This is a genomic window from Rhodococcus sp. 15-649-2-2 (genome assembly GCF_002258645.1).
Taxonomy (GTDB): domain Bacteria; phylum Actinomycetota; class Actinomycetes; order Mycobacteriales; family Mycobacteriaceae; genus Rhodococcoides.
Map to the genome: position 1 here is coordinate 1 of NZ_NPFM01000001.1, position 115343 is coordinate 115343.

Sequence of the window (115343 nt, forward strand, 5' to 3'; positions counted from 1 at the left end):
TGGACCCGCTCCACCGCCGCCTCACCCGAGGGATGCTCCGCACCCGCGAGACGTTTACGAAGATCGGCCAATTTACCCGCAGTGGTATGGATATCGGGTTCGGTTGTCGTCATGCAGATGTCCCCTACGTTGTGTGAAAAGCCGGGTACGGATCGTCAGTTGCTTGCGAGCGATCGCGCGATGACCAGACGTTGAATCTGGTTGGTGCCCTCGAAGATCTGGGTGATCTTGGCGTCGCGCATGTATCGCTCGACGCGGAAATCCCTGGTGTAGCCGTAACCGCCGAACACCTGAACTGCATCGGTGGTCACCTTCATGGCTGCGTCCGTGGCGATCAGTTTTGCGACGGAAGCATTGCGGGAGTACGGAAGTCCTGCGTCCCGGCGGCGGGCCGCATCGAGATAGGTAGCGCGGGCGGAATCGACCGCAGCCGCCATGTCCGCCAGTACGAAGCCCAGCCCCTGATGGTCGATGATCTTCTTGCCGAACGCAGTGCGCTCCTGGGCGTACTTCACTGCATCGTCGAGTGCTGCCTGGGCGATTCCTACTGCGACAGCAGCAATTCCGAGCCTTCCGGCGTCCAGCGCACTGAAGGCGATCTGCAGCCCTTGGCCCTCCGCTCCGATTCGCCATTCGGTGGGTACGTGCACGTTGTCGTAGTGCGCGGAGGTCGTCGGGATCGCATGCAACCCCATCTTCTCCTCGGGCTTACCGAAGCTCAACCCCTCGGTTCCGTTCGGAACGAGGAAGCACGAGATCCCCTTCGAGCCTTCTCCGGTGCGGGCGAAGAGGTTGTAGAAATCAGCCACACCGCCGTGCGTGATCCAGGCCTTCGATCCGTTCACCGTGTAGCCACCGTCGGTCGCGGCGGCCTTGCAACTCAGCGCCGCTGCGTCGGAACCGGCCTGGGCCTCGGACAGCGAGTACGCACCGATCTGTCCGCCGCCGAGCATGCCGGGGAGCTTGTCTTCCTTCTGCTGATCGGTTCCGAACGCCATCATGGGATAGCAGGCCAGACCGTGCACGCTCACCGCCACTGCAACTGCGGCCCAACGTGATGCCAACTCTTCGAGAACCTGCAGGTAGACCTCGTACGGCTGGCCGCCACCGCCCCACTCTTCGGCGTACGGCAGGCTCAGCAGACCCGCCTCGCCCAGTGTCGCGAACACCCCGTCCGGGTAGGTCTCATGGCGTTCGTGTTCGTCGACGATCGGGTCGAGTACCTTGTCCGCCACATCTCGGGTGAGCGCTATGAGGTCACGTGCTTCAGCGGTGGGCAACAGGCGATCGACGGGCACGGACAACCTCCGGGACTTTTCAGCATCAGTACTGCAGGGTGATCCGCAGTACTGATGCACAGTACTGCACAAGTCGATGCAGTACCATCCTTGATGTGAACGCACCCGTGACCTCGCACGCCACGGCGCGCCGTTCCGAGCTCTTCGACCAACTCGTGAGTCTGTTCTTGGCCGAGGGATTCGCACACCTGACACTCGACACCATCGCGGCACGGCTTCGCTGCTCCAAGTCCACCCTCTACACCCTGGCGTCCAGCAAGGATCAGCTGGTCGGCGCAGCTACAGTGCACTACTTCAAGTCCATGACCACCCAGGTCGAAAATGCGGTCGCCGAGGTGGACGGCACCCGCAATCGCATCACCACCTACCTCACCGCCGTCGGTGCTGCTCTGGAATCGGCATCCGAACAGTTCATGACCGATCTGGCATCGCTCGAGTCGGCGCGTTCGGTGTACGAGCGCAACACCGCAATCGCCGCACGACGCGTCCAGGAGTTGATCAGCGAAGGAGTTGCCAGTGGCGAGGTACGTGACGTGCACGCGGCCTTCGTCGGCGACGTCGCGTCCTCGGTCATGGTCCGAATTCAGACGCGAGAAGTGTTCCGATTGACCGGCCTGAGTGACGGAGATGCGTATCTCGAACTAGCGAAATTGCTGACCGCTGGAATCGGCGCGTAGCAGCGGAGTCGGGAATGAAACCACCCCGACACGTGCTGAAGTACAGTGAATATGGTTGATCCTTCAACGAAAGAGCACGTGATGAAGAAGATCGGATTCCTGTCCTTCGGTCATTGGTCCCCGTCCCCGCAGTCACAGACGCGATCGGCGTCGGATGTACTGCTGCAGTCGATCGACCTCGCGGTGGCGGCCGAAGAACTCGGGGCCGACGGCGCGTACTACCGCGTGCACCACTTCGCCAACCAGCTTGCCTCTCCGTTTCCGCTGCTCGCAGCCGTGGGGGCCAGAACGAGCACCATCGAAATCGGTACCGGCGTCATCGACATGCGCTACGAGAATCCTTTCTACATGGCCGAGGATTCCGGCTCTGCCGACCTCATCTCGGGCGGGCGGTTGCAACTCGGGGTGAGCCGAGGATCGCCCGAACAGGTCATCGAGGGTTACCGGTACTTCGGATACTCCCCCGCGGAGGGCTCCGATCATGCAGACATGGCTCGCGAGCACACCCGCATCTACCTCGATCTCCTGGAAGGCAAGGGCTTCGCTCAACCGAACCCGCGGCCGATGTTCCCCAACCCGCCCGGCCTGCTGCGCCTCGAACCTCACGCACCGGGTCTGCGCCAACGCATCTGGTGGGGTGCAGGCACCCGCGAGACGGCCGAGTGGACAGCACGCCAGGGCATGAACTTGATGAGCTCGACCCTGCTGAGCGAAGACACCGGAGTGCCCTTCCATCAGTTGCAAGCCGAGCAGATCGAACGTTTTCACAAGACGTGGAGCGACGCAGGCCACGACTTCGCTCCTCGAACGTCCGTGAGTCGCAGCATCTTTCCGATTGTGAGCGACCTGGATCGCGCCTACTTCGGACGGGAGGGAAGCGGCGACGACCAAGTCGGCTACCTCGACGGCGGCAAGGCCCGGTTCGGCAAGACCTACGCAGGTGAGCCCGACCGACTGATCGAAGAACTCGCCGCAGACGAGGCGATCGCCGCCGCGGACACCCTCCTGCTCACCGTTCCGAATCAGTTGGGCGTCGATTACTGCGCTCACGTGGTGGAGACACTGCTCCGCGACGTGGCCCCCTCACTGGGGTGGCGCTGATCACTCCATGACGAGGCGCGATTGGTTTCGGTGGATACGGGTACTGGCAGCAGGTTCACCCACCACCACCTGCCAGGAGTTCCAGTGCTCAAACGCGACGTATCCGCGCGCCTCGATGTAGACATCACCGCAGCCACCACACTCGAATTCCAGATCGCGATTGCTCCGCACCCGGGCACGACGGTCACCGAATCACTGTCCTTCGTCCTCGACGGCAAACCCATCGAGGCAAAGGAAGTGAGCGGGCCGCACGGCAACCGGATTCACGTCATGCCCGCCGATGTCGGCAACCTTCAGGTCTCGTACGACGCCACGATTCTGGGTAACACCACCCCGGCACCGGTCACCGACTACGACATGTCGCTCTATCTGCGACCGAGTCGGTACGCCGAGGCCGACAAGTTCTACGGTTTCGCCGCCACCGAATTCGGCGACTACGCGGACTCCGAGGAACTGCTGGCGAAGATTTCCGCGTGGGTCGGCGCTCGGCTGAGTTACGTTCCGGGAAGCAGTGATCCGATCGACGGTGCTGTCGACACGTTGCTCGCCGGACAGGGCGTCTGCCGGGACTACTCGCACCTCGTGGTCGCCATGCTGCGTGCGGTCAACGTTCCGGCCCGCCTGGTGGCGGTGTACGCGCCCGGCTGCGATCCGATGGACTTCCATGCTGTCGCCGAGGCGTTCGTGGGCGGCCAATGGCGTGTTGTCGATGCCACCTGCCTCGCCCCCCGCTCCACGTTGGTGCGAATCTCCGTCGGTCGCGATGCTGCCGACACCGCATTCCTGGACAACCACAAGGGTGCCATCACGTTGAACAGTTCCGTGGTCACCGCCGTGGTCGACGGTGAGCTCCCCCAGGACGACATCACCGAGCTGGTCTCCCTCACCTGATCTTTCGACCGAACGCCACCGCGATATGAGCTACATCACAGCGACGTTTGTTTTCGCGCGCGAAAACCGACTATCTATCCGTTACCAACATTCACAGCCACCTGAAAGGCGAACACCATGAGCTTCATCGACAAGGCCAAGAACGCAGCAGAAGACGCCATCGGCAAGGCGAAGGAAGTTGTGGGCGACGCCACGAACAACAAGGACCTCGAGGCCGAGGGCAAGAAGGATCAGGGTTCGGCAGGCGTGAAGAAGGTCGGCGAGAACATCAAGGACACCTTCAAGTAACCACCCCAGCTCATCGAGTGCCGCCGATCTCGATGATCGGCGGCACTTGCACTTCATCCCACTTTTCACACCGGAGAACGGAAAACCCCTCATGACCACATCGACCGACACCACGACCACCAAGCGCCGCGGCGGATTCGCCTCGAAGCTCGCCCTGCTGATCACGCTCGTACTGGTCGCCGCACTGGTGATCTTCGTACTGCAGAACACCGTGCACACCACGATCAACTTCCTGGGCTGGAACTTCGATCTCGGCCAAGGAGTCTCGCTGCTCGGCGCAGCCGTGGTCGGTGCCGTCATCACGCTGACCGCTACCGCCGCGCTGAAGGTTCGACGCGCAGTCCGCTGACCGACTCCCACACGAAAGGATCCTTCCGATGCTTCCCTTGCTGGCACGCAAGTACCTGTACCGCTACCTCATCGTCGCGATCGGGCTTCCCATCCTCGCTCGCGCGTTCGCCTTCGCCGGGCAAAGCCTCGAAAAGCGGACGGGGAAAGACAACTTCGTGTCGAAGGGACTGAAGTCGGCCGGCAGATTTGCGCAGAAACGGGCCGACAAGTCGCAGGGCAAGAAGGAACGCAAGTCTCAGCACACCCTGCGCTAGGCCCGCCGACGAGTACGTCGACCGGTTGTACCGGCCGTGAAGGCGCCGGTCGAGGTCGAGTCGATCAATGTCCAGCCGGGTCGGTCAGCGACTTGCCTTCCTGAGCCTTGACGCGCTTGCGCTCCAGGAGAACGAGGGCAATCCCGGCCACGAGCAGAACCGGCGCGGCAATTGCCCCGATCCACACCCACCCGGTGAATCCGTACCCTGCCGCGGTGAGAGTGAGGCCGAGGCTCACTAAAGCGACTCCGATGCAGATGTAGCCCGGCCAGTTGCGGGTGTCGACGATTGCCTCACCCGCGTGGCCGCGGGTCGTCCGATCGTCGTCGGTTGCCCCGGCGTCGGATTCGCTCGTGTTCTCGTCTGCCATGTGGATCCTCTCCGGATACGGACCGTTCGTCCCATTCGAGACGAACCGTCCACGTCGGCTGCCCGCTGGACCTCGGCGGTAAACCTGACGTCGGATCGGACGGTCAGTCGTGCCAACTCACAGCAGCGAACGGAGCACGGCTCGCGAGCCGGCCGACGATGCCGGCGTGCGCGAAGTTCTTGGCCGTCGCCACGGCGTCCAGCACGTCCGCGCCCTTGGCCAACTCCGCGGTGATGGCTGCGGCGAATACGCAGCCCGCACCCGACACACGTTCTTCGCCCACTTTGGAAGCACGGAGCACGGTGAGGTCGGACCCGTCGTAGACGACATCGACGGCCTCGCCGCCGGGCAGCCCGGCACCACCCTTGACCACCACGTAGCGAGGTCCGAGGTCGGCGATTCTCTTCGCGGCCTCGCCGAGCTCGTCTACGGTGGTGATCTCGTCCATCCCGGACAGCGTCTGCGCCTCGAACAGGTTCGGGGTGATCACGGTGGCCAGCGGAAGAATCTCGCGCCGGAGCGCATTGTCGGTGTCGAGCGCGGCACCGGGCTCCTGGCCTTTGCAGATCAACACCGGATCGACCACAACGTGCCGCCACGACTGCCGACGCAACGAGTCGGCCACCGTGTCGACGGTGTCCGGGGTACCGAGCATGCCGATCTTGACGACATCGAGATCGTGTGCGGCAGTGGCGACTTCGATCTGATCGGCGATGACCGACCTGTCGATGGGAACGAATCGATGACCCCAGCCGGACTTCGGATCGAACGACACGATGCAGGTGATCGTTCCGACGCCGTACACCCCGAGCCGCTCGAATGTCTTGAGGTCTGCCTGCAGACCGGCACCGCCGGTAGCTTCCGAACCTGCAATGACATACGCGATTGTCGACATGCACTCAGTATGACAATCCTGGATCGCCCGTGAATCAGGTGGTCGACATCCGATTGGGTCCGGCTGTTTCGGGGCATACGTCGAATTCGGTTCGGCTCACCGAGCGACCGACGACACCGCGCAGCACATCGACTTCGAGCCCAGGAGTAGCGGAGCACGATCGCTGATCGTGCAATCACGCCCAACGACCAGAGTCCCGGAGGCCGAACAGTGCCCACCAGCAGGAACACGACAGCCAGTTGCGACGACGTATGGGACGTTCTCGCCAACGGATGGAGCTACGCGACATGGGTTGTCGGTGCTTCCCGAATTCGCGCCGTCGACGGCAACTGGCCCGCTGCCGGAAGCTCGATCCATCATTCGGTCGGCACCTGGCCCGCGGTACTCAGTGACGTGACCCGGTCGGTGGGAATGCACGCCGGTCGTGAACTCCAGCTGGAGGCGCGTGCACTGCCGTTCGGAAAGGCGTCGATCACAGTGCGGTTGCACCCGATCCACACCGGATGCCGCATCGAGATCATCGAACATGCGATCACAGCACCGTTCGACCTGGTGCCGGACCGTATACAACATATTCTCGCGCATCCACGCAACGCCGAGGCTTTGCGCAGACTTGCACTCCTGGCCGAGCGGTCCACCGCGCCGTGACCAACACTCCACTGCGACAAGCAGTCTCGGGGAGAATGTTGTTCGTATTCATTCTCGGCGACGTGCTCGGTGCCGGAATCTACGCTCTCGTCGGCGAGATCGCGGGTGAGGTCGGCGGAGCCATTTGGCTTCCCATGCTCGTCGCCCTGCTGATGGCGCTGCTCACCGCTGCCTCGTATGCGGAGTTGGTCACCAAGTACCCACGAGCAGGCGGCGCAGCCGTGTTCGCGCAACAGGCGTACGGAAAACCTCTCGTGTCGTTCCTGGTCGGATTTTCGATGCTCGCCGCAGGCGTCACCAGTGCCGCCGGGCTTGCGCTTGCCTTCTCGGGCGATTACCTGGGCGTGTTCCTCGACGTGCCGGCCGTCCCCGCCGCAGTGGTCTTCTTACTGCTGGTCGGGTTGCTCAACGCGCGTGGAATCACCGAATCTCTCCGGGCCAACCTCGTCATGACAGTGGTCGAGGTGTCCGGACTGGTGGTCGTCATCGCCCTTGCCGGACTCGTACTGAGCCGCGGGGACGGCGTGCCGTCGCGCGTCCTCGAATTCACCGACGAGACAACCCCGACGCTGGCCGTGCTCGGGGCGGCCCTGCTCGCGTTCTACTCGTTCGTGGGCTTCGAGACCTCGGCGAACATCGCCGAGGAAGTCGAGGACGTGCGCCGGGTCTACCCACGAGCCCTGCTGGGCGCCGTCACGGCGGCCGGTGTGGTGTACGTGCTGGTCGGGCTCGCAGTCTCGACCGTCGTGCCTGCCGACAAGCTGTCGGAATCGACAGGCCCACTGCTCGAGGTCGTCGCCGCCGCAGACGCCGGCATCCCGCCGTGGGTGTTCAGCCTCGTCGCGCTCGTCGCGGTCGCCAACGGCGCGTTGCTGACGATGATCATGGCGTCGCGACTGACGTTCGGGATGGCGCGCGACGGTCTGCTCCCCGGAGCGCTGGCCAAGGTTCTCCCCGGACGCAAGACACCGTGGACTGCCATCGTGGCCACCACCGTCGTCGCAATGGTTCTCTGCACAACCGGATCTGTTGCGGCACTGGCCGAAACCGTGGTGCTGCTACTGCTGTTCGTCTTCGTCAGCACCAACGTCGCAGTGCTCGTGCTACGCCGCGATCGCGCAGACACCGACCATTTCCGAACGCCCACAGCACTTCCCGTTCTCGCGCTGATCACCTGCGCTGTACTGCTGACCCAACAGTCGGCGCCAACGTGGCTGCGCGCCGGACTGCTCCTCGCGGTGGGGGTCGCACTGTACGTCGTCGGTACAGTCCTGACCAGGAAGACCACGACCGAGCAGAGGAGCACTTCCCGATGACCACCACCGAAGTCGACGCGATTGTCATCGGCAGCGGTCACAACGGGTTGGTAGCGGCCGCAGCGATGGCCGACGCAGGCTGGGACGTGGTGGTCCTCGAAGCCGCCGAGCACCCAGGCGGTGCCGTGCGCAGTGCCGAGCTCGTTCCGGGTTTCACCAGCGACCTCTTCAGCGCCTTCTACCCGATGGCGCTCGCATCGCCTGCCATGACCGCACTCGAGCTCGAACGACACGGGTTGCAGTGGTCGCACTCCCCTGCGGTGTACGGCCATGCACGGTCGGCACAGGACACCGACGCTCCGGTCGTCCATCACGACGTCGAGACCACGGCCGCGCTGCTGTCCGAACACGACGCGCGAGACGGCGATACCTGGCTGCGACTCTTCGAGCAGTGGGAACGCATTCGTAAGCCGCTCCTCGATTCACTGTTCGGACCGTTTCCGCCCGTGGCACCCGCAGCACGGTTGGTCCGCACCCTCGGCGTACCGGAGACGCTGCGTTTCGTTCGATTCGCGGCGCTACCGGCCCGGGTGATGGCTCACGAGCTGTTCCACAGCGAAGCTGCGCGTTGCTTGCTGCTCGGCAATGCCATGCACGGCGACGTGCCGACCGACGCCCCCGTGAGCGGAATGATGGGCTACCTGCTCACGATGCTCGCGCAGGACGTCGGCTACCCCGCCCCGGTCGGTGGATCATCGGCGCTGACCGGCGCTCTGATTCGCCGAGGGGCCGCATCGGGTGCCGCGCTCGAATGCGGACAGCTGGTCGAATCGATCGACGTTCGCGGCGGTCGCGCGCGTGCGGTGCACACGGCGGCCGGAGACACGTTCCGTGCGCGCAGGGCAATCGTCGCCGATGTATCGGCACCGGCACTGTACGGCTCACTGCTTCCGTTCGACGCAGTTCCGCGTCGAGTGCACGACGACCTGCGCACCTTCGAGTGGGACACCCCGGTAGTGAAGGTCAACTACGCCCTCGATCATCGAATACGCTGGAACTCACCGTCTTTGGCGGATGCAGGCACAGTTCACCTCGGTGCCGACGACAACGGCCTCGTCCACTGGGCCGCCGACCTCACCACCGGAGTTCTCCCACAGAGCCCGTTCATGCTGTTCGGCCAGATGACCACTGCCGATCGAAGCAGGTCGCCGGAAGGTACCGAAAGCGCATGGGCCTACACCCATCTACCGAGAGGCGTCGTCGACGATGCCGCGGCCGACACCGTTGCCGACCGTGTGGACAGAGTTCTCGATGCTCATGCACCGGGATTTCTGGATTCGATCGTCGGCCGGGTCGTGCAGCGACCGAGCGATCTGCACGGTGCCGATCCCAACCTGTACGGCGGCGCAGTGAACGGTGGGACCGCACAGCTTCAGCAGCAGTTGATATTTCGACCGACTCCGGGGCTGGGACGGTCGGAAACTCCCGTCGAGGGTCTGTTCCTCGGTTCTGCATCGGCGCACCCCGGTGGCGGGGTACACGGAGCAGCAGGCCTGAACGCTGCTCGGGCAGCGCTCGGGCAGCGCGGCGTGCGAGGCTGGATGAAGAAGAAGGTCACCAGTTCGCTCATAGAGCTGCTGGCCAGGTGACGGCGTTACCGAACCGAGACTTGTCGTTACCGATTCGTGATCTGCGGCAGAGCCTTCCGCAACTACGCACTGACATTGTTGAAAGCACAACAACTCAGCGTCTCGCACCGCACGGGCACACCGATCGGAGCGAGCGCTTCGGGGAAGAGGTAAGGACATGCTGACGAGCACTGCAACCATGGAACGCTCCCTCCGCGACGACGAAGGCGTCTTCCGACTCGAGACAGTTCGCACTTCCGACGGCCTCGACACACTGCGCGCATTCGGCGAGCTGGACATGTCCACTCGTGCCGAATTCGTCCACAGCCTCGACTGCCTCGCGTCCACGTCGGATCGGGTGGTGGTCGATCTGTCGCAGGTGTCGTTCATGTATTCGGGTGTGGCCAATGCGATCGTCGATGCGACGTACGCGCATCCGGGCAAGATCGCCGTATTCGCACCTGCACGATCGGTTCGTATGGTTCTGGACGTGCTCGGTGCCGGCGGGTTGTTGATCGACAGTTTCCGGTCGTGAATCGCACTCGATAACAGGTAACGTCGCAGACATGTCAGAGGAGCCGACCGGAGGGCCGTTCGAGATCGTGTCGGCTGCGCACGACTCGACAACCGTACTCACTGTTCGAGGGGAATTGGACCTCGACACCATCCCCACGCTGTCTGCCACGGCGTTTCCTGCGGCCGACACCGCCAAGGGGGGCCTGGTCGTGGACTTGACCGATGTGAGTTTCCTGTCGTCGAGCGCGATCACAGTGTTGGTGCGCGTGTGCGATCGACTGCCGGACGCCTCGCGCATGGCGTTGGTTGCGGTGAACGGCGTCGTCGTTCGGCCCGTGCAGCTCAGCGGAATCGATCGCGTGATGGCCACGTTCACCACCGTTCCTGACGCCGTTGCGCACGTGCAGTCGTCGACTCGCAGCGGCGAGGCCGACCGATGACACCACATCCCCGGTCGGAGCGTAGATCGTGACCGAGAGCAATTCGGGGTCAGCCCCTCTGCGTTGGAGTCACACAGCCCAGGCCGAGCCGACGACGGCAACCACGCTTCGTCGGCGGCTGCGCGGCTGGGTGCTCGAACTCGGAGTGAACAGCGCTCTGGTGGACGACATCGTGCTCGGGGTCTACGAGGCGCTCGCCAACGTCGTCGAACATGCCTATCGCGCGTCCCCCGAAATCGGAACGATGACGATCACCGCGGCGTACGACCACGAGACGCTCACCGTGACCGTCTCCGACACCGGAACGTGGCACCCACCGACACCGACGACCACTCGTAGCCACGGCCTGCAGTTGGCCGCCGCAGTATCGGACGAGCTGTCGGTCGATCATCGACCCGGTCTCGGCACGGTCGTGACCGTCGCGTGGAGCAAGCCGCTCGCCGCGGCCCGCCCCAGCGGGTCATCCCACCGCGCGACCTGATCAGGAGGAGTACCCATGACCGCTTCGGCTGCCGAACTACTCGCCTCTGCGCCCTGCGGAGTGTTCTCGGTCGACGTCGCCAGCGGCAGAATTCTGTACGCGAACGTGGCCGCCTCTCGAATCACCGCCCGCAGCCGTGACTCGCTGGAGGGAACCCCCGTCGCAGACCTCTTCGGTACCGAATTCGCGCCGGTGCTGGCCGGCCTGCTCGACGCTGCATCCACATCCGATTCGGACGTGCCGATCGGGACTGCAGCCCAGCTGACCGGCGCGCCGGGGCGAGCGTCGTCCACTGCGGTGTCCGTGCTGGCGAACAGACTTCGTTCGGAGTCGGGCGCGATGACCGTCACGATGACGCTGCACAACGAGACGGAACGCCGAGTGCGCGAGCAGGATCTCGTCGACGCCCGTATTTATGCCGAGGCGGCTCAGGACGATGCCGAAGCAGCCCTCGATCGATCCCAGGATGCGCTGGGAGCATCGGAGCAAGCCCGAAAGTTGGCCGAGGCCGAACGGACTCAGGTACAGATCTTGGCGTCGACGCTTCAGCGGACTCTGCTACCACCGATCCTCTCCGCTCCGACCGGCATGAACGTCGCAGCCCACTATCACCCCGCGTCCCTCGATGAAGTCGGTGGTGATTTCTACGATGTGTTTCCACTCGACAAAGACACGTGGGGCTTCTTTCTCGGTGACGTGAGCGGTAAGGGTGCCGGTGCCGCCGCCGTCACGTCACTGACCCGGTACACCTTGCGGGCCGCGGCAGTGTTCGACCGCAACCCGATCTCGGTGTTGGAGAACCTCAACACCGTTCTGCATCACGAGTTTCACGGCGACGACCCGAGGTTCTGCACGGTGGTGTTCGGCACCATCACTCCGCAACCGAACGGCGCGGTGGTGCACCTCGCAAGCGGCGGGCATCCACCTGCGATACGCGTAACCCACGACGCTGCAGTCGATTTCGTCGACACCACCGGTGGGCAGCTCGTCGGTGCCCTGTCCGAACCCCACTTCGAGTCGGCATCGGTGACGCTGCGGGCCGGTGACGTCATGGCGTTCTACACCGATGGCCTGACCGAAGCGATCGTGGGGCCCGGCCGAACTCGCTTCGACGACAACGGCAACCTCGAGACCTTCGTCGCCGAGATGGGGCCCACCACTGCTCCGAAGATCGTCGACGACCTCACCACCCTGCTGGCGTCGTTCGGAGACGGACTTCACGACGACGTGGCTCTGCTCGCCTTCGACGTCCCACTTCCCGACACAGACTCTGTCGAGGCGTAGTTGTCGCGGAGGGCGTCGATCAACGAGACAATATTCCGGACAGGAACACTTTCAGCACATTGTCGGCGACTTCTTCCGGGGATTCTCCCGATCGCGTCAGCGATCTGATCACCACATTGTTGGCGAGCACGGTGGCCAGTTCGACTGCGGACACCTCGGTAGCGAAGTCGCCTCGGAGCTGACCGCTCTCGAGAATCGGGGTCAGTGCCGACGGCACGGGAAGGTGTTCCCTGATGGTGGTGACGGTACCGGGCTCGTGAAACTGCTCGAAGCTCAGCGCAAGCAACATTCCCGAGCTCATGGCCCGGTTGCGCGACACGAACTCCGCCAGACGATTCACCGAACGCACTAGAGCGACAACCGGTTCCACGTCGAGCCGAGCATCCGCGCGACCCAGCCGGAGTACACGCTCGAACTCGGGGGTGAGTGCGGCGACGATGATGTCGACTTTGCTCGGAAACAATCGCTTGAGATCGGTGACGGTGAGCGAGGACGCCGACGCGATGTCCGCGAGGGTGACCGAGAAGTATCCGTGTTCCGAGAACAGCGTCTCGGTGGCCACGATGACATCGGATTCGATGTCGCCCCTTGCCGGATCGAGGGATTCGAGCGATGGCAGCGCATCGACCTGCTCGTCGGTACGCTGCCGTCGATCCGAGTGGACCGGGTCCACCGCCCAATCGAGCAACGAATCGATGGCCGTGGCCACGCGTTCCGCGGAGATCGTTCCCGGGCTGAGACTTTCACGGAAGGCAAGCCCGTCGAGCAGAGCTACGAACACTGTGGAGAGGTCGGCCACCGTCAACGGTGTTCTCACCGAGCCGCCGACAGCGCGGAGTTTGTGCCGCACTGCGCTCTCGACGGCGTGATCCATGGCATCGAATTCCGGTGCCAACGAGGACCGCGCTCCGGCGTGATCGGAGGCGATCATGGCACCGATCATCCTTTGACGCAGCAGCCCCGAGGTCAGCTGCTCGAAATAGGCCGCGAGATCCGAGGACGGCTGCTCGGCGACGTCATCGGGCGGTGAGTACTCCAACGTCACGTGTGCGAGCAGATCCTCCATGAACGCTTCCTTGCCGCCGCGCTCGCCGGTGCGGGAGGAACCTGGATAGGCATTGTGGAAAGTCTGATGCGACAGTCCTGCTTCTTCCACGACCGCTGCAATGGACAGCGAGCGCGCCAACACCGTCATATCGAGATCGGTCAGCAGGCGGGAACCGGCCCGGAGCAATTGTTCGCGTGGTGTGGATTTCGAGCTCAACGACAACCGCCTACGGATGTTCGATCTGATGGATCGTCGACTATATCAATACACACCACGAGCTGAATTTTTATAGGTGTATAAAGTCTATTGGATTCGGATATCGAATTATGCAGTGATCCTCGAACATGATGGTGTTGTTTCATATTTCGCGGCGTGGTCGGATGATCGAAACACCCAAGACGGACAACGGGGGTCGAATGCCATGCGGGACACGAACACAGGTGTGACGACCACGACGCTCGAGATTGCGTCCGGTGGGTCGCTTCACCCGTCACAGCGATTTGCGCCTCGGCGAAGCGCGTCGGCGGTGCGCTCCCGAACCACGGCAACCCCCGGCACCGATAGGCCTCGGGTGCCGCAGGTACCGGCCGAGTTCGTCGATCCCGGATTGACCACGCGCGAAATTGCGGTTCTCGGAGCCTGGTTGCGCTGCGACTCCAAGCAAGAAGTGTGCGCGGTGCTGCATATTGCGCTGGGCACGGTGAACACCCATCTGTCCCGTATTCGCGCGAAGTATGCCAGTGTCGGTCGAGCCGCGCCGACCAAAGCGTCGCTGGTGGCGAGAGCACTGCAGGACGGCCTGGTCGCCCTGGACGATCTGTGAGCGAAGGTCGGCACGAGGCGGACAGTGCAACGATGCCCTGCCCGCCCAGGTGACGACGCACGTGGCACACTTCGGTCGATGAACGACAAGCCTGTGTTGATGTTGCTGCACGGTGTCACCATGTCGGGAGCAGCGTGGAACGACGTCGTGCCGTTGCTGGCCGAACGGTTCGATGTCATTGCTCCCACCGCGGCCGGTCATCGTGGAGGCCCGGCGCTCGCAGGCGTGGCGACAATAGCCGCCGTCACCGATGCCGCAGAACGCGAACTCGACGGGCGCGGCCTGGATGCAGTACACATCGCAGGAAATTCGATGGGCGGATGGATGGCTGTCGAACTGGCGAGACGGGGACGCGCACGCTCGGTCTGCGCCTTCTCACCAGCAGGACTGTGGGAGAAGGACGAGAAGCCAGGTGCCAGCAGAGCCACCTTGATCCGCACCAAGAGACTGGCCGACGCGACTCGTCGTCTCGCCCCAGCGCTGATGAGGTTCGGTCTTTCTCGACGAATTGCCATGCGCGACATCGCAGTCCACGGGGACAGCATGACGCCGCAGCAAGCGGTTCGGTCGTTTCAGGATCTTGTCGGGTGCGAGGCAGCGTACGAACTACTGAACACCCGCGAGAGCATGGATCCACTCCTCGACCTGCCGTGCCCGGTCACCGTCGCATGGGCCGCTCACGATCGCATCTTTCCGCCTGCAGAGTTCGTCCCCATTGCCCGGCAGCGCCTCCCTCGGGCCCGGTTCGTCACCGTGCCGGGCGTCGGCCACGTTCCGATGATCGACGACCCGGTTCTGTGCGTGCGAACGATCGTCGATTCGATCGAGAACCAGGCGGGCTGACGCGTCCGTCAGGCCCACGGGTCCACACGTCGCCACAGCGTCGGTAGCTCGAGAACGACTCCGTCTCTCAGTGCGCAGTCGGCCAGCACGTCGATCGAGACAGTCATATCGTCGAAGGCGTACGGGAGTGCATGTAAGGGCTTGTGCAAAGGCCGAAAGAAGTTGTCCCAGTGCGTCAGAACGACGCGCCGGGCACCGACGACCGAGACCGTCTCGCGCCAATACTGCTCGATGAACGCTCGCGATTGCCGGCCGAGTTGGCCTATCGACAGATAGACCACGTCTGCGCGGCTTCCGTGGAGCATGCCCACCCGGAAACCGGCGCTGCTGTGGACGAGTGCGGTCCGGCCGCTGGGAATGTGTTCGATCAGCATCGACCACGCCTCACCGCACCGATACTCGCTCACCCGAGCGGGCTGGCTCAGAGGTCGCTCGATCACCCCGTGCGCTCGATCCGGATGCGAGTGAACGGATTCGAAGAATGTGACGGCGAAATTCCCATGCTCGGTCGTTTCACCGTTCTCGACCGCGACGATGCGGTCGTCGGGTAGGTCCGAACCCTGCCCGATGAAACCGGTCGAGGAACCACCGACCAGAACCGCCCCGGATATCCGAGCCACCGCCGCTGAATCGAGGGCGTGATCGTAGTGCGAGTGAGCACACAGAACAGCGTCGAGCGAGATGATTCCCGCTCTGCGCAGGGCGGCGTCGATGCGCTGCATGTCGGAACGAAGCGGCAGCGCAAGGGTTCTCGCCAGTGACGGGCGCGAGAAGAACCCATCGGTGAGAATCGCGGATTCGCCGTCGTCGAACAACGCCGTGCTGACACCGAGGAAAGACACCGTCACCGGCGAGGAAGGAGTCGCCGACGCGGTGGTGGCGATCTCCGACGGGCCCGGCAACGGGGGCCGACCGACGCGTCGGAACACCGTCACGCCTGCGCTGCGAGCGCACGCCCGGCTTGCCGGCCCCCGAAGATGCACCCGCCCAGGAACGTTCCCTCCAGCGAACGATATCCGTGCACCCCACCACCGCCGAATCCGGCAATCTCGCCTGCCGCCCACAGCCCCTCGATCGCTCGCCCCTCGCTGTCGAGAACGCGCCCCTGAAGGTCGGTTTGGATTCCGCCCAACGTCTTTCGAGTGATGATGTTCAACCGCACCGCAATCAACGGTCCCGATTTGGGATCGAGAATTTTGTGCAGAGACGCAGTACGCGCGATGCGCTCCCCGCGCGAACGACGGGAATTGTGAATCGCGGAGACCTGCAGGTCCTTGGTGAACGGGTTGTCGACTTCCCGGTCGCGAGCCTCGATCTGCCGGCGCAAGTCCACCAGGTCGATCAGGTCCTCGCCGGAGACCCTGTTCATTCCCTGCACGAGTTCACCGAGGGTGTCGGCGACCACAAAATCCTCGCCGTTCTTCTTGAACGCCTCGACCGGTGCACTGGCACCGGGCAAGACTCGGCCGAGTACGAGCTTGAGGTTCTTTCCGGTGATGTCCGGGTTCTGCTCCGATCCCGACAGTGCAAATTCTTTCTCGATGATCTTCTGGGTGAGGACGAACCATGAGTACTCGAAACCGCTGTCCTGGATGGCTTTCAACGTTCCTAGCGTGTCGAAGCCCGGGAAGTTGGGAGCCGAGAATCGCCGACCACGCGCATCGAACCACATCGACGACGGTCCTGGAATGATCCTGATTCCGTGGTTCTTCCAGATCGGGTTCCAGTTCTTGATGCCTTCGGTGTAGTGCCACATCCGGTCCTTGTTGACCAGACGTCCGCCGACCTTCTCGGTGATACCGAGCATGCGGCCGTCGACGTGTTCGGGGACTCCCGAAATCAGCGATTTCGGAGCCGTTCCCAGACGAGCCGGCCAATTCTCCCGCACCAGATCGTGATTCGCTCCGATGCCGCCCGCAGTGACGAGCACCGCACCGGCGCGCAACTCGAACTCCCCCACCTCGACGCGAGTACTGCCCGCACCGCGTTCCGCTGCGCTGGGTTCGAGAATTGCGCCGCGCACTCCCTCGACCACCCCTGCGCTGACGACGAACTCGTCGACGCGATGACGAAAACCGAAGCGCACCAGTCCTTTGTCCGCAGCCTCGCGGACACGACGCTCGAACGGTGCGACGACGCCCGGCCCGGTGCCCCAGGTCAAGTGGAAGCGTGGAACCGAGTTGCCGTGCCCGTCGGCGAGGTACCCGCCGCGTTCGGCCCAGCCGACGACAGGAACCCACCGCACGCCCTGCGCGTGCAGCCAGGACCGCTTCTCCCCTGCCGCGAAATCGAGGTACGCCCGTGCCCACTGGTGACCCCAGTAATCCTCGCCGGCGGGATCGTCGACACCCCGATCGAATGTCGCGGTGCCGAGCCAGTCCTGCCAGGCCAGTTCGGCCGAATCCTTGATGCCCATTCGTCGCTGTTCCGGAGTGTCGACCATGAACAGCCCGCCGAGTGACCAGAACGCCTGTCCACCCAGATTCTGCTCGGGCTCCTGGTCGAGGAGAAGCACACGCTTTCCGGCGTCGGCCAATTCGGCGGTTGCCACCAGTCCGGCCAAGCCCGCGCCCACCACGATCACGTCTGCGTCCATTGCCCCACTCTTCTGCTCGACCCGGATGTCTCCTTCGACTGTGCTGAGGTCGCCGCCGGAACTCAAGGAAACCGACTCGAATGACTATAGGATTTATCAGTCACTGACAAGGAGTGGGAGGTGGATCGATGTACCCAGCGCGGGTCGCCGTGGTCGCGAAGATCGAATCGGAGTTGGGCCCCGTCGTCGCATCGGCAGTACTCGCGATTCGCGACGCGATCCCGGTCTACCGATCACTGCAGGGTGCACAGTTGGCCGATGTCGAGGCCATTGCGTATTGGTCACTGAGGCGGTTGATGGCCCTGTGGGCGCACGGCGATCGGACGATCGACGACCGTGACCACAGCAGATTCCGCGCGATCGGTGCCGCGCGCGCCGCGGACGGGCGCCCGCTGGCCGATGTGCTCCGTGCGTATCGAGTCGCGTCGAGCGTGTTCGTTCGGCACGTGACAACCGAGTATCTCGATGTACTCGAACCACCGGACATCGCCGAACTCGGCCTCGGCGTGCTCGACGCCATCGACGCAATCTCCGAGGAAATCATCGGCGCGTACGTCATTGCGCGCGAACAGCTCACAACCAACCGCGCGCAGGCGCACGCCGCGTTGCTCGACGACTTGCTGGCTGCCAGACACAATTCACCCGGGACGGTGTCGGATCGTTCCCGCGAACTCGACCTGAAGCTACCCACGCACCCGAATCTGCTCGTGGTGCAATCGACAGATCCGGGCCGACCCATGTCCGACGACACCGTCGAATCGCTGGTTCTCGCAGTGGGACTCGTTCCCCCGGACCGCACCGCGACGTCGGGTCAGCGGACTCACCTGTGCACTCGACGCGAACAACGCGCGATCGCGTTGCTGCCACCATCGATCCACCGCGCCGAGGCCGACCTCGCGTGTCGAGATCTACTGCTCCGCGGATGCCTCGTGGAGAGATCGACCGTTGCCGGTATCAGCAGTTCGTGGCGTCTCGCCTCGGAAGCGCTGGACACCGCACCGGATCACGCGTTCGACGACCGGGCACTGCTCGATCAGGGTGACGGTCAGCTGCTGGCACTGTTGACCGCGCGCCCCACCGCGGACACGAGCGAGGTGGTACGTACCGTGCTCGGTCCGCTGACCGAGGCGGCGAACGAGCACATTCTGCAGGGCCTTTCGGCCTTCATCTCCACCGGTACGGCAACGGCTGCCGCCACCCGACTACAGGTGCACCCGCAGACTTTGCGCTATCGATTGCGCCGGGCCCAGGAACTGACCGGACGCGATCCGCGATCGGCCTGGCATCGACTGGCCCTCGATACTGCGATACAACTACGCCAACTCGGTTGACCCGGCTCGGCTGAACCCAGCGTCGTCGGTGGTCATACGCCACTGCGACCGTGCCTTACTACTCGAGCCCGAGTTGTGGATCCTAGGATGACCGGTATGTCGGAACAGGTCACGTTTTCCAGCGCAACCGGACCCACCTTGGCAGGCGTGGTCGATGTTCCCGAGGGTGAAGCGCGAGGGTGGGGCGTATTCGCTCACGGATTCACGCTGGGCAAGGACTGCCCGGCGGCGAATCGAATGTGCAAGCAGCTCGCGGCCGACGGCATCGGAATGCTTCGCTTCGACAACCTCGGTCTGGGCCACTCCGAGGGCGACTGGGGCGACGGTTCGTTCTCGAACAAGGTGCACGACACCGTCAAGGCCGTCGAGTTCATGAACGCGACCGGTCGCGAGGTGAAGTTGCTCGTCGGCCATTCCTTCGGCGGCTCGGCGGCCATTGCTGCAGCGCACAACTGTCCGACGGTCGAAGCGGTCGCCATCGTCGCCGCCCCGTTTCAGCCCGCGCATGTCGAGCACAACTACGACGCACTCATTCATCGGATCCAGGACGAGGGCGAAGCGCCGTTCCACGCCGGCGGCAAAGCGCTGACCCTCAAACGACAGTTCGTCGACGACGTCCGCAAAGCAGACCTGCGCGAGCGCATCACCACCCTGCGGAGACCGCTACTCGTCATGCACTCCCCCACCGACAACACGGTAGGGATCGACAACGCCAGCGAGATCTTCCAGGCCGCCCGTCACCCCCGGAGCTTCGTTTCGCTCGAGGGGGCCAATCACCTTCTCACCGGCAAGAATCAAGCAGCTCGTGCCGGTCGGATCATCAGCGCCTGGGCGGATCCGTACCTCTGACAGGCGGGATCGAGCGATTCAGTTGATGTTCCACGACTCGACAGCATCCAGTCGCTGGCCGTCGGAGTCGTACGTGTAGAAGCCTTCACCGTCCCCGAGACCGGTCTTTCCCGAGTCGATACCCTTTTGCAGTATGTCGGCAAATTTGACCTGAACCTCGCCACCGTGTGCGCGCGCGATATGTGCTGCGACGTTGAAGCCGACAGTGTCGTATATCTGGAACGGACCGGCGGGTGCCCCGGTGGCTATGCGCCACACGTTGTCGATGTCCGCCGGATTGGCAACCCCGCCGACGTAAAGGTTGGCTCCTGCTTGCAGCAGCGGGATCAGAAGACTGTTCAGCACGTATCCCGGAATTTCCTTTCGGACCGGAACGGGAACGAGACCGATCTCCGAAGCAAAGCTCAGTACGACATCGAAGTAGACAGGATCTGTTGCAGCAGTTGCCATCACCTCACCGGTGTTGTATCGCCACACGAGATTGGCGAAGTGCAATGCAAGAAACTTTTCCGGCCGCCCGGTGGCCTCGGCGAAACTGCTGGGCAGTAGCGACGACGAGTTGGTCACGAAGATAGTTTTCGGCGGAGCGGACGCGCCGATATCCGACCAGACCTTCTTCTTCAGGTCGAGATCCTCCGGAACTGCTTCGATCACCAGGTCGGCGTCCGAAACGGCCTCGGCGACGCTGGTGGTGGTCGTGATGGATTCGATGGCCGCGTTGAATCGCGCCTCGTCGAAAGTCTTCAGGTCACGCTTGTAGTAACCGCGCATCCATTCCCAGCGATCCGGCAGCTTGGCAAGTAGTTCGTCGGAAATGTCGTATCCCACAACGGTTTTTCCGTGGTAGGCAGCCTGCATCATGATCTGCGAACCGAGCACTCCGGTTCCGAATACGGTCACGTTCTCAACATCGGTCATGGACGACACACTTCCCTTTATGGAGTCACTGGTTTCCCGCTCTCCAAGTTCTACCGCTGAGCGCGGAGCCATCGTCTCGTGGGGTCCAACAGTGGACCGACTTGCCCGACGACAGCGCCTTTACACTCCACAGGATCGACGGTTCACGCATACTCGAACGATGGCTGTGGATCCCCGCGGAAGAGACCTGAAGCGCGTCGCGTAAGGCGTTCAGCGAGATGGTGGCCGATCCCGAATATCAGACGGTGACGGCGTTACGGACCGCCGCGTCGAAAGAGGCGGTTCTGCAGGCCACCATCCCGTGGTCGTGAATTCGACCTTCGGCTTCGCATCGTGTTCGTGCCGCGGGACCTCACGGCGTTGCGAGCAACTTACTGCGGAACAGGTCGAGTACCTGGTCCAAAGCCTGCCGGGTCGGCTGACCCGGCTCGTCGATGAGTCCTTCCGTCACGACGGAGTGTGGCGGCCCGAAGGCTTCCGGGTTGAACGCAGAATCGGGCAATTCCACCGACACGAATGCGTCGCCGAGTTGTTCCCTCAGAAACTCGAACCGTGCAGGGGGACACATCTTGTCGCCCTGAAACCGCATACCGAGGACAGTGAGATCTCCCGCAGCACAACGGCTCTTCACCTTCGAAAGGTCGCCGGCATTGATGTCGATGGAACGACTGCGTGACTTCGATGCCGCGAACGGAAGGGACGGTTGCGACAGCACCGGCGCGATCAATCGATCGTCGGCGGCCATCGCGAGGGCGAACCCGCCGGTGAAGCACATTCCGATGGCACCGACACCTGGTCCGCCGCACCGCTCGTGTTCCTCGGCCGCCAGAGCACGCAGCCACACCACGATCCGCGACGACTTGCCGGTGGCCAAGATGGTGAATTCTCGGCTGATGCACGCCGGCACCATGGCACGGGACATGGTGGCAGCGGTACCGAGCAGTCCGAGGGGTGCGGTCAGCGGGTCCTTCCCGTCGACGCCGAACAGGTGCGGCACGATCGCGGTGCATCCGATTCCGGCGACGGTGCGCGCGAAGTCCGCAACCTTCGGCGTGATGCCCGGCATTTCGGACATCACGATGACCGCCGGCCCGGTGCCGATGCGATAGACCGGTGCCGCGCGCCCGTCTGCGGTGAACTCGGTTCGTTCGAAATCGGCCAACGCGTCGTCGGTCATGGGAGTACGTCCTTCGGAGAGGGGTACACGCGGCTGCGGTGTCGAAGACGAGCATAGAGCGATGGCGCAATTTGTCCGGAAGACCAGCGACTACCGCGTGTACTCCCGCAGCAGGCGATCGCCGCGGCACCGAACGGCGGTACGCTCTCGAGCAGCATCCGCCGGCGAGGGAGTCTGTCATGCGCATCGGAACGCATCGGTTCGGTCTCGGAATTGTCGTGTCCATCATTGTCGCGCTGGCGATCCCCTCCCATGCAACAGCGTCGCCCATCGAGTACGTCAACCTCGGCGACAGCTTCGGTGCAGGCAACGGCGTGCTGCCGCTGGCACCGAACACGCCACTGAGGTGCCTCCAGTCGGAACAGAACTTTGCTCATCTCGTCGCGCGCGAGCAGGGCTACAGCCTCACCGATGTCAGCTGCGGCGGTGCTGCCACCGACGACTTCTATGCCCCTCAATTCGAGGGCACACGACCGCAATTCGATGCATTGTCGCCATCGTCCGATGTGGTGACCTTGATGATCGGTGGCAACGACAACAGCGTGTTCTCGGGAGCGATCGCAGCATGCGTGAGTGCACTCGCAACCCACGCCGGTGCATTCGATCCGTGCACGCAGCAGAACGGAAGTAGCTTCGACGACAAGATTCTCGACAGCACCCTGCAGGCCGTCCGACAAGCACTGCGCGACATACATACTCGCGCGCCCGAGGCGAAGGTGATCATCATCGGCTATCCATGGCTCATCCGCGCAGCGAGCACGTGCGAACCGTCGGTCCCCGTCGCGCTCGGCGACGTTCCGTATCTGCGCAACCTCCAGGCCACGCTGAACGATGCCATCCGCGAGGCAGCGGCCGATACCGACACGACCTTCGTGGACATGTCCGTGGCGTCGGAGGGGCACGACGCCTGCCAGCCCGTCGGAGTGCGGTGGGTGGAACCACTGCTGTTCGCGGATCAGTTCGTGCCGCTGCACCCCAATGCCCTCGGTGAGGCCGCGATTGCAGCAGAAGTCACGGACGCGCTGGCCGGGTGATCACGAGGAGGTCGAGTCCGCGATGATCGTTGCGCCCAGCACGACGAACAACGTTGCGCCTGCCGCTACTCCGACCAAACTCGAGGCAGGCGCGCCCGCGCGACGGCCGAGCACACTTGCTGCGACGTCGAGGACATCGATTGCGATCCCGGCCTCCACGGCCGCTTTGCGAACGTCCGCGGATGGATGGTGCAGCGCCATTCCCAGCGCGAGATCGCGGACTCCGAAGAGGCGCGTCACAACCCCCGCACTTCCGGCTTGACGCATGGGTCCGAGACCGAAGGCACGCCACGAATGTGCGGGACTCACCCACGAGACCAGTCCGGCGGTCGATCGCAGAACCGACAGTGCGAGCAAGGGAGTCGAACGTGTACGCATAGCGTCTCCTTCGAGTTGTAGTGGTCACTACAACAAAAGCTACCTGTAGTGACCACTACAATCAAGGTGTGGTCAAGAGACATTCACGCGAAGAGATGCTGTCCGTGGCACTGGACGCCGCCCTGGAAGGCGGCCTGAGCCGCTTGACCTTCGGCAGACTCGCGTCTCGTTTGAAGATCAGTGATCGCATGGTCGTCTACTACTTCCCGACGAAGGACGACCTCGTCACGTCTGTTCTGTCAGTGGTCGGAGATCGATTGCAACATCTGTTGGCCGCGGCGTTCTCGACACCCATGAACGACCACCGCTCACTGGTTGCGACGGCGTGGCCGGTTGTGGCACAGCCGGAGTGCGATCCGCTGTTCGGGCTCTACTTCGAGGCGATCGGCCAAGCAACAGCAGGACTCGAGCCCTACAAGTCCGTGGCCTCGCACTTGGTCGAGGGCTGGATCGAATGGCTCGGAGGCTTCGTCGTCGGTGATCAGGACTACCGACGCAGGGAAGCTGCCGCAGCTGTGGCTGTGCTCGACGGCCTTCTGCTCATGCGTCTACTCGGAGGCAGTGACCTCGCCGACTCGGCATCGACGTCACTGCTCGATCACCGATAGATCCGCTGGGGCAGAGCGGGTTCAGGACGCCGCTTATTCTGGGAGTGGCGTCTGGAACGACCACAGATGACCCTCGGGATCGCGAACGCTGTATTCACGAACGCCGTAGGGCATGTCGGTGGGCGGGTAGTCGATGGCTGCTCCGGTTGCCGCCACGCGAGCGTGATGGGCATCGACATCGTCGACGAGGATCGCAAGCGACGCGGTGACCGCGCCGGTGGTCAGCGGCGACACCATGCGATGTTCGGGGGCCTCGCGGTGCAACCAGACAACACCGTCACCGGCGTGAACCTCGCCGTGGACGGCTCGGTCGCCGTCGTATTCGATCTGTCCGGGAGCCAGTCCCAGCACGTCGACGAGGTAGGAATGGGCTGCTGCGATGTCGCGGTAGACCAGCAAAGTGGTGCGGCGAGTGACCGCAGGCTCGTCGGTCGACAGGCCGGAGAGAAGGTCCAGTAGGGCGTCGTCGCTCGGGCGATCACCATGAAGAAGTCGGTCCTCCACGGCCCGAACACGCTCTCGCACACGAGCGAGCTCGGCCATCCGTTGATCCAGGTCGGCCAGATGCTGCCGCGTGAGGTGCTGGAGGTCCACTGCCTCCGGATCGACGTCCGCAAGCGGAGTGCCCAGTTCTCGGAGCAGGCGAATCCGGTACAGCCGGTCGAGATCTCCGCCGTCGTACCGGCGCCTACCCCCTCCGTCCCGGTCCGGAGCGAGCAGGCCCAACTCTTCGTAATAGCGCAGGGTCCGCTCGGTGACGCCGGTCCGACGGGCGACGTCACCGATACCCCAGGTGGTCGAATCACTGCTGTTCATGCAGGCAACGGTAGAACCTCACGCCACGTCAGGAGCAAACTCCGGTCGGGGACGCGTCATACGTCTTCGAGTCGAATTCCCTTGGTTTCCTTCATGAAGAAGCAGGCGACGCCGGTCAGAGCGGCCAGGAACATGATGTACACGCCGAACACCCAGCCCAGATCGAACCCGAGGAACAGCTGGTTGAGATACGGCGCGGTTCCGCCGAACACCGCTACCGAGAACGAGTAGGCGAATCCGATTGCCTGCGTGCGGAGTCGGGTGGGAAAGCTCTCCGACAGTGTCGAGGACAGAATCGAGGCCGGGACGGCGATGACGAGCAGGGCCACCGTCGACGGGAGCAGCAATGTCCACCACTGCGTCGAGATCAGCATCGTCAGCGGGATCTGCAGCAGGAACATCAGCACGGCGAAGGCGGCCAACATCGGCCGTCGGCCGATCGAATCCGAGAGACGACCGAAGAACGGTAGGGACACCAGCGCTATCAACTGCGCGATGACGAGCATCCAGTACGCGGTGTCGGGATTCATCCCACGCTGCGTGATGGCGAATGTCGAGACGTACGAGGTCCAGGTGTAGTGCGCCGCCGTGATTCCCGACGTCATTCCGATCATCAGCACGATCGCCTTCACGACGGTCTTGCGTGCGATCGGTGCTTGTTCGACCTTGTTCTGCTCCGAGTCGAACACCTCGCTCTCGTCCATGTTCTTGCGCAGGTAGAGAGCGAACAGCGCCAGGAGTGCGCCCAGCAGGAAGGGGATGCGCCAACCCCATTGCCCGACAGCAGAATCCGACAGTGTCGAGGTGATGACGCCACCCACTGTGTATGCCAGAGCCGATCCACCGAAGATGGCGACGAACGCGACACTGCCCCACATGCCACGTCGGTTCGGCGGCGCGATCTCGCCGACGTAGGAATACGCCGTCGCCGACTCGCCACCATGCGCGAAACCCTGCATGACGCGTGCGAGCAACAGCAGTACCGACGCCCAGGCCCCGATCGCACCGTAGGTGGGCATGATGCCGATCAGCAGGCTGCCGGTCGCCATCATGAGCATCGTGGTGACGAGGACGAACTTGCGGCCCTTCTTGTCCGCGATCCGTCCGAACACGATGCCGCCGAGAGGCCGCATCAGGAATCCGACGGCGAACACCGCCAGCGTGGACAGCAGTGCGGAGACCGGATCGGACTGACTGAACATCGCTGCCGCGATGAACGGTGCGAACACTGCGTAGGCGCTCCACTCGTACCATTCGAGTACGTTGCCTATCGTGCTGGCGAACAGCGATTTCTTCCGTGAGGAGATATCCGGTGCCAAGCGGGTGTCGCGCGATGATCCGACGGTCATGGAGTTTCACTTTCGGTCGAATGGTTGTCCACAGGAACAGGTTTGAGTGCTGCACGTCGAATCTTCCCGGTCTGAGTCTTGGGAAGTTCGTCGATGATGTGAATGGCCTTCGGACGCTTGTACGCGGCCAACCGATCGCGCGCGAAATCGACCAGCGCATCCGGTGTCACCGAGGTTCCGTGTCGCAGGGATACGTAGGCCACCACCGATTCGCCTTGGTAGGCGTCGGGTCTGCCCACCACGGCGGCTTCGAACACTGCAGGATGTTCGTAGAGGGTGTCCTCGACTTCCCGGGGCCAGACCTTGTATCCCGACACGTTGATCTGGTCCTTGAGTCGGTCGACGAGATACACCCATCCGTCGTCGTCGATGATCGCCACGTCTCCCGTGCGAAGACGACCTTCGGGTATCGTCGACGCGGTCGCAGCGGGATTTCTCCAGTAACCGGAGACCACCTGTGGACCCGAGATCACCAGCTCCCCAGCAACTCCCGGAGCCGTCGGCTGCCCTGCGGGGTCCACCGTTCGTAAGGTCACACGGGGTAGCGCCAGCCCGACGGACAACGACCCACTCGCGGGATCGACCGGCGCACGCACGCCGGGCGGAACGGCGATGACGCCCGCCGTGGTTTCGGTCATGCCGTATGCGTTGTGTATGTAGCAGCCGAACGCGGACTCGAATGCGGTCACCGTCGCGGGCGGAATCGGTGCACCGCCGGAGTACAACGCCTTCACCGACTCGAAATGCGCTCGCGTCACCCCCGCGGTCTCGGAGATCGCGTTGAACACCGTGATGGACCCGATGGTGTAGGTGACACGATGCTCGACGAAGGCGTCGAGAGTGACTGCTGCGTCGAAACGATGCGCGAACACGAGCACGCAGTCGCGAATCAGGGCCACCGCGGCGTCGAGCATTGCGCCGGTGATGTGAAACAGCGGCGCGACTGCGAACACGACGTCACCGTCGACGAGACCGGCCCGTTCCCCGAAATCGAGAGCAGTGGCGAATGCGTTCGCGTGCGAAATCTGCGCGCCCTTCGGCGGACCCGTGGTTCCCGACGTGTACGCCAGAAGTGCGAGATCGTCTGGCTTCGGATCGAACTCGGGGATGGATCGGCCACGGTAGACGTCGATCAGACCCATCAGATCCTCGTCGGGCCGAGGTGTCACGCGTGACCTCGACGAAAAGACTCGTGGGTCGTTGCGTGTCTGCACATCGAGTCCGCTTGTGCTCACGATCGATCGAATCGAACTGCCGCGCAACGTCACCCCCACAGCATCGAGGTCGCATTCGTCGCACACGAGTGCGATCGGTTCCGCATCGTCGATCAAGGTACGCAGTTCACGGTTGCGGTACATCGGGTTGAGGATCAACGCGACCGCCCCGATCTTCCACAGTGCGAGAAACGTCAAGGCGTACTGCGGAATGTTCTGCAGATAGATGCCGACGCGATCACCCTGCGACACGCCTCGCTCGATCATGGCCGCGGCAAGCGCATCGGATGCCTCGTCCACCTCGCGGACAGTGAGCACGGCGTCGAAGTACGCCAGTGCCGGCCGGTCCGGGGTGTCGGAGACTCGGTTACGCCAGGCGTCGAGAACAGTTGCAGGCCCGGTCGCTCCGTCGAGGGTCATGGACGGCCCTTTCGCTCGAGCAGAATTTCGGCCCGAATGGACCGACCGAACACTCGCTCGGTCTGCGTTTCAACAGTGTTGCGGATCACAAGTTTTGTGTCAACCCGGTGCATAGGGGTCGGCCCCAGCCGAGTCGACCTCTACGGTAAGCGCATGACCGCGACCCACATCTGGCGAACCTACGAGGGCTCGAACCTCTCCCCAGCTTTGGCGTCGGCGCTGAACATGTTCGTCGAGCAGGGGTACCACGGTACGTCGGTGCGGCAGATCGCCGCAGGTGCCGGCCTGTCGGTTCCCGGCCTCTACCACCACTTTCCATCGAAGCAGGCCTTGCTGGTCGGCATCATGGATGCGTCGATGGACGAACTGCTGGATCGCACCCGATCGGCCGAGGACGGGGCGGGTCCGTCGCCCAGCGACCGATTCGACGCAGTCGTGGAGTCCCTGCTGTTGTTCCACATTCACCGGCGCGATGCCGCCTTCGTCTGCTCGACGGAAATCCGCAGTCTCGACTCGACGAATCGCACCGCGTACATCGCCAAGCGGGACGAAGAGCAACGGCTGCTCGACGCGATCGTTGCCGAAGGAGTCGAATCCGGGGTCTTCGACACCCCGCACCCGGCGGATGCCAGCCGAGCCGTCACCACCATGTGCGTCGGCCTCGCCACCTGGTATCGCCCCGACGGACCGATGACGCCAAGCGAATTGGTCGCCGTGTATCTCGACATCGCCCGACGGACGGTCGGTGCCGCGACCGCGATACCCGAGTAGCGGCGCGGGCCGGGTCCCTTGACCCGGACGGGCAGTTGTGCCAACCTTCGAGGAACCGAGCGAGTGTTCGGTCGGTACTGGACAAGGAGCGCATGGTGGCCATCGATCTGACGTACGACCCGGACATCGAGAAGCTGATCGACCGGACTCGCGCCTTCACTCGAGACCACGTGCTTCCCATCGAGGACCGGTTTCTGGGCAACATCACCGATGCGGGCGGCGACCGACTTCGCGTCGAGATGCAGGCGGCCGCTAAGGACGCGGGCGTGTTCGCACCACATGCGCCCGTCGAATACGGCGGCCACGGGCTGTCGATGAGTGACCGCGCCCCGGTGTTCGAGGAAGCCGGCTATTCATTGTTCGGCCCCATCGCCCTGCACCTCGGTGCGCCCGACGAGGGCAATGTCCACATGCTGGCGCACATCGCGTCGGCGGCACAGAAGGAGCAATTTCTCGCTCCCCTCGCGCACGGAGACGTGCGCTCGGCTTTCGCAATGACCGAACCTGCACCGGGTGCCGGTTCCGATCCCTCGGCGTTGACCACCGCGGCCGAACGGGTCGAGGGTGGATGGAAGATCAACGGGCACAAGTGGTTCATCACCGGTGCCGACGGTGCGGGGTTCTTCATCATCATGGCCCGAACATCGGGTGAGCCGGGCGATCGAGGCGGAGCCACGATGTTCCTGGCCCCCGCCGACACTGCGGGCATCACGGTCGGCCGACATATCGGCACTTTGGACAAGGCCATGATCGGCGGACACTGCGAGGTGTTCTTCGAGAACGTATTCGTGCCCGACGAGAACGTGCTCGGGGCCGTCGACGAGGGATTCGCCTATGCCCAGGTGCGTTTGGGACCGGCCCGCATGACCCATGTGATGCGCTGGCTCGGAGCCTCGAGGCGAGCTCACGACATCGCCGTCGCCCAGGTGGCCCAGCGCGAAGGGTTCGGCGGGAAGCTCGGCGATCTCGGCATGGTGCAGAAGATGGTCGCGGACAACGAAATCGACATCGCGGCCACTCGCGCACTGTTGATCAAGGCGTGCTTCGAGCTGGACCGGGGTGGACACGCGAGCAACGAGACATCCATCGCCAAGACGTTCGCCGCCGAGGCGATCTTCCGCATCGTCGACCGAAGCATCCAGATGTGCGGAGGTCTCGGCGTTTCGGACGATCTTCCGCTGGCGCGGCTCTCCCGCGAAGTGCGGCCGTTCCGCGTGTACGACGGACCGTCCGAGGTACACCGCTGGGCCATCGCCAAGCGGACGATCGGTGCCGCCAAGCGCGCCGCGCGGGAGGCACAGTCGTGAGCGATCTGCAGGGAATGAATCGCGATGCGCTGGAACGGTTCCTGCAGAACAACGGTATCGAGCTCGATGGCACGTTGTCGGTCGAGATGATCAGTGGTGGTCGCTCCAACCTCACATACAAGGCATACGACGACACCTCGACATGGGTCGTTCGTCGACCGCCCACCAGTGGGCTCACCCCCTCTGCACATGACATGGCCCGCGAGTGGGCCGTCACCGAGGCACTTGCATCCACCGATGTCCCCGTCGCCCGGACAGTGGCCTTCGATCGAGACGGTTCGGTTCTCGGCGCTCCGATGACCGTCGTGGATTTCGTACCCGGCCGAGTGGTCCGTACGCGTGAGGATCTTTCCGACCTCACCGACACGCAGGTCACCGAGAACGCCGCCGAGCTCGTCCGGGTACTCGCCAGGCTGCATGCCGTCGACCCCGCTGCTGTGGGCCTCGGAGCGTTCGGCCGACCCGACGGTTTCGTCTCCCGCCAGGTCGCGACGTGGGCTCGGCAGTGGCACAGCGTCAAGACCCGCGATCTACCCGATGTCGACCGACTTCACCGTGCACTCGAGGCTGCGATACCGACGCACTCGGCGTCGTCCATCGTCCACGGAGACTATCGCGTCGACAACACCATTCTCGATGCCGACAACGTCGGTTCTGTTGCCGCCGTGGTCGACTGGGAGATGTCCACCCTCGGCGATCCCCTCACCGACGTCGCGCTGATGTGCATCTACCGTCAACCCGTGTTCGATGCGGTCCTGGGCGCGGATGCGGCATGGACGAGCGACCGATATCCCTCGGCCGACGACCTCGCACACCAGTACGCAGTGAAATCCGGTCGTGAACTGCACAATTGGGGCTTCTACCTCGCCCTGGCCAATTTCAAGCTCGGAGTGATCGGTGAGGGCATCACTCACCGCGCGCTGTCGGGTTCCGATACCGGAGCCGGTGCCCGTAACGCCGCAGACGCCACCGGGGAGTTCATCGCAGCCGGGCTCAGAGCACTATCGGGTACCACCGACTGACACGGACGCCCTCGTCAGGCAGGCTCTCTCATCACGCCGACATGGCGCACGGTTCCCGATAGGCCCGGGAGTTCCGTCGGTTCGGACCAGGTGTTCATACCGTCCGAACTGTCGGAGTAGAAGTACTTCCGGTTGGTGTAGTCGTCGTAGTAGAGCCGCCAGGTGCCGTCCGGCAACTCGATGACGGCGGGGCCTTCCTTCAAAGGACCGAAGTCGCGGAACGGAGCGGGCGTATAGGGCCCGATCAATGACGGCGCGGTCCAATGCTCGATCACCTTGCGGGTCTCGTTCTTCGTGAACGCGTGATAGGTCGATCCGGACTTCACGACCGTGGTATCGATGTGGTCGGCGTCGATCCCGACGAACGGAACCGGGAAGCTCCACATTCTCAGGCCCGGATCCATCGCGGTCATCAGATACGGCACGAATCCACCACCGGTCGAGAGCGACACGATGATGCTGACGCGGTCACCGTCGACGAACCATTCGGGTGCCCAAGCCTTCGTGGTGAACGGCGACAGGGACGGACCGTCCGAGAAGCCGGCCGAGCCGGTGAAGCCGGGCGGGCTCGCCGATCCGGTTCCGGCGCCGGTACCGGGCAGGAAGGCGCAGCAGAACGGAATCGGGAAATTCTGCAGGAACGTCCAGTCGACGCGGTCGCTGCTGCGAGCGAAGCCGATGTTGGCTCCGCCGCCCGTCGTGTAGGTCGCGTAGTACATACCGTCGGTGTGCCGAAAGATGCTCGAGTCTCGCACCACGCCGGACGGCGGCTGGTACGCCGAGGTCTGCAACGCGGTGAAGTCGGTGCCGTCGCTGGATTGGTAGACGTCCATGTTGCGATCACTGTCGTTGCTGAACGCCACCATCGTGTAGCGCCACTCGGACGGCGCGGCGGCACCGGTCCCCGCGGAGGCGAACAACAGGCCGGCTACAGCGAGGACCACCATCGACATCGCGAGCATGCACTTTCGAGCGGTCGGTATCACCGAAGCAGTATCTACGACCCATACGCCTCGTGCGTAACTTTGGCAGCACGCACGAGAAATCGTTACCGATTCTGTTACGGATGCGAAAGATACTGCGTTGCGGGCTTGGCTTGGTACATCTCGTGGTCGGCGTCGTCGAGAATGTCGAGTGCACTTCGGGTGTCATCGCTGTCGACGGTGACACCACCGATGCTCGCCGTCACCGTCAACACCCGTCCCGCCGTCGTGATGGGAGAGGCGAGCTCGGCGCGCACATCATCGGCCTCGGTGCCCGCCCGATGTGGAACCACTGCCACGAACTCGTCGCCACCGATTCGTCCGACGAAGGCGTCGGCCGGGAGCGCTCTGGTCAGACGCGCGGCAACCACTCCGAGCACAGCGTCGCCGACAGTGTGTCCATGCAGGTCGTTGATCGTCTTGAAGTTGTCGAGGTCGATGAACAGCACCGCCATGGCGTCGTCGCGGGCCGGCCGCGCCAGTTCCTCGTCGAGGCGCGCCAGGATCAGCGGCCTGTTCGGCAGGCCGGTCAGATCGTCGTGAGTCGCGGCATGTTCGAGCTTTATGTTCATCCGGTAGGCGTCGGTGATGTCGACGAACGTGGCGACTACGGAGGGGGACGGGCTGCCCGACGTCAGCATCGTCGCCGTCAACGACAGCCAGAAGTTCCGGCCGTCTCGTCGACGCTCGATGCCGATCACCGCCTGGCTGGGCGCGCCGGTCTTTCTCGTAGCGGCGACCGGGTGCTCGAACGGGTGAATCGGTCCCCCGTCGGTTCCGTACACGCGGAAGGGGAGGTACGCCCCCTGCCCTGTCTCGGTCCCCACCTGAATGTCCAGGATCGTCTTCGCCGCGAGGTTCGCCGACTCGATGCGGCCGGTGTGATCGAGCACGACGACCCCTGCCTCGAGCGATTCCACCACGGCGGTGAAGTGGTCCTCGGCCCGTCGCACCGCACTTCGGTCGGCGCACACCAACACCCAGCCATCGGGCATCTGAGCCGCGGACACCACTACCGCCAGCGCGGTGCCGTCCGCACGACGATGCGACTCGCACAGTTGTCCACCGGCCCGCAGAATCGAGGCCGGATCGCACGGAACGCCGACCGCGTACGAGACGCTGCGACCGAGAACGTCGGCCGAACACCGTCCGTACACCGACTCGGCTGCGGGGTTCCAACTCGACACCAGACCATCGGACGACACTCCGACGATGGCATCGCTGACGTGCTCGACCAAGGCGGCTTGATACCGCAACGCCTTCTGTGCCGCCTTGTGCTCGGTGAGATCTCGCAGAATGACCTGAAACGCCGGCTCGCCGTTCCACACCGTACGCACGGACACTGCTTCCATGGTCAGTGTCGTCCCGTCGAGTGCAAGCACCGTCGCTTCGGACGCAGCGCTGGCCGTGCCGTGAATGCCGAGAGCGGCGATGCGCTCGAACATGGGCCCGATCGACTCGGCAGCAATGAAGTCTTCGATCGGCCGTCCGATGACCTCTTCGGCGCTTTCGGCGCGTAGGTATCGCATTCCGGCAGGGTTCAGATAGACGAGTGTCCCACGTCGGTGAACACCGATCGCGTCCGGTGAATGCTCGACGAGAACCCGGTAGCGGTCTGCCAATCCAGGCGACGCGGGACTTGGTTCAGGGTCGCCGACGCTCTCGCGCTCCCCTGGGGCCATGCTCGGTCCTCGCGTTCGTAGACAGACGGTCAACACCCGATTGAACCACCAGAACGGAAATCGGTGGAGTTCGATGCCCGATTTACAACGAACATCCGATTCTCGACTGGACCCGATGCCGGTTTCACGGGCTAAATCGAGGCGTGAGCCGAATCCGGCTTGCATACCTCGGAAAGAAACGGATATCGACGATGAGCACTCAGGGCATCGGCATCACGGGGATCGACATCAGCGGGATCGGCGCAGTGTCCGGCTACGGCTGGGGCACCGACGCCCTGTGGCACGGCCTGTCCACGGGCAAGGCGGCAGCCACCCTGCACCACGATCGCACCCGACGCGGCAGAAATCCGGTGTGGCTGGCAAAAGTCCCCGACGGCGGAGACCACGGCGACGGCACCAGCCGGTTCGGTCGGGCGCTTCGCGGGGCCGCACGGGAGGCCATCGACGACGCGATGAAGCGCGGTTGGCATCCGGGGCGACGTGTCGGTCTGATCCATGCCGTCGTCCTCGGTGAAGTGGACGAGTGGCGAAACTTCTACCTGGAGGACGGTGGTGAGCGCCGAGTACGTGACTATTTGACCTTGATGCCGTCGACGCCGGTGTCGCTCTTGATGCAGGAATACGGTTTTCACGGCCCGGCCATGAATGTCTCGGCCATGTGCGCATCGGGCAACGCCGGCCTGCTGACTGCCAAGATGTGGCTCGATACCGACTTCGTCGACGACGTCGTGTTCGTCGCCACCGATCTGTCGCTGACGCCGGAGAACATCGATCATTTCGTCAAGCTCGGCGTCGGCGTCGTCGACGTGGAGCCCCAGGAGGGCTGCCGGCCGTTCCAGGAGGGCAGTCGCGGATTCGGAATGGGCGAAGCGGCAACGGCTTTCGTACTGTCCAATCGAAGCTCTGCCTCGTACGCTCGGGTGTTGGGCGGCTCCATGACGCACGACGCGTTCCACGCCACCTCGATCGACCCGGCCCTCACCCAGGTACGAGGATGCTTCGAGCAGGCCTTGGCCGATGCCGGCGTCACACCACGCCAGGTGCGTTACCTCAATGCCCACGGCCCCGGCACCGCGCAATGCGACGCAGCGGAGACGGAGATGTTGGAGACGGTGCTCGAGTCACACGCACAGGTGTATTCGGTGAAACCGTTGACCGGACACTGCCAGGGTGCGGCCTCGGCAATCGAAACAGTCTCTGCGGTCATGGGATTCGAACGTGGAATCGTGCCCGCAGCACCTCAGGTCTCCGATGCCCATCCCCTGCTGCTCGACGGATTCACCACGGCAGAAAGCGGATTGACGGTGAAGTCGTCACTGGGAATGGGCGGACACAACTCGGTGGTGGTGCTTGCTCCGGCGTGACATGCCTTCCTCAGACCTCGGTGGCAGCTCCGCAGATTCCGCACTCCTCGAATTCGACTCGCTTCCAGCGTGCAATCGGAACGAAGAACAGCGTGAATTGCTGATACTGCTTCATCCGCACCCACTGCGTGGTGTTGTGGCACCGCGGGCAGTTTCGCGTTGCGCCAGGGCCGACGTGTTTGCGCTTGCTGCCGAAACCGAAGAGTAGGAACATCACCCCAGCATAGGTGGCCGAACGACTGCCCAACTCGATGCAGCACACGTTCGAGCCACCCTCGCATTCTCGCGATGGTGGCTCGAACGACTGCCGGGGTCGGACGCTGTCAGCCGGCGATCATTCCGTGCGGGTCGATGACGAATTTCTGTGCAACGCCACTGTCGAATTCGCGGTAGCCGCGCGGTGCATCGTCGAGCGTGATGACCGTGGCATTCACGGCCTTGGCAATCGAAACCCGTTCCTTGAGAATCGCATTCATCAACTCTCGGTGGTAGCTCATCACCGGGCACTGCCCGGTGGCGAACGACAGCGACTTGGCCCAACCGGTACCGAGGCTGAGCGAGAGAGCGCCACGCTGCGCAGCCTCGTCCACACCGCCCGGATCGCCGGTGACGTACAGCCCGGGGATCCCGATGCCGCCACCCGCCGTGGTGATCTCCATGAGCGAGTTGAGCACCGTCGCCGGTGCCTCGTGAGACGAATCTCCACCGTGACCGCGAGCCTCGAAGCCCACTGCATCCACCGCGGCGTCGACCTCGGGGACGCCGAGAATCTGTTCGATCTGATCCTGCGGTGCACCCTTGCCGACGTCGACGGTCTCACAGCCGAAGGTTCGCGCCTGGGCCAACCTGTCGGCGTTCATGTCGCCGACTATCACCACCGATGCTCCCAACAGTTGCGCACCGACCGCAGCAGCGAGGCCGACCGGACCCGCACCCGCGATGTAGACCGTCGCACCGGGTTTCACTCCTGCGGTGACCGCTCCGTGGAATCCGGTGGGAAAGATATCGGACAGCATCGTCAGGTCCAGGATCTTCTCCAGCGCCTGGTCCCGGTCGGGAAACTTCAACAGGTTGAAGTCCGCATACGGTGCCATGACGTACTCGGCCTGGCCCCCGACCCAACCGCCCATGTCGACGTACCCGAACGCCGACCCGGGTCGATCGGGGTTCACGTTGAGGCAGATGCCGGTCTTGCGTTCCTTGCAGTTTCGACACCGTCCACACGCGATGTTGAACGGTACCGAGCAGATGTCTCCGACCTTCAGGAATTCGACGTCACGACCCACCTCGACGATTTCGCCGGTGATCTCGTGGCCCAGCACGAGCCCCTCGGGTGCGGTCGTGCGCCCGCGCACCATGTGCTGGTCGCTGCCACAGATATTGGTCGAGACGACCTTGAGGATCACACCGTGTTCGCATTTTCGACCGACATTGGCGGGGTTCACTCCGGGTCCGTCGGTCAACTCCAACCCGGGAAACGCGATGTCGTGGACCTCCACCTTCCCTGGGCCGGCGTATGTCACTGCGCGGTTGTCTGCCATGAGTTCTCCTCTTCGATGAGTGAGCTGGGTGACCGGCAGGCCGAGATCATCGACTCGATCTGCGCCTGTGGCCCGCGTCACACCAGTATGCACAGTTCTTCATGTGTTCGCGGACACCGAACTCGCAGTGGAGGTGAGCGACCCGAGATCGACGCCCCGTCCCCCAATCGATCGACCATCACATACCGAGCACTTGACTCAGCCCGATGTTAGCGCTCACACTGTGTTGCACACGTCACAGTCGGTGGCACAGTGAAGGAGATTTGCATGCCGGTGGACCAGTACACGGTGGGCGTCGACTACGGCACCCTCTCCGGCCGTGCCGTCGTCGTCCGCGTCGCGGACGGTGCCGAAATAGCATCTGCCGTACACGAATACCGACATGCCGTGCTCGAGGAAACTCTGCCCGGCAGTACAGTCCGACTGCCCGACGCCTGGGCCCTGCAGGTACCCGACGACTATCGCGACGTCCTACGCCATGCGGTACCCGCAGCGATCGCGGCCGCCGGAATCGCGCCGGAGCAGGTGGTGGGCATCGGTACCGACTTCACCGCATGCACCATGGTGCCCACCTATGCGGACGGCACCCCGCTGAGCGAAGACCCTCGATTCGCCGATCGACCACACGCATACGTCAAACTGTGGAAACACCATGCAGCGCAGGGACAAGCCGATCGCATCAACGAACTGGCCGCCCGACGCGGCGAGAGCTGGCTCCCCCGCTACGGCGGCTTGATCTCCTCGGAATGGGAATTCGCCAAAGCGCTGCAGATCCACGAGGAAGACGGCGAGATCTACGAGGCCATGGACCGGTGGGTCGAGGCGGCCGACTGGATCGTCTGGCAGCTGTGCGGAAACTACGTACGGAACGCATGCACCGCGGGCTACAAGGGCATCTACCAGGACGGGAAATATCCTTCGGTCGATTTCCTGACCGAACTCGCGGCCGGCTTCGCCGGATTCGTCGCCGACAAACTCGATCAGCCTCTGGGTGAACTGGGCTCGCGGGCAGGAACGTTGACCGCCGAGGCTGCGGCATGGACGGGACTGCCCGAGGGAATCGCCGTCGCGGTCGGCAACGTGGATGCTCACGTCACGGCACCGGCCGCGGGCGCAGTCGAGTCGGGTCGCATGGTCGCCATCATGGGAACGTCCACCTGCCACGTGATGAGTTCGACCGTGTTGAACGACGTCCCCGGGATGTGCGGCGTCGTCGACGGCGGCATCGTGGCCGGCTCCTACGGGTACGAGGCGGGCCAGAGTGGCGTCGGTGACATCTTCGGATGGTTCACGCGCACTTCGGTTCCCTCGTCGTACTCCGAAGCAGCGGCGGCCGCCGGGGAGTCGGTGCACGAATACCTGACGCGGCTCGCGTCTGCCCAAGAAGTGGGCGAGCACGGCCTGGTCGCGCTCGACTGGCACAGCGGCAACCGGTCGGTGCTGGTGGACCACGAACTCTCCGGACTCGTCATCGGAACCACACTGGCCACGCGTCCCGAGGACACCTATCGCGCACTGCTGGAGGCCACCGCATTCGGAACCCGCGTCATCGTCGAGACGTTTCGCGACAGCGGCGTTCCTGTCGAGGAATTCGTCGTGGCCGGGGGTCTGGCTCGCAACCCACTGCTGATGCAGATCTACGCGGATGTACTGCGAATGCCGTTGTCCGTCATCACTTCCGCGCAAGGGCCCGCACTCGGCTCCGCCATCCATGCCGCCGTGGCCGCCGGTTGCTATCCCGACGTGCCGGTGGCGTCCAAATCGATGGGCAAGGTCCGCCGCGGTGCCTTCGTACCGGACGAGTCCCGATCGAAGGCCTACGACTCGCTGTACGAGATCTATCTGGAACTACACGATCGCTTCGGTCGGGACGTACCGACGATGCGCCGGCTGCGATCACTTCGACGCGCTGCTCTGACCAGGAAGTTGGAATCGAAATGACGGTTGTCGACGATGTTCGCGGAGTCGTCGAGGAGATCCGCAGAGACGTGTGCGCATTGCACGCCGAACTGATGCGCTACGGATTGGTCGTGTGGACGGCCGGCAACGTGTCCGCGCGAGTACCCGGGCGAAATCTCATGGTCATCAAACCCAGCGGCGTCTCCTACGACGATCTGACACCGGGCAACATGGTGGTCTGCGATCTGCACGGTCGAGTGGTCGAAGGTGAGCATGCGCCGTCCTCGGACACCGAGGCACAGGCGTACGTCTATCGGCACCTCGACCACATCAACGGTGTGGTGCACACTCATTCGCCCTATGCGGTCGCGTGGGCTGCTCGAGGAGAACCCATTCCGGTCGTCACCACGATGTGCGCGGACGAATTCGGCGGAGACATTCCAGTGGGTCCTTTTGCCGTCATCGGCGACGACTCGATCGGCCGCGGCATCGTCGACACCCTGGCCGGCAGTCGGTCTCCCGCCGTCCTGATGCAGAACCACGGAGTGTTCGCAGTGGGACCCGACGCTCGATCCGCGGTGAAGGCGGCGGTCATGTGCGAGGACGTCGCACGGTCCGTACATCTGTCTTACCAACTGGGACAACCACTTCGCATTCCGAGCTCCTCGGTCGACGCACTGTACGACCGATACCAGAACGTCTACGGCCAGCGCTGACCGGCGCCACACACTCTTTCCACGGAAGGTACATTCTCCATGTCCGAAGTATGGTTTCTCACCGGCAGCCAAGCCCTCTACGGTCCCGAGACGCTCGAGCAGGTAGCGGTCCAATCACGTGAGATCGCAGACAAACTCGACGACGCACTACCGGTGTCGGTCGTCTGGAAGCCGGTACTGCTCGACGCCTCGTCCATCCTGCGCTGCATGCGCGAGGCCAACGCCTCCGACGACTGCATCGGCGTTGTCACTTGGATGCACACCTTCTCCCCCGCCAAGATGTGGATCGCCGGCCTCGATGCCCTGGACGTCCCACTGCTGCACCTGCACACCCAAGCCGGAATGTCGTTGCCGTGGTCCACGATCGACATGGAGTTCATGAACCTGAACCAGGCTGCACACGGCGATCGCGAGTTCGGGCACATCGAATCCAGGGTCGGTGTACTGCGGACCACCGTCGCAGGCCATGTCGACAATCCGACGGTACGGACGCGGGCGGAGCAGTGGGCACGTGCGGCGCTCGGGCGGGCCGAGCTGCGGTCGCTACGGCTGGCTCGTTTCGGCGACAACATGCGCGACGTCGCGGTCACCGAGGGCGACAAGGTCGAGGCGCAGCTACGTTTCGGCGTTTCCGTGAACACCTACGGCGTCAACGATCTCGTGGACGTGGTCGACGGTGTCAGCGAGGCGGCAGTCTCGGAACTCGTCGACGAGTATCGGTCGCTGTACGACATCGCCCCCAGTCTGGACAAGGACGGGGACCGACACGACTCCCTTCGATACGGTGCACGCGTCGAAGCCGGAATGCGGCAGTTCCTGACCGACGGCGGATTCAAGGCCTTCACCACCAACTTCGAGGATCTCGGTGGGCTTCGTCAGTTGCCGGGACTCGCAGTGCAACGGCTGATGGCCGACGGTTACGGCTTCGGCGGCGAGGGCGACTGGAAGACGTCGATGTTGTTGCGCGGCATGAAGGTGATGGCCGAGGGACTGGACGGTGGCACGTCCTTCATGGAGGACTATACCTACCACCTGGTGCCCGGAGAAGAGAAGATCCTCGGCGCACACATGCTGGAGGTGTGCCCATCGATCACGACGTCGCGACCCACACTGGAAATCCATCCGCTGTCGATCGGCGGACGTGAGGATCCGGTGCGGTTGCGATTCACCGCCGATCCAGGACACGGCGTCGTCGTCGGGCTGTCCGACGTCGGTGAGCGATTCCGATTGACGGCCAACGTGATCGACGTGGTCGAACCCGACGAGGCACTGCCGAAGCTGCCGGTGGCGTGTGCAGTGTGGGAACCGCAGCCGTCACTGTCGGTGTCGGCAGAATCGTGGTTGACAGCCGGCGCGCCCCACCACACTGTCCTGAGCACGGCCATCGGTCTGCCTGTGCTGGAGGCGTTCTCGGACATGATCGGGGTCGAGCTGCTCGCCATCGACTCCACCACCACCACACGCGGATTCCAGCAGACCTTGCGATGGAACGCGGCGTACCACCGACTCGCAGCGAGGTTGTGACCGCAGCCCATCCAATTTCGAAGGCGCCACGTCAGACGTCGTCTACCTGATCGAACGACCGAACCACCGTCGGACGCGAGTATGGAGCGGGCATTCAGCTGAAAAGCTAATCCATACCGTACCGAACTGTATTGTCACTCCCGTCTGCATCAGGGAGGACGGAACCGATGGTGAAACGACAGTGGCAGTGCGGGGACGTGATGGTGGTCAACGGTAAGGCGTGGCCCTATCTCGACGTCGATCGAGGCGTGTATCGCTTTCGGTTGATCAGTTCGAGCCAACTCAACGACTACCGATTGGCACTGTCGAACGGCGAGCCGTTCTGGGTGATCGGTAGCGATGGTGGACTTCTGGACGCCCCGGTCATGGTTGGCGAACTGGACATCGCGCCCGCCGAACGCTACGACATTCTGATCGACTTCTCCCGTACCGAGCCAGGAACCGCCATCGATCTGGTCAACACGATGCAGATATCGATCGCGGGACAGGCCAACGGCGCCATGGCGATCCGCGACGTGATGCGCTTCGTCGTCGGCGAGAGCCAGGCACCGGTGCGGACCGTCCCCCACACGCTGAGGCGCTCGGCCACTGCTGTTCCGGGGACACCACAATCTGTCCGTACAGCGACGCTGTCTGTCAACGCCAACACCGAGAACCCCACGTTTCTCGGTGTCCTCGGTATGAGTCTGAACAACATGCGATTCGATCAGTCCGATTTCGACATGCCGGTGCAGGGAACCACCGAGCAGTGGGATTTCGTGAACGCGGACGCCACCTTTCAGGTTCATTCGATGCACGTTCACCTGGTGCAGTTCAAGGTCCTCGGCCGCCAGGACTTCGACAAAGTGCGCTACCTGGCCGAGAACCCACCGCCGCTACTGGGTACTCGCTGGACACCGTCGGCCGACGAGTACACCACGAACAGCCCGGAACCGCCCGCGCCGTACGAATCCGGATGGAAAGACACTGTCCGATGCCCACCGAACCAGATCACTCGAATTCTGGTCCGATGGCCGACAGCCGATGAACTCGGATTCGATCCTGACGCGGAGTTCACCGGCCCCGACGGCGCCGCCGCGCAGGGGTACGTGTGGCACTGCCATCTGACCGATCACGAGGACAACGAGATGATGCAACGACTGAGGGTCGTGTCGGCCGAGGGCGCTGCCCCCTCCTCAGTCACGCACGGTGCCGGCGGACACCACCATTGACCTGCTCTCCACCGAGATCTGTTCGAGCGCTCGCCAACTCACCGAGAATATCGTCGGTGTGTTGACCGAGTTCAGGTCCTACGTTGCGGATCGACACCGATCGCTCGCCGATTACCGGTACGATGCCGGGAAACCCCACCGAGACCGGGTCAGGACCACCTGTATCGACAGGGAACTGCTGAATCATGTTGCGAGAGAGCATCTGCTCGTCCGTACAGATATCGGCCGCTGTATTGATCGGACCGCTCGGCACCTCCGCTGCGTCGAGCACTGCGAGCGCCTCGGCACGAGTCGCCGTGGCAGCCCACGCACCGATCGCCTCATCGAGTTCGTCTCGACGTTTCCACCTGCCCGCACCACCGGACAGTTCGGGATCGGTAGCCAAGTCGGGACGCCCGATCGCCAACATGTAGCGAACGAAGATGGCGTCTCCGTTGCCTGCCACAACGATCGACAACCCATCCGAGCACGTGTAAGCGTTGGACGGCGCTATCCCTTCCATCCGCCCGCCGAGACGTTGCCGCTCGACACCGTACGCCAGGTAGTCGGGAATCAGTGACTCGAGCACCGAGAACATGGATTCGCTCAGCGCAACATCGATCACCCGAGACGACAGCGGCAGCGGACCTTCTTCGATGGTCCGAGAACGATTGTGCAGCAACGCCATCACTGCTCCGAATCCTGCATACAAGGCGGCTACCGTGTCGCCTATGGACACTCCGACCCGAACGGGCGGCCGGTCGGGATCGCCGACCAACTCCCGAAATCCGCTGTACGCTTCGGCAACTGCAGCAAATCCCGGCCGTTTCGACAGCGGCCCGGTTTGCCCGAACGCCGAAATGCGCACGAGGACGACGTTCGGAGAGGCGGCATCGAGGGCGTCCGGCCCGATGCCCCACTTCTCCAGTGTTCCAGGGCGGAAGTTCTCGACCACCACGTCGCACGTCGCCGCCAAGTCGAGGACGGACCGTCGACCCTCTTCGGTCTTGAGATCGAGCACGATCGACTTCTTGTTGCGGTTGAGCGTTCTGAACAACATGGAGGTCGTCCCTGAATACAGGCGCCACGAACGGGTCTCGTCGCCCGTGTCCGGGCGCTCCACCTTGATCACTTCGGCACCGAAATCCGCGAGCAGGCGTGCAGCGGTGGGCCCGGCGATGTAGTTCCCCAGTTCCAGTACGCGAAACCCGCTCAGCGGCAGTGCATTCGAGTCAGCAGATGGGTCTTCTCCGAGCACAGCAGCCTCCGTCGAGTGATGGGAATCAACCCACTCACAGTACCATTGAGTATGGTACTGATTTACGGCTTCAATGGCGCGTGAGCAGCTCGAACATCGCATGAACTTCCGCAGCCGATGGAGTTGGCAGGCTGCCCCGCGCATGAACGAACCCGATGCCCGAGTACACGAGAATGCCTGCCCGAAGCCGGGCCTCGTCGGGGTCGAAGTCGAGATCGAGCAACGAGCGCTGGACGACCTCGAAGATTCGATTGTCGAGTTCGCGCACCGCGTCGGCGATCTTGCCGTAGTTGCGAGCCCAGTCCCGAACAGCCGACTCCACAGCCCAGGTTCGTTGGTCGATCAACAGTTCGGCCATGATCTGCAGACGCTGCTCGACCTCGACGGTCTCGAGGCCTTTCAGTCCACGAACAGTGTCGTTCTGAGTGTCGCACCACTTGTCCGCTATCGCTTCCATCAGCTTGTCGATATCGGCAAAATGCCAGTAGAAGCTCCCCTTGGTGACCTCGAGGCGTTCACACAACTTGGTGATCTTCACACCGGAGACGCCGTCGGTGGCCATCAGCTCGAACGAGGCGTCGATCCAGTCGTCGACCGACAAGCGTGTTGCGCGACGCGCCGGTTTGGTCCCGGCCTTTGCCCCCACAGCATTCTTTGCGGGTGCACGTCGCGACGACGCCGACCTGGGTGTGCCTGCCATCAGAGTGAACTCCTCGCTGTCGGAGCGGCGTACCGCCCTTCGATCGTACGATCCGAAGTCGTCATCCGACGGCAGGGGCGGTAAGGGCGGTGAGGGCCAACCGACGAACGAGTGGATCGTTCATCAGTTGCAGGTGGTTCGCCCGATCGCTCGGGTCCACTCCCTGGACGATCACGTTCTCACTGCCGGGTACTGCTGCCGACAGAGGGTCGGTCATCAGGCCGTCGTACCGCGACATCACGTTGACATATCGCACCCCCGGCACCACCCACCCAGTGCGAGCAGCATCGTGCATGTACCCGGAGTTGGCGACGATCTGGCCGCACGCGGCGCAGATCGGTTCGAGCAGAGGCTTTTCCACCACGGCGAGAGCGTCGTAGATTCCGAGGCTCCGATTGACGGCAGCGATCGTGCCGAGACCGGCGATATCGGTCCCGTTCCACAGCGGCCCCACGGTCACCAGCGTGCGAACGTCCTCCGCACCGGCGTGCGCAATCCACTGCTGCGCCACCAACCCGCCTGCACCGTGCGCGAGAACCTGCACTCGGTCGGCACCGGTGCGTTCGCGGACGGAGCCGACGAATGCTCCGAACTCGATTGCCGAGTCCTCGATTCTCGACAGACCTGCCACCGCCAGTCCGTTCTGCTGCAACAGAACCGAAGCCTCCGGGGCACCGTAGGTGAACGCGAACGCGCACACACCCCGGCCACCCAGCTCGTCGAGCCACCCGTCCCACTCGCGCTCCGAAGATGCGAGATCGTGCACCAGGACGGTGGGCGTGGCGCACGTCGAGGGGGACGCAGCGGCGGCCGAAACGCCGAAGCTCGTGACGGCGGCAACGATCGACGAGGTCGCGACGACAACCCGCGCCACTCGACCTGCGTTCTCACGCAGTTTCATCGGGCCCTCCATCTGCGGTTTCGGTGAAAGTGATTGACCACACCATACAGTGCGGTATGGTGCGTGTCACATCGTTCGACCGGCGCGAAAGGCCCCCTCACACATGGCGCACGACATGACCCGCCGCAATCTTCTCCGAGCGCTGGGTGTCGGCACCGCAGCAGTGGCACTCGGCGGCGTCAGCGCCTCCCGCGCATTCACCTCGCCCATCGACAACGCATTCGAGAGTCCGCTGCTGTTCCACTCGCCCAACGTGACTGCGTTCCGAGATGCGCTACCGACACTCCCGACCGTGTCGGGATCGAACCTCTCGGTCGATGCGGTGTCTGCGATGCACAGATTCCATGCGGACATGCCCGAGGTACCTACCCTGGCCTATCACTGCGGACCGAACGCACAACCCGGCTACCTCGGGCCCATCATCGAAGGGCACGCCGAGGACCCGCTGACCCTCCGATTCTCCAACAACATGGCCCTGCACCCGATGGCCCAGGACATGGACACCTCGCTGCACGGTGTGACCGACAGTTTCCGTACCTCGACCCCGATGTCCCTGCACCTGCACGGCGGCGTGACTCCTCCCGAGAGCGACGGCAATCCGGAACAGCTCACACTCCCCGGAGGAAGCATCGTCCACCACTTCCCCAACGGCCAGGAAGCGGCAACACTCTGGTATCACGATCACGCGATGGCCATCACCCGGGTCAACGTCTACGCGGGCCTGGCCGGTATGTACCTACTGCGAGATCGATTCGACACCGGCCTCCCCGACAATTCCCTCGGCTTGCCTGCCGGTGAATTCGAAATGCCACTGGTCATGCAGGAGAAAATCTTTCGCGAGGACGGTCACCTGAGCATCCGATCGACTCGCATCGTGCCCGAGGGTTCCTGGGAAGGTGGAGCCGTCGGCGATGTAGGGCTGGTCAACGGCATGATCTGGCCCGAACTCACCGTTGCCCGAGGCCTCTATCGCTTTCGGATGATCAACGCCGCGTCGTACAGCGTGTGGAATCTGCACTTCCAGAACAACATGAAGTTCTGGGTCATCGGTAACGATGGCGGCTTGCTCGATTCACCGGTGCCCGTGACGTCGATCAGGGTTGCTCCAGGTGAGCGATACGACGTACTCGTGGATTTCTCCGATTACGACGCAGGACAGACGGTCGAGCTACGAAACGACGAGGCCCCGCCCTTCCAAGCGGCCGTCATCGGTGCGGTCACGATGCCCCTGTTCTGTCGATTCCGGGTGGGTGCAGCGCGCGGATTCACCGGTGGGGTTCCGACATCGCTGCGCGGCGCTCGAGGGCCGGCACCGATCGCACCGATCCAGCAGCCGACGAAGATCCGTACCGTCACCGTCAGCCAGCCCTATGCGCTGCGCAATCCACCGGCCATCATGTCGCTCAACAATCTTCGCTACAGCGACCCGGATATCGAGATGCCTCGGCCCGGAACGGTCGAGCAGTGGAACATCGTCAACATCACTCCCGATCCACACCCGATCCACATCCACCTCGTCACGTTCAGGATCCTGAGCCGCACTCCCCTGCGCACCGTCGATTACCAGGTGGCAAATCCACAACCCGCCGTCGGAATCAAGTGGACTCCCGATCCGGAGGGGTTTCTCGCCGGACCCGCAACCCCGCCTGCCCCGTGGGAAGCCGGATGGAAGGACACGGTCCGGGTGGACGGCGGTACGGTCACTCGCATCATCGTTCGTTTTCCGACGGCCGACGAATTGGGCTTCGACCCCGACGCCACCTTCGCCCGGCCCGGCGGTACGTCGGCGCAGGAACCGAGTCCCGAACACAGCGTCGATCACGGCCCGATGCATCAGGTGCACAACGGAATGGACCATTCCGCGGAACCCGCGGGCGACCTTCAGGGCTACGTCTGGCACTGCCATCTCCTCGACCACGAGGACCACGACATGATGCTGAAGTATCGGATAACCCAGTGACACAGCCTCTTCGGAGTGCAGCGCGCGCGACCGCCAAGGCGACGTCGGCGGTCGGTGAGTTCTACGGCCTCTCGATCGACACCGCGGTGGCACTGGGACGCAGAGACTTCCAGTGGCGCGAGTTCGTGGACCAGAGCTGGTTCATCGCCCGAGTGTCTCTTCTACCCACGATCTTGATGTCGATCCCCTTCACGGTTCTGGTCGTATTCACACTCAACTCACTGCTCTCGGAATTGGGAGCCAGCGATCTCAGTGGCGCGGGGGCCGGACTGGGTGCGGTGACCCAGATCGGTCCCCTGGTGACCGTGTTGGTCGTTGCCGGTGCTGCGGCCACAGCGATTGCCGCGGACCTCGGATCGCGCACCATCCGTGAAGAAGTGGCGGCGATGGAGGTGCTCGGCATCGACCCCATTCATCGGCTCGTCGTTCCTCGTGTCGTTGCCTGCACCATGATCGCGGCGCTGTTGAACGGAGCCGTATGCAGCATCGGCCTCGTGGGCGGCTTCTTCTTCTCCGTCTATCTCCAGGACGTCACACCAGGTGCATACGTATCCGGAATCACCCTGCTCGTCGGCCTACCGGAACTGCTCCTGTCCGAGATCAAGGCGGCATTGTTCGGTTTACTGGCCGCACTGATCGCCTGCTACCGCGGCCTATCCGTCGTCGGAGGGCCACGAAGCGTAGGCGAGGCAGTCAACGAGACCGTCGTATTCTCCTTCGTTGCTTTGTTTCTCGTCAATCTCACGCTGACGTCTGTCGGCCTTGCACTGAGCGACCGGTGAAGAACGTGATGGGCTTCGATATCGCCGTCCGAGTGAATCGTCGGTACCGCAGCGTTGTCCGCGGAATCGACACCGTGGGCGATCTCGCTCTGTTCTTCGGACGCGCCGTCGCGTCGACCGGAAAAGCCGCACGTGACTACAGAGCCGAAACTCTGCGCGTACTTGCCGAGATCAGTCTCGGCACAGGCGCTCTCGCGGCCGTCGGTGGAAGCATCGTCGTGCTGGGATTCCTCACGCTGTTCGCCGGCGCTACCGTTGCAGTCCAGGGATTCGACTCCCTGGGGAATATCGGTGTCGATGCCCTCACCGGTTTTCTCGCCGCGTATGTCAACGTTCGTGTGGTAGCTCCGATCACTGCCGGCGTCGGCTTGGCGGCAACTATCGGCGCAGGCACCACAGCGCAATTGGGTGCGATGCGCATCAGCGAGGAGATCGATGCGCTCGAGGTCATGGCCATCAAATCCGTGCCGTATCTCGTCGGAACGCGGGTGCTTGCAGGCATGCTCGCTGTGCTGCCCCTGTACTCCTTGTCACTTATCACCTCGTTTCTGGCCAGCCGAATCGCCACAGTCGTCGTTCTCGGACAATCCGGCGGCGTCTACGACCACTACTTCTCGACGTTTCTCGTCCCCTCGGACGTCCTGTGGTCCTTCCTGCAGGTCTTCGTCATGGCGGCTGCCGTCATGCTCATCCACACCTACTACGGCTACACGGCCACCGGTGGGCCGGCAGGAGTGGGAACTGCCACCGGTCGCGCCGTCCGACTCTCGCTCATCACCGTCGTGATGGTGACGTTGATGATTTCGCTTGCCCTCTACGGTAATTCCCGATCAGTACACCTGGCGGGGTGACGATGAACCACACACACCGGATCGGATCGGCTGCACCCCGTGTGGCTGCCGTGATCATGGCCGCACTGCTCGTTCTCGCAGTGGCGGCCACCTACTTCGCCTTCACCGGCGCGGTGGGCGATGCCGTCCGTCCACCGACCAGGGTGAGCCTGCAGTCGGATCGGAGCGGCCTCGTGATGCAACCGGGGGCCTTGGTGAAGATGCACGGCGTGGAAGTGGGAACGGTGGACGCCGTCCGCCAGGTTCCAGGTGGCGCGGTCGTCGAGCTTCGCCTCGACGGCGCTGCAGCACAGTCCATTCCGGAGAACGTCGAGGCCCGGATTGCCGCTACCACGATCTTCGGGTCGAAGTTCGTCACGCTCACCGAGCCTGCCAGTCCATCGACCACACCGATCGTGTCGGGCGCGGTCGTCGAATCATCCTCGGTGACAGTGGAGGTCAACACCGTGTTCGAGACCCTGACCGAGGTGCTGGCGGCTGTGGAACCGGACAAGCTGAACGCGACGCTGACCTCGTTGGCCACGGCAACGAGTGGGCGCGGTAGCGATATGGGGCTGACCCTCGACGAGACGAACGCACTGCTCGCCGGCGTCGAACCTCGGGTTCCGACGCTGCAGCGCGACATCGCATCGGGAGCGACCGCCACCGAGACGTTGGCCGACGCAGCACCGGATCTGCTGACGAACCTGAACAACCTGACGACGACCGGGCGCACGCTCGTCGACACCACCGACAGTCTCGACGCCGTGCTGCTCGGCGTGATCGGAATGGCCGAGGTGGGAAATACGGTGCTGACGGACAATGCTGCAGGCATCTCGAGCACTGTGCACGAGTTGAAGCCGACAACCGAACTGCTCGAGGAGTATTCGCCCGAGTTCACCTGTTTCCTACAGGGAGCGGACCGCGCCCGGGTCGGTGCCGAGGAAGTTTCCGGCGGAAATGGACGCACCATGTTGCTCAACAGCACCGTGCTCTTCGGCATACCGCCGTACGAGTACGAGTCGGACCTGCCCCGAGTAGCGGCGTCCGGTGGACCGCGATGCGGCGCATTGCCCAACGTGCCGAACGATGCCGTACCGACCCCGTACGTGGTTGCCGACACCGGATCGAACCCGTTCCGTGCCGGCAATACCGGCCCGGTCTTGTCACCGAGTTCGTTACTGGACTTTCTGCCCGGCGGACTCGCCGCACCGGGCGGGACCCGATGAGCCGCACATCCACGACGATCAAGCTGATCGTGTTCGTGGTGGTGATGGCCGTCGTGCTCGCGTGCCTGGTCGTCGTGTTCGGACAGATCAGATTCGAATCGACAGCCTCGTTCCGGGCAGTCTTCACCAGCGCATCAGGCCTTCGCAGTGGAGATTTCGTACGAGTTGCAGGCGTGGAAGTCGGCAAGGTCGGCGACGTCACCATCGTCGACAACGATCGCGCGGCGGTCGGCATCGACGTGGGTGCAGGTTACGTCGTGACGTCGTCCACGACCGCAACCGTGCGCTACCAGAATCTCGTCGGCGACCGCTATCTCGAACTCGCGGACGGACCCGGGGATGCGGTTCCGATGGACGAGGGTGCCACTATTCCACTCGAACGAACCTCACCCGCACTGGATCTGGACCAACTCATCGGCAGCTTCGAGCCACTTTTCCAGGCCGTCGATCCCTCGAAGGTCAACGATCTGAGCGCAGAACTCGTCGCGACACTGCAGGGTCAGGGCGGATCGATCGCATCCCTGCTCGCCCATACCGCCACACTGACCACATCCCTCGCCGATCGAGACGAGGTGATCGGACGGGTGATCACCAACCTGGACACGACCTTGACGACGTTGGCAGACCAGAAGGACGTCGTGTCCACAGCACTCGATCGTGCCCAGAATCTGGCGTCCGGCCTGGCCACCGACAGCGCCGCGTGGGGCACGGCACTGAACGATATCGATTCGTCATCGGCCACGGTGGCGGACCTGCTCACCGTGGCCAGACCGCCGCTGAAGTCCACGCTCGACGAGCTCGGTCGCACTGCTGCTCAACTGGATTCGGAGAAGGAGACGATCGGTAGCGTCGTCTCCCGGTTGCCCGATACCTACGCTGCGCTCAGTCGGCTCGGCGCGTACGGAAACTTCTTCAACTATTACCTGTGCGGCATCAAGTTGAAGATCGATACACCCGATGGCCGAGGGCTGACCACGCCGCTCATCGGCCAGGAAACGGGAAGGTGCGCGCCGCGATGAATCAGCGAGTTCGAGGTCGCAATATGCTCCGACTCGGTATCGTCGGTACCGTCCTGGCGATACTGCTGACGCTGGTGGCGACGAATGTGTCATCGCTGCCGATATTGTCGGCCAGCTCTGAATACAGTGGCACATTTCGGGACACCGGGGGGCTCGCCGTCGGTGCCGATGTCGAGGTCGCAGGGATTACGGTGGGCACAGTTACCGACATCGAAATCGACTCGGACACAGTCATAATCACGTTCACCGTGAGCGGCGACGTCGTACTGCGAGAAGATACCCGTCTGTCCATACCGACACAGACGGTGCTGGGTACGAAGAACCTGCGCATCGATCCCGGCACCAGCGGCCGATTGAGTTCGGGGGCTCGGATCCAGCTGGACAACACCACGAGCCCGTACCAATTGACCGACGCGCTGGGAGATCTGACCGACGATGTCACCGAACTCGACACCGATGGACTCACCGACGCCATGCGCGTGACCACCGACGTACTCGAGCAGACACCCGCCGACCTCGCGGCCGCTGTCGACGGTGTAGGTCGACTGTCGCAGACCATCGCATCCCGGGACGAATCCTTGCGGTCGCTGCTGGCGGCAGCGGAACAAGTGACCGGGGTACTCGCCACTCGCAGCGAACAGATCGACACTCTCGTCGTCGATGCCGACACGATCCTGCGTGAACTCGATCGCCGCAGAGCCGCCGTGGACCGGCTGTTCGACAGTGTCACCGACCTCGCCCAGAATCTGAGCGGCCTCGTCGCAGACAACGAGGCCCAACTCGGGTCGACGCTCGCCTCACTGGATTCGGTCCTCGAGGTTCTGGAACAGAACCGAGACAACATCGGTCAGGCCATCGAGAACCTGGGTCCCTACATCACCCAACTCGGTGAAGCAGTGTCGAGTGGACCGTTCTTCAACTCGTACATTCAGAACTTGATCCCCGGGCAGATCATCTCTCCGTTCATTCGGGCCGCCCTCGGACTCGGTCCGGCTCCCGGCGAATCTGCCACCGTGAACCCGTTGTCCGTCATCGACGGAGCGCCGCGGTGACGGCCCGGCAGTGGCAACTGGCCGCCATCGGAACCGGCTTGGCGGTGCTGGCCGCGGTCTCGTACACCGTGGTCCCTCGCATGATCACCACGTCCATAGTCGCCGAATTCTCGAGCACCACCGGCCTGTACGTCGGTGACGACGTGAAGATCATGGGAGTCGATGTCGGCTCCGTCCGGTCGATCGAACCCCGCGGCGATCACGCCGACGTGGAGCTCGAAGTCGACTCGTCCTATCCGGTACCCGCCGATGCCATGGCCGTGATCGTCTCGCAGAGCCTGGTCGCCAGCCGTTTCGTCCAACTCACCCCGCCCTACACCGGTGGCCCGGCAATGGACGACGGGCAACGAATCCCGATCTCGCGCACGGCGGTTCCGGTCGAGTGGGATCAGATCAAGGCCCAGCTCGCCCGGGTGGCCGACGCGTTGGGAACCGCGACACCTGATCGACAGGCACCTCTCGGGGCCCTGGTAGACGCTGCCGATGCCAACCTGCGAGGTCAAGGGCAGAACATCGCCACTACGGTCAGTCAGCTCTCCGATGCGCTGAAGACGTTGTCCGACGGCCGAACCGACCTGTTCGCCGTCGTCCGGAACCTGCAGGTATTCGTCTCTGCACTATCGGCGAGCGGACAGCAGATCGTGAACTTCAACAACTCGATGGCGTCGATCACCGAGGTCCTGGATACGAACTCCGAACAGATCGGTACCGCGTTGACGTCACTGGATGTCGCGGTGGGCGATGTGCAGCGCTTCGTCGCCGCCAATCGAGACGGTCTCGACGACACTCTCCGCAGCCTGCAGAGCGTGATCGGTGAACTCGCCGCGCAACGGGACGGAATCGCGCAGATACTCCATGTCGCCCCGACCGCGTTGTCGAACCTGAACAACATCTACCAGCCGGCTCACAATGCGATCGTCTCCGCGCTGGCACCGAACAACTTCGCCAATCCGATGGACTTCATCTGTTCTGCCATTGCCGCAGCGGAGGAAGTCGGAGCTCAGGAAGGGGCGAATCTGTGCGTGCAGTACCTCGGTCCGTTGCTGAAAACACTGGCCTTCGATTATCTTCCCTTGTCCACCAACCCGATTCACGGAGTGGGCGCACTCCCCGATCAGCTGGTCTACAGCGAACCCGAGCTCGTACCGGCCGCCCCGGCACCATTCCCCGCCCCGGCACCCTCGCCGTCGTCGCTGACGGACCTCCTCCTTCCGGGAGGCGGGCAATGACGACGCGCACGCCGAAGCGTCGTTCGATACTGCCGCTCACCGGTGTGGCACTCGTTCTGCTGACCTCCGGGTGTGGCTGGCAAGGTCTCAATTCCCTCCCGCTCCCCGGCACCGAAGGCGAAGGGCCAGGCGCATATTCGGTGACCATCGAGATGCCGGACGTATCCACCATCGACCGCAATTCGCGAGTGCTCGCTTCCGACGTCACGGTGGGACGCGTCGCAGACATCGAACTGGACGACGGCCACGCGGTCGTCACCGTGCACATCGACCAGGGCGTAGAGCTGCCGGAGAACGCCGTGGCAGCAGTCGGACAGACCAGCCTTCTCGGATCCACCCACATCGAACTGTCGCCGCCTACCGCCGTGTCACCCACCGGCCGTCTCGCCGATGGAGATGTCATCCCGCTGGATCGAGCAGGCGCGTACCCCACCACCGAACAGACGCTGTCCTCGCTCTCGCTCGTGCTGAACGGCGGCGGACTTCCCCAACTCGGTGACATCGTCGACGAGCTGGACGCCGCACTCGGTGGACGGCCGGAATCGGTTCGCGCTCTCATCGATCGTCTGAACACCCTTCTCGACGGTCTCGTCGAACAGCAAGCCGACATCGAACGCTCCATCGACAACCTCGATCGCTTCGCCGCCGACGTCGCGGCTCAGAACCAGGTGCTTGCCGACGCCGTCACGACACTCGGGCCTGCACTGGACGTCTTGTCCGATCGCCGACAGGATCTGACCACCGCACTGGTCTCGCTAGGCACGCTGGGAAGCACCGCGAAAGAGATCGTCGACGACACCGGCGGTGACCTGGTCGCCGAACTGGAGGAGTTGCGTCCGGTCCTGGCCTCCCTGGCAGACTCCGGTACGTCACTGACCGACTCGTTCCGCTACCTACTCACCTATCCGTTTCCGATCGACACCTACCAGAATGCGGTGCGCGGCGACTACGCCAACGGTGATGTGACACTGGACCTTCGGCTCGACACCCTCGACAATGCGCTGTTTCTCGGCACGCCGCTCGAAGGCGCACTCGGATCGTTCTCACCCAGCCCGGCAGCGACGATCCCGTCGACCACAGATCTTCTCATCCCACCGGCAGGCACTCCATGACACCGAAGCAGTCTCTCCATCGCAAGCTGTGGATCATTCTGGTGGTCGCGGTGGTCTCGACCTCGACCACCGGGATCTACTTCGCGCGAGTGTCGGAACAGCTCGGCATCGGCCGCTATCGAGTCGCCGTCGAACTCGCGGACGGTGCCGGTCTGTACACCGGAGCCAACGTGACGTATCGAGGGTCCGAAATCGGCCGGGTCGTCGAGCTGACCAGCCACGGTGACGGAGCGCGGGCAGTGTTGTCACTCGAGTCGGATGTCGCAGTTCCCGCCGACACCGAAGCCGAAGTCCACTCCATGTCCGCGATCGGCGAGCAGTACATCGACATCGTCCCCGACTCGTCCGACGGACCGTATCTGTCCGACGGTTCGGTGATTCCCCGGGACAGGACATCGGTCCCCGAACAGGTTGGGCCCACGATCGACCTGCTGCAGACGGCGTTGGCATCCATCGGCTCCGACAACCTTCGGAGCGTGCTCGACGAAAGCGCTGCAGCGCTGGGCAACAACGGAACGAACGTAGCCGAACTCCTCGACTCGTTCCGGACCCTGAGCGCCGACGCGAACGCCGATGCCGCGTCGATCACCGGACTGATCGACAACGCCGACCCCGTCCTGACTGCCGCCGCAGCGAGCAGTGAGTCGATCAGAGCCTGGGCGGCATCGCTGACCGGTGTCACCGGAGAACTACGCGACCGCGACGCGTCGATCCGCTCCCTGATCGACAAGGGCACACCGATGGCCACGGAAGTGACCGCGTTGTTCCAGCAGCTGCAGCCGACACTGCCTCTGCTACTGGCGAATCTGACGACCGTCGAACAGGTTGCCGTGGTCTACAACCCGTCGATCGAACAGATTCTGGTGTTGTACCCGCCCCTCATCGCAGCGACACAGGGAACAGGAATGCTCAATTCCCAGTCCGGCGAGCCGGGCCAGAACACGTACTTCGCGGCGCAGGTGAACGACCCACCGCCCTGCACCACCGGGTTCCTACCGGCATCCGAACGCCGATCACCCACCGAGATCGACACCATCCCGACTCCTGACGGGCTCTATTGCAAGGTCGATCCGGCCGATCCGACTGCCATTCGTGGCGCGAGAAACCTTCCGTGCATGGAGTTTCCGGGGCGTCGTGCCGCTACCGTGGAACTATGCCGCGACCCGGTGGCATCCACCGGCGAATACGACACGACCGACAGTTCCTACATCGCCGGCGACGGTCGGCGATACGTCGACGAGAACCTCGACACCACGACGCAGACCCTGGACGGCCTGCTGGTCCCTGGCGGGGGCTGAGCGCCCACGACGTCCTCGGAGTCAGATCGGATCGAGTGTGGAGATCAACCACCGGCCGTCGACCTGGGTGAGTTCGATCCGGAGGCTGCTCGATGCGGCCTTCGGATCCGGTGCGTCGGTGGAGGTGATGTTCTGGTTCACGAACACCAGTGCCACCGCCGAGTCTTCCGACGATGACACCACTGAACTGGCCGATACCGTTGCACTCGAGGTGATTCCGCGATCTTTCGCGGCCGGAGCGATGGACTCGGCACCGAATGCGCTGTAGTAGTTCAGGAAATCGCCGGTGAGGAAGGACGCGGCATGCTCGATGTCGGCGTCGACCGACTCGGCGCGGTAGGACAGGACCGCGACGGCACCGTCGTCGGCCGCGTCGCTGATCGCCGAGCGCACCTGCTGCTGCTCTTCGTCGGCTCGATTCATCACGTAGAGCGAGGCCGTGGATGCGCCGGCGCCGACGAGCAGCACCGACAGGCCCGCTACCAGTAGCCGATGGTGGATCACGGGACGAACTCCACATCGGAGACCAAGATCGACTCGCCGGCGTTGTCGAGGGTCACTCGCAGTCTCCACACTCGCGGTTCTTCCTGCGCGCCGGACGAATTGGTGACACTCGACGTCGCTGCCACGAGAACACTCGCTGTGCGGTCGTCGGCGTTCTCGATTCCCGCTTCGGTGATGGACCCCGTCGCCTGCACATCGGCTTGCTGCACCACCGATACGAAATCATCTGCTCGCTCGCCGAACTGGTCGCGAAACGTGCCGGTCGAACGCTCCAGAACTCGCGCGACATCGTCGTCGACGGTCGACGCGGAGATCGTGGTCAGATCGAGCACGCTCTGGCGGGCAACCTGCAGATAGCGCTGCTGAAGGTCCTGTGCAGCAGCCAACTTCTGATGCTGATGCAGCAGCAGTGCACTGCTCGCGCCGAGCGCCACGACCCCGAGCACAGCGACCCCGATCAGACTGCGACGCAGCCGCAGCGGACGCCTGGGTTCATCGTTCGATTCGTCCTTGTCGATAGCGATGTCATCGACGTCCGGCGCATCCTCGGTCGATTCGGATGCGCTCTCCAGCACTGCTTCTCGCTCACTCATCGATATCACTCTCTCAGTCCAGAACCAACCGACCGTACTACACGGTATGGACGGTTCGCAGCCGAATGAACGAAAAGAACGGGACTTGTCCATACCTCGAAGTATGGTACGTTCCTGTGACTCGGATCGCATTCGTCCTAGGAGGCGGACCCTCAAGTGATCGTCGACAATTTCCAGAGAATCCAATACGAACCAGCCCGAGACGGCCGGGTGGAAATGCACTCGGGCCTGTCCCGGCACTACCCCACGCTGCACGCCAATCTCGTTGCCCCGCAGCACCACGACCGCAGTGTCGGAATCCTTCTCGCACATCCCACCTCGGACTTCCTGTCGCACTTCCTACTTCGCGGCTTCGCCGAGGCAGGTCTGCCGATCATGGGACTGAACACGCGGTACAGCTCCAACGAACCGGCACTGTTGATGGAACGCGCGATCGCCGATGTCGGATCCGGTGTTCGCTGGATGAAGAACGAACTCGGCTTCGAGAAGGTCGTTCTTCTCGGGTTCAGTGGCGGCGGCTCGCTGTCGACCTACTACCAGGAGCAGGCGGAGTCGCCGACCGTCGAGGTCGACGGCCCCGCGCTGGTCCCGGCCGATGCACTGATGCTCGTCGGAGCTCACTCCGGGCGGGCGCGCGTACTGCGGCACTGGATCGACCCCGCGGTCACCGACGAGAACGATCCGTTCTCCACCGACCCAGAGCTCGATCTGTACAGTCCCGATCGCAACATTCCCCTCGATCGGAACTGGGTCGAGCAGTACCGCGCGGCGCAGCTCGAACGCATCAGAAGAATCGACGACTGGGCAATCCGCGAACTCGACACCGTGTCGGTCCGGGGCGCGTCGGATCACGCATTCGTGGTCCACCGTACGGTCGCAGACCCTCGATTCGTCGACCTCACGCTCGATCCAAGCGACCGGCAACCGGGAAGTATGTACGGAGATCCCCAGCGCGCCAACACCGCTGCCGGCGGGCTCGCACGATTCGTGTCGGTACGCAGTTGGCTGAGTACCTGGAGCTCGGATCACACCGGAGCCGACGCCCTGAAGAATCTACCGAGGATCGATGCACCGACGCTGATCGTCTCGCTGCTCGGCGATCAAGCAGCCTTCGCCGGAGATTCCCGCTCGATGCACGACGCCAGTCCAGACTCGACACTCGTCGAGCTGCCCGAACTCAATCACTATCTCGTCGACCAACCCCACGGAGTCGGCACCGTCACCGACGAATGCGGCACCTGGATGGAGAAGAACGTATGACCCTCACCGCGGACACCGGACGCGTACCGACCGCCTTCACCTACTGGGAGCATCGGAAGAACCCGCGTCTCGCCCGAGTCGAATCGACGGTGCGAAAGCTGTTCGGCACGTCGCTCTTTCCGTCCGACGACCTCGCCGCCGACTTCTGCGACAGCCTGTTCCACGGAGACCCCGTCGCCGAGAACTTCGTCGACGAGGTGTTCGCTTCTGATCCGAAGGCCGGGCGCGCACTTCTCGACCGAGCGTTGGTGGAGGGCATCGACGCACTCGACGACGTACCGGCCAGCATGCGTGTTCTCTTCGACGAGTTCGAGACGCTGCCGGAGTGGGTGCGGCCGGAGCTCGTCGAACAGGGCGCTGCCATCTGGCGGCGCTGGGGCACGATGTTGTTCGCTGTTGCGGGCGGCATCACCCTCGAGATGTACACCGAGGCCGCCGTTGCGACACCGCTGTCCCTCGCCGGCGGCTACGCAGGCGACAACGCACTACGTCGATTTCTGGAAACCTGCCAGTTCTGGGTCGACACGTCGGAGCCGGGGGCACTGCTGAGCATCGGATCGACCGGCCGCGCAACCGCGATGAAGGTGCGGGTGATGCACGTTGCAGTAAGACGCCGCATCGACGGGCATCCCGAATGGCACACCGAGAAGTGGGGCTACCCCATCAGCCAGGGCTATCAGATGCTGACGCTGCTCGGTGGCAGCACCGTACCCGCGTTGGCCCTGCGACTCGTCGGGCTGCAGACCACACCCACCGAGATTCGCGCGCTGCTGCATTTTCAGAAGTTCATGGGTCATCTGCTCGGGGTGAACGTGGACAACTTCCCGACCACCATCGCCGACTCACTGCGCATGACGGCCATGGTCTCGGCAGCACGCAGTTACGACGCCGGGGTACACGGCAAGGAACTCATCGAATCGTTTCCCGCCAGCTTTGCGCCCAGGCCGCACCAGAAGGGATTGGCGCGCTTTCGAGCTCGGTACAATTACGGCATCTACGGCGCGTACACCACGCTGTTCATGGGCCCGGCGACGCGTGCGAAATACGACATGCCTTCGGCGTTCCCATGGATTCTGATCGTGCTCGCGCGATTCCCTCTCATCACCGCGCTCGAGCTCGTTCGCCGAATCGTTCCCGGGGTCGCACCGAGAATGGAACGAATTGCCGACGCGCACCGCCGCAGCTGGCTTCGTGCCCAAATGGACGGCCGAGAGGTCGAATTCGATGCCCAGGGAGCATTGCGCCGATGACCGAGAACCTCCAATATCAGACCGGATTCGGGAACGAACATCATTCCGAGGCGATCGCCGGTGCCCTGCCGTGGGGTCAGAACTCCCCGCAGCGAGCGCCCTACGGCCTCTATGCCGAGCAGCTCTCGGGAACCGCGTTCACCGAGCCGCGCGAAATCAATCGGCGCAGTTGGGTCTACCGCATCGACCCATCGGCACGGCACCCGAGGTTCGAGCGCATCGACAACCGCCACTTCCGATCCGCTCCCTTGGTCGACGGCGTACTCGACGTCAATCGTCTGCGCTGGAATCCGCTGGACACCCCGTGGCCGGACGAGGACTTCCTGGACAGCATGTACACCATGGCAGCGAACGGTAATGTGCTCGAGCGCAACGGAATCGCCGTGCACATGTACCACGCGACACAGTCGATGACCGACCGGTACTTCGCCGACCTCGACGGTGAACTGCTCGTCGTTCCGCAATCGGGTGGAATACGTGTGCACACCGAGTTCGGACTCCTCGACGTCATGCCCGGCGAGATCGCCGTGATCGGTCGTGCAGTGAAGTTTCGGGTGTCACTGCACGCGGATTCTGCCTCCGGGTACGTCTGCGAGAACTACGGGTCCTACTTCACCCTGCCCGAACTGGGCCCCATCGGATCCAACGGCCTGGCGCATGCCCGTGACTTCTCGTATCCGGTTGCCGCGTTCGAGGATCGCGCAGACACCGTGCAGGTGGTCCAGAAGTTCGGCGGCCAACTCTGGGCAGCGGAATACGACCACTCCCCCTTGGACGTCGTGGCCTGGCACGGCACACACAGTGCGTACAAATACGACACCGACCGTTTCAACGCCATGGGCACCGTCGGGTGGGATCACCCCGACCCATCCATCTTCACCGTTCTGACCTCGCCGTCGGAGCGACCCGGCCAGGCGAATGTCGACCTCGCCATCTTTCCCCCGCGATGGAACGTCGCCGAACATTCGTTCCGGCCTCCCCACTTCCACCGCAACATCATGACCGAGTTCATGGGACTCGTTCGAGGGCAACATGATTCCAAGGCCGAAGGTTTCGTCCCCGGTGGGGCGAGCCTGCACAACATGTGGGGAGCCCACGGGCCCGACCTCGAAACATTCACCACCGCGTCGAATGCAGAGCTGGTGCCCCAGAAGTTCGACGGCTCATTGGCCTTCATGTTCGAGACCCGGCTTCCGCTGATCACGACGGACTTCGCGCACAGTGCTGGGCACCGTCAGCCGGACTACGACTCTTCGTGGAGCGGCTTGCAACGACATTTCGTTCCCCGAGATTCCGCATCCAGAGGAGATCCACGATGACCACAGCCGACATCACCCGACCTGAATTCGATCTACCCGAGCCACTGCTTCGCATCGGTGGCGCACGTATCGCCGCGGCCGACGGTGCCACGTACACCTCGACCAATCCTGCCACCGGCGAGGTGGTCGCCCAGATCGCCGCGGCCGGCCAGGAGGACGTGGATGCGGCGGTTCGCTCTGCGCGCGAGCAGTTCGAGCACGGCGAATGGTCGCGGACCAGTGGAGCCGAACGAGGTAGAGCTCTCAACCGACTGGCAGTACTCATCGAAGCCAACGCCGAGACACTTGCCGCGCTCGAAGCCGTCGAGATGGGCAAGCTCTTTCGCGACTCCGTCGGCGGTGACATTCCCTGTGCCGCCGAGGTGTTCCGGCACTTCGCCGGGTGGGCAGACAAGATCTCCGGCTCGACCGTGTCCCTCCCCAACTTCGGCCCACAGAACAGATTCGGCTACACCGTCCGTCAGCCGCTCGGTGTGGTCGCCGCAATCACCCCCTGGAACAACCCGGCCCTCATCGCGGCCTGGAAGCTGGCCCCGGCTCTCGCCGCCGGGAACACCGTCGTCGTCAAGCCCGCCGAGGATGCCTCGTTGTCCACGCTACGACTGGCCGAACTCGCCACCACAGCGGGCATTCCCGATGGCGTGATCAACGTGGTCACCGGTCTCGGTCCCGTCGCAGGTGCGACCCTGGCCACGCACCCCGGTGTCGACAAGGTCTCGTTCACCGGCAGTCCCGCTGTGGGACAATCGATTCAGAGCTTCGCGGGCGGCAGCTTTCGCAAGCTCGTTCTCGAACTCGGAGGCAAGGCACCCCAGCTGATCTTCGAGGACGCGGACCTCGACGCTGCGATGCCCTGGATCGCAATGGGCAACTTCTACCATCAGGGTCAGGTGTGTGCTGCCGGGACGCGAGTGCTGGCGCACGAATCCGTCGTCGATCAGGTTGTCGACGGACTCGTTGCAGCAGCAGAGAGCGCTGTGGTCGGGGATCCCTTCGACAACCGGTCCACCATGGGGACCATCGTCAACGCGAAGCAGCTCGCCCGCATCGAGGGGTACATCGACTCCGGCATATCCGAGGGCGCACAGCTGATCTACGGCGGTAAGCGCGAACGCAGTACGGGAATCTACGCACAGCCCACGGTATTCCGCGGTACCAACGACCTCACCATCGCCCGTGACGAGATCTTCGGCCCGGTTGCCACAGTGATCAGCTTCCGCACCACCGACGAGGCAATTCGGATAGCCAACGACACTCGGTACGGACTCAACGCAATGGTTTACTCGCAGAACATCTCCCGTGTCCATTCCGTCGTCGAGAAGCTTCGGGTGGGAACGGTCTGGGTCAACGGATGGGGTGTGCCGGATCCGGCACTGCCCTGGGGCGGCAGAGCAGGGAGCGGCATCGGCCGCGAACTCGGCCGATCCGGACTCGAAGGCGACACCGAGGAAAAAACAGTACACATCGGCTTCGACGGCCTGTGATGCCTGAAACCAGCAAACGAAGCGGAGAACTAGAGATGACATCGACCGAAATCGTAGAGACCTGGAACGGCCCCGGCAGGACCGACGCCGCCCTGACCACAGTTCTGCCCAGACACAACGGTGCGCACCCCGTGCCGGGCAGCCGAACAGGCTTCGAGCACTGGTACTTCGATGCCCATCTCGACGACGGACACACCATCATCGGCTTCCTCAACCTGCGCCGGCCGGAGGAGCCGGCAATGGTGGCCAAGCCGAGCGTGGAGATCCTGATCTACGCACCGGATGGAACCCGCCGTCAGATCTTCAAGCGGTACTCGAAGAAGGAGTCCTCGGCGTCGATGTCTCAGTGCGATGTTCGGGTCGGCCCCAATCACGCCTGGGCCGAGTTTCCTCCGGACAGTCTGCCCATTCATCATCTGTCGCTCTCGGAAGAGGACGTCACGTTCGATCTACGGTTCCACAACGAGCTACCCAGCTGGATGCCCGGCGAGGGCGAAACCTTGTTCGGCGAAACCGATGTGTTCGGCTGGGTCGTCGCTGCTCCACGTGCACGTGTCGAGGGGTCGATCACGATCGGAGCAAGGACGAAAGCTGTGTCCGGCAGGGGATACGCCGACCACAACTGGGGTGCAGGCGATATGAAGAGCGTCATCGATCGCTGGCACTGGGGACGCCTGTACGACGACGACTACTCGCTGCTCTACGCACTGGTGAAGACGCAGGAACGCCTCGATGCGCATGAGAGCCGGCCGATGATGCTGGCGTACAAGGGCGAGGTCATTCTCAGCTCGGGTGAGGCGGAGGTCTCCGAAGGGCCGATGAAGTACAACGCGATTGCCAACCGCGAGTATCCGGAATGGCTGAAGATCGAGATCCCCGGCGTCGTCAAGTTGATACTCACCGTCGAGAACGTGGTGCACGCGCACGACCTACTGGACGACGTGCCGATCGCTGGGCACAAGGTGTTTCGCCCGCTGTTGTACCGACTCGTCGGCCATCCGGGCTACTTCCGATTCGATTCCACATTCGAGCTCACAGTGGTCCGAGACGGTGTCACCGATGTTCGCACGGGCAGAACCCTGCATGAACTCGTCGCCCTGAACTGATTCCACCACTGTCCCGGAAAGGCACTGCTGTGCAACATAGTTCGATTCGCTACCGCCGACTGTCACTGGCCACCGGGTTTGCCCTTCTGCTGAGTGTGGGGGTGACCCCCACCGCGGGCGCGGCAGAGCCGACCGACATCGGCGGGTTCTACGCCCGAGATTGCGTCGAAGTGTCGGCCATCGTCTCGGTGCCGCCGGCCAACGCCGACGCTGAACTGCCCGACGGGTACACCTCGTCGAGCTTCTTCGGACTTCCTGGAGGCCCTGGAGTACCCGGCAGTTCATCGTTGCTCATGGGTGTCGAGACATGCCAGAGCGGCACTATCGACGGGGTCCCCTTCGACGGACCGTTCGCCTTCGGCGAGCGAGTTCTGTCGGTCGACCGCCACGACGCCGCCTCGGGTTACCATTTCTATGCCGTCGAACAGGTGACCGACAACCGAAAGGTCTACGACCTGATGCACGGAGCCGGTTTCGACATCGCGTATCTGCCGGGAGTAGGCGCTACCGCCGACGCCGCCGGCGGGATCTCCGAGGGGGGGATCCGTCCGCATCGTCGATCAGGCACCACTGCCACAGTTGCCCTCGCCGCTCGACAAGGTCAGCATCTGGAACGAAGCCGGGAGCGGCACAAAGGTTCTGCGGCTGTCGGTACACCACCCGACGGCACAGGCCGGAGTCGGTCGAGTATCGGCCGATGCGGGTTCGGCGATGGCCTCGTTGATCGGTACCGAGGAGGCAACCGGGTTGGGCGCGATCAACAGATTCGATTTCGAGGCGCGAGTGGAGTCGATCGCGCGTTAGTCCACGTTGAGCCGGTTCACCCGTGCCGTCTTCGGTATTCCTGTTCGGCCCCGGGATGCAGGGGGATGCTGCCGGTCATGACGAGCGAGCGGGCGTCGAGGAATTGACTGCCGACCGCCTGCCCTGGAACCAGTGCGGACGATCGATCCAGCAGCACGCCCACCAGTTTCGAGACAACGGCGTCGGGCACCTCGGGGTGTGCCAGGAGCACGTTCGGAATCCCGACGGTCGTCACCTCGGGGTGCTCGCCGTACACGTTCGCCGGAACGAGCACCGCCTCGTAGGCAGTACCGAATTCGCGGCGCAGATCAGCGACGACGGCTCCCAGATCGAGCAAGCGGATCGCGACTCGAGGCTCGGCGAACGCCGGGGTCGGCAATCCACCCGCCCACATCACTGCGTCGATCTCGTTGTCGGCCAACGCATCCGATGCCGCGCTCATCGGCAACTGCACCTGCTCGACTGCAGCTGGCCCAGATACACCCACCGCGTCGAGGACACGTTGCGACACCATGGTCGCACCGGACCCCGCGGCTCCGATACTCACCCGGCGACCCCGCAGATCTCCTGCGGTCCGGATGGCGGAGTCCGCTCGTACCGCGACCTGAAAGTAGTTCTCGTACACGCACCCGACCGCCGCGAGAGCTGCACTCGGATGGCTGTACGCCGCGTCGATGAGAGTCAGCGCCAACTCGGCCCGTCCGGTGCCGAGGGCTTCGAGGTTGTCGATGGAGCCGGCCGACGTCAGCGGAACGATATCCGCAGCACCGGCGTCTGCGGCACCGTCGGCCAACAAGCCTGCGAACCCCCAGAAGAAGCCGCCGACCTCGCCGGCGGCGAGACGCAACTGGGTCGGCAACTCCGATGTGCACGCACCCAGCGCGGCAGCCGTCAAGGAAACAAGACCCGCCCGCAACGCCGTCCTCCGAGAGAACAACGCTGCGGGCGGATTCATGTCAGTCACCCTATGACGTGGTGGACTGCTCGAACGCTCGCCCCTGCTCCCGGTCCAGCACGGTCTCTGTCTTGTTCCGCAGAACGAAGATGTACACCAAGAGCGAGATGGCGATGACGATCGTGACGTAGAGGATGAACCAGCCGACGTGCCCGCCGTTCTTCGCGGCCTGGTAGATCAACGGGGCGGTACCGCCGAAGGCAGAGTTCGCGAGCGCGTATCCCAAACCGACGCCGAGGGCACGGATGTGCGAGGGAAACAGTTCGGCTTTGACGATCGCATTGATCGAGGTGTAACCGGTGAGAATGACGTAACCCACGCAGACCAGCGCCAAGGACTGCACCACCGACGTGGCGGACGGCAGATACGTGATGAGTACGTAGGTGTACAGCACCCCGCCGACGCCGAAGAAGACGAGCAGCGGCTTGCGACCGACCTTGTCACTGATCAACCCGCCGATGGGCTGCAGCAGCATGAGGAAAACCAGCCCGAACAGGTTGATCCACGTTCCGGTCATTCCGCGGTCCTCGTACGCCGCCTTGATCATCGAGGGTGCGTTGACGCTGTAGGTGTAGAACGCGATGGTGCCACCAGCGGTCACCATGAAGCAGACCAGCAGGGCGCGCCAATGCTTGGTGACCAGCTCTTTCATGGATCCCGAAGATCGATCGGCTCCGCTGCGCACGGCCTCGAGCTGATCCTTGGTCAGCGACTCGTCCATGCTGCGGCGCAGCCAGAAGACGACCACTGCGGCGACGCCACCGATGAAGAACGCGATCCGCCAACCGAAGTCCTCGATCTGTTCCCGCTCGAAGAAGACCTGCATCAGCAACAGCGTCACCTGCGCCAGAACGTGTCCGCCGATCAGCGTGACGTACTGGAACGAGGAGAAGAAACCGCGACGCTCACGGGTGGCGGCCTCGGACATGTAGGTGGCCGACGCCCCGTACTCACCGCCGGTGGCGAAGCCCTGCACCAGACGGCACAGGATGAGGATGACGGCGGCCCACACGCCGATGCTCTCCCGCCCGGGGGTGAACGCGATGACCATCGAGCAGGCCGCCATCATCGAGACACTGAACGTCAACGCGGCACGACGGCCTCGTCGGTCTGCGTAGCGTCCGAAGAACCACGAACCGACCGGACGCATCAGGAAGGTGACCGCGAAGATGCCGTAGACGTAGATCGTCGAGTTCTTGTCTGCCGAGTCGAAGAATTGGTTCTCGAAATAGGTCGCGAAGACGGTGTAGACGTAGACGTCGTACCACTCGACGAGGTTGCCCGACGACCCACGCAACGTGTTGTACACGGCGCGACGAGTGGCGGCGGGAGACGAGATGGGTGGGGTCGATCGCGGCGAACCGGTGATCGAAGTGGCCTCGTTGGCCATGCTCTGGTCCTTCCACATTCAGCGGGCGGTGGGCTGCCGGCTGGCAATCGGCAACCGAAGTCCCCCTACTGTGACGGCAAGCACAGCCCGAAACCAAGCTGTTTCACGATTCCTAACACTCCCTTAGGAAACGACCCTCGGTAGCCGAATCTCGACACGCAGTCCAGACGGTCGACGCGCCTCGACCCGGATGGATCCGCCCGCTCGCTCGGCGAGCGCACGGACGATGGACAGACCGAGGCCGGTTCCGTCCCCGCGAGCAGTCGACGCCCGAAAGAATCGATCGGCGACCTTCGGCAGCTCGTCGACAGGAACGCCGGGCCCGGTATCGGACACCCACATCGTGATGTCGGCGTCCGATGTCCGACGCCCGATCTCGATGTCCGAACCGGCCCCTGCGTACTTGGTTGCATTGCTCAAAAGGGCATCGAAGATTCGAGTCAGGTCGTCCCCGGGCATCGTCACTCGGCCGTCCTCCTCGGACTCCCACGTCGTGACGTGGACACTCATTCCTGCCGAAACCACTGCACTCGACCAGAACTCCACCCGATCCGCAATGACAGCGCCCGAGTCGCACCCCGTCGATCGGGTGCTGGACGGGGTTTCGGCGGCAGCGAGGACGAGCAGGTCTTCGACGACGGCACTGAGGCGGTCGACTTCGAGGGTGGTCCGACGGTGCGCTTCGGTCGCCGACTCGGGTACGCGCATTCCGAGCACATCGTTTCGAATTCTCAACGCAGCCAACGGGTTACGCAGCGCATGAGCAGTATCTGCCACCAACCTGCGCTGCGCAGCGGTTGCTGCCTCGACATCGTCGGCCATGGCGTCGAACGCCCGGGACAGTTCGCGTACTTCCGGTGGCCCATCGTATGCGGCCGGCTCCGGCGTCGGGGCCTCGCCGATCGGTAACCGATCGTGGAACTTGCCGCCGAACGAGTGAACGCGCGACGACAGTGCGGTCAGTGGCCGAACAACCCAGCGTGACAACGCAACAGCGATCACCGCCACCGTTGCGAGAATCAGGAGAGCTCCGCCGGCGATCACTATCCAGGCAGTACCGACATCCCGACGGGCGGAGGTAGTGGACGCCTCGAGGACCACCGCGCCGTCCACCTGAGTTCCCCCGCCGACCGGGGCAGTGATCAACGCCGTCGACTGCGACCACGGCGACAGACTCGACGGTAGGTCACCCCGCTGATTTCGCAACGCTCCCGCGATGGCCTGCTGGACGTCGGCGCGGTCGAAGTCCAGACCGGACAGTGCACGCGCCTGACCGTTGCGGTCGACGACGGCAATTCCCTCGTCGTACAAATTGCTGTAACGATCGACAGACTCCTGAAGGCGAGGAATCCCGGACCGGTCCTCTCGCGAACCCAGATCGGCGAAAAACGTTGCGGCGGCTGTCCTGTTCTCGGTGAATCTCTGGGCCCGCTCCCTGCCCACCAACACTGCCAACGGCACCGCCAACGCCAGCACGACGACAGTCGAGTAGATCATCAGCACCATCAGTACACGCAGGCGCACGTCAGCTGTCCCAGCGGTAGCCGAAGCCGCGGATGGTGACGATGGTGCCCGGCCGATCGAGCTTGGATCGCAAGGCCGTCATGTGCACATCCAGCGTCCGCGAAATCGCGACGTACGCGTCACCCCAGATGGCGTCCATCAACTGTTCCCGGCTCACCGCTTCGCCGCGTCGAGTCACCAGATGAGCCAGAAGGTCGAACTCCTTGGTGGTCAGTGCGATGTCTCGTCCGTCTACTTCGACCCCTCGTCTGATGAGGTCGACAACGATGTCGCCGAGCACCACCCTGTCTGCGCCGGCATCGCTCGCCGCGCGCCGACGACGCGCCGCGACCTCGAGCCTGGCATGCAACTCCCCCAACCGAGCCGGCTTGACCACGTAGTCGTCCGCGCCGGTGCGCAGAGCCCGCACCACCGACCGCTCGTCGTCGCGCGCGGTGAGCACCACCACCGGAACCGAACTCAGGGTCCGTAGCTTCCGAAGGACTTCGAGGCCATCCATGTCCGGTAGCCCGAGATCCAGTAGTACAACGTCCATCTCGTGATAGCCGAGTAACACGTCGGCACCGCGGCGCATGCGGACAGGCGTATGACCCACCTCGGTCAACGCGTCCACCAACGCATCACCGACTCCGTCGTCGTCTTCCACCACTGCAATACGCATCGAGATCAACATAGGCCACCATCAGGGTTGGACGAACGTCACCGGCGAATCTCGCCCGGCCATCCATCCGCACAGTGTCAGCGGAACCATGACCGCCAGTAATGCGAGTAGGGGCGCAGTCCACGAGCCGGTCGAGCTGTGGATCGCACCCGCCACGACGGGTCCCGCTGCGGCAACGAGGTAGCCGATCGATTGCGCCATGGTCGACAGGCTCGTTGCCGTCGCTGTATTCGGAGCTCGTAGATTGATCAGCGTCAGAGCGAGCGAAAGTTGCCCTCCCTGACCGAGTCCGAGCAGAATCGCCCACATTGGAGCCAGCTCGATACTGCCTGCCAGAACACCGATCAGTCCGACGACGGACAATGCGACGACAGCGATTGCGAGCACACTCTGCCGACGGATACGGGCGGCGAGTACGGGGACGGTCAGCGCCGTGGCGATGCTCGACACCGACAGCGCAGTCAGCAGCAGTCCCGCATTCTCGGCACTGAGCCCGCGATCCCGGTAGATCGTGGGGAGCCACGCAATCATCGAATACGCGAGCAGCGATTGCAGTCCCATGAATCCGGTGACAGCCCAGGCGACAGATGATCGCAGAACAGCGGTCTGCCACTTCGGTTCGGCAGATCGGTCCGTTGAGGTCGTCGTCCGGTCGACGTGGCGATACCGCCACGCGAGAAGTGCCATGGCCCCCAGCGCGGCGGCGGACGGTACGGCCCAGACCATGAGAGTCGTTCGCCAGTTGTGGAATACCGACGAGTCGATCGGAATCGTGGCTCCCGAGGCGATTCCTGCGCTGGCACTGACCAGTGCCGTGAACAAGCCCGTCATCAGTCCGATTCGGTGTGGGAAAAGAAGTCGGATCAACACCGGACCGAGAACGTTCGCAACTGCGATGCCCATCCCGGCGAGCAGAGTTCCGATTATCAGCGCCGGCCACAAAGGCGCGCCCCGCAGCGCTGTTCCGACGAGAATCAGCATCAGGCATCCGGTCAGCACGACGGGTACGGTCCATCGCCGAACCGTCCGAGTCGCGGCGACGGCAAAAACACCCAGGCACAGGACCGGCCCTGTGGTCAGTAGTGCGGCCGAACCGGACCCCAGAGCGTAGGACTGCCGAATTTCGGCGAGCACCGCCGACGCACTCCCGAACACCAAGCGCAGATCGAGGCCGAGCAGAACGATTGCTGCCACAGCGGCACCCGTTCCTACCACGGCGAGAGCAGTTCGACCGGAACCCTCCGGGCTGCCGGACGGATGTTCCGAGCCGGTATCGGTCACCGGTGCTCCCCTCCTCGAATTGCCATCGCCCGTGATCGACCATCGCAGGCGGGTGCCGACAAATCAACCCCATAGGCGATTTGTATGACCCACAGGGCAATATTCTGTTGTCGGTGTGCGTACCATTTCTTCCATGCCGGGCCATCCGAGTGACGAGAACTGGATCGGACGCAGGATCGCGAGTCTTCGGCGCGAACGGGGTTGGACACTGGCCGCCCTCGGGGAGCGGGTCGGCCTGTCGACCACGCAACTCTCGCGCATCGAGTCAGGGAGTCGGCAGTCGTCGGTGGGCACGTTGATCGAACTTGCACGCGTGTTCCAAGTGACGTTGAGCGAACTCGTCGCCGAGGAGCCGACTCTCGCGTTTCACCTGGTGAGAGCCGCAGAGCAGCGTCGCCACGGTTCTGCCAACGGAGCGATGACTCCCCTGTCCGGCAACTACCCCGGTATCGATGCCGTTCTGTTGACCATCCCGCCCGCCTCGGATGCCCCGACTGCCCACCACGCCGGCGAGGAATGGCTCTACATACTGGACGGCTCGGTGGAGGTCACCATCGGAAACGACAGTGTTCGACTCGAAACCGGAGATGCGCTGCACTTCCCGTCGCTCAACGCTCACTCCGTCCGCGCACTCGGCGACGAACCCGCGCGTGCACTGCTGGTGTCCACCACCTCGCGCACCCACTGACGTCATGCGACGAAGAGCGGCCACCGCAGCTCCGCTCGAACCCCGGGACAGTAAGGTCGAGGAATGACTGTGCGAGCGGGTGTAGTGGTCACAGGAACCGAAGTGCTGGCCGGTCGGGTTGCCGACCGAAACGGCCCGTGGGTAGCCCAGCAACTCCTCGAGCTGGGCGTCGACGTCGCACACATCACGATCTGTGGCGACCGACCCGATGACCTGACGGCACAACTGCGATTTCTCGCGGATCAGCGCGTCGATCTGATCGTCACCACCGGAGGCCTCGGTCCGACCGCCGACGATCTCACGGTGGCGACAGTCGCTGCGTTGTACGGCCGAGAAATGCACCTCGACGTTCAGCTCGAGAAGCGAATCTCCGAGATCGTCGAGCGGTGGCGCAGCCGGCTCAGCTCCGCGGTCGACTCCGAGCCGCTGAAGGCGGGAATTCGCAAGCAAGCCATGGTTCCCGAAGGTGCGCAATCTATTTCGCCAACCGGGACTGCGCCTGGCGTGGCGATATCAGCGAACGATTCTGGGACGCTTCCCGCAGTGCTGATCTTGCCCGGTCCTCCTCGCGAACTACAAGCGATGTGGACGGAGGCACTCGCGTGCGCGCCCATAGCCCAGGTCTTGTCTCGGCGCGCGCAGATCCGCCAGGACACCATTCGCGCATACAGGCTGTCCGAAGCCGATCTCGCCGCAACATTGCGGACGGCAGAACGTGCCATCCCAGGATTCGACGCACTCGAAATCACCACCTGCTTGAGTCTCGGTGAGCTCGAGATGGTGACCCGCTATGCGGAATCGGCAGCAACCGCATACTCCGACCTCGTCGGCCTCATCGACGAACACCATGGTGCACAAGTCTTCTCGACCGACGGATCCACCATCGACGACATCGTGGCCGACCGACTGACCGGCCGAACAATCGCCACTGCGGAATCCTGCACCGGAGGCATGATCGCGGCCCGGCTCACCGACCGCGCAGGCTCGTCTGCGTATGTGATCGGCGCTGTGGTGTCGTACGCGAACGAAGCGAAGATCGGCCTGCTCGACGTTCCCGCGGAGACCATCGAACAACACGGAGCCGTCAGCGAACCGGTCGCGGCTTCGATGGCAGAGGGCGCACGGACCCGACTGGGCGTCGACATCGCTGTATCCACCAGCGGAATCGCAGGACCGGGCGGCGGCACGGAACTCAAACCGGTCGGCACCGTCTGCTTCGCCATTGCCGCTGTCGGCCGACCGACCTCGACCCGCACGCTTCATCTCCCCGGCGACCGGGCAAGTGTGCGTGCGCTGTCCACCACGGCAGCGATGCACATGCTCGCCGACGCGTTGAAGCCTGACCGGGTGTAGTTCTGTGTCCAGCGGGGCACTCCCAGGAGGTCCTGATACCGGCGACCGGTCGCCTCGACCACTAGGAGATTCCATGACGATGCCCAGCGATGCAAGCGAAGCAGTACCGTCCCACGGCAGCAATGACGGTCCGCGTGACCACACCGCCGAGACCGATGCAGTCGAAGGCGCGCACGTGGACGAAGAGAACGTGCCGCATCCTCCGACCGACGAGGCTCCCCAGAACTGAGCGGCCGCCCGAGGGCTACCGAGTGGTCGAGTGTCGATGTCACTGCTTCGACCCGGGCCGATCGCAAAGCTCACCGCAAGACCCCGTCCCGAAAAACTGATTGCACGCCTCCAGGATCCATCCCTCGGTGAAGGATCAGACGAAGTCTCGCAGGAACTCGATCCTGAGACGGTTGTAGTCATCGGTCCACTGCGAACTCACCGCCATGAATCCATGGTCGAGTCTCGCCTCGTTCTTGCTGTACAGGTTCAGGCGATTGGCGACGCCCACTCTGTTCAGCTTGGCGCTCAGTTCGGCTGCCTGGTCCGGGAAAGTGCCGGTGTTGCCGTCGGAGATGAAACTCGGCGGGAAGTCGGCTGTCGCGTTGTCCGTGACATTCGCCTGCGCCAGCAGCGCCGTGTCGGTGGTGTCCAGGTAGCTTCGGGCCGCGATGTCGAAAAAGAAACCGTTCGACGGGCTCGGTGATTGTGGTGTACCCGCTCTCCCGACGTCGAGGGCAGCGCTTTCGAACACGATCGCCTTCAAGGCATTTCGGTCCAGGTTCGGTTCGACGCCCAGTGCGCGCGCGTAATCGGGGTTGGTCTGCACAATGGCGTAATTGCCCACGATGTGGCCACCCGCGCTGGTTCCGGCGAGCACGACGCGACTCATGTCGAGTCCGTACCGGTCGGCGTTCGTGTCGAGAAAGCGCATGGCCTGGCCCAGTTGGGTTGTCTGCGTGGGAAAGCGGTACTGCGGCGCGAACGCGTAGTTCAGCGACACCACGTTGTAGCCGGCGTCGAGCATGGGGCCGGCCCAGGACGCACCGCCCGAATCTGTGCTGGGGGCACCGTCCGCTTTGTCTCCGACTATCCAGCCGCCACCGTGAACCGACACGTACGTGGGCCGGCTGATCGATGCATCGTTGTCCGCGATGTAGATGTCGAGAAACGAATTCGGTAGCGCCGAGCCGTATTCGACGTCGGTGGTGACACGGGCACCGTCGACCACCGTCGTCCTTGTCGGCGCGTCGGACTCGAAGGAGTTGCTCTGCCCCAACGCGTGCAGCGATCGAATCAGCGGTGCCGGACTGGCTGCGGTAGTTATCACCAGCGCGGAGACCACCACCGCACTCGCCGCAGCGAAACCGGCCGGTACGACGGCAACCGCCCTACGGGTACCGGCCCGACCCGAGGAGCTCACCGAACGGCCCGCCCAAGCCGACGCGAGCAGAAAGAATCCGAGTGCAATCGCCGCGGTCAAGCACAAGACCCACAGTGCGTGAAAGCCCGTCACCAGCCATGCGACCTGAGTGACGACGGCGGCAGCACCGAGCGAAGTGCCTACGGCTGCAGGCTTCCCGGCATCGGACGAGACGAGCCATATCGCCACCACTGCCATGGCGATGACCCACAATCCCACCGCGAGCTGCTGACGGATGAGAACGAACTCGAGCCACGCCAGTAGGACGCTGCCGCCACCGGTCGCTGCGAGCGCGGTTGTCATCGCACTCGTACGTTGCCTGTTGTCGATCTCGATGCCGTCCGGCACGGCCTTCCCCTCTTTGTCGCTCTCTACTGCGCAGACGCGTGACGTTGCCGGTGTAGTTCGCGAACAGCATCGCCGAACTCGGCGACCGGCCCGTCCACCACGATCCCCGGCACGATCTGTTCGATGGGCGACGGTGTGATCGCGAGTGGTGCAGCGCCGAATTCCTGGAGCCACGTGAGCAATTGAGCGGTGGACGTCGCGTACACGATGCGCCCGAGCCCGACTATTCCGTGACTCGCAGCGCACATCACACAATGCTCACCAGAGGTGTAGACCGTCGCCGCTCGACGCTGAACAGGGCTCAGATTGGTAGCGGCCCAACGTGACAGAGCGATCTCGGGGTGCTGGGTTGGATCGTTCCGGTCGCCCACCCGATTCCTGTCCTCGGCCAACACTTCCCCGCCCTTCGAGACGAGCACCGAGCCGAACGGATCGTTGCCCGTCCGCACCGCCTCCGCCGCCAAGTCCACAGCACGGACCAGGAACGTGCGGTCGCTCGAGGAAATACTCACAGCGCACCGCCGGGTGCATCGACGATCGAAGTGTCCACGCCACGACCGTACCGGGTCGAGACGCGGAAACTCCGGGCCGGTTCGTCCGGACACCGGGTGCTTGTTCCGGGGCAGCATCCATCGATGCTCGGTATGGTCGGCGGGTGAGCTTCTCGATACGGCCGGCCACGTCGTTCGCGGATCTGCGTGAAATCCTCGGCCCGAAGAACCCGACGTCCTCGGTCTGCTGGTGCCTGAGCCACCGAATCGATTCCGCGACCAACAGGGCACTCGTCGGCCCCGAACGCGCCGAGTACGTGAAGAAGCTGACCCGTCGAACAGTCGCGCCGGGGGTACTGGCCTACGACGCCGACGAGGTGGTCGGCTGGGCGGGGGTTGCACCGCGCTCGGAGTTGCCGTTCGCGCGGTCCAACAAGATTCCGCACGTCGACGATCTGCCGGTCTGGACGGTCTGGTGCTTCCGGGTCAGGGCCGGCCACCGAAAACGAGGAATCGCACACGCGTTGTTGGACGGTGCCGTTCGATTCGCGGACGACCATGGCGCCCCGGCGGTCGAGGGGTATCCGGTGGACAACGAGGGCCGAAAAGTCGATCTCACCATGGCATACGTGGGAACCCGCCGGCTGTTCGAGTCGGCGGGCTTCGACTTCGCCGTCGAAACAACGTCGGTGTCGGGTGGCTTCCCTCGGGTGATCATGCGAAAAGACCTGCGCCACTAGGGCAGGGCGCTCACCGCGGAACCGCTTGCACTCCGGTCTCCACATCCTTCTGGGTCTCGGCCAGGAAAATTTCGAACTCGTCGCCGATCATGAAGGTCGTCGTGAATTTGCTGCGCTCTGCGATCTGCTTCCAAGTGGGTGTCTCCACCATCTTCCCCAGCGCCGTCCGCCAGTACTCGACTGCGTCGACGGGCATGTCCGGTGGCCCGTACAGTCCGCGCCAATTGGCCAGTGTCACATCGAATCCCAGCTCTCGTGCGGTGGGAACGTCGAGACCGGGGATCCGATTGTCGGCCAGAACGCCGATACCGTCGAGGTCCCCGGATGCCAGTTGATCGGCGAATTCACTGACGCCACCGATAGCCACGTCGATCTCACCACCGAGAAGTGCGGCGATCTGTTCGCGGCCACCCTCCTGGGTGACGTAGCGGACGGCAGACGGGTCGCCGCTGGCAGCCGAAACCAGCAGGGAGAAAGGCAACTCGTCATCGTGGGCCGCACCGACCACGACACCCGATGGGTTGGACGCTACTGCAGTCATGACTCCGCGAAGGTCGGTGAGAGGACTGCCGGGACGCGTCACGACGACGTAGTACTCGGTCATCAGTCGGGCGATCATCGTGACGTCGTCGTAGCCGTATTTCGACACCCCGGTCGCCTGGTTCACCATCATCGACAACGACGTCACCGCAAGCTGATCGTCGGCGCTCCGATGGTCCTCGACCATCGTGGCGAGGTAGTCGGCACCACTCCCGCCGGGTCGATTCTGCACCGGCAGAGCTGTTTCGACGATCTTCTCCGTCTGCAGGGCATCCACGACCGAACGGATGGTGAGGTCGAAGCCACTGCCGGGATCGGCTCCCGCCGTCATCGTGACGGGGCCGACGGGATAGGGCACCGAATCGGACGTAGATGCAGGATCGGTGTCGGGTCCGGAATCGGCACATCCGGTCGACACGAGGGCCGCCGCGATCATGACGCTGAATATCGATTTCTTCGCGATCACAGCTTCGCCCCTCGGCCCGGTCCGCACAGCGGTCGCTGCTTCCACCCAACTCTAGGATGCAGTGACAGGGGGCGGAGCAAAATGACGTCCGGACAATCGCATTCACTCACACGCGACGAGTACGCGATTTCACCGACGCGCGAGAACGCGCTCACTTACAGTTGCGCAGTGCCGAGCTGGATACTGGGTCTGATCGTCGTACTCGTCGTGGTGTTGGCCGTGACGGCCAAACTCGCTGCCCGTACCCGAGCGCCCGATCCGGGTTGGTTCATCGACAGCACTCGTGCAGCCGGTGCACTGACGGTCATCGGAACGATGTTCTCGGTCCTGCTGGCGTTCACCATCTTCTTCGCACTGCAGAGTTACCAGCGCGCGAGCAATGGAGCCAGCATCGAAGCCGTCGCCGTGACGGAGCTGCACAATGTGGCCGATGTCCTCGAAGGACACGACGGTGAAAAGTTGCACGGCGGCCTCATCTGCTACAGCCGTGCTGTCGTCTCGGACGAATGGTCTGCGATGGCGCGCAGTGAAACATCCCCCGCAGTCAATCACTGGGTGGACATCATGGTCGAGGATTTTGCCGCCACCACACCGGTAGGTGCCTCACAGGAGGCGGCGTACGGACAGTGGTTCGATCAGCAAGCCGAACGCCGCGACGGTCGCCGCGACCGACTGGCCGAGGCAACACCGTCGGTTCCGTTTCCTCTCTGGATCGTGCTGGGCATCGGAGCGTCGGCAATTCTCTCGTACATGTGCGTACAGGCGGATCGCCGCGAATCCGCTGTAGTGCAGGCCGTTCCGATAGCGTTCGTATCCGCGCTCGTGGCCTCGGCGCTGGTCGTCGTCGCGTTTCTCGACCACCCGTATTCCGATTGGTCGGGCAGCATCCAACCCACCGAGATGAACGTGACGCTGCAGTTCATCGACGACGGCCACCCGGCCCCGTGCGACGAGTCCGGCAACCCCACCTGACCCGACGGAGGCGCAGCACCCACTACCGCACTATCGGCATGACCTGACGTACCTTCGGATCCCGCAGATACAGCGCACCCCAAGCAAGAACTCCGACGTACACCGCGAACAAGACCGTACTGAACAACGGCTTGTCCACTCGCCAATTGGTGAGGACGGCACCACCGAGATATCCGGTCAGCAGAACCGCACCGAGAAACGCGGTACGAGGCACCAAATAGAGCACCAGACACACAAGCAGAACGATGCCGATGACGGGCGTCATCTCGTCGCGGAGCCCCAACTCCGCAGTCGAATCTTTCACCTGCTGCACATTCAGTAGTTTGCCGACGACGTCGAAGATCAGGAATAGCGCAAGAAGTCCAGTGAGGCCCCAGCCCGCGCGGGTTGCGCGGCGTGAGTTGGTCGCAGGGGTGGTCGTCGTGGTCATGGTCGTCTCCGATGCTCGATATGTAAGGTGTCGCCGGTATCGACTGCCATCGGTACGAAAACTCACCGCCGTGGGGATCACACCAGGACTGCTTCAGCGTCGATCACGAACATTCGGGTGCGAACTCACAGCCGAGACCGTCGCCCACCTGGCCGGTCCTGCTCGATGGATCAATGGTCAGGTCGTGTACGCCAACGGCGGGATCGTCTGACCCCCTCCTCGGATCTTGGGCTGCTCCACGTCGAATGCGTCCTGACTTGTCAGACTCCCGACCACGAGCGCACAATTCGTCACCATGGCACTGATCTCGAAGGGCTTCGTCGGCCGCCGACGCGGCGACGACGGGCGCACTCCCCCCGGTCAGTATCTGACCAAGGATTTTCCCGTCCTCGCGATCGGGCCCGCGCCCGTGGTCGCGACCGACACATGGTCGTTCTCGATCACCACCGAACGGGGCGAGACTCGCAGCTGGACCTGGGACGAATTCGCGGCACTCCCGCACGGCACTCCAACCGTCGACATCCATTGCGTCACCAAGTGGTCGAAGCTCGATACCACCTGGAAGGGCGTGAGCCTGGACGTTCTGCTGGACGGTCTCGACACCGATGCCGGATACGTTGTGGTGCACGGCTTCGACGGCTACACCACCAACCTCCCCCTCGAGGACCTCAGGGACGGGAAGGCCTGGCTGGTCACCGAGTTCGACGGGGCTCCCCTGGCTCGCGAACACGGTGGTCCGGCACGGCTTCTCGTTCCGCATCTGTACTTCTGGAAATCGGCCAAGTGGATCTCACGCATCGAACTCACCCTGGAGAACGAGCAGGGCTTCTGGGAGCGCGGTGGGTACCACGACTACGGGGATCCGTGGCGTGAGCAGCGGTACCAGGGCGACTGACGTGACATCGGCGGCTGGGGCGAAACCCTGGCTCGTTGCCACGGTGCAGACCGTGCGGCCTGAGACACCCACCGCGTCCACCCTGGTTCTCGACGTCGACGGATGGCCCGGCCATCTTGCCGGTCAGCACGTGGACGTCAAGCTCACCGCCGAGGACGGCTACAGCGCGCAGCGAAGCTACTCCCTGGCGTCGGCTCCAGACGGCACCTCGCGCATCGAGATCGCGGTCCAGAACGTCGCGGACGGCGAGGTATCGCCCTACCTGGTCGAGGCCGTCGAGGTCGGCGATCGCATCGAGATCCGCGGGCCGGTGGGTCGATGGTTCGTCTGGCGGCCGTCCCAGCCCTCCGAGACACCGTCCCCGCCGATCCTGTTGGTGGGCGGCGGTTCCGGCATCGTCCCGCTCCGCGCGATGGTTCGCGCGCAGGCTTCGGCGACGGGGGGACGAGTGCCTTTCCGGGTGTTGTACTCGGTGCGCGAACCCGCGGAGGTCTACTTCGCCGACGAGTGGGCTCACCCTCCGGCCGGCGTCGACGTCACCATGATCCACACGCGGCGTGCCCCTGCCGGCCACGCACGGCCCCTCGGCCGCATCACGATCGAGGACCTCGACGCCCACGGATGGCCGGCAGAGTTCGAGCCGCGGTGCTACATCTGCGGCCCCACGAGCTTCGTCGACACTGTGGCCGACATGCTGGTGGAGCGAGGCCACTCGGCAGCGAACATCCGTACCGAGCGTTTCGGACCGAGCTGAGGGAGGCCCTCGGCTCGGCACCGCTCACGCGCCGGATTCGACTTCATGATGACCCGGTCGGAAGCGACAAAATCCGCAGTTACTCGGGTCGGGGTGAGCGCACTCATCCGTGTCGAAGTGCTCGGGCCACCAAATCGGGGGAACTGGTGTCAGCAGTCGGATGCCCCACCGTCGAAGCCGGTGGGGCAGGGGCGCGTCATTTTTACCGCGACCCGCCAACCGCACGTCACCCGTCGTCTTCTCGAAATCTTCGGTAGATATCGATTGTGCGCGAACGCAACCCACCGACGATCACTCCACGCGTAGCTTCGTCACGAACATATGGCCCGTGGCATGGGTAATCATCAGTTCCGTCTTCGCTTCCATCGCCACCTGCTGAGGTGTGACCCCACACGCCCAGAAGACAGGAACATCGTTGGGTTCCATTTTCACCGGTTGCCCCCAATCGGGCGCGTCGAGATCGGCGATCCCCAGCGCTTCCGGAGAGCCGATGTGCACAGGGCCTCCGTGCACCTCCGGATGTGCCGCAGTGATCGTGGTGGCGTCTGCGACCAATTCCGGGGGCATGGGTCGCATCGACACCACCAGTTTGCCCTGGAAGTCACCGGCCGGAACGCAGTCCCGATTCGATCGATAGACGGGCCCGTTGATGTTCTGGGCAACATTGCGTACCGGCAGTCCCGCGTCGAGTAACAGATGCTCGAACGAAAAGCTGCACCCGAGCAGGAACGCGACAAAATCGTCTTTCCAGAGGTCGACTATGTCGGTCCGCTCCTCTGCCAGTTCACCATTGGAGTACACCCGATACTTCGGCAGATCAGTACGAAGATCTGCGCCGGGTGCAATCAGCTTCGGCTCGGGATCCCCGATGTCGGTGACCTCCAGAACTGGACACGGCTTGGGATTTCGCTGGCAGAAGCGAAAGAAGTCGAAAGCATCCTTGCGCGGAAGTATCGCGAGATTCGCCTGCACGAATCCGTGGCACGTCCCCGAGGTCGGCTGGTTCCAGGTGCCGGCTCGATTGGCGTCCCACATCTGTTCGGGTGTGGCGTCACGCATCTCTTCGATTGTGTGCACTCTTGATCATTCCTTCAGTCGGTCGGGAGTAAAAGTCGTGCTTTCACGCAGAGGTAGCGGCAACCCATGCGTCACCGAGTAACGCCTGGTGCACTATGCCTGCGAACATCTCTGCCGTGGCCACCACGAAGCGGGTCGGTATTCCGTCGTCGCCACGGAAGTGGACATCGTCGACACCTCCACTGCGCAGGCCGTTGTCGAGGCCGACGTTCGTCCACCGACCGATCGTTTCGCCGTCGAGCGCCAGCTCACCCCGGCCACTGGCGATCGCAAGCGCCGATATCAACGCATAGCAGCCGAAGTTGGAGACCGACGCGGGTAGGAGATAGTCGACATCTGTTGCAGCGAAGAACCCTCCGTCCACGACAACTCCGGCGGGCGTGAGCGGCTCCGCCAGTTCGCGAATCTTGCCGAATCCGATTTCGTTTCCGTTGTCACCGACTCCCACGGTGAGTCCACCCGCAGCCGCCGCGCCGATCACGTAGTCGTCGGCGAATTCATCACCGATCAGGACCGGCGTACCCCACACGAGATGGCGTCCACCCTTGGAATTCCGTCCGAGCTTCTCCACAGCCACTACCAATCCGAACTGTGCGCCGAACTCCTGCGCCGCAGCAGCATCGGTGAACGACGCTGCGTGCAGATCGATCCCTGAGATGTCCGCGGCGTCCAGCACAGCAGTGATGGGAGCGATCGCTTCTCGGTCGACGATGATGGTTACGTCGTGCCCGAGCGCGACCAACGCGCGTGCAAGCGCAATGGACCCGAGCGGGCCGTCGATCTCGCCCACCGGGAACCGATGGGTGTCCACCAACCCGGTGACAATGAGGGCTTTACCTGGCGTCAGGTCGAGTATCGCGCGCGATATCTGGTAGGTCAGCGGCGAGTCCTCGGGTGCACGCACCAGACTGTAGAACGCTGCCACGATGCCTGCCGGGCTGGTAGGCGGCCGCATCTCGGTCACCGCAATACGGTCCAGACTCTCGAACGCCGGGTACCGATCGGCTTTGACTGCCACAGAAACACCTTTCACCGTTGGACTGACCCCACCTGTTGATATACCGTATCTTGCATTGGCCGGTTTCGCACTTCGAATCGGTTCAATGATGTTGAGGGAGTAAGCCTCAACCCCATAACGTCCATCCAGGGCCACAAGGTTCAGCATAAGCCGGCGGTAGAATTGGAATATGGTATACCGTTCCTCGTAGCGTTGCCATGATCGTCTAGCGAAGCTGCTGGTGAGCAGCACGGCAGATCGATGCACCGGGTGCCGACGCCGGCACCCCACATTAGGAAAGGCCCCAACTGCATGCATCTAGCAACTGTGAAATTCGATGGGCAACCACGTCCTGCCTTCGTCGACTCGGAGCGCGGAGTGTTGTTCGCAGATGTCATTCTGCCCGGCTTCTCGGGAGATCTGCGCGATCTGGTGGAGATGGACGCATCGGACAAGGTCCTCGACCGTGCCCGAAAAGCCGACGACAGCGCGTTCGTTTCCAGTGACGCCGTCACTGTCACAGCCCCTTACCTCCGCCCTCGCAAGATTTGGGGAATCGGTCTGAACTACCAGGACCACGCGAAGGATCTGTCCGAGTCCGTACCCACCGAACCGGCGTCCTTCATCAAAGGCGATCACACTATTGTCGGACCCGACGCGCCGATCGAGCTACCACCTCGCAGCCAGAGCGATCGTGTCACGGCGGAGGCCGAGCTCGGCCTGATCATCGGACGTGAAGCCCGCAACGTCTCCGAGGCCGATGCACTCGACTACGTCTGGGGCGTCACCACCATCCTCGATCAGACCGCCGAAGACATTCTCGCCCGGAACCCGCGATTCCTGACTCGTAGCAAGAACTTTCCGACGTTCTTCTGCTTCGGGCCACACCTGGTTCCGCTCGACGAAGTGTTATCGACGTTCCCGGACCTCGACGACATCGAGGTCACAACCGTCCGCAACGGGAAAGACGTGCGACGCAACACGGTAGGGAATATGACCTTCGGCCTCCGGCACCTGGTGTCGTTCCACAGCAAGGTCATGCCGCTCTTTCCCGGCGACATCATCTCGACGGGCACTCCGGGCGCGCTCGTGGTCGAAGCCGGCGACGTCGTGGAATGCCGTATCCCGGGCATCGGCACCCTGTTCAACACCGTCACCCGGCCGGAAGAGTGATCGAGGTGAACAACGATGCCCTCACTGCTCTGACGCACACGCAACTCGACTCGTCCACCAAAGGAATTCCTCTCGGCGAAACGGTCACTGTCGCCGAGATAGGACAGCGCGGGTGGAACGTCGCGCGCGGCGACCTCGCCCTACCCGTGACGACGCTACGTAGCGGTGCGATCACCCACAATCTCGAGGTGATGGCCGAGTACTGCCGCCGTCACAACGCACTGTTCGCTCCCCACGGCAAGACGACGATGTCACCGCAGCTGTTTCGACGGCAGATCGATGCCGGTGCCTGGGCGATGACAGCAGCGACTCCGTCTCAAGCTTCTGTCATGCGCAAATTCGGAGTTACACGGGTGATCGTGGCCAATGAGCTGGTGGATCGAGCGGCATTGGCATGGGCCGCACGAGAGATGGCTGCGGATCCCGACTTCGAGCTGTACTCACTGGTCGACAACGCCGACGCAGTAGCCGCTGCCGACCACGTCCTCGCCGAGCTCGGCACCACCGTGACTTTGAAGGTATTTCTCGAGGTCGGCGTAGCCGGGGGCCGCGCGGGCGTGCGTAGCGAGCAGGAGGCAGTCGCTGTTGCCGAAGCAGTGGCTGCGGCCCGTCACTTCGAGTTGGTCGGTCTGGAGACATACGAAGGTCTGGTCACAGGCGGAGACCGTCCAGAGGATTTTGCTGCCCTCGACGCACATTTCGATCGCGTGCGACATTGGATGACGGTCCTGAACGAACGGCAATTGCTCACTGCTGACCAAGTTTTCGTCACCGCCGGCGGTAGTTCGTATTTCGACAGGGTGGTAGCCAAGCTCGGCGACTGGTCCGATTTCCCGCGCCGGGTGCGGCTGATCCTACGAAGCGGTTGCTATATCAGCCACGACGCTGGGAAGTACCACAAGCTTTCCCCGCTCGACGGCCGCCGAGCCGAGAACGAAGACCTTCGGCTCGTCAACGCTCTCGAATCCTGGGCGTCCGTGCTTTCGACACCGGAGCCGGGTATTGCAATTCTCTCCACCGGCAAGCGAGACGTGGCTCATGACCTCAGTCTCCCCACCCCGATCCGAGTCCACCACCGGGACGGGTCCGTGACCGATCTTGCCCGTGAGGGCGTGGAGATCTACAAGTTGATGGATCAACACGCTTTTCTGCGCATCCCGCCCGGGGTGAGCCTCAGTCCAGGCGACATCGTCGTGTCGGGCCTGTCCCATCCCTGCACCGCATTCGACAAGTGCCGGTTCCTTCCGCTGATCGATGACGAATACACCGTCGACGGCGCTGTCCTGACATTTTTCTGAAAGCCCCGAGAAAGGCACCTCAAAGCTATGTCCGACAACACTATTGGATCGCCACCGAAGCCATCTGGTCCTTATTCTCCGAGCGTGCGCCGCGGCAACCTGGTGTTCACCGCCGGCCAGTGCGGATACCGAGCAGACAAGACGTTGGCGGACGGCTTCGAGGCCCAAACCGAACTCGCGCTCGAGAATTTACGCGCTGCACTGGCCGTGTCGGACGCAACGCTGGCCGACGTCGTTACGGTCAATGTCTTCTTGACCGACCCAGGTCAATTCGAGGCGATGAACGTAATCTATTCCGAATTTTTCGGCGACCACCAACCTGCCCGAACGACGGTGACGGTCACCCTGCGTCCGGGTGTTCTGTTCGAGATCAACGCACAAGCTGTTCTGTCCTGACACTCACTTCGCAAGACCACCAAGCAACAGTCACACCGGAGGAAAAATGGAACTCGGACTAGGCGACAAGGTCGCCCTCGTACTCGGAGGCGGCGGTGGGCTCGGACGAGTCATCGCCAAAACACTCGCCGCGGAGGGAGCGGCCGTTGCGATCTCCGACATCAACGACGATGCGCTCGAATCTGCGATGGCTGAAATCGACAGCAGCCGATCGATCAGTCTCAACTGGGATCTCGGCGATCTCGGAGCCATCGACGCGAACGTCGCGAGAGTGGAGAAGGAACTGGGCCCAATCGATATCCTCGTCAACATCACCGGCGGCCCGCCCCCCACGCCGATCAGCGGTCAGAGCCTCGACGTCTGGTCCGGACAGTTCCAGTCGATGGTGCTCTCGGTCATCGCCATCAGCGATCGAGTCGTACCGGGAATGAAAGAACGAGGCTGGGGTCGAGTCATCACCAGCACTTCTTCGGGCGTCCTCGCGCCCATCGCCAACCTGGGCATCTCCAACGCGCTCCGCTCGAGTCTGGTCGGATGGTCCAAGACGCTGTCCAACGAAGTCGGTCAGCACGGCGTCACGTCCAACGTCATCGTGCCCGGCCGTATCGGTACCAAGCGCATCGTTTTCCTCGACGAGGCGAAGGCGAAACGCGAAGGCCGCTCGGTAGACGAGGTAGCCGCCACCAGCGCAGCTTCCATCCCTGTGGGTCGCTACGGCAACCCTCAGGAATACGCTGACACCGTCGCATTCCTTGCTAGCGAAAATGCCTCGTACATAACAGGATCAGTGATTCGAGTCGACGGCGGACTGGTCGCCAACGTCTGACCCCGCATGCCGAGGGTGCGGGTTCGATCGAGGTCGACACCCCTCCGGTTCCACAACCAGCCAAGACACCGAAACCAACAGGAGCAGCACACATGAGTGGACAATTGGCCGGCAAGGTTGCCGTGATCACGGGATCTGCCACCGGTATCGGACGCGCCACCGCCGAACTGTTCGCAGCGGAGGGAGCCGAGCTGGTTCTCGCCGATACGAATGCCACCGAATTGGAGGCTGCGGCGACATCGATTCGAACCGCCTACGACACCCGCGTTCTTGCCGTTCCCACCGACGTCTCGGCCGCGCCGCTCGTAGAGAAACTGATCTCGAGCGCGATTGCCGAGTTCGGAGGGTTCGACATCGTCGTCAACGTGGCCGGCGTTCAACGGTCGGGGCCGATCGAGACCTACAGCGACAGTGATTGGGACCTCATGATGAACGTCAATCCCAAGTCGTGCTATCTGACAGCGAAGTACGGTGTCGAAACACTACGCCGTCGTGGAGGCGGAGCCATCGTCAATGTCTCCTCTCTCGCGGCCATCAATGGAGGCCCTGGCCAGAGCGGCTATGCGGCATCGAAGGGCGCAATCAACTCGTTCACCAAGTCACTGTCCAACGAGTTGGCGAAAGACAACATTCGAGTCAACGCCCTCTGCCCGGGATGGGTCGACACCCCGTTCAACCAACCGGCTATCGATTTCATGGGCGGTGCAGCCAAGCAGCAAGAGCTGATCGAGCAATCGGTGCCTATGGCACGGCAGTCCACACCTGCCGAGATCGCACAGTCAGCCCTGTTCCTGGCTTCCGACGCCTCGTCGTACATGACCGGGCAGGCGATCGTGGTGTCCGGCGGAGCGAGCTGAGTACCACCTTCCGACACCCCTCGAGAACAAGGAAACCATGACACTCACTCAAGAACACGCAGACCAGGTGCTTGCCGCCGCTCGAGCACACGCCGAACAGCTCGGTGCGCGTGTCACCATTGCTGTCGTCGATGCCGGAGCCCACCTTCTGGCGCTCACCCGTCACGAGGATGCCAACCTGGTCAGCCTCGACCTGGCAATAAGCAAGGCGTATACCGCGATGGTGCTGCGCGAGCCCTCGGATGCCATCGCCGAAGACATTCGACCGGGCGGACCGCTTCATACTCTCGACACGGCACACACACCGAGACCCCTCATCAGCCTTCCCGGCGGGCTGCCTCTCGGCACCCCGGTGATCGGTGCCGTTGGCGTCTCGGGTGGGTCGCTCGAAGTGGATACCGCGATCGCCGAGGCAGGGGCACGGATACTCGCCGACAATTCTTGACCCTGTTCGACCCGCACACCGACTGCCGTCTCCACGGTTCGGTCCGATTCGCCAGCCAATGCCTGGTCCACGCTCCGTCCGCGTGGACCAGGCATTGTGCAATGGCTGCACGGCTGATGTATGTCGGATGGGAACCAGCACACCGGATCCGGCACAGAGTCGTATATCTTGTCGACAGTCGGCTTTCTGCAGGCGTCGGCCCGCCCCGAGTGCAGGTCCCGGCCCCGACCCGGGCGGCCTCGAGATGCGAAATTACTCCAATTCCATTGTGTACATGCGTATTACATGCGTCCCTGGCATTCCGCTACACATGATTGTTACGCCTGGCAGCCGGATCGGTTTACAAGAAATTTTCACCGCAGCGTGTACAAATTCTCGACATACCGTATATCGTATTGGGAGATCGAGAGCCGGATCACACACCGGACGCCGATTGCCTGTCTTGACCGAATCTCGCGAAGGTGAACAATGCGATTTACTCCCCTACAGAGAGAGCTTCCGGACGTTGCCGACGTCCTGGTGATTGGCGCCGGCGCATCGGGCGCTGTAGCAGTCCGGGAACTCAGCGCACAAGGATTTACCGTCGTCTGCCTGGAACAGGGTGGGTGGACTCCGCGTAGTGAATTCTACGGAGCTTCGGACGAGTGGGAGTTGCACGCCCAGAAGACCTGGCATCCCAACCCCAACGTTCGACGAAGCGTCGGTGACTATCCGATCGATGTTTCCGAGTCCGATGTGAATCCCCTGATGTACAGCGGAGTCGGAGGAAGCACAATCCTCTACGGGGGCCACTGGACTCGCTCGATGCCGTCGGATTTCAGAACCAAGACGCTGGACGGCGTCGGTGACGATTGGCCCCTCACCTACGAGGATCTGGCTCCCTATTACAACCGTATCGACCGAGACATGGGGATCTCCGGAATCGCCGGCGATCCCGCGTACCCGGACGGTGTGGAATACCCACTGCCTCCCCTACCGATCGGCAAGGTCGGACTCACAGCCGCACGCGGAATGAACAAGCTCGGTTGGCACTGGTGGCCAGGAACGAATGCAATCGCATCACGCCCGTACAGAGGTCGCGAACAGTGCGTCCGCCGAGGAACCTGTCAGACAGGATGTCCTGAAGGTGCCAAAGCTTCCGTCGACCTGACTCACTGGCCGAGCATCCTCGAAAAGACAGATACCCACTTGGTCACCGGAGCCCGGGTCCGAGAGATCGAAGTCGACGACAAGGGCTTGGCAACCGGCGCGATATACATCGATCGCGATGGCCGAGAGCACCGTCAGAAAGCGTCGGTGGTGATCGTGGCGGCCAACGGCGTTGGCACACCGCGACTTCTGCTGATGTCTCAGTCCCGGCAGTTCCCGAACGGATTGGGCAACAGCACAGGGTTGGTCGGCAAGCGCTTGATGATTCATCCCTACGCTGCGGTCGACGGGTACTACGAGGACCAGCTCGAAAGCTGGCTGGGGCCCGCAGGCCAGGCAATCATTTCGATGGAGTTCTACGAAACCGACCCCTCCCGCGGATTCGTCCGTGGCGGTAAGTGGCACACCATGCCGACAGGTGGGCCGCAAGGGCACCGCTCAGGTTACGGCGGCAAGGTCGGCACTGCGGCGTGGGGTGAGAACTTCCACAACAGTGCCGAACTGGTCGGTCATTCATTCGAATGGGGTGTCGTCGCAGAGGATCTCCCCGACGAAACCAATCAGGTCACCCTCGACTCGGTTCTGCAGGACTCCGACGGGCTGGCGGCACCGAAGATCACCTACACGACGTCGGCCAACACTCGTGCGCTCCTGGACTTCCACATCGAAAGGATGCGTGAGGCGCACTTGGCCGCCGGCGCAACCCGCACCGTGACAACGTCTTTGATGCGCGACTGTGGATGGCATCTGCTCGGCACCGCCCGAATGGGAACCAGCGCGGACGACAGCGTGGTCGACCCCTTCGGTCGATCCCACGATGTACCCAACCTCTACGTGATGGACGGGTCGACATTCGTCACCTCGACGGGAGCGAACCCGACGAACACCATCATGGCGCTGGCACTGCGTTCCGTCGAGCAGCTGATCAGCTCCCGCGTCGATCAGAAGGTCCCAGTATGATCACACCGCTCGAAATCGGTTCTGTGCCAACAGCCGTCGCATCCGTGCCCCTGAACGACAACCAACGACGACGTCTCGGGCTGTTGGCAGACGTTCTCATACCGGGTGACGCGATCATGCCGAGCGCGACTGCAGTCGATACTCAACATCGGCTGATCGATCGCGCCATTGCCGCCCGCCCCGACCTACTTCCATCCCTGATCGCAGTCCTCGACGCTGTTCCAGAAACCGCGGAGATCAGCGACATCGTCAGCGCTGTGGATACTTTCGCCGAGAAGAACGAAGATGCGTTCACCGGATTCGGGCAGCTACTCAAGGGGGCATATTTCTTGGAACCCGCGGTGCGGGCTTCCATCGGTTATCCGGGACAGGAGGCCAGACCCGTTTCCGATGACACCGATACGTACTTCGACATCCTCAGTGAAGTAGTCGAGCGCGGAGAGATCTACCGCCCCACGCCATCCGCCGAGTAGTCGGCGGTCAGTTGTGCACATCGATCCGAACTCCGCAATCGCGGAGGCTGTCAATCAACCCTGTGAAGCGCGCTGTTGTAGCGCACTCTCGCATTCGACGCCGTGAGGGCAACCACAATGCACAAAGCACGTCACTTCGCCCCGGATGGGGCATCACAGACGGTGAACAGGCGCAGATTCTTCGGAATCGCCGCGGCAGCAGGGCTCGCTGTGGCGGCAACCTCGACGATCACAGGGTGCGCTCCCAAAGCCACCGGTGGGAACAAAGTCGCGTTTGCCTTGGCGACCTACACCGTGCCCCGATATATCCACCTCGACCTACCCTCCTTCAGCGACGCAGCCGCTCGGGCAGGATTCCAGACAGCGAGCCAGCAAGCCGATTCGAAGGTGGATCGACAACTCAACGACGTCATCAATCTACTCGGCCAGGAGCCGGGTGCCATGGCCATCGCCGCCGTCTCCGGTGGCGCTGGGGTGAACCTCGTCGAGCACTGCAGACAAGACGGTGTTCCCGTCGTCGCATACAACAACTTCATTCCCAGCCCGGACCTCGCGGGATTCGTTTCTCGCGACAACGTTCAAGTAGGCCGCGACCACGTACTCGCCGCGCAGGAATTCCTCGGCGGTCTACGCGGAAATATCGTTATCTGCTCCGGCCAAGCCGGAGATCAAGTCGCGGAAGAGATGACAAGCGGGTATTACGAAGTACTGAACCCGGCGATTGCACGCGGGGACGTGACAGTCATCAACCAACAGTTCAACAAGGGCTGGGACCCTGAACTGGCCCGCAAGCAGGTCGAAGACGCATTGACCAGGACTGGAAACAATCTGCAGGCAGTGCTGTCCAACAACGACGGCATGGCAGGCGGGGCAATCAATTCCCTTCGATCGCAGCAAATGGCCGGCCAAGTCTTCGTCTCCGGACTCGATGCCACCAGCGAAGCGTGCAGGGCGATCGTTCTCGGAGAGCAGGCAATGTCGACATTCACTCCCTACGACGAAATGGGTCGTACCGCCGGAGATCTGTGTGCACGGCTCGCACGCGGTGAAACGATCCAGGCCCCGGATTCTTATCCCATCCCCGGAGGGGGAACCGTCCCATGGTTCCCCACGAACAGCAGAGCAATCACGCGAGACAACCTGGTCGATTACGTGCGTGATTACTCACCGCAATACGTCGACGTTCAACAGATTTTCGGTGGCATCCCCGACAACCAACTGCCTGCAGGCGCCAAAGAACTTCTGGCAGCCGCGCAGACCTCGAACGGAGAATGATCGTGACCGCAGAAACACTCAGCCCCTCAGCGGGGCAAGGAGACAGTGCAGAACGCAAGGATCCCCGAAAGATCCTGCCGTACTCCCGTGAAGCAGAATCCGCCGTACGCCGCTCGCTGGTTCTGGTCGGCATCATTGCGCTGGTATGGGTCGTCTTCCACTTCTTGACGGGCCAAGTTTTCATCACTCCCCGGAACCTGAGCAATCTGGCCGTGCAGGTGAGCGTCACCGCCATCGTCGCAGTCGGGGTTACGTGGCTGCTGATTGCACGCCAAATCGACCTCTCCAGCGGCGCATTGATCGCATTGATCGCTGTGATCGTCGCTGAACTACAGGTGACCCAGGGTTGGCCTGTGTGGGTGACCCTCGTTGTCGCAGTTGTGGTCGGACTCGCCGCAGGGCTCGTGAACGGTTTGTTGGTAACGTTCGTCGGTATCCCTGCCTTCATCGCAACCCTTGCGGCATTCTCGTATCTACGTGGCGGGGCGTACCTGACCTCGGACGGCAACACAGTGGCGGGGCTCGACCCGACCTTGGTCGAAATAGGTAACGGAAACGTCCCGCCGATCGTGAGCGTCGTAGTCATCATCGTTGCCACTGCTGCCGCGGTTCTGTACAAGATTAACGAGATTCGAGTGGAGAAGGCAGCAGGTGCCGTCCGCCCGTCGCAGATGGTCACCCTCGCCCTGATCGTGCTTGCAGGTGTGATCGCGGCGTGGGCGTTCGGGACGTACCGTGGCCTGCCGTTCCCCGCGCTCATACTTGCCATTGTGTTCCTCGGGGCGAGTTATCTGACGAACCACACGCGGTTCGGCCGCTACATCTACGCCATCGGCGGTAACCCGGAGTCGGCCCGTCGATCCGGCATCAAGATCACCCGCGTGCTGATCATCCTTTTCGTCCTGGCAGGACTCATGACGGCAATCGGCGCGATAATCCAGGTCGCCCGACTGGACGCCGGAGCCCCCTCTACCGCAGAACTGCAGGAACTTGCGTGCATCAGTGCCGCAGTTATCGGTGGTACCAGCCTCTTCGGCGGTCGAGGGCGACTTCTCGGCACAGCGCTCGGCGCGCTCCTGATGGCAAGTATCGCCAACGGACTGAGTCTCGCTGGAGTGAACACCTTTTGGCAGCAGGTCGCCACCGGCGTGCTGCTCGTAGTTGCGGTCGCGACCGACCGTCGTACCCGTAAGGAGAACAAGCTATGACCACACCAGTGATCGAGGCGGTCGACGTCAGCCGCACCTACGGAGCCGTGAAAGCGCTGCGAAGCGCAACCTTCACCATCGGTGATCGAGAAATCGTGGGTTTCGCCGGCGACAACGGTGCCGGCAAGTCGACCTTGATGAAGATCATCGGCGGTGCGGACAACCCCACTGGCGGAACACTTCGTTATTGCGGTAGCGAGCGAGGCGTCATCACCCCGGAGCGGGCTCGTCGCGACGGTGTCGAGGTCGTATACCAAGATCTCGCTCTCTGCGAAAACATGAACGTCTACGAAAACATCTATCTGGGCCGCGAACTGACCTCGAATGTTGCCGGTATCAAGCGATTACAACATTCGAAGATGCGGCAAGGTGCACACGAACTTCTCGAACGCCTCGGCGTCGAGCTCACCTCGATGCTGGACCCCGTGAGCACCCTGTCCGGCGGACAGAAGCAGATGGTGGCCATCTGCCGGGCCACCGCGTTCAAACCCAAGCTGATCATCATGGACGAGCCCACCGCCGCATTGTCGGTGCAGGCAGGTCAACCACTTCTCGACCTGATCCGCAGGTTGCCCGAACAGGGGACCGCGATCATGCTGGTCAGTCATCGACTGTCCGATATGTTGACCACCGCATCTCGCATCTACATTGTTCGCCACGGTGAGACTGTTGCCGTCGTAGAGGCAAGCACTTCGTCCGAAGAAGAAGTGCTGCACCTGATGGCCGGCCACTCACCCAAAGATGCTGCGCGGAAAGCAAACGCTGCCTCAGCTTGACCAAGTAATCCCTGGGGGTGGCTGCCGAACGAGAGCAGAGCAGCCACCCCCAGGGCCAGGCGTCGGTCGTCGATGTGCCGCGACGAGGCCCGAAAGCCCCAAAATCAACAAATAAGGCCGCTGTGCGAGATACGAGATACGGTAGGGTAAGGCCATGTCGACAGAGATGCTCCAACCGATCGCAGCACGGCCTGCCAACCTGACTGCAATGGTTGTCGATACCATCCAGAACGCCATCATCGACAAATCGCTGCAACCGGGCACTGCTATCAGCGAAGCCTCTCTTGCTTCGGCGCTCAACGTCAGCAAAACTCCCGTTCGAGAAGCGCTTCTTCGGCTGCGACATATCGGATTGGTCGTTCCAGCGGACCGAGGAATGCGGGTCGTCAGCCCTTCCCCTCAGCTGATTCGGTATGCATACGAATTGAGGGCTGGACTCGAACGATCCGCTGCGCTGCTGTCTGGTGAACGTGCCTCGGACAAGGACCTAGAAGAGATCGAATCGGCCGCCAAAAGTTCTGTTGCACACGCCGAGGCTCACGACGCGGACGGATTCAGGTCGTGCGATCTCCAATTTCATACTCTGATCGCACAGTCCACCAAGAATCCGTTGATACTCTCGGCCGTTTCGGATGCCGCTACCTTGACCCGAGCATTGAGAGCGCGTGATGTACGAACAACCGGTGACTCGATTCTGTGTGCACAGGAGCATCTCGCCATCAGCGCAGCGCTGAACGAGAGAGATGGTGAAACAGCGGCTCGGCGGACGCATCATCACATCAACCACGTGATGACCATCGTTCTCGGCGGATACTCGAACGCCACGACCGATTGACGCAGCGGCTCGATAACGAGCGCGACCGTACTAGGCCGCGCGAACATCCAATTTCCGCCTGGCAGCACAGACTTACGACACTATGACGTAGTTTTTCCTTATCGTAGTTTCGGTCCGCGCAACTCGATCGGGATGCCCGAAGTGATGGTGCCGACCTTGATTCGGACACTCGCCGCGATGGGGATTGCGGACCTGCCGCGCAAGATATCGACTCTTTCGTTACGACATCGATACCGCGACATCGAGATTCCGCTGCTGGTGGTCAGTGGGGCCGACGACACCCTGACCAGCACCTGCGACTCGCTCGAACTCGCCGTCGACGCACCGAACGCCCAATTGGTTCTGTACGCCGACGACGACCACTGCGCGATGGGCCACGCAGAACACTGGTCTGCGACCTCGACTCGATTCCTTCGCGAGCATCTCGCGTAGGTCGGGAAGTGCCTGGATCGGACAGCGACGCGGCAATGAGTCGGACGTAGTTCTGTACGGATCATCCGTCCACATCTTGGGTCTGATTGTGTGCGGAAAATCCATCCCGCCGCCGGGATGCTTCCCATACTGTCGGCATCATGACCATCGATCGAGTACCGGTATCCGGCGGAGACGTCGTCGTGGAAACTTACCCCGGGACCAGTGAGCCCGTCCTCGTGGTGCACGGGGTCTCCAGCCAGCGCATGCTGTGGAGCTGGCTGCACGCGGAGTCGCCGCACCTGACCCTCGTCGCACCGGATCTGCGCGGCCGAGGTGACAGTGTGGATGTCACGGGACCGTCATCGCTGACACGGCACGCAGACGATCTGGACGCCGTCATGGATGCATTGGGACTCGACTCCGTGCACGTGTGCGGAATGTCGATGGGAGCGTTCGTAGCGGTCGAGTTCGCAGCCCGGTATCCGTCCCGAGTGAAGAGTCTCGTTCTTGTCGACGGGGGCGTGCCGGTACCACCGCCCGCCGGTCTCACACAGGACAACGTTGCGGCTGCCTTCGGGGACAAGATTGCGCGAACACAGCAGCGGTGGAACGACATCGACGATTACGTCGAGTTCTTGGTGTCGACGTCGTTGCCGCTACTCGACCCGGCCGATCCGCTACTACGGACGTACGCCGAACACGATCTGGCCGACGGATCGATTCGACTGTCTTCGGCTGCGGTCGTCGCCGACGCCACGGACGTGTTCTTCGGCGCTTCACGATTCCGGGAACTGACGATGCCGATTCGATTCCTGCACGCGGAATGGAGCATTGGTGCAGATTCCGCCCCGATGTACTCGCCCCAGGACATCGACGCGCTCGACCTGACATCCATCACCCCGATGCCTGGACTCGATCACGCAGGGACGATCATGACGTCGGTCGGTGCGGCTGCAGTGGGAGAAACGATCGACGAAGCAATCGATGCGGAGCCAGAAGGAGTCGGGCACTTCACCGATGCGTAGCAGAGGCGTCGGCCTCGAACGGTGCCCATGGGGTGTCTCGAAGCGCAGGACAGTGTTCGGGTGTCGGGTTGTGTGCAATGTCGATCATCCGATCGAGGACGTCACGCGTGGCGGCCAGATCGGCCATGGCCGCGGTGATTCGGTCTCGTTCGACTCTCATGATCTCGAAGGCCTCGGGCGAGCTCTGGCCGCTGTCTATGCACGGCAGTAGTTGCAGAATCTTCCGACTCGAAAGACCAGCGGAGAAAAGTTGCTGGAGTAACTTCACGCGCTCGACGGCAGACTCAGGGTAGACGCGTTGTTCGCTGGAGGTACGTTCGGACGCCAGCAAGCCCTGCTCTTCGTAGTAGCGAAGAGCTCGCGTGCTCACTCCTGCCAGGTGTGCCACCTCGCCTATACGCATCCAGTATCTCCCTCGGAGGAATGTTTCGGTTCTTGGACTTGCCCTTGACGTTGACGTGAAGTTTTAGCCTTGTCGATGTCGGACCGATCAGGACCGAAAACACGAAAGTTCGCGAAGAAAGTAGGGTCCCCATGGACTTCTCCGACCAGATCGCCCTCGTCACCGGAGCCAACCGTGGCATCGGCCGTCACTTCGTCCTCGAACTGCTCGATCGAGGTGCGGAGAAAATCTACGCGACAGCTCGCAGACCAGAAACGCTCGACTTCGACGACACCCGGGTGGTGCCGTTGACGCTCGACTTGCTCGACAGCGAATCGGTGAGAGCAGCGGCGTCGACGGCGTCCGATGTCACACTGCTCGTCAACAATGCGGGCATCTCCACCGGTGCCGCGCTCGTCACCGGTGACCTCACCGAGGTTCGACGCGAGATGGACACACACTTCTGGGGCACACTGCACGTCATTCGGGCATTCGCCCCGGTACTCGCAGCACAGGGTGGCGGCTCGATCGTCAATATCTTGTCGGCTCTATCTTGGTTCGCCACAACGGGATCCGGGGCCTACTCTGCCGCGAAGGCCGCCGAATGGAACATGACGAACGGTGCACGCCTGGAACTGGCACCGCAGGGAACATTCGTACAGGGCGTACTTCTCGGCGCTGCAGATACCGACATCGCCGCCGGCTACGACGGACCGAAGATCGATCCCCGCACAGTGCCGCGTGCCGCCCTGGACGGGCTGGCGGCCGGCTCCATCGAAATCATCGTCGACGAATGGACCGCTATGGTGAAGTCCTCTCTCGCCGGCGATCCCGCAGCTTTCTATGCACAGATGGCCGAACTACTCGGAGCGAACTGACTTTCCATCCCAATTCCCGAACCCCAACCGAGAGGCACTGGGCGGGGCCGTACGGATTCGATCCGAGAACTGTGGGGTGCACCGAACCGTTCGGTCGGGCGGAAGGGATGTGAGCGGCGAGTTGTCGCACTACGGATCCGCTCTTTCGACTCTCGCCTAGGTTCGATCCCGAGCCAGGATGCGTTCGAGGTAGTCCAGGTCTTCGCGGAGCATGGAGATGGCCCGTTCGGGTCCCTCGGGTACGACGGGCTTGCCGCTGTCCTGGGCAACAGTGCGCAGTGCCATGTCGGCGAGTTGGACGGCCACGCTCCGATCGGTGTCCGGATCACCGCTCTGATGCCACCAGGCAACCCAGTTCAGCATGCCGATGATGCCGAGTGCCGCAGTACGCGGATCGACGGGCCTGAAGTCCCCTGCCTTGACACCGCTTTCGACGACCGTCACGAACTCCTTGAGGACGTGTCGTCGACTCTGCTGGTAGGTCCGCGACATGTCCTCGGGGAGGTCGGCTTCCGACCTGATGATGAGCTTGAAGCGGTCGGCGGTCTCGGCCTGATTCAACGCGATCGCGGTGGCCATCTTGCGAAGCTTCTCGGTGGGACCGAGATCGGATCGCTCGTTGATCTGGTGCAGAACTGCGGCAGGCGTCTCGGTGCTCTCACTGATCAGGCGCGACAGCAACTCGTCCTTGTTCGCGACGTAATGATAGAGCGCCGGCCGGGTGAGGCCCGTTGCGTCGGCGATGTCCTGGAGGGTCGTGCTGGCAAAGCCCTTCTCCGCGAACAACCGCGTGGCCTGGTCGAGAATCTGCTTCTCGACCAGCTCCCGACGCGGATTGCGCGCCGCTCCCCGTGGTGAGTCCTCGCGTGTCATGACCGAAGAATAACCGTCGCTCCCGTCAACGACCGACAGACACGAGGTGGGTGCGCGCACTGACCAGACCTGCCACCGCGTCGGGCATCCACTCTTCCGGTACGTCGACGACGACGAGTGCACTGGTGCTGCGCATCATTCGCTCTGCAACATCGAGTCGGGTCAGGACGTGATCACGCTCGCCGGAACCGGTCAGCCACACCGTGGTGCTTGCCCTGCACTCGTCGACAATGGCCGTGGCCTTCTCGTTCCACGCAGATTCGACGTCCACCGAGACCACCGTTGTCGTCGGCTCTTCGCGAAGATCGGACGGGGCGAATCGGTCGGGAAATAGCCGCCCACCATGTTCGACGGGCCGCGAGAGGATCCAGCGAGACACATCGACAGGAACCTCCGAATCTGCCGGAACCTGCGCGTAGCTCGCGATTCCCTTCCACGCCACCTCGGGCGCAGACTCGAGGAATCGCTCCAGGCCGACCTTTCCGGCGCGCGTCATGTACGCCACCATCAGTTGCTCCACGGGCAGATCCATCCGTTGTGGGAACGACTCCCACCACTGTTCACTTCGCACTGCGATCTGCTGGAGGTGTTCGACCGCGGGGCGACGCACCCGTTCGTACTCGGTGAGGGCATCGCCGACGGTCGCAGCCGACGCCAGCGCAGCATCGAGTGCGATGGCGTCTTCCATGGCCAGCTTCGTTCCCGATCCGATCGAGTAATGGGCGGTGTGGGCGGCGTCCCCGAGGAGAACGACGTTGTCCACCGACCACTTTCGGCACTTGACGGTTCGGAACTGCATCCACCTGGTCCGGTTTCCGATGAGCCTGTGATCCTGGAGGGTGTCGGCAAAAGCCGTCTCGAGGTAGCGCAACGACGTCTCGTCACTGTCGGTCGGGTCCGTGTCATCCGTCGTGACGTCGAAGCCCGCGCGATGCCACGTGTCGAGATCCGTCTCGATCAGGAACGTACTGCGATCCGGCGCATAGGGATACGCGTGTGCGACGAAAGTGCCGTGCTCGGTGGTGACGGGTACGAAAATCGCGCTTGCCAGTGCGAAATCCGTTCCGCACCAGAGGTAGAGGCCGGATCCGATGGTGATGTCGGTGCCGAACCCCGGGTCTGCCGTTCGCGTTGCGCTGTTGATTCCGTCCGAGGCGATGACGAGGTCGACATCGAGATCGCCCGGTGCACGGCGTTCGCCGAATTCGAGCCGAACCCCGGCGTCTCGCGCTTGCTCCTGCAGGACGGACAGCAGCGAGGTACGGGCCACAGCGAGCAGATCACCGTGGGCCAAGCGGGCGATCGACTCCCCCACCTGCATGGACATCTCGTGTGAGTACGCCTGAGCGACAATAGCATCGAGTGATGCGGCGTCGGCCTGACGTAGATTCCGCTGCGTCCGTGAGGCGAGGCCCACTCCGAACCCGAACGTGGTGTCCGGTGAACTCTGTTCGTAGACGGCGATCTCCGCGGCGGGGTTGGACAGTTTCAGCAGCCGCGCGGCGTAGAGGCCACCGGGGCCCCCGCCGATGACTGCGACGCGGTCGAGTTTCATCGTTGCCTCTCGAGCTTCGCGGCGATGTCCAGCCGCAAACGCTTCTTGTCGATCTTGTTGACGTTGGTTCGGGGAAGCGCGTCGAGCCATTCGAGGCGCTCCGGCCATTTGAACTTGGCCACACCAAGTCCCGTGAGATGGTCCTGCACGTCGGCCATCGTCAACGGCGCCCCGTCGGTGACGAGATACGCGCACGTCTTCTCGCCGAGTCGAGGGTCGGGCATCGCTACGACGGCCGCGCCCACGATGGCCGGATGGTCGAGCAGAAGAAGCTCCACTTCCTCGGCGTTGATCTTCTCGCCGCCGCGGTTGATGAGGTCTTTGATGCGCCCCTCGATCGTGACGTACCGCTCGCCGTCGACGACGGAGATCGACGCCAGATCGCCGGTGCGGTAGAAGCCGTCGGTGGTGAAGGCAGTTCGATTGTGCTCGGGGGCACCGAAATACCCGGTGATCGTGTACGGCCCGCGGCAACACAATTCGCCGACGTCCCCGTCGGGTAGCTCGATCTCCGTGCCGGGATCGAGAATGCGCACCTCGTCCTCCGCACAGACAGGCGTGCCGACTGTGGTGATTCGAGCGTCGCGAGGGGCGGCGACCGGGGTAACGGTGAGCAGCCCCTCGGACATCCCGAACAACTGACCCGCCCAATGATCTCCGCCGTCGTCGACGCGGTCCATCAGCGCCGGCGACACTTTGGCACCGGACAGGATCACGTGCCGCAGACGCCTACTCACGCGATCGAACTCGGGACTCGACACGGCCTGGTAGTGACCGTGGCCGATCAACACCTCGGTGGCCTCCGCACGCTCCATCAGGTCGAACGCCGATCCGACGTCGGCGGTCGCGAGTACGAGGCACGCACCGACCGAATGCGAGGCGTGCAGACCGCAGGCGATCCCTGCGTTGTGCACGATGGGGATCAGATGGGCGACGCGGCTGTCCGCGGTCCATTCGAGCCGTTGGGCGTACATGAGTGCGTTGTTCCAGTACTCGGCATGGATCCGTGGGATGACCTTGGGCACTCCCGTTGTCCCGCCGGACAATTGGAATGCAACCACATCTTCGGGATCCGTTTCCGCCTCGATGGCCTCGACGAGAGCTCGGGCTTGGGTGGGATCGATGTCGAGACCGAGGTCCTCCACGCGCAGTTCGTCGGTGTCCACCGACCCGACTGTGACCACGTGGCGAACGGTCTCGCTGCCCGCGGCGTGTTCGTGGGCGAACGAGACCAGATCGAACGACGGCAGGCCGGCCTCGACGATATGCGCGACTGCGCCCACCGCGGCACCGATGTGCGCGATCTCGTGCATTCGGTGCGCGGCCAGTGTGGCGACCGGAACCAGCCCGGCCTTGACGCAGCCGTACCAGGCCAGCACCGTCTCCAGCCGGTTCGTCAGTTGGAACAACACAGGGTCCAGGCGCGCCAGCCCCAGTCGCATCAAGCCGGCAGCGATGGCATCGGTCCGGCGGTCGAGTTCGGCGAACGTCATCGAACCCTCGGCGCTGATGATCGCGAGCCTGTCGGGATACCGAAGAGCGATGTCGCGGAACCGGCGACTCGTGGGAAGTGAACTCCACGAACCACTCCGGCGGTACTGCTGCGCGCGATCCTCCGGGTAGCCCACCAGCCGGCCGTCCCAGTCCGAGTGGGTCGCGTCGGTGATCACCGTCATCGTTCGGCCACCGCCGGGAGCAATCGTGAGATCTCCAACGAATGATCGGGGTGATCGGCCGGGACGATTCCCGAGTACACGGCCGTCCAGCATCCCGGGCAGCACAGCTGACGGAACACGATGGGCGTGTCGACGTATATGGACGGATCCGACGTCACCTGCGGACCCGCCGCCGAGGACGGCCCCTCGTAGCGAGCCAGATCCAACACGCCGCTGGTCTTCTCGTCACCGAGCAGTCGACCGCACTGTGCACAGGCGATGACCCGAACGTCCCCGACGGTCACCTCGGACAGGTTGTCGTCGAGACGTCTGGCCAGCGAGAGATCCATGATGGGGGCGTCGGAGTGCTGGGTGGACCGCGTGCGCCGTTCGTCGATCATGTCTCGACGTCGTTGCGCAGTTGCTACCTCGTCCACCTTTCCCGCGTCGATCACCACGCCGTAGACGACGTTCGCCCCCTCTGCGGTGACCTTGCCCTCGCGTAAGTCCACGACGACAGCCCCGGGATCGCGATGCAACGGATCTCCGTAACCGCCGCCTCCCTGCCAGTGCATGTACAGCACCTCACCGGGAGCGACATAGCTTTCGGCGTAGCATGCTCCGAATTCCTTTCCGCCGCCCAGATCTTCGAGGGCTCCGGGAATCTTCCCTGCCGCGAACTGCTCGATGACGTCGGTACTGCGCGCCAGAATTTCGAGTCCGGTGTTGCCGGGGTATCCGCCGGCGAGTCCGTTGTTCTGCGCCACTGCTTTACCCGCCGAGGCGAGGACGAGGCCCATCGGGAGCGAGGTGCCGTACGGCGTGACCGCGAGCGATGCACTCACGCCACCGCGTTGACGACCGGGTCCACCGGAGTCGGGTTCTTCACGACGCCACAGTGTGAGCAGCGGGTAGAGGAACTCGGTCATTTCCGTATCGGGGATGCGCCCCATCGGAATGCAGAAGAGTCCGCCGGTGTCCATGCCGTCGGCGGTCGGGCGTGCGCCGTAACCGCCTGCCATCGGTTCCATCATGATGTTGAGGAACGGAACGGGTTGCTCTCCGCGTTCGTCGAGGCCTGCGATCACGGCGGTGTCCCAGGTACCGCAGCACGCAGCCTGCACGCTCTTGCCGAGGTCGACCGATCGGTCCAGCATCTGCGACAGGCATTCGGCGATGAGGGTTCCAGTCAGCCAAGCAGGTCCGATGGGACCACGGCTGACCGCCGCCGGGAAGCTCGCGTTGTTGATGGTGCCCTCCTCGGACACCAGGTCGAAGCATCGCATCAATCCGCCTGCGGACCAGGGGATGTCGCCCGCGAGGATCGGAAGCAACGCGAGCATGACGCCGCCGCGCATGCCTGCATAGGTGCAGTTGATGACGCCGGTCTGCTTGTCGGTGCCGGTGAAGTCGAACGTGAGATGGTCGTCGGTCTTGCTCATCGCGACGGTGATCTTGTGCACCTCGCGATCACCGGTGTGCGACTGGTCCTGGTAGCCGGTGGCCTTCCAGGTTCCGTCGGGCAGCGAGGAGAGCTTGCTGCGCAGGCGTCCTTCGGCGTCGGTCATCATGCGCTTCATGACGGCTTTGACGGTGTCGGCACCGTACTGCTCGATGACGGCGAGCATGCGGTTGCGGCCGACGGTGTTCGCGCCGATCTTGGCGCGCAGGTCGAGCCCGACCAACATGGGAACGCGGGAGCGTCGAACCCAGAGGTCGGAGACGTCGCGCTGTAGCTCGTAGTCGCGGACCACCTTGACCGGTGGAGTCGGAAGCGATTCGGAGAACACGTCTTTCGCCGACGGATCGAACGATCCCAGGCCGGAACCACCGAGGTCGGGTTCGTGGCAGATTGCACTGGTCCAGGCGAACAGTTTGCCCTCGTGGAAGATGGGTTGGTAGACGATGACGTCACTCTGATGCAGTCCCCCGCCGACCCATGGGTCGTTGCACAGGAACATGTCACCCGGCGCAATTCCCGGGTTGGTGGCGCGGTGTTGCAGGGTCCAGTAGATCGCCAGGTCGACGGCTCCGACGAGCATGGTGTTGTAGAGGCCCACCTGAACCTCCTGTCCCAGTTCGTCACTGATCGCGAAGTCGAAATCGTTCGCGTCGGTGACGATGGGTGAGCCCGACATCCGTTTGAGTGCCTCGCCCATCTCGTCGGTGACCGACCAGAGTCGGTGTCGGATGACCTCGTAGGTCAGCGGGTCGAGCTCGTCGATCTGCTGCTGGGTGACGGTGTGCACCGGCAGCGTCGGTGGCAGGGTGCGGGCGAGGGCGTCGGGGTCGACGGGGCGGGACGAGAAGATCTCGGACCCGGGAATTGCGGATGTCATGGTTCGGTTCTCCTGTGGTCTCAGCCGGCGACGATGTTGAGGTTGCCGAGGCGGTCGACAGTTCCGGTGGTGCCGTGCGGGACGACGACTGTGGTCGTCGGGACTTCGACGATGGCGGGGCCGGCGAGCACATGCCCGGCGGCGAGCTTGCTGTAGTCGTAGATGTCGGTGTCGACGTATCCGATTCGACCGTCCAAGTTGACTTTTCGGGTGCCGATGCGGGCGACCGAGGCGTCGGCGGAGTCGGCCGACTTCAGCTCGGGGAGCGTCGGTGAGAACGGCAGGACGCCGGTTGCACGCACGCGGTAGGTGATCGCCTGAATACCTGCTTCACGGAAACCGCTGTCCTTCCCGTACAAGTCTGCGTAGCGCTGCTCGAAGAGGTCGGACGCGTGTGCGACGCTCGACGAGTCGAGCGAGCCTTCGGGAATGGTGGTGGCAACCTCTGCCAACTGCATCGTGTACCGCATGTCGATTTCACGTTCGACCTGGACAGACGTGAAATTGAGTCCTTGTCGACCGAGGGCTTCGCGGACTCGCTTCTCGAGGCCGTCGAAATTCGCTTCTGCGCGAGCAGGATCGAGCGGCATCGCCGCCGGGTCGGACAGCTCGGCCGCGAGCACGATGTTCGACGACGCAAGACCGTAAGCCGAGAACGCCGATGCCACCTGCCCGAGTGGAACGATGACTTCCTTGACGCCGACTTCGGCTGCATAGGCAGCGCAATGCGATGGGCCGGCTCCTCCGAATGCGTAGAGAACGAAGTTGCGCGGATCGTGTCCGGCTTCGACGACCGTCTTGCGCAGGAGGTCGCCGGTCTGTGCGTTCTGAACGGCGTAGATCGCGGCCGCCGCGTCCTCGATCGACAGACCGAGCGGTTCCGCAATGCGGCGTCGAATAGCCTCGCGCGCAAGCTCTTTGTCGAGTGGTTTGCGACCACCGAGCAGTCCGCGTTCGGGGAGGATGCCGAGGACGAGGTTGGCGTCGGCATTGGTGGGTTCGGTGCCGCCCTGTCCGTAACAGGCAGGTCCGGGCACCGCCTGGGCGCTGTGCGGCCCGATCTGGAGGTTGCCGCCGGCATCCACCCACGCGATGGCACCGCCCCCGGAGCCGATGGCGTGCACCTGCAGGGTGGGCACGTTGATCGGGTGGTGATTGATGATGGTGCTCGACGCACGCACCGGCTCACCGTCCACGACGAGTCCGACGAGGAAGGTGGTTCCGCCGACGTCGGTGGCGATGATGTTCTTGTGTCCGAGCTGCTTTCCGAGTGATACGGCTCCGACCACGCCGCCGGTGAGGACCGAGCCGACCGTGCTGATGGCGTTCTTCGGTGCCTCGGCTGCGGCAACGGCACCGCCGTTGCTCTGCATCACCAAGAGTGGGCCGGCGAGATCGAGTGCGCGCAACTTGGATTCCAGCGAACCCAGATAGTCGCGTAGTCCCGGTCCGATCTGGGTGCTCATGATCGTCGTCGCGTTACGCGCGAACTCACGGATGCGCGGGCTCACCTCGGAGGACAAAGAAACGAACATGTCGGGCGCGATCTCGTGCACGAGTTCACGAATACGCTGCTCGTGCACAGGGTTACGGAAAGACCAGAGCAGCGAGACCGCAATTCCGGAGACACCGTCGTCGACCAGGCTTCGGATGGCGACGCGCGCGGACTCCTCGTCGAGCGCGACGACGACCGTGCCGTCACGGTCGAGGCGTTCGGTGACCTCGAGTGCGTGTCGCTTGGGGACGAGACCGTGGGACTTGCTCTGTCCCAACACGTTCTGCAGTTGCTCGGGAGAGCCACCGAGGTACCGGCCCTCGACGTTCATGATGTAGATCGAATCCCGATGCCCCTTGGTGGTCAGGAACCCGACCGGCGGGACGTTGCCCATCACCAGAGCATTGAGCGAGGACGTGGTGCCGTGCGCGATGTGGTGGGTGTTCGCGAGCATTTCCTGCACCGGGCATCCGAGTTGTTCGGCCAACGCTTCGAGAACGTCGATGACTCCCTGGGAATAGTCGGGTGGTGTCGAGGGCGCTTTGGCAGCGACCACGGTGCCGGAACTGTCGTCGAGTACTGCGTCCGTGAACGTTCCGCCGACGTCCACTCCGATCACATAGGTCATGCCGGTGTGCTCCTTAGGTCCGAGTCGAAGACGTTCTGGCGTGTGAGAGCGAAACACTCTCGAACACTGCTTACGTCTGCGTCGAGTATTCGACGTGACCGACGACATGTCAAGCGTGAATGTGAGTGCTGCCACCTTCCTCGATACTGCCCGACCGGACTCCGGGATTCGATTCCCCAGCTCAGGACGCTTGACGAATCGTCGCATACGTCGAATACTCGTCATCAACGTCAATTACTGAAAGGCAGTTCATGAGTATTCATCGTGTGGGCTTGGTCGTACCGAGCTCCAACGTCACCGTGGAAACGGAGATGCCCGCCCTGTTGGCGCGACATCGAGATGCCCGGTTCTCGTTCCACTCCTCGCGCATGCGCATGCAGGCCGTGTCGCCGGAGCAACTGCGGGCCATGAATGCCCAGCGCGAACGGTGCATCCTCGAGTTGGGCGATGCCGGAATCGACGCAATTCTCTACGCATGCCTCGTCGCTCTCATGGTCGCCGGGCCCGGGGAACACCAACGGGTCGAGGGGCTCATCGCGGAACAACTCGCCACGGGCGGATCCGATGCAGCCGTCAGGTCGAGTGCGGGAGCACTCGTGGAAGGCCTGCGGGCTCTGGACGCGAAGAACATCGTTCTCGTGACGCCGTACATGCGACCGCTCGCCGAGAAGGTGGTCGAGTACATCGAGGCCGAAGGCATTCGCGTCCTCGATTGGCGTGCACTCGAGGTCTCCGACAACGCCGAAGTCGGCTGCATCCCTGGCGAACGAGTCATGGACGCGGCACGGTCCTTGGATCTCACAGGTGCCGACGCCCTGGTGATTTCCGCGTGCGTACAGATGCCGTCCCTTCCGCTCGTCCAGGCTGCCGAGGACGAATTCGGCATCCCCGTTCTGTCGGCCGCGACGGCAGGCGCCTACAGCCTGCTCCGTGCGCTGGACCTACCCGTCGATCTTCCGGACGCCGGCTCACTGCTCCGGGCAGACGCCGTCGTCACCTCCTAGATCGTCACTTTCGTAGAGAGGAAATCTTCATGTCCGACTTGCCACACAAGGTTCGGGGCGTCGACCACGTCGCCTACCCCACGTTCGATCCGGCAGCAACGGTCGAGTTCTACCGAGACGTTCTCGGGTTCCCCGTCGTCCACTCCATCTGCGCCGCAGGGTGGGGCCCGGAGAAGCATCCGGACTTCATCCATTTCTTCTTCGACATCGGCAACGACGACCGCCTCGCGTTCTTCTACTACTTCGGCCTCGAACCGTTCGACGGTGGACCACAGGGCGATTCGTACTCGCGCTTCGCCGAGGACGTTCCGATCTTCTTCATCCGCTCGCGTCACCTGGCAATCCACGTCGACAGCGAAGAAGACCTGATGGAATACCGGCGGCGGCTGGACGGCAGCGACTGGCCCGTGGAGATGCAGATCCAACACGAGACGATCGAGTCGATCTACACACACGATCCCAACGGCTACATGATCGAGCTCACCCGCGCGATGCGGCCGGTCACGCCGCAGGAAGATCTCGACGCGAACCTGACGATCGACGCCCTGATCGACGTCGTTCGCGGACCCGACCCGAGTATGGCGAACCTGTTGACCCGCAAGGCCGAACTGATCGTCGAACGTGCGGCCGACTGGTCGGCCGAGCACGAGGTGGGAGTTTCGTGACCACGTTGTACGTACTCGACATTCCCGAGAACACCACTATCGCATCGGTGGCCGACGTCGACCCAGCCGTACGCGTCGACCACGTCGGCCCGTACTTCCGCATAGTCTCGGACGGGGACATCGTCATCGATCGTCGGGCCACCGGATGCAGACACGCCGTCTGGTACAGCAGCGTCTCTGGCCTGTCGGAGTCTCGAATCACACAGTGGGACAAAGACGCCCTGCGTGTCGAGCAGTCATGACTCGGACCCGACTCGGAGCAGGCCGGTACATCGATGCCGCCGAGGCTCCGTCGAACACGGTGGCCTCGGTGCACGAGCTCACCACCGCGGACGGTGCCAAGGTCAGCGGAGTGCTGCGGACCGTTCCCGGTGCCGAGACGGTTGTTGCATTGATGCACCCGAGACAGGACCTGACGCATCACGTTCTTGTGCCCGAGTTGCTCGCCCGCGGATACGCAGTGTGGACTCAGGGCACGCGATCGGTGAACAACGACATCTCCCTGGTGCACGAGCAGGCGTTGCTCGACGCCGCCGCCGGGCAGGTGTTCCTGCGCTCGCGCTCCTTCGATCACGTTGTGACGCTGGGACACTCGGGTGGTGGCACCCTGTTCGCGTTCTACCACGAGCAGGCCGGTCTCGCGCCCGAGGATCGGCTGGCGGCAACGCCCGCAGGTCGACCGATCGACCTCGCATCTGCGGAGATGCCCGTGCCGGACGGTGCGATTTTCATGGCTCCACACCCCGGACAGGGTGCGCTGCTGCTGCGATTGATCGATCCGTCCGTCATCGACGAATCGGACCCCATGTCCGTCGACCCGGCACTCGATCCCTTCGATAAGGCGAACGGATTTGTCGACGCACCTGATAGCTCTACCTATTCCTCTGATTTCGTTCAGAGGTACCGCGCCGCTCAGCGCGAGCGCGTCGCTCGGCTCGACGCGATCGCGCGGTCACGGGTCGCCGAAGCATCCGGCGCCCGACGGCGTTTCAAGACAAGCCGTGATCCTGTCGACCGTCGAGATGCGTTGGCACCTCGCATATCGACCGTCTATCGCACCGACGCGGACCTGAGATTCACCGACCTGTCGCTGAGCCCCAACGCCCGCCCCTATGGTTCGTTGTTCGGCCGACGGCCGGATCTGACGAATTATGGGCTCGTCGGGTTCGCGCGCCTGTCCACACCGGATGCCTGGTTGTCGACGTGGTCCGGTCTGAGCTCCAACGCCGATTTCGTTCGGTGCGCACCGTCGGTGACGGTCCCGTCGTTGTTCGTCGAATTGACCGGCGATCAGGCGTGTTTCCCGGAAGATGCGTCGAGGATGGTCGAGGCTCTGGGCTCAGTGGACAAGTCCCGCGTCGCGATCGAGGGCACCCACTTCGGTGGCCCCATTCGCGATGGCGCGCCCACCGGTGCTTCTCTGGCCGCCGCCGACATCGGTGCCTGGTTGTCCCAACACTTCATCTGACCCTCTCGCGAGCGGAAACTCATGTCACGTAACACTTTCTCTCCCGTGGTCGCACTCTGCCTGGCGGCGTTGACGCTGGAGGGGTACGACCTTCTCATGTACGGAACGGTGGTGCCGTCGATCCTGGCGTACGAGCCGTGGGATCTGGATCCGGCGACCGTCGGTGTACTCGGATCGGTGGTGGGAGTCGGCATGTTGGTCGGGGCGCTGGCCGCGGGCAGCATCGCAGATCGCTGGGGTAGGCGACGCGCCTTGATCGCCGCGGTCGCTTTGTTCTCGGCCGCAATGGGATGCTGTGCACTTGCACCCTCGCCCGAGATGTTCGGAGCAGCGCGATTTGTCGTCGGCGTCGGGGCAGGAGTTCTGATGCCGACCGCGGCGTCGATGCTGATCGAATTTTCCCGCCTCGACACCAGAGCGAGAACGGTCGCACTGGGATTCGTGGGGACCAGCGTCGGCGGTATCGCGGCGGGGATCCTGTCCCTCTGGCTCGTCCCGGCATTCGGCTTCCGAGCGATGTTCGCAGCTGGGATGATCCCGGCGTTGTTGATCCTGCCGATGATGCTCCGCTATCTCCCTGAATCCCCCGCTTTCCTGAACTCGCAGGGCAGGAGCGCTGCGGCACAGACGATCTCGACTCGTTACGGCCTCGAGGAAGCTGTGAAGAATTCCGGTGGTGACCCGAAGTCGACAGATCGCGGAATCGGTGCGCTGTTCACTGCGAACCGTGCGCGGGTGACACTGTCCTTTTGGGTGATGACCCTGTTGTGCCTCCTGGTGTTGTTCGGCGTCGCGACCTGGTTGCCCGCGGTGATGCGATCGGCCGGATACCCGCTCGGTGCAGCACTGTCCTTCCTGCTGGTGCTCAACGTGGGCGGTGCAGTAGGTGCACTCGGCGGCGCTTACCTGGCCGATCGGTTCGGCATCAAGCCGGTGACGACTCTCGGATTCCTCTGTGCAGCAGTGTCGTTGGCGTTGATCGCGACCACTCCCCCGATCGGGATCGTCTACGTTCTGGTGCTGATCGCAGGAATGGGAACAACCGGGACGCAGATCCTGCTCAACACTTTCATCGGTGGCTACTACCCCGTGTCGTGCCGGACCACAGGACTGGGCGTCGCACTCGCGGTGGGGCGTCTCGGCGCGATCGTCGGTCCGACATACGGCGGACTGTTCGTCGCCGCCGGTGCGGGAACCAGCACTCAGCTGTTGGCGTTCGCCTTGCCGGCAGTCATCGGTGCCGGTGTGACGATTCTGATTCCAGCCGGACGGCGTTCGTCGGCCGCCGCGGCGACTGTCCCCACCCCCAGTGATCGGTCAACCGGCAGACGATAACGCAGACAAGAACGAGCGCAGATCCGCGGCAAGACGCACCGGCTCCTCCATCGCCGCGAAGTGACCACCATGATCCGGAACCTCGGTCCAGTGCGCGATGTCGAACTCGTGTTCCGCAAGGTGCCTGATGCCGATGTCGTGCGCGAACATGATGGCACCCACCGGTTGCGACGGTTTAGCCTTCGGACCATCCCAGGCTCCACCCTCGGCCGCGTAGACCGTGTAGGCGGCGCTACCGGCGCTCCGAGTCAACCAGTACAGGGTGACGTGGGCGAGTATCCGATTGCGGCCGAGGGCACCATCCGGTTCCGCGTCGAACGGATAAGTCCACGCGCGGAATTTGTCCAGCATCCACGACAACTGACCGATGGGACTGTCGGTCAGAGCAGCACCGAGAAGTTGCGGACGCGTCGACTGGATGGAGATGTACCCGAACTCCGACTCCATGAACTGGCCCACACGTCGATAGCGGTCCAATTCGGTTTCGGTGCAACGTTTCTGCTCTGCCTCGTCGGGTTCCTGGAAGGGTGCGCCGATGGACCCGTTGACATGAATGGCGGCGCAGTGGTCCGGATCGAGACGACCCATCGCCGGTGCGACTCCGGCACCGTAATCACCGCCCTGCACTACATAGGACCCGTATCCGAGGAAACTCATCAACTCCACGAACGCTTGGGCCACGCGATCGGTACTCCACCCGCCGTCGGACAGCGGCGTCGAGAATGCGAATCCGGGGACGGATGGCACGATCACGTCGAAGGCTTGAAGGTCGGCGTCGTCCGGCTCGGTCAGCAGTGGGACGAGGTCGAGGAATTCGAGGTACGACCCCGGCCATCCGTGGCACAGCAGCACGGGAGTGGAGTCGGCTCGCGACGACCGCACGTGAAGGTAGTGGATGCGCTGCCCGTCGATCTCCACCATGTACTGAGGGAACGACGCGAGCTGCTTCTCCACCTCTCGCCAGCTGAAGTCGTCGACCCAGGTGGTCGCCATCGAACGGAGCACGGACACAGGCACTCCAGTAGTCCAGTCGTCGGCACCGAGGGGTTCGGGCAGACGTGCGTCCCGAACACGACGGGCTAGGTCGTCGAGCTCGGATTGCGGAACGTCGACAACGAACGGGGTGGGAGGCTCAGTGATTGTCATGACGTCATCGTGCAAGGTATCGCGGACAGCGGTGGTCCTGAATTGCCGGCAAGCCCACGATGTAGCTCGCATAGTTGTCGGTCGCGTCGGTAGTGCTGAAGCTCAATGAGACGAAGCGGCAGTTGAGGATTGGAGCCGTCGGGCCAGATATGGTCCCGTGATGCTGTCCGGAGACGCCGCCACTTCGGCGGGCGTCCCGGTGGCAACCACGGTGCCCCCGTTGTCGCCGCCGCCGGGACCGAGGTCGATAACCCAGTCTGCGGAGGCGATGGCATCCAAGTCGTGTTCCACCATCACCACAGTGTTGCCCGCGTCGACAAGCAGGTGTAGTTGGCGCATGAGCAGTGCGACGTCGGAGGGATGCAGCCCTGCCGTCGGTTCGTCCAGCAGATAGAGGGCAGTGCCGCGGCGGGTGCGCTGCAATTCGGTGGCTATCTTGATGCGCTGCGCTTCTCCGCCGCTCAGCTCGGTGGCAGGTTGACCGAGCCGAAGGTAGCCGAGCCCGATGTCGCGCAAGGTCTCCAGACTGCGGGATGCTCCCGTGATATCGGCGAAGAACATTGCGGCCTCGTCCACCGACATGTGCAGCACTTCCGCAATTGTCTTGTCGCGCCACGTTATTTCGAGAGTTTCCGGGGTGTACCGGTCACCATGGCAGGTGGGGCAAGGGCCGTAGGTGCCGGGAAGGAACAGCAGCTCCACCTCGACGAAACCGTCACCCTGGCACGTGGGGCATCGTCCGTCGGCGACGTTGAAGGAGAACCGTCCTGGTGACCATCCGCGGGCCTTGGCCTCATCGGTGGCGGCAAACAGTTTGCGAACGATATCGAACATTCCGACGTAGGTGGCCAGTGTCGATCGGGGGGTTCGGCCGATGGGGCGTTGATCCACCCGGACCAGGCGGGTGAACATCTCGATTCCGGACACCTCGGCCACGTCGACCTCGATCTGCGCGTCATCGTCCTCGTCCGCAGCGGTCTCGAGTCGGTGGCGCGCCACCTCGAACAGGACCTGGCTGACGAGCGTCGACTTCCCAGAGCCCGACACACCCGTCACTGCCGTCAACACCGCGTGTGGGAACTTCGCCGTCAACTCCTGCAGATTGTGCCGGGTGACTCCGGTCAGAGTCAGCCAGTCCTGGGTGGGGCGCGCCTCGCGCTGCTCGGATTCCGCCCGACCGAAGAGGTGCCTGCCGGTGACCGATTCCTCGATCTCCTCCAACCCAGGGACGGGGCCGCTGTACAGAACCCGTCCACCGCCCTCGCCGGCCGCGGGACCGATATCGACCACCCAGTCGGCGCGGCGAACCACGTCCATGTCGTGTTCGACGACGAAAAGGGAGTTGCCCGACGCCTTCAGCTGGTCCAGGACGTCGAGCAGTGGCTCGGCATCCGCGGGATGCAGTCCTGCGGAAGGTTCGTCCAGCACGTAGACCACCCCGAAGAGACCGGAACGGAGTTGCGTGGCGATCCGCAATCGCTGCGTCTCGCCAGGCGACAGCGTCGTCGAGCTACGCCCCAGCGCCAAATATCCCAAGCCCAGGCCGAGCAACACATCGATTCTGACCAGCAGGTCGGCGGTGATGCGTACCGCCACCTCGGTTCCCTCTCCTTCCTGTTCGCCGATCGGGCGCAACACCTGCGCTAGTTCGGTCAAGGAAAGTGCATTGATCTCCGCGATCGAGCGGCCCGCGATGGTGACGGCCAGCGCATCGGCGCGCAGTCCACTGCCGGAGCACATCGGGCAGCGAACGGTCTCGGTGAACTGCAGCGCGCGGTCCCGCATCCGCTCGCTGTTCGAGTCCGCCAGAACATGCATGACGTGACTCCGAGCGCTCCAGAACTTGCCTTCGTAGCTGTGGTCGACGCGGCCCTCTTCGGGTTCGATCCACACCTTGGGGTGCTCGTCGGTGAAGAGAAGCCACTCCCGGTCCTTCTTCTTCAGCGTGCGCCACGGCGCGTCGATGTCGATACCCATGCCGCTGACGATGCTGCGCAGGTTTGCGCCCTGCCACGCACCCGGCCACGCCGCGATCGCCCCCTCGCGAATACTGAGCGAGGGGTCGGGGACGAGCAATTCCGTTGTCACATCGTGGAAGTCGCCCAATCCGCCGCATCGCGGGCACGCGCCGGCGACCGTGTTGGGTGAAAACGCCTCCGCCGCGAGCAGCGGCGCACCATCGGGATAGCTACCGGCCCGCGAGTACAGCATGCGGAGCAGGTTGGACATGGTGGTGATGGTGCCGACGCTGGAGCGTGAGCTGGGCGAACCCCGGCGCTGCTGCAGCGCGACGGCCGGTGGAAGGCCGGTGATGGAGGCGACATGGGGTGCGCCCACTTGCTGAAGCAGCCGACGCGCGTATGGCGCAACCGACTCGAAGTAGCGTCGCTGCGCTTCGGCATACAAGGTGCTGAAAGCCAGTGACGACTTTCCGGACCCCGACACCCCTGTGAACGCGACGAAGGCATTGCGAGGTATGTCGACATCGACAGCGGCCAGATTGTGCTCGGTGGCGCCGCGCACACGGACATACCCGTCCCACGTTGAGTCCGTCACCGAACGAGCCTAGCTGGCGTCCTCGGCCCGAGGGCACAGAAGCGGCGGGATGCGCTGCATCGGCGGGTCGGCATGATCCGTCAACGTCGAAAGAAGAACGTTTCCGCGCCGTCTGTGCGCCACGCTCAGGTGCGAACGTGGAATCTTGGCGAGTAGTCCCAAGTTCTGCCATGATCCGAACAGCTTGGATCGCTTGCGCGCCAGTGCATACAACGTCGTCTCGGACATCGCGAGTACCACCGATGGAGTCATCTTCTGACGTCGAGCCGCGTGAAACCGCAAGGGCCACATCGAGAATCCGGACACCACCGACGGACTCCTGCGCACCCGCCCGGGCTTTGCTCTCACGGAACCTGACTTGTCGGTCGCATGTCGGGTCCGGCCCAATATTCAAAGGCCGGGCCGTACCGTTCACCGTACGAAGAACGACGTTGCTGCCCGGCGCTTTTCTCGAAATCCAGGAACCATCCCTCGGAACAGCAATGTAGGCACCTTGGTTTCGCCCTCTCCCCTCGCCCGACCACTTTTTGCATTACGTGCTGTCGCGGCTATCGCGAATGCCGTCTGGCGACGAGGGCAAACTTCTGATTTCTTCGTAGTAAATGTACTTTCAGTTTTTTTCGAGCAGAGCGACAGCGGATACCCACGCGCCTTTGATATCAATGAACTCGGTGATGAACGACCGCGCACTGTTGCACCGCAAGCACCACTCTGCTCATTCCACCCCTGTTGGACTGCACCGATCACGAGGTCCATGTGCACGAACAACACTCGGCACCGAGGAGTACCCGTGACACAGATACATGTTGCGCACCACGAACATCGGGTGCCGGCGGAGCATCGTCTGCTCGGACTCGACCGACGCTCGTTTCCACCGGCGCTCTTCGTCGTCGCGGTCTTCGTAGTGCTGACCATCTTCGTGCCACGTGTCAATGCAGCCATCGGCTGGGACGATCCCGTGGTAGCCGGCGAGCAACTCGCGATCACCGACACCATCGTCTTCACCCCGGCCACCGGCTGGGATGTCGAAGCGGGCTTTCGGGCAAACGATCAGGGACGCAGGTCCGGCGACGCCACCATCGCCGGGAAGGGCGTCACCTTCCAGGTCTCGCCGGACACGTTCGACGGCACTCCCGGTGAATTGTTGGACCAGGTAGAGAAGGTCACCTCCCGCACCGAAGACCCGACCTTCCGGGTCGACGGCGACCGGACCACTCTCACCACGACGGCGGGCGAGACGGGTGTCGCGCAGCCCTACAGCAGTGTGACCGGCGACGGTGTGGTCGCAGCATTCGTCATCTCCGGTACCGGCGTGAAAATCACCGCCTACGGTCCTCCCGCTCAGATGACCGCAGCCGTCGACGACATCCAGAGCATGATCGCCAGCATCCGGACCGTAGACGGGAACAACTCATGAGCGAGACCGGTACCGACACCACGCGCAGCTCCGAGTCTTCCGAAGCCCGCCAACGCCAGGCCCGTGCGATCGAGGTCTCCGGCTGGGGTGAGCGTTTCCGCTTCGTGCAACCCCACAATCTTTCGTTCTGGGTCTACCTCGCTTTGACTGCGATCGGCGTGTTCCAGGCGTGGGCGTTCTTCGCGCCGTCGGCCGGTCTCTACGCCGACGCTTTCGCGATCTCGGCAATACTGTGTGGTTTGTGTGGGCTGGCGTGGTTCGCCTGGTTCCGTCATATCGACCGTTGGGAGCGCCAGCCAGGCCGCCTCGTTCTCGCTGCGCTTCTGTGGGGCGCTATCCCGGCAACCTTCGCGTTCGCCTACACCGTGAACACCGCGATGCTCGGCATCTACTCCAAGCTGTTCGGTCAGGTGTGGAGCGCCGACTGGGCAGCCGGTGCTACTGCACCGATCACCGAAGAGGCCGCCAAACTCTGCGGATTCATCCTCCTCATGGGCCTCGCCCCGCGATTGATTCGGACCGCGAACGACGGTCTGATAGTCGGCGCGTTCCTCGGACTCGGATTCGCGGTCTTCGAGGATTTTCTGTACGCGGCCAACTCCACTGCCCGGGCGTTCGGTACCGATCCGGTCGGTCAGGCAGTGCAGATGTCGTTCACCCGCATCGCAGTCAGCTTCGTTTCCCATCCGCTCTTCAGTGCCCTCGTCTGTACGGGTGTCATCTACATCATCGGCACCGCGGCCCAGCCACGCCGGATCGGGCGCGGCCTGGCATTCGTCTTGTTCGGCATGTTCCTGCACTTCACCTGGGACGACGCCACCGGCCTCGGTATGGGTGGCATCTTGACCTTCCCCGTCATGATCGGCTCCATCGTGCTCGGGTTCACCGTGCTGACCATCGCGTTTCGACGAGCAGCGCCGCGCGAGTACCAGTTCGTCCGCGACATCCTCGCCCCCGAGGTCGAAGCGGGGACCGTGACCGACGCAGAGGTGGACGGCATCCTGGAGAAGAAGGCGCGCAAGGCGTTCATCAAGTCCGCGCCCCATCACAAGTCCCGTCGAGCACGCAAGCATCTTCGGCGCGCGATTCTCGACCTCGCCCACGACCTTGCCAGCGGGAAAGGAGCCGACACCGAGGCCGTGCGTCACTCTCGCTCGGAGGTCGAGCGTCTGCGCGTCAAGGCCGGCTGACCGACAACCGAACAGAATCGGTGTGCGGTCGATGACGTCGATGGCGACGGTCCATGTCATTCATCGTCACCATGCCGAAGGGCGTGGTGGTCATTCCCTCCTCCTTGTAGCCCCACACGTGAGGATGCGTGTTGTTGGCTCGGCGGTAGGTCGGACAATAGATGAGCCATGGGTAACCGTGATAGGCGACGATCACAGGCACGTCCACCCCGAAGGGACTGTCGTACTCGCGTTGCGGCATCCAGTGCGGATGCTCGGTCTCGTCCTGCAGCCGCATGAGGGTAAGGACCGTACGGTCACTGGGAGCACACGGAGCGGAGTACGCCTCGCTGACCGCCGCAGCGGCACTCGAGACCGTCCAACTCAAGGCTCTTCGGTGAGATTGCGAAGAGTCCGAAGTAGTTCGCGGCGTTGCACTTCACCGAGTGGCGCGAAGAGGCCTTCCAGCGTTTCGCGCGTCAGCTGTCGACCTTCCGTGAGTGCGCGCACTCCCGCGTCGGTCAGGACGTGTTCCACCCGGCGTCCGCGGCCCGAGGAGCGTCTGATGAGCCCTCGCTCTTCGAGCCTGCCCGCCAAAGTCCCGAATGCCTGATCGCTCTGAAAGGTCGTCACAGCGAGCTCGTGCCCGGAGGCACCCGGCATGCGATCGATCGCGCGCAGCGCATCCCACTGCACGAGGCTGACACCTATCTCGCGTAGAGCAGCGTCCATCGCGCGGTGATTTCGATACTGCGCGCGCTTGATTGCCTGTCCGAGGACTTCGAGATCGGTAGCCATGGTGCTACCGTATCAATATCATTATATAAACATATTGATACAGGAGAATCATGAACGCATCGTTGCCGATCGACTTCCCCGTCGCCTCGACCGCTCACCTTCGGTCACGAACCGCGCTGGTACTGCACGGCGGCGGCGGACCTGGAACCGTTGCTCCCCTAGCCGGACACGTCGCGCTCCACCGGCACGTGCTGACACCCACCCATCCTGGCTGGGACGGCACCGACCGTCCGGACAACATCACCTCGATCGCGCAACTCGCCGCCGGTTACCTCGCCCTCTTGCGCGAGCGCGGGTACACCGACGTCGTGGTGATCGGGTCCTCCATCGGCGGGTGGATCGCCCTGGAAATGGCAGTGCAGGCCGCCCGTGCCGAGCAGTACCGAACATCGATCGGAGCAGTGGTCGTCATCGACGGCGTCGGAG

At 63.3% G+C, this 115343-nt stretch carries 117 protein-coding genes and 1 pseudogene (1 of these 118 running past the window's edge); 73 read left to right on the top strand and 45 right to left on the bottom strand.

The window, feature by feature from the left end:
- Positions 1-155: 155 nt before the first annotated feature.
- Positions 156-1298, bottom strand: coding sequence for an acyl-CoA dehydrogenase family protein (locus CH305_RS00005; protein WP_037155591.1), 1143 nt, complete (start codon positions 1296-1298; stop codon positions 156-158).
- A gap of 95 nt (positions 1299-1393) precedes the next feature.
- Here CH305_RS00005 and CH305_RS00010 point away from each other — a divergent pair, with 95 nt between their 5' ends.
- The 6 genes from CH305_RS00010 (at position 1394) to CH305_RS00035 (ending at position 4860) form a co-directional block, all read left to right on the top strand.
- Positions 1394-1975 carry a TetR/AcrR family transcriptional regulator gene (locus CH305_RS00010; RefSeq protein WP_230592549.1) on the top strand — a complete coding sequence of 194 codons (582 nt, stop codon included), beginning with the start codon at positions 1394-1396 and terminating at the stop codon, positions 1973-1975.
- 81 nt (positions 1976-2056) lie between these two features.
- The gene (locus CH305_RS00015; protein WP_094701881.1) at positions 2057-3076 is read left to right on the top strand and encodes an LLM class flavin-dependent oxidoreductase; all 1020 of its coding nucleotides are present in this window, start codon (positions 2057-2059) and stop codon (positions 3074-3076) included.
- Positions 3077-3160: 84 nt separating this feature from the next.
- Positions 3161-3967: a transglutaminase family protein gene (locus tag CH305_RS00020; protein WP_052058828.1), complete on the top strand. Its 807-nt coding sequence runs from the start codon at positions 3161-3163 to the stop codon at positions 3965-3967.
- Between the two features lie 117 nt (positions 3968-4084).
- Positions 4085-4255, top strand: coding sequence for a CsbD family protein (locus CH305_RS00025; RefSeq protein WP_027495724.1), 171 nt, complete (start codon positions 4085-4087; stop codon positions 4253-4255).
- Positions 4256-4346: 91 nt separating this feature from the next.
- Complete coding sequence (locus CH305_RS00030) at positions 4347-4604, top strand: lipopolysaccharide assembly protein LapA domain-containing protein (RefSeq protein ID WP_032377157.1); 258 nt, start codon at positions 4347-4349, stop codon at positions 4602-4604.
- Between the two features lie 28 nt (positions 4605-4632).
- On the top strand, positions 4633-4860 hold the full coding sequence (locus tag CH305_RS00035; RefSeq protein ID WP_094701883.1) for a hypothetical protein: 228 nt from the start codon (positions 4633-4635) through the stop codon (positions 4858-4860).
- A gap of 64 nt (positions 4861-4924) precedes the next feature.
- Here the strand turns inward: CH305_RS00035 and CH305_RS00040 are convergent, their stop codons facing one another.
- A complete protein-coding gene (locus tag CH305_RS00040) occupies positions 4925-5230 on the bottom strand; it encodes a membrane protein (RefSeq protein ID WP_037155585.1) in 306 nt (101 codons plus the stop codon).
- A gap of 103 nt (positions 5231-5333) precedes the next feature.
- Complete coding sequence (gene thiD / locus CH305_RS00045) at positions 5334-6125, bottom strand: bifunctional hydroxymethylpyrimidine kinase/phosphomethylpyrimidine kinase (protein ID WP_032404113.1); 792 nt, start codon at positions 6123-6125, stop codon at positions 5334-5336.
- A 210-nt stretch (positions 6126-6335) separates the two neighbouring features.
- Here thiD and CH305_RS00050 point away from each other — a divergent pair, with 210 nt between their 5' ends.
- From CH305_RS00050 to CH305_RS00080, 7 genes are all read left to right on the top strand, one after another.
- Positions 6336-6773 (top strand): SRPBCC family protein, encoded by a 438-nt coding sequence (locus CH305_RS00050; protein ID WP_094701885.1) that lies wholly within the window; start codon positions 6336-6338, stop codon positions 6771-6773.
- Complete coding sequence (locus CH305_RS00055; protein ID WP_256983398.1) at positions 6770-8089, top strand: APC family permease; 1320 nt, start codon at positions 6770-6772, stop codon at positions 8087-8089. Before CH305_RS00050 ends, CH305_RS00055 begins: the two co-directional genes overlap by 4 nt.
- Positions 8086-9678, top strand: a complete 1593-nt coding sequence (locus tag CH305_RS00060; protein WP_094701889.1) for an NAD(P)/FAD-dependent oxidoreductase — start codon at positions 8086-8088, stop codon at positions 9676-9678. Before CH305_RS00055 ends, CH305_RS00060 begins: the two co-directional genes overlap by 4 nt.
- A 157-nt stretch (positions 9679-9835) precedes the next feature.
- Positions 9836-10192, top strand: a complete 357-nt coding sequence (locus tag CH305_RS00065; protein WP_052077734.1) for an STAS domain-containing protein — start codon at positions 9836-9838, stop codon at positions 10190-10192.
- A 31-nt stretch (positions 10193-10223) separates the two neighbouring features.
- Positions 10224-10613 (top strand): STAS domain-containing protein, encoded by a 390-nt coding sequence (locus CH305_RS00070; RefSeq protein WP_032404116.1) that lies wholly within the window; start codon positions 10224-10226, stop codon positions 10611-10613.
- 28 nt (positions 10614-10641) lie between these two features.
- Positions 10642-11094, top strand: a complete 453-nt coding sequence (locus tag CH305_RS00075; protein WP_037155579.1) for an ATP-binding protein — start codon at positions 10642-10644, stop codon at positions 11092-11094.
- A gap of 15 nt (positions 11095-11109) precedes the next feature.
- Complete coding sequence (locus CH305_RS00080; RefSeq protein WP_094701891.1) at positions 11110-12378, top strand: PP2C family protein-serine/threonine phosphatase; 1269 nt, start codon at positions 11110-11112, stop codon at positions 12376-12378.
- A gap of 19 nt (positions 12379-12397) precedes the next feature.
- Here the strand turns inward: CH305_RS00080 and CH305_RS00085 are convergent, their stop codons facing one another.
- Complete coding sequence (locus tag CH305_RS00085; protein ID WP_141215771.1) at positions 12398-13642, bottom strand: TetR/AcrR family transcriptional regulator; 1245 nt, start codon at positions 13640-13642, stop codon at positions 12398-12400.
- 226 nt (positions 13643-13868) lie between these two features.
- Between CH305_RS00085 and CH305_RS29665 the strand changes: the two genes are divergently transcribed.
- The gene (locus tag CH305_RS29665; RefSeq protein ID WP_306436903.1) at positions 13869-14249 is read left to right on the top strand and encodes a LuxR C-terminal-related transcriptional regulator; all 381 of its coding nucleotides are present in this window, start codon (positions 13869-13871) and stop codon (positions 14247-14249) included.
- 78 nt (positions 14250-14327) lie between these two features.
- Positions 14328-15092, top strand: coding sequence for an alpha/beta fold hydrolase (locus tag CH305_RS00095; RefSeq protein ID WP_094701893.1), 765 nt, complete (start codon positions 14328-14330; stop codon positions 15090-15092).
- Between the two features lie 8 nt (positions 15093-15100).
- Here CH305_RS00095 and CH305_RS00100 read toward each other — a convergent pair whose 3' ends face one another.
- Positions 15101-16021, bottom strand: a complete 921-nt coding sequence (locus tag CH305_RS00100; protein WP_094702069.1) for an MBL fold metallo-hydrolase — start codon at positions 16019-16021, stop codon at positions 15101-15103.
- A 2-nt stretch (positions 16022-16023) separates the two neighbouring features.
- A complete protein-coding gene (locus tag CH305_RS00105) occupies positions 16024-17688 on the bottom strand; it encodes an FAD-binding dehydrogenase (protein WP_094701895.1) in 1665 nt (554 codons plus the stop codon).
- Positions 17689-17816: 128 nt separating this feature from the next.
- Between CH305_RS00105 and CH305_RS00110 the strand changes: the two genes are divergently transcribed.
- Positions 17817-19019, top strand: a complete 1203-nt coding sequence (locus CH305_RS00110) for a helix-turn-helix domain-containing protein (RefSeq protein WP_141216432.1) — start codon at positions 17817-17819, stop codon at positions 19017-19019.
- A 96-nt stretch (positions 19020-19115) separates the two neighbouring features.
- Positions 19116-19868: a S9 family peptidase gene (locus CH305_RS00115; protein WP_094702071.1), complete on the top strand. Its 753-nt coding sequence runs from the start codon at positions 19116-19118 to the stop codon at positions 19866-19868.
- Positions 19869-19886: 18 nt separating this feature from the next.
- Here the strand turns inward: CH305_RS00115 and CH305_RS00120 are convergent, their stop codons facing one another.
- Together CH305_RS00120 and CH305_RS00130 are read right to left on the bottom strand one after the other, a co-directional pair.
- Positions 19887-20786, bottom strand: coding sequence for a 3-hydroxyacyl-CoA dehydrogenase (locus tag CH305_RS00120; protein WP_094701897.1), 900 nt, complete (start codon positions 20784-20786; stop codon positions 19887-19889).
- Between the two features lie 352 nt (positions 20787-21138).
- Positions 21139-21963, bottom strand: a complete 825-nt coding sequence (locus tag CH305_RS00130; protein WP_094701899.1) for a dienelactone hydrolase family protein — start codon at positions 21961-21963, stop codon at positions 21139-21141.
- Between the two features lie 179 nt (positions 21964-22142).
- Between CH305_RS00130 and CH305_RS00135 the strand changes: the two genes are divergently transcribed.
- A complete protein-coding gene (locus CH305_RS00135; protein ID WP_094701901.1) occupies positions 22143-22997 on the top strand; it encodes an SGNH/GDSL hydrolase family protein in 855 nt (284 codons plus the stop codon).
- On the opposite strand, the gene CH305_RS00140 is transcribed toward CH305_RS00135, so the two are convergent.
- Positions 22998-23375 (bottom strand): hypothetical protein, encoded by a 378-nt coding sequence (locus CH305_RS00140; RefSeq protein WP_032404126.1) that lies wholly within the window; start codon positions 23373-23375, stop codon positions 22998-23000.
- A gap of 68 nt (positions 23376-23443) precedes the next feature.
- Between CH305_RS00140 and CH305_RS00145 the strand changes: the two genes are divergently transcribed.
- Complete coding sequence (locus tag CH305_RS00145; protein WP_141215774.1) at positions 23444-23983, top strand: TetR/AcrR family transcriptional regulator; 540 nt, start codon at positions 23444-23446, stop codon at positions 23981-23983.
- Between the two features lie 33 nt (positions 23984-24016).
- On the opposite strand, the gene CH305_RS00150 is transcribed toward CH305_RS00145, so the two are convergent.
- The 3 genes from CH305_RS00150 to CH305_RS00160 are packed head-to-tail and all read right to left on the bottom strand — an operon-like array spanning position 24017 to position 27782.
- Positions 24017-24799, bottom strand: a complete 783-nt coding sequence (locus CH305_RS00150; RefSeq protein ID WP_032404128.1) for a MerR family transcriptional regulator — start codon at positions 24797-24799, stop codon at positions 24017-24019.
- A gap of 56 nt (positions 24800-24855) precedes the next feature.
- Positions 24856-26148 carry an MFS transporter gene (locus tag CH305_RS00155; RefSeq protein WP_094701903.1) on the bottom strand — a complete coding sequence of 431 codons (1293 nt, stop codon included), beginning with the start codon at positions 26146-26148 and terminating at the stop codon, positions 24856-24858.
- The gene (locus CH305_RS00160) at positions 26145-27782 is read right to left on the bottom strand and encodes a class I adenylate-forming enzyme family protein (protein ID WP_094701905.1); all 1638 of its coding nucleotides are present in this window, start codon (positions 27780-27782) and stop codon (positions 26145-26147) included. The genes CH305_RS00155 and CH305_RS00160 overlap by 4 nt, the downstream gene beginning before the upstream one ends.
- Positions 27783-27935: 153 nt before the next feature.
- On the opposite strand from CH305_RS00160, the gene CH305_RS00165 reads away from it, so the two are divergent.
- The 3 genes from CH305_RS00165 (at position 27936) to CH305_RS00175 (ending at position 30882) form a co-directional block, all read left to right on the top strand.
- Positions 27936-28553, top strand: a complete 618-nt coding sequence (locus CH305_RS00165; protein ID WP_094701907.1) for a TetR/AcrR family transcriptional regulator — start codon at positions 27936-27938, stop codon at positions 28551-28553.
- Between the two features lie 95 nt (positions 28554-28648).
- Positions 28649-29860 carry an acyl-CoA dehydrogenase family protein gene (locus CH305_RS00170; RefSeq protein WP_094702073.1) on the top strand — a complete coding sequence of 404 codons (1212 nt, stop codon included), beginning with the start codon at positions 28649-28651 and terminating at the stop codon, positions 29858-29860.
- Positions 29857-30882, top strand: a complete 1026-nt coding sequence (locus tag CH305_RS00175; RefSeq protein WP_094701909.1) for a phosphotransferase family protein — start codon at positions 29857-29859, stop codon at positions 30880-30882. The genes CH305_RS00170 and CH305_RS00175 overlap by 4 nt, the downstream gene beginning before the upstream one ends.
- Before the next feature lie 14 nt (positions 30883-30896).
- On the opposite strand, the gene CH305_RS00180 is transcribed toward CH305_RS00175, so the two are convergent.
- Both CH305_RS00180 and CH305_RS00185 read right to left on the bottom strand, forming a co-directional pair.
- Positions 30897-31829, bottom strand: a complete 933-nt coding sequence (locus CH305_RS00180; protein ID WP_052058873.1) for an arabinofuranosidase — start codon at positions 31827-31829, stop codon at positions 30897-30899.
- A gap of 113 nt (positions 31830-31942) precedes the next feature.
- Positions 31943-33547 (bottom strand): diguanylate cyclase domain-containing protein, encoded by a 1605-nt coding sequence (locus CH305_RS00185; protein ID WP_179278123.1) that lies wholly within the window; start codon positions 33545-33547, stop codon positions 31943-31945.
- A 191-nt stretch (positions 33548-33738) separates the two neighbouring features.
- Here CH305_RS00185 and CH305_RS00190 point away from each other — a divergent pair, with 191 nt between their 5' ends.
- On the top strand, positions 33739-34911 hold the full coding sequence (locus tag CH305_RS00190) for a beta-ketoacyl synthase N-terminal-like domain-containing protein (RefSeq protein ID WP_094608172.1): 1173 nt from the start codon (positions 33739-33741) through the stop codon (positions 34909-34911).
- Positions 34912-34921: 10 nt separating this feature from the next.
- Here the strand turns inward: CH305_RS00190 and CH305_RS00195 are convergent, their stop codons facing one another.
- Positions 34922-35125 (bottom strand): zinc-ribbon domain-containing protein, encoded by a 204-nt coding sequence (locus CH305_RS00195; protein WP_032404133.1) that lies wholly within the window; start codon positions 35123-35125, stop codon positions 34922-34924.
- Positions 35126-35234: 109 nt separating this feature from the next.
- Positions 35235-36452, bottom strand: coding sequence for a formaldehyde dehydrogenase, glutathione-independent (gene fdhA, locus CH305_RS00200; RefSeq protein ID WP_032404829.1), 1218 nt, complete (start codon positions 36450-36452; stop codon positions 35235-35237).
- Positions 36453-36719: 267 nt separating this feature from the next.
- Between fdhA and araB the strand changes: the two genes are divergently transcribed.
- The 4 genes from araB (at position 36720) to CH305_RS00220 (ending at position 41802) form a co-directional block, all read left to right on the top strand.
- Positions 36720-38393 carry a ribulokinase gene (gene araB, locus CH305_RS00205; RefSeq protein ID WP_094701913.1) on the top strand — a complete coding sequence of 558 codons (1674 nt, stop codon included), beginning with the start codon at positions 36720-36722 and terminating at the stop codon, positions 38391-38393.
- Complete coding sequence (locus tag CH305_RS00210) at positions 38390-39067, top strand: L-ribulose-5-phosphate 4-epimerase (RefSeq protein WP_094701915.1); 678 nt, start codon at positions 38390-38392, stop codon at positions 39065-39067. Before araB ends, CH305_RS00210 begins: the two co-directional genes overlap by 4 nt.
- A gap of 39 nt (positions 39068-39106) precedes the next feature.
- Positions 39107-40591 carry an L-arabinose isomerase gene (gene araA, locus CH305_RS00215; RefSeq protein ID WP_032404136.1) on the top strand — a complete coding sequence of 495 codons (1485 nt, stop codon included), beginning with the start codon at positions 39107-39109 and terminating at the stop codon, positions 40589-40591.
- A 167-nt stretch (positions 40592-40758) separates the two neighbouring features.
- Positions 40759-41802 carry a multicopper oxidase family protein gene (locus tag CH305_RS00220; protein ID WP_094701917.1) on the top strand — a complete coding sequence of 348 codons (1044 nt, stop codon included), beginning with the start codon at positions 40759-40761 and terminating at the stop codon, positions 41800-41802.
- Here CH305_RS00220 and CH305_RS00225 read toward each other — a convergent pair.
- The 3 genes from CH305_RS00225 to CH305_RS00235 all read right to left on the bottom strand — a co-directional run bounded on the left by CH305_RS00225 (position 41771) and on the right by CH305_RS00235 (position 44640).
- Complete coding sequence (locus CH305_RS00225) at positions 41771-43039, bottom strand: CaiB/BaiF CoA-transferase family protein (RefSeq protein ID WP_256983405.1); 1269 nt, start codon at positions 43037-43039, stop codon at positions 41771-41773. The two genes, CH305_RS00220 and CH305_RS00225, sit on opposite strands and share 32 nt — an antisense overlap.
- Before the next feature lie 70 nt (positions 43040-43109).
- Positions 43110-43739 carry a TetR/AcrR family transcriptional regulator gene (locus CH305_RS00230; RefSeq protein WP_094701921.1) on the bottom strand — a complete coding sequence of 210 codons (630 nt, stop codon included), beginning with the start codon at positions 43737-43739 and terminating at the stop codon, positions 43110-43112.
- Positions 43740-43800: 61 nt separating this feature from the next.
- Complete coding sequence (locus tag CH305_RS00235) at positions 43801-44640, bottom strand: triacylglycerol lipase (protein WP_094702075.1); 840 nt, start codon at positions 44638-44640, stop codon at positions 43801-43803.
- Positions 44641-44743: 103 nt separating this feature from the next.
- Between CH305_RS00235 and CH305_RS00240 the strand changes: the two genes are divergently transcribed.
- Genes CH305_RS00240 through CH305_RS00280 form a run of 9 tightly spaced genes read left to right on the top strand, consistent with a single transcriptional unit; the run spans position 44744 to position 55151 of the window.
- A complete protein-coding gene (locus CH305_RS00240; RefSeq protein ID WP_094701923.1) occupies positions 44744-46600 on the top strand; it encodes a multicopper oxidase domain-containing protein in 1857 nt (618 codons plus the stop codon).
- On the top strand, positions 46597-47382 hold the full coding sequence (locus CH305_RS00245) for an ABC transporter permease (RefSeq protein ID WP_037155554.1): 786 nt from the start codon (positions 46597-46599) through the stop codon (positions 47380-47382). The genes CH305_RS00240 and CH305_RS00245 overlap by 4 nt, the downstream gene beginning before the upstream one ends.
- Positions 47383-47390: 8 nt before the next feature.
- Positions 47391-48233 carry an ABC transporter permease gene (locus tag CH305_RS00250; RefSeq protein WP_032404140.1) on the top strand — a complete coding sequence of 281 codons (843 nt, stop codon included), beginning with the start codon at positions 47391-47393 and terminating at the stop codon, positions 48231-48233.
- A gap of 2 nt (positions 48234-48235) precedes the next feature.
- Positions 48236-49441 carry an MCE family protein gene (locus CH305_RS00255; protein ID WP_094701925.1) on the top strand — a complete coding sequence of 402 codons (1206 nt, stop codon included), beginning with the start codon at positions 48236-48238 and terminating at the stop codon, positions 49439-49441.
- The gene (locus CH305_RS00260; protein ID WP_094701927.1) at positions 49438-50460 is read left to right on the top strand and encodes an MCE family protein; all 1023 of its coding nucleotides are present in this window, start codon (positions 49438-49440) and stop codon (positions 50458-50460) included. Before CH305_RS00255 ends, CH305_RS00260 begins: the two co-directional genes overlap by 4 nt.
- Positions 50461-50483: 23 nt before the next feature.
- The gene (locus tag CH305_RS00265) at positions 50484-51512 is read left to right on the top strand and encodes an MCE family protein (protein WP_256983407.1); all 1029 of its coding nucleotides are present in this window, start codon (positions 50484-50486) and stop codon (positions 51510-51512) included.
- Positions 51509-52741, top strand: a complete 1233-nt coding sequence (locus CH305_RS00270) for an MCE family protein (protein ID WP_032404143.1) — start codon at positions 51509-51511, stop codon at positions 52739-52741. Before CH305_RS00265 ends, CH305_RS00270 begins: the two co-directional genes overlap by 4 nt.
- Positions 52738-53853 (top strand): MCE family protein, encoded by a 1116-nt coding sequence (locus tag CH305_RS00275; protein WP_032404144.1) that lies wholly within the window; start codon positions 52738-52740, stop codon positions 53851-53853. The genes CH305_RS00270 and CH305_RS00275 overlap by 4 nt, the downstream gene beginning before the upstream one ends.
- Positions 53850-55151 (top strand): MCE family protein, encoded by a 1302-nt coding sequence (locus CH305_RS00280; protein WP_037155550.1) that lies wholly within the window; start codon positions 53850-53852, stop codon positions 55149-55151. Before CH305_RS00275 ends, CH305_RS00280 begins: the two co-directional genes overlap by 4 nt.
- Before the next feature lie 21 nt (positions 55152-55172).
- Here the strand turns inward: CH305_RS00280 and CH305_RS00285 are convergent, their stop codons facing one another.
- Both CH305_RS00285 and CH305_RS00290 read right to left on the bottom strand, forming a co-directional pair.
- Entirely contained in the window at positions 55173-55655 is a 483-nt protein-coding gene (locus CH305_RS00285; RefSeq protein ID WP_032404146.1) for a hypothetical protein, read from the bottom strand.
- A complete protein-coding gene (locus CH305_RS00290) occupies positions 55652-56248 on the bottom strand; it encodes a hypothetical protein (protein WP_242640327.1) in 597 nt (198 codons plus the stop codon). Before CH305_RS00290 ends, CH305_RS00285 begins: the two co-directional genes overlap by 4 nt.
- Before the next feature lie 156 nt (positions 56249-56404).
- On the opposite strand from CH305_RS00290, the gene CH305_RS00295 reads away from it, so the two are divergent.
- Genes CH305_RS00295 through CH305_RS00315 form a run of 5 tightly spaced genes read left to right on the top strand, consistent with a single transcriptional unit; the run spans position 56405 to position 62667 of the window.
- A complete protein-coding gene (locus tag CH305_RS00295) occupies positions 56405-57508 on the top strand; it encodes an alpha/beta hydrolase (RefSeq protein WP_094608182.1) in 1104 nt (367 codons plus the stop codon).
- Entirely contained in the window at positions 57505-58758 is a 1254-nt protein-coding gene (locus CH305_RS00300) for an oxygenase MpaB family protein (protein WP_094701929.1), read from the top strand. The genes CH305_RS00295 and CH305_RS00300 overlap by 4 nt, the downstream gene beginning before the upstream one ends.
- Positions 58755-60077, top strand: a complete 1323-nt coding sequence (gene hmgA, locus CH305_RS00305) for a homogentisate 1,2-dioxygenase (protein ID WP_094608184.1) — start codon at positions 58755-58757, stop codon at positions 60075-60077. The genes CH305_RS00300 and hmgA overlap by 4 nt, the downstream gene beginning before the upstream one ends.
- Positions 60074-61561, top strand: coding sequence for an aldehyde dehydrogenase family protein (locus tag CH305_RS00310; protein WP_094608185.1), 1488 nt, complete (start codon positions 60074-60076; stop codon positions 61559-61561). Before hmgA ends, CH305_RS00310 begins: the two co-directional genes overlap by 4 nt.
- Positions 61562-61596: 35 nt before the next feature.
- The gene (locus tag CH305_RS00315) at positions 61597-62667 is read left to right on the top strand and encodes a lipocalin-like domain-containing protein (RefSeq protein WP_230592551.1); all 1071 of its coding nucleotides are present in this window, start codon (positions 61597-61599) and stop codon (positions 62665-62667) included.
- 148 nt (positions 62668-62815) lie between these two features.
- On the opposite strand, the gene CH305_RS28835 is transcribed toward CH305_RS00315, so the two are convergent.
- Positions 62816-62962, bottom strand: coding sequence for a hypothetical protein (locus CH305_RS28835; protein WP_179278124.1), 147 nt, complete (start codon positions 62960-62962; stop codon positions 62816-62818).
- Positions 62949-63221: a hypothetical protein gene (locus CH305_RS00320; protein ID WP_094701933.1), complete on the bottom strand. Its 273-nt coding sequence runs from the start codon at positions 63219-63221 to the stop codon at positions 62949-62951. Before CH305_RS00320 ends, CH305_RS28835 begins: the two co-directional genes overlap by 14 nt.
- Before the next feature lie 25 nt (positions 63222-63246).
- Between CH305_RS00320 and CH305_RS00325 the strand changes: the two genes are divergently transcribed.
- Positions 63247-63471: a hypothetical protein gene (locus CH305_RS00325; RefSeq protein WP_094701935.1), complete on the top strand. Its 225-nt coding sequence runs from the start codon at positions 63247-63249 to the stop codon at positions 63469-63471.
- A 16-nt stretch (positions 63472-63487) separates the two neighbouring features.
- On the opposite strand, the gene CH305_RS00330 is transcribed toward CH305_RS00325, so the two are convergent.
- From CH305_RS00330 to CH305_RS00350, 5 genes are all read right to left on the bottom strand, one after another.
- Entirely contained in the window at positions 63488-64426 is a 939-nt protein-coding gene (locus CH305_RS00330; protein ID WP_094702077.1) for a TAXI family TRAP transporter solute-binding subunit, read from the bottom strand.
- 10 nt (positions 64427-64436) lie between these two features.
- Positions 64437-65816, bottom strand: coding sequence for an MFS transporter (locus CH305_RS00335; protein ID WP_094702079.1), 1380 nt, complete (start codon positions 65814-65816; stop codon positions 64437-64439).
- A gap of 123 nt (positions 65817-65939) precedes the next feature.
- The gene (locus tag CH305_RS00340) at positions 65940-67340 is read right to left on the bottom strand and encodes a HAMP domain-containing sensor histidine kinase (RefSeq protein WP_256983413.1); all 1401 of its coding nucleotides are present in this window, start codon (positions 67338-67340) and stop codon (positions 65940-65942) included.
- 1 nt (position 67341) lies between these two features.
- Positions 67342-68001, bottom strand: a complete 660-nt coding sequence (locus CH305_RS00345; protein ID WP_094702083.1) for a response regulator transcription factor — start codon at positions 67999-68001, stop codon at positions 67342-67344.
- Between the two features lie 21 nt (positions 68002-68022).
- Entirely contained in the window at positions 68023-69282 is a 1260-nt protein-coding gene (locus tag CH305_RS00350) for an MFS transporter (RefSeq protein WP_179278125.1), read from the bottom strand.
- A gap of 133 nt (positions 69283-69415) precedes the next feature.
- Here CH305_RS00350 and CH305_RS00355 point away from each other — a divergent pair, with 133 nt between their 5' ends.
- From CH305_RS00355 to CH305_RS28840, 3 genes are all read left to right on the top strand, one after another.
- Positions 69416-69970: a helix-turn-helix domain-containing protein gene (locus tag CH305_RS00355; RefSeq protein WP_094701939.1), complete on the top strand. Its 555-nt coding sequence runs from the start codon at positions 69416-69418 to the stop codon at positions 69968-69970.
- Positions 69971-70033: 63 nt separating this feature from the next.
- On the top strand, positions 70034-71323 hold the full coding sequence (locus CH305_RS00360; protein ID WP_094608189.1) for a competence/damage-inducible protein A: 1290 nt from the start codon (positions 70034-70036) through the stop codon (positions 71321-71323).
- Positions 71324-71396: 73 nt separating this feature from the next.
- Complete coding sequence (locus CH305_RS28840; RefSeq protein WP_165430196.1) at positions 71397-71552, top strand: hypothetical protein; 156 nt, start codon at positions 71397-71399, stop codon at positions 71550-71552.
- 135 nt (positions 71553-71687) lie between these two features.
- Here the strand turns inward: CH305_RS28840 and CH305_RS00365 are convergent, their stop codons facing one another.
- Both CH305_RS00365 and CH305_RS00370 read right to left on the bottom strand, forming a co-directional pair.
- Positions 71688-73037 carry an alpha/beta hydrolase gene (locus CH305_RS00365; protein WP_143545214.1) on the bottom strand — a complete coding sequence of 450 codons (1350 nt, stop codon included), beginning with the start codon at positions 73035-73037 and terminating at the stop codon, positions 71688-71690.
- Between the two features lie 68 nt (positions 73038-73105).
- Complete coding sequence (locus CH305_RS00370; protein ID WP_094702085.1) at positions 73106-73594, bottom strand: nucleoside deaminase; 489 nt, start codon at positions 73592-73594, stop codon at positions 73106-73108.
- A gap of 143 nt (positions 73595-73737) precedes the next feature.
- Here CH305_RS00370 and CH305_RS00375 point away from each other — a divergent pair, with 143 nt between their 5' ends.
- Positions 73738-74313 carry a GNAT family N-acetyltransferase gene (locus CH305_RS00375; RefSeq protein ID WP_094701943.1) on the top strand — a complete coding sequence of 192 codons (576 nt, stop codon included), beginning with the start codon at positions 73738-73740 and terminating at the stop codon, positions 74311-74313.
- 10 nt (positions 74314-74323) lie between these two features.
- On the opposite strand, the gene CH305_RS00380 is transcribed toward CH305_RS00375, so the two are convergent.
- A complete protein-coding gene (locus CH305_RS00380) occupies positions 74324-75319 on the bottom strand; it encodes a tripartite tricarboxylate transporter substrate binding protein (RefSeq protein WP_256983414.1) in 996 nt (331 codons plus the stop codon).
- Between the two features lie 168 nt (positions 75320-75487).
- Between CH305_RS00380 and CH305_RS00385 the strand changes: the two genes are divergently transcribed.
- Positions 75488-76291 carry a DUF4239 domain-containing protein gene (locus tag CH305_RS00385; RefSeq protein WP_094701947.1) on the top strand — a complete coding sequence of 268 codons (804 nt, stop codon included), beginning with the start codon at positions 75488-75490 and terminating at the stop codon, positions 76289-76291.
- Between the two features lie 22 nt (positions 76292-76313).
- On the opposite strand, the gene CH305_RS00390 is transcribed toward CH305_RS00385, so the two are convergent.
- The gene (locus CH305_RS00390; RefSeq protein ID WP_032404162.1) at positions 76314-76721 is read right to left on the bottom strand and encodes a DoxX family protein; all 408 of its coding nucleotides are present in this window, start codon (positions 76719-76721) and stop codon (positions 76314-76316) included.
- Between the two features lie 70 nt (positions 76722-76791).
- Between CH305_RS00390 and CH305_RS29305 the strand changes: the two genes are divergently transcribed.
- From CH305_RS29305 to CH305_RS00400, 3 genes are all read left to right on the top strand, one after another.
- Complete coding sequence (locus CH305_RS29305; RefSeq protein WP_256983415.1) at positions 76792-76932, top strand: hypothetical protein; 141 nt, start codon at positions 76792-76794, stop codon at positions 76930-76932.
- A gap of 84 nt (positions 76933-77016) precedes the next feature.
- Positions 77017-77616, top strand: coding sequence for a sulfite oxidase-like oxidoreductase (locus CH305_RS00395; RefSeq protein WP_094701949.1), 600 nt, complete (start codon positions 77017-77019; stop codon positions 77614-77616).
- A gap of 1 nt (position 77617) precedes the next feature.
- Positions 77618-78370 carry a ferredoxin reductase gene (locus CH305_RS00400; RefSeq protein WP_094701951.1) on the top strand — a complete coding sequence of 251 codons (753 nt, stop codon included), beginning with the start codon at positions 77618-77620 and terminating at the stop codon, positions 78368-78370.
- A gap of 291 nt (positions 78371-78661) precedes the next feature.
- On the opposite strand, the gene CH305_RS00405 is transcribed toward CH305_RS00400, so the two are convergent.
- Both CH305_RS00405 and CH305_RS00410 read right to left on the bottom strand, forming a co-directional pair.
- Complete coding sequence (locus CH305_RS00405) at positions 78662-79429, bottom strand: putative hydro-lyase (protein WP_094701953.1); 768 nt, start codon at positions 79427-79429, stop codon at positions 78662-78664.
- Positions 79430-79490: 61 nt separating this feature from the next.
- The gene (locus tag CH305_RS00410; protein ID WP_179278126.1) at positions 79491-80465 is read right to left on the bottom strand and encodes a glutamate cyclase domain-containing protein; all 975 of its coding nucleotides are present in this window, start codon (positions 80463-80465) and stop codon (positions 79491-79493) included.
- Positions 80466-80756: 291 nt separating this feature from the next.
- Here CH305_RS00410 and CH305_RS00415 point away from each other — a divergent pair, with 291 nt between their 5' ends.
- The 14 genes from CH305_RS00415 to CH305_RS00480 all read left to right on the top strand — a co-directional run bounded on the left by CH305_RS00415 (position 80757) and on the right by CH305_RS00480 (position 93554).
- Positions 80757-81617 (top strand): fumarylacetoacetate hydrolase family protein, encoded by an 861-nt coding sequence (locus CH305_RS00415; RefSeq protein WP_094701957.1) that lies wholly within the window; start codon positions 80757-80759, stop codon positions 81615-81617.
- A gap of 5 nt (positions 81618-81622) precedes the next feature.
- Positions 81623-82915 carry an alanine racemase gene (locus CH305_RS00420; RefSeq protein WP_179278127.1) on the top strand — a complete coding sequence of 431 codons (1293 nt, stop codon included), beginning with the start codon at positions 81623-81625 and terminating at the stop codon, positions 82913-82915.
- 27 nt (positions 82916-82942) lie between these two features.
- Positions 82943-83311 (top strand): RidA family protein, encoded by a 369-nt coding sequence (locus CH305_RS00425; RefSeq protein WP_094701961.1) that lies wholly within the window; start codon positions 82943-82945, stop codon positions 83309-83311.
- Positions 83312-83357: 46 nt separating this feature from the next.
- Positions 83358-84137: an SDR family oxidoreductase gene (locus CH305_RS00430; protein WP_094701963.1), complete on the top strand. Its 780-nt coding sequence runs from the start codon at positions 83358-83360 to the stop codon at positions 84135-84137.
- 92 nt (positions 84138-84229) lie between these two features.
- Positions 84230-84994 (top strand): SDR family NAD(P)-dependent oxidoreductase, encoded by a 765-nt coding sequence (locus tag CH305_RS00435; RefSeq protein ID WP_094701965.1) that lies wholly within the window; start codon positions 84230-84232, stop codon positions 84992-84994.
- A gap of 37 nt (positions 84995-85031) precedes the next feature.
- Positions 85032-85439, top strand: coding sequence for a heme-binding protein (locus CH305_RS00440; protein WP_094701967.1), 408 nt, complete (start codon positions 85032-85034; stop codon positions 85437-85439).
- A 468-nt stretch (positions 85440-85907) separates the two neighbouring features.
- A complete protein-coding gene (locus CH305_RS00445; protein ID WP_094701969.1) occupies positions 85908-87548 on the top strand; it encodes a GMC family oxidoreductase in 1641 nt (546 codons plus the stop codon).
- A complete protein-coding gene (locus CH305_RS00450) occupies positions 87545-88021 on the top strand; it encodes a hypothetical protein (protein ID WP_094701971.1) in 477 nt (158 codons plus the stop codon). Before CH305_RS00445 ends, CH305_RS00450 begins: the two co-directional genes overlap by 4 nt.
- Positions 88022-88183: 162 nt before the next feature.
- The gene (locus tag CH305_RS00455; RefSeq protein ID WP_179278128.1) at positions 88184-89296 is read left to right on the top strand and encodes a substrate-binding domain-containing protein; all 1113 of its coding nucleotides are present in this window, start codon (positions 88184-88186) and stop codon (positions 89294-89296) included.
- Positions 89297-89298: 2 nt separating this feature from the next.
- The gene (locus tag CH305_RS00460) at positions 89299-90504 is read left to right on the top strand and encodes a sugar ABC transporter permease (RefSeq protein WP_179278129.1); all 1206 of its coding nucleotides are present in this window, start codon (positions 89299-89301) and stop codon (positions 90502-90504) included.
- Complete coding sequence (locus CH305_RS00465; RefSeq protein ID WP_094701977.1) at positions 90501-91280, top strand: ATP-binding cassette domain-containing protein; 780 nt, start codon at positions 90501-90503, stop codon at positions 91278-91280. Before CH305_RS00460 ends, CH305_RS00465 begins: the two co-directional genes overlap by 4 nt.
- Positions 91281-91434: 154 nt before the next feature.
- On the top strand, positions 91435-92115 hold the full coding sequence (locus CH305_RS00470) for a GntR family transcriptional regulator (RefSeq protein WP_094701979.1): 681 nt from the start codon (positions 91435-91437) through the stop codon (positions 92113-92115).
- Positions 92116-92292: 177 nt separating this feature from the next.
- Positions 92293-92547 carry an alpha/beta fold hydrolase gene (locus CH305_RS00475; protein ID WP_179278130.1) on the top strand — a complete coding sequence of 85 codons (255 nt, stop codon included), beginning with the start codon at positions 92293-92295 and terminating at the stop codon, positions 92545-92547.
- A 140-nt stretch (positions 92548-92687) separates the two neighbouring features.
- Positions 92688-93554 carry an alpha/beta fold hydrolase gene (locus CH305_RS00480; RefSeq protein WP_094701983.1) on the top strand — a complete coding sequence of 289 codons (867 nt, stop codon included), beginning with the start codon at positions 92688-92690 and terminating at the stop codon, positions 93552-93554.
- Here the strand turns inward: CH305_RS00480 and CH305_RS00485 are convergent.
- A complete protein-coding gene (locus CH305_RS00485; protein WP_094608197.1) occupies positions 93541-93957 on the bottom strand; it encodes a MerR family transcriptional regulator in 417 nt (138 codons plus the stop codon). The genes CH305_RS00480 and CH305_RS00485 overlap by 14 nt on opposite strands.
- Positions 93958-94088: 131 nt before the next feature.
- Between CH305_RS00485 and CH305_RS00490 the strand changes: the two genes are divergently transcribed.
- On the top strand, positions 94089-94814 hold the full coding sequence (locus CH305_RS00490) for an SDR family oxidoreductase (protein ID WP_094701985.1): 726 nt from the start codon (positions 94089-94091) through the stop codon (positions 94812-94814).
- 156 nt (positions 94815-94970) lie between these two features.
- On the opposite strand, the gene CH305_RS00495 is transcribed toward CH305_RS00490, so the two are convergent.
- Genes CH305_RS00495 through CH305_RS00515 form a run of 5 tightly spaced genes read right to left on the bottom strand, consistent with a single transcriptional unit; the run spans position 94971 to position 103359 of the window.
- Positions 94971-95687 carry a TetR/AcrR family transcriptional regulator gene (locus CH305_RS00495; RefSeq protein ID WP_094701987.1) on the bottom strand — a complete coding sequence of 239 codons (717 nt, stop codon included), beginning with the start codon at positions 95685-95687 and terminating at the stop codon, positions 94971-94973.
- A 25-nt stretch (positions 95688-95712) separates the two neighbouring features.
- Positions 95713-97242, bottom strand: a complete 1530-nt coding sequence (locus CH305_RS00500; RefSeq protein ID WP_094701989.1) for an FAD-dependent monooxygenase — start codon at positions 97240-97242, stop codon at positions 95713-95715.
- Complete coding sequence (locus tag CH305_RS00505) at positions 97239-98918, bottom strand: (2,3-dihydroxybenzoyl)adenylate synthase (RefSeq protein ID WP_094701991.1); 1680 nt, start codon at positions 98916-98918, stop codon at positions 97239-97241. The genes CH305_RS00500 and CH305_RS00505 overlap by 4 nt, the downstream gene beginning before the upstream one ends.
- The gene (locus tag CH305_RS00510; RefSeq protein WP_094701993.1) at positions 98915-101236 is read right to left on the bottom strand and encodes a hydantoinase B/oxoprolinase family protein; all 2322 of its coding nucleotides are present in this window, start codon (positions 101234-101236) and stop codon (positions 98915-98917) included. Before CH305_RS00510 ends, CH305_RS00505 begins: the two co-directional genes overlap by 4 nt.
- A 20-nt stretch (positions 101237-101256) precedes the next feature.
- Positions 101257-103359 carry a hydantoinase/oxoprolinase family protein gene (locus CH305_RS00515; protein WP_032404176.1) on the bottom strand — a complete coding sequence of 701 codons (2103 nt, stop codon included), beginning with the start codon at positions 103357-103359 and terminating at the stop codon, positions 101257-101259.
- A gap of 251 nt (positions 103360-103610) precedes the next feature.
- Between CH305_RS00515 and CH305_RS00520 the strand changes: the two genes are divergently transcribed.
- Genes CH305_RS00520 through CH305_RS00540 form a run of 5 tightly spaced genes read left to right on the top strand, consistent with a single transcriptional unit; the run spans position 103611 to position 107831 of the window.
- On the top strand, positions 103611-104363 hold the full coding sequence (locus tag CH305_RS00520; protein ID WP_037176300.1) for a maleate cis-trans isomerase: 753 nt from the start codon (positions 103611-103613) through the stop codon (positions 104361-104363).
- Positions 104364-104392: 29 nt separating this feature from the next.
- The gene (locus tag CH305_RS00525) at positions 104393-105028 is read left to right on the top strand and encodes a VOC family protein (RefSeq protein ID WP_094680188.1); all 636 of its coding nucleotides are present in this window, start codon (positions 104393-104395) and stop codon (positions 105026-105028) included.
- The gene (locus tag CH305_RS00530; protein WP_037176298.1) at positions 105025-105270 is read left to right on the top strand and encodes a hypothetical protein; all 246 of its coding nucleotides are present in this window, start codon (positions 105025-105027) and stop codon (positions 105268-105270) included. Before CH305_RS00525 ends, CH305_RS00530 begins: the two co-directional genes overlap by 4 nt.
- Complete coding sequence (locus CH305_RS00535; protein WP_094701995.1) at positions 105267-106496, top strand: alpha/beta hydrolase; 1230 nt, start codon at positions 105267-105269, stop codon at positions 106494-106496. Before CH305_RS00530 ends, CH305_RS00535 begins: the two co-directional genes overlap by 4 nt.
- Positions 106497-106517: 21 nt before the next feature.
- Complete coding sequence (locus CH305_RS00540) at positions 106518-107831, top strand: MFS transporter (RefSeq protein WP_094701997.1); 1314 nt, start codon at positions 106518-106520, stop codon at positions 107829-107831.
- Here the strand turns inward: CH305_RS00540 and CH305_RS00545 are convergent.
- The 3 genes from CH305_RS00545 to CH305_RS00555 all read right to left on the bottom strand — a co-directional run bounded on the left by CH305_RS00545 (position 107814) and on the right by CH305_RS00555 (position 111842).
- The gene (locus tag CH305_RS00545; protein ID WP_094701999.1) at positions 107814-108977 is read right to left on the bottom strand and encodes an epoxide hydrolase family protein; all 1164 of its coding nucleotides are present in this window, start codon (positions 108975-108977) and stop codon (positions 107814-107816) included. The two genes, CH305_RS00540 and CH305_RS00545, sit on opposite strands and share 18 nt — an antisense overlap.
- 102 nt (positions 108978-109079) lie before the next feature.
- Positions 109080-111533: an excinuclease ABC subunit UvrA gene (locus tag CH305_RS00550; protein ID WP_094702001.1), complete on the bottom strand. Its 2454-nt coding sequence runs from the start codon at positions 111531-111533 to the stop codon at positions 109080-109082.
- A 9-nt stretch (positions 111534-111542) separates the two neighbouring features.
- The gene (locus tag CH305_RS00555; RefSeq protein WP_143545215.1) at positions 111543-111842 is read right to left on the bottom strand and encodes a hypothetical protein; all 300 of its coding nucleotides are present in this window, start codon (positions 111840-111842) and stop codon (positions 111543-111545) included.
- A gap of 481 nt (positions 111843-112323) precedes the next feature.
- Here CH305_RS00555 and CH305_RS00560 point away from each other — a divergent pair, with 481 nt between their 5' ends.
- Both CH305_RS00560 and CH305_RS00565 read left to right on the top strand, forming a co-directional pair.
- Positions 112324-112950, top strand: a complete 627-nt coding sequence (locus CH305_RS00560; RefSeq protein WP_143545216.1) for a hypothetical protein — start codon at positions 112324-112326, stop codon at positions 112948-112950.
- Entirely contained in the window at positions 112947-114140 is a 1194-nt protein-coding gene (locus CH305_RS00565; protein WP_094702007.1) for a PrsW family intramembrane metalloprotease, read from the top strand. Before CH305_RS00560 ends, CH305_RS00565 begins: the two co-directional genes overlap by 4 nt.
- A gap of 40 nt (positions 114141-114180) precedes the next feature.
- Here the strand turns inward: CH305_RS00565 and CH305_RS00570 are convergent.
- Together CH305_RS00570 and CH305_RS00575 are read right to left on the bottom strand one after the other, a co-directional pair.
- Positions 114181-114429: pseudogene (locus CH305_RS00570) on the bottom strand (phosphoketolase); the annotation flags it as partial.
- 74 nt (positions 114430-114503) lie between these two features.
- Positions 114504-114917 (bottom strand): MarR family winged helix-turn-helix transcriptional regulator, encoded by a 414-nt coding sequence (locus CH305_RS00575; RefSeq protein WP_094608209.1) that lies wholly within the window; start codon positions 114915-114917, stop codon positions 114504-114506.
- A gap of 50 nt (positions 114918-114967) precedes the next feature.
- Here CH305_RS00575 and CH305_RS00580 point away from each other — a divergent pair, with 50 nt between their 5' ends.
- Positions 114968-115343, top strand: the 5' end (the start) of a protein-coding gene (locus tag CH305_RS00580; RefSeq protein ID WP_094702009.1) for an alpha/beta fold hydrolase. It continues 401 nt past the right edge of the window; the window shows 376 of its 777 coding nt (coding positions 1-376); its start codon is at positions 114968-114970; its stop codon lies off the right edge, out of view.

Excerpts from the sequence above, each read along its gene's own strand:
- CH305_RS00015 (WP_094701881.1), top strand. The coding sequence starts at position 2,057 with ATGAAGAAGATCGGATTCCTGTCCTTCGGTCATTGGTCCCCGTCCCCG.
- CH305_RS00025 (WP_027495724.1), top strand. The coding sequence starts at position 4,085 with ATGAGCTTCATCGACAAGGCCAAGAACGCAGCAGAAGACGCCATCGGC.
- CH305_RS00030 (WP_032377157.1), top strand. The coding sequence starts at position 4,347 with ATGACCACATCGACCGACACCACGACCACCAAGCGCCGCGGCGGATTC.
- CH305_RS00035 (WP_094701883.1), top strand. The coding sequence starts at position 4,633 with ATGCTTCCCTTGCTGGCACGCAAGTACCTGTACCGCTACCTCATCGTC.
- CH305_RS00040 (WP_037155585.1), bottom strand. The coding sequence starts at position 5,230 with ATGGCAGACGAGAACACGAGCGAATCCGACGCCGGGGCAACCGACGAC.
- thiD (WP_032404113.1), bottom strand. The coding sequence starts at position 6,125 with ATGTCGACAATCGCGTATGTCATTGCAGGTTCGGAAGCTACCGGCGGT.
- CH305_RS00060 (WP_094701889.1), top strand. The coding sequence starts at position 8,086 with ATGACCACCACCGAAGTCGACGCGATTGTCATCGGCAGCGGTCACAAC.
- CH305_RS00065 (WP_052077734.1), top strand. The coding sequence starts at position 9,836 with ATGCTGACGAGCACTGCAACCATGGAACGCTCCCTCCGCGACGACGAA.
- CH305_RS00070 (WP_032404116.1), top strand. The coding sequence starts at position 10,224 with ATGTCAGAGGAGCCGACCGGAGGGCCGTTCGAGATCGTGTCGGCTGCG.
- CH305_RS00080 (WP_094701891.1), top strand. The coding sequence starts at position 11,110 with ATGACCGCTTCGGCTGCCGAACTACTCGCCTCTGCGCCCTGCGGAGTG.
- CH305_RS00095 (WP_094701893.1), top strand. The coding sequence starts at position 14,328 with ATGAACGACAAGCCTGTGTTGATGTTGCTGCACGGTGTCACCATGTCG.
- CH305_RS00105 (WP_094701895.1), bottom strand. The coding sequence starts at position 17,688 with ATGGACGCAGACGTGATCGTGGTGGGCGCGGGCTTGGCCGGACTGGTG.
- CH305_RS00110 (WP_141216432.1), top strand. The coding sequence starts at position 17,817 with ATGTACCCAGCGCGGGTCGCCGTGGTCGCGAAGATCGAATCGGAGTTG.
- CH305_RS00115 (WP_094702071.1), top strand. The coding sequence starts at position 19,116 with ATGTCGGAACAGGTCACGTTTTCCAGCGCAACCGGACCCACCTTGGCA.
- CH305_RS00120 (WP_094701897.1), bottom strand. The coding sequence starts at position 20,786 with ATGACCGATGTTGAGAACGTGACCGTATTCGGAACCGGAGTGCTCGGT.
- CH305_RS00130 (WP_094701899.1), bottom strand. The coding sequence starts at position 21,963 with ATGACCGACGACGCGTTGGCCGATTTCGAACGAACCGAGTTCACCGCA.
- CH305_RS00135 (WP_094701901.1), top strand. The coding sequence starts at position 22,143 with ATGCGCATCGGAACGCATCGGTTCGGTCTCGGAATTGTCGTGTCCATC.
- CH305_RS00140 (WP_032404126.1), bottom strand. The coding sequence starts at position 23,375 with ATGCGTACACGTTCGACTCCCTTGCTCGCACTGTCGGTTCTGCGATCG.
- CH305_RS00150 (WP_032404128.1), bottom strand. The coding sequence starts at position 24,799 with ATGAACAGCAGTGATTCGACCACCTGGGGTATCGGTGACGTCGCCCGT.
- CH305_RS00155 (WP_094701903.1), bottom strand. The coding sequence starts at position 26,148 with ATGACCGTCGGATCATCGCGCGACACCCGCTTGGCACCGGATATCTCC.
- CH305_RS00160 (WP_094701905.1), bottom strand. The coding sequence starts at position 27,782 with ATGACCCTCGACGGAGCGACCGGGCCTGCAACTGTTCTCGACGCCTGG.
- CH305_RS00165 (WP_094701907.1), top strand. The coding sequence starts at position 27,936 with ATGACCGCGACCCACATCTGGCGAACCTACGAGGGCTCGAACCTCTCC.
- CH305_RS00180 (WP_052058873.1), bottom strand. The coding sequence starts at position 31,829 with ATGGTGGTCCTCGCTGTAGCCGGCCTGTTGTTCGCCTCCGCGGGGACC.
- CH305_RS00185 (WP_179278123.1), bottom strand. The coding sequence starts at position 33,547 with ATGGCCCCAGGGGAGCGCGAGAGCGTCGGCGACCCTGAACCAAGTCCC.
- CH305_RS00190 (WP_094608172.1), top strand. The coding sequence starts at position 33,739 with ATGAGCACTCAGGGCATCGGCATCACGGGGATCGACATCAGCGGGATC.
- CH305_RS00195 (WP_032404133.1), bottom strand. The coding sequence starts at position 35,125 with ATGTTCCTACTCTTCGGTTTCGGCAGCAAGCGCAAACACGTCGGCCCT.
- fdhA (WP_032404829.1), bottom strand. The coding sequence starts at position 36,452 with ATGGCAGACAACCGCGCAGTGACATACGCCGGCCCAGGGAAGGTGGAG.
- araB (WP_094701913.1), top strand. The coding sequence starts at position 36,720 with ATGCCGGTGGACCAGTACACGGTGGGCGTCGACTACGGCACCCTCTCC.
- CH305_RS00210 (WP_094701915.1), top strand. The coding sequence starts at position 38,390 with ATGACGGTTGTCGACGATGTTCGCGGAGTCGTCGAGGAGATCCGCAGA.
- araA (WP_032404136.1), top strand. The coding sequence starts at position 39,107 with ATGTCCGAAGTATGGTTTCTCACCGGCAGCCAAGCCCTCTACGGTCCC.
- CH305_RS00220 (WP_094701917.1), top strand. The coding sequence starts at position 40,759 with ATGGTGAAACGACAGTGGCAGTGCGGGGACGTGATGGTGGTCAACGGT.
- CH305_RS00230 (WP_094701921.1), bottom strand. The coding sequence starts at position 43,739 with ATGGCAGGCACACCCAGGTCGGCGTCGTCGCGACGTGCACCCGCAAAG.
- CH305_RS00235 (WP_094702075.1), bottom strand. The coding sequence starts at position 44,640 with ATGAAACTGCGTGAGAACGCAGGTCGAGTGGCGCGGGTTGTCGTCGCG.
- CH305_RS00240 (WP_094701923.1), top strand. The coding sequence starts at position 44,744 with ATGGCGCACGACATGACCCGCCGCAATCTTCTCCGAGCGCTGGGTGTC.
- CH305_RS00250 (WP_032404140.1), top strand. The coding sequence starts at position 47,391 with ATGGGCTTCGATATCGCCGTCCGAGTGAATCGTCGGTACCGCAGCGTT.
- CH305_RS00255 (WP_094701925.1), top strand. The coding sequence starts at position 48,236 with ATGAACCACACACACCGGATCGGATCGGCTGCACCCCGTGTGGCTGCC.
- CH305_RS00260 (WP_094701927.1), top strand. The coding sequence starts at position 49,438 with ATGAGCCGCACATCCACGACGATCAAGCTGATCGTGTTCGTGGTGGTG.
- CH305_RS00265 (WP_256983407.1), top strand. The coding sequence starts at position 50,484 with ATGCTCCGACTCGGTATCGTCGGTACCGTCCTGGCGATACTGCTGACG.
- CH305_RS00275 (WP_032404144.1), top strand. The coding sequence starts at position 52,738 with ATGACGACGCGCACGCCGAAGCGTCGTTCGATACTGCCGCTCACCGGT.
- CH305_RS00280 (WP_037155550.1), top strand. The coding sequence starts at position 53,850 with ATGACACCGAAGCAGTCTCTCCATCGCAAGCTGTGGATCATTCTGGTG.
- CH305_RS00290 (WP_242640327.1), bottom strand. The coding sequence starts at position 56,248 with ATGAGTGAGCGAGAAGCAGTGCTGGAGAGCGCATCCGAATCGACCGAG.
- CH305_RS00300 (WP_094701929.1), top strand. The coding sequence starts at position 57,505 with ATGACCCTCACCGCGGACACCGGACGCGTACCGACCGCCTTCACCTAC.
- hmgA (WP_094608184.1), top strand. The coding sequence starts at position 58,755 with ATGACCGAGAACCTCCAATATCAGACCGGATTCGGGAACGAACATCAT.
- CH305_RS00310 (WP_094608185.1), top strand. The coding sequence starts at position 60,074 with ATGACCACAGCCGACATCACCCGACCTGAATTCGATCTACCCGAGCCA.
- CH305_RS00315 (WP_230592551.1), top strand. The coding sequence starts at position 61,597 with ATGACATCGACCGAAATCGTAGAGACCTGGAACGGCCCCGGCAGGACC.
- CH305_RS28835 (WP_179278124.1), bottom strand. The coding sequence starts at position 62,962 with ATGAGCAACGATGAACTGCCGGGTACTCCAGGGCCTCCAGGAAGTCCG.
- CH305_RS00320 (WP_094701933.1), bottom strand. The coding sequence starts at position 63,221 with ATGCGGACGGATCCCCCCCTCGGAGATCCCGCCGGCGGCGTCGGCGGT.
- CH305_RS00330 (WP_094702077.1), bottom strand. The coding sequence starts at position 64,426 with ATGAATCCGCCCGCAGCGTTGTTCTCTCGGAGGACGGCGTTGCGGGCG.
- CH305_RS00335 (WP_094702079.1), bottom strand. The coding sequence starts at position 65,816 with ATGGCCAACGAGGCCACTTCGATCACCGGTTCGCCGCGATCGACCCCA.
- CH305_RS00345 (WP_094702083.1), bottom strand. The coding sequence starts at position 68,001 with ATGCGTATTGCAGTGGTGGAAGACGACGACGGAGTCGGTGATGCGTTG.
- CH305_RS00355 (WP_094701939.1), top strand. The coding sequence starts at position 69,416 with ATGCCGGGCCATCCGAGTGACGAGAACTGGATCGGACGCAGGATCGCG.
- CH305_RS00360 (WP_094608189.1), top strand. The coding sequence starts at position 70,034 with ATGACTGTGCGAGCGGGTGTAGTGGTCACAGGAACCGAAGTGCTGGCC.
- CH305_RS28840 (WP_165430196.1), top strand. The coding sequence starts at position 71,397 with ATGACGATGCCCAGCGATGCAAGCGAAGCAGTACCGTCCCACGGCAGC.
- CH305_RS00365 (WP_143545214.1), bottom strand. The coding sequence starts at position 73,037 with ATGACAACCGCGCTCGCAGCGACCGGTGGCGGCAGCGTCCTACTGGCG.
- CH305_RS00390 (WP_032404162.1), bottom strand. The coding sequence starts at position 76,721 with ATGACCACGACGACCACCCCTGCGACCAACTCACGCCGCGCAACCCGC.
- CH305_RS00395 (WP_094701949.1), top strand. The coding sequence starts at position 77,017 with ATGGCACTGATCTCGAAGGGCTTCGTCGGCCGCCGACGCGGCGACGAC.
- CH305_RS00405 (WP_094701953.1), bottom strand. The coding sequence starts at position 79,429 with ATGCGTGACGCCACACCCGAACAGATGTGGGACGCCAATCGAGCCGGC.
- CH305_RS00415 (WP_094701957.1), top strand. The coding sequence starts at position 80,757 with ATGCATCTAGCAACTGTGAAATTCGATGGGCAACCACGTCCTGCCTTC.
- CH305_RS00425 (WP_094701961.1), top strand. The coding sequence starts at position 82,943 with ATGTCCGACAACACTATTGGATCGCCACCGAAGCCATCTGGTCCTTAT.
- CH305_RS00430 (WP_094701963.1), top strand. The coding sequence starts at position 83,358 with ATGGAACTCGGACTAGGCGACAAGGTCGCCCTCGTACTCGGAGGCGGC.
- CH305_RS00435 (WP_094701965.1), top strand. The coding sequence starts at position 84,230 with ATGAGTGGACAATTGGCCGGCAAGGTTGCCGTGATCACGGGATCTGCC.
- CH305_RS00440 (WP_094701967.1), top strand. The coding sequence starts at position 85,032 with ATGACACTCACTCAAGAACACGCAGACCAGGTGCTTGCCGCCGCTCGA.
- CH305_RS00445 (WP_094701969.1), top strand. The coding sequence starts at position 85,908 with ATGCGATTTACTCCCCTACAGAGAGAGCTTCCGGACGTTGCCGACGTC.
- CH305_RS00450 (WP_094701971.1), top strand. The coding sequence starts at position 87,545 with ATGATCACACCGCTCGAAATCGGTTCTGTGCCAACAGCCGTCGCATCC.
- CH305_RS00465 (WP_094701977.1), top strand. The coding sequence starts at position 90,501 with ATGACCACACCAGTGATCGAGGCGGTCGACGTCAGCCGCACCTACGGA.
- CH305_RS00470 (WP_094701979.1), top strand. The coding sequence starts at position 91,435 with ATGTCGACAGAGATGCTCCAACCGATCGCAGCACGGCCTGCCAACCTG.
- CH305_RS00475 (WP_179278130.1), top strand. The coding sequence starts at position 92,293 with ATGGGGATTGCGGACCTGCCGCGCAAGATATCGACTCTTTCGTTACGA.
- CH305_RS00480 (WP_094701983.1), top strand. The coding sequence starts at position 92,688 with ATGACCATCGATCGAGTACCGGTATCCGGCGGAGACGTCGTCGTGGAA.
- CH305_RS00485 (WP_094608197.1), bottom strand. The coding sequence starts at position 93,957 with ATGCGTATAGGCGAGGTGGCACACCTGGCAGGAGTGAGCACGCGAGCT.
- CH305_RS00490 (WP_094701985.1), top strand. The coding sequence starts at position 94,089 with ATGGACTTCTCCGACCAGATCGCCCTCGTCACCGGAGCCAACCGTGGC.
- CH305_RS00495 (WP_094701987.1), bottom strand. The coding sequence starts at position 95,687 with ATGACACGCGAGGACTCACCACGGGGAGCGGCGCGCAATCCGCGTCGG.
- CH305_RS00500 (WP_094701989.1), bottom strand. The coding sequence starts at position 97,242 with ATGAAACTCGACCGCGTCGCAGTCATCGGCGGGGGCCCCGGTGGCCTC.
- CH305_RS00505 (WP_094701991.1), bottom strand. The coding sequence starts at position 98,918 with ATGACGGTGATCACCGACGCGACCCACTCGGACTGGGACGGCCGGCTG.
- CH305_RS00510 (WP_094701993.1), bottom strand. The coding sequence starts at position 101,236 with ATGACATCCGCAATTCCCGGGTCCGAGATCTTCTCGTCCCGCCCCGTC.
- CH305_RS00515 (WP_032404176.1), bottom strand. The coding sequence starts at position 103,359 with ATGACCTATGTGATCGGAGTGGACGTCGGCGGAACGTTCACGGACGCA.
- CH305_RS00520 (WP_037176300.1), top strand. The coding sequence starts at position 103,611 with ATGAGTATTCATCGTGTGGGCTTGGTCGTACCGAGCTCCAACGTCACC.
- CH305_RS00525 (WP_094680188.1), top strand. The coding sequence starts at position 104,393 with ATGTCCGACTTGCCACACAAGGTTCGGGGCGTCGACCACGTCGCCTAC.
- CH305_RS00535 (WP_094701995.1), top strand. The coding sequence starts at position 105,267 with ATGACTCGGACCCGACTCGGAGCAGGCCGGTACATCGATGCCGCCGAG.
- CH305_RS00540 (WP_094701997.1), top strand. The coding sequence starts at position 106,518 with ATGTCACGTAACACTTTCTCTCCCGTGGTCGCACTCTGCCTGGCGGCG.
- CH305_RS00545 (WP_094701999.1), bottom strand. The coding sequence starts at position 108,977 with ATGACAATCACTGAGCCTCCCACCCCGTTCGTTGTCGACGTTCCGCAA.
- CH305_RS00565 (WP_094702007.1), top strand. The coding sequence starts at position 112,947 with ATGAGCGAGACCGGTACCGACACCACGCGCAGCTCCGAGTCTTCCGAA.
- CH305_RS00575 (WP_094608209.1), bottom strand. The coding sequence starts at position 114,917 with ATGGCTACCGATCTCGAAGTCCTCGGACAGGCAATCAAGCGCGCGCAG.